Here is a 113443-nt window from a genome sequence, read left to right as displayed (position 1 = left end):
CGATGGTCGGCTCGGCGGTCAGCAGGCCGATGTCCTCGTACAGCCGGGCGGTCTTCGGGTTGTAGTTGCCGGTGCCGATGTGGCAGTACCGCTGGATCCGCGAGCCCTCCTGCCGCACCACCAGCGACGTCTTGCAGTGCGTCTTCAGCCCCATCAGGCCGTAGACGACGTGCACGCCCGCCTTCTCCAGCGCCCGCGCCCACTTGATGTTGGCCTGCTCGTCGAACCGCGCCTTGATCTCCACCAGCGCCACGACCTGCTTGCCCGCCTCGGCCGCGTCAATCAGCGCGTCCACTATCGGGGAGTCGCCCGAGGTGCGGTACAGGGTCTGCTTGATGGCCAGCACGCGCGGGTCGGCCGCCGCCTGCTCGATGAACCGCTGCACGGACGTGGAGAACGAGTCGTACGGGTGGTGCACCAGCACGTCGCCCTCCCGGAGGGTGGCGAAGATGCTCTTGGGCGTCTCCCGCTCACCGAACGCCGAGTGCGTCACGGGCACGAACGGCGCGTCCTTGAGCTGCTTGCGGTCGACGCTGTAGAGCTGCCACAGGCACGACAGGTCGAGCAGGCCGGGCACCTGCACGACGTCGGCCGGGTCGACCTCCATCTCGCGCAGCAGGCGCTCCAGCATGTGGTCGGTCATGTCGCCGGCGACCTCCAGCCGCACCGGCGGCCCGAACCGGCGGCGGGCCAGCTCGCGCTCCAGCGCCTGGAGCAGGTCCTCGTCCTGGTCCTCCTCGACCTCCAGGTCGGCGTTGCGGGTGACCCGGAAGGCGTGGCACTCGACCACCTGCATGCCCGCGAACAGCTCGCCCAGGTGGGCCGCGATCAGCTCCTCCAGCGGCAGGAACGTCGCGGTCGGGCTGGTGCGGTCGTTCTCCACGCGGACCAGCCGCGGCACGTTGTCCGGCACCTTGATGCGGGCGAACCGCTCCGCGCCGCCCTCCGGGTCCCGCACGGTCACCGCGAGGTTCAGCGACAGGCCCGAGATGTAGGGGAACGGGTGCGCGGCGTCCACGGCGAGGGGTGTGAGCACCGGGAACACCTGGTCGGTGAAGTAGTTCGACAGGCGCAGCTTCTCGAAGTCGGTCAGCTGCGCCCAGTTCACGATGCTGATGCCGTGCTTCTCCAGCTCCGGCTGCACGTGGTCCAGGAACGCCCTGGCGTGCTGCTCGACCAGCTCCTGGGTGCGCTTGAAGATGTTGGACAGCTGCTCGCGCGGGGTGAGGCCGTCCGCGCTGCGCACCGACAGGCCGGTCTCGTCGCGGCGCTTCAGGCCGGCGACCCGCACCATGTAGAACTCGTCCAGGTTCGACGCGAAGATCGCCAGGAACTTGGCCCGCTCCAGCAGCGGCTGGGAGGCGTCCTCGGCCAGCGCCAGCACCCGGGCGTTGAAGTCCAACCAGGACAGTTCGCGGTTGAAGTACCGGTCGTCGGGCAGGTCGACCTGGGTCTCGGTCGCGGTGACGGCGGGCGGTGAGCTGGGGAACGGCCGGGCGGGCGTCTCGGCGGGCGGCGGGGTCGGCGTCGGCGTCCGCACCGGGCTGCGGCGGGTGGCCGGCCGGGGACGGCGCGTGCTGCCCGCCGAGGGGGTGGTGGCGCGGGGTGTTCGGGTGCGTCGCCGCGGCGCCGGCTGGTCGGGGGTGTTCTCGGTGCTCACGAACGCATTGTTCCCCAGAAAGCCGGCGTTCGCCCTGATCGGGGCGGTCAGGGAGGTGAACTCCCCGTCACACCGGCCGCAGCAGCGCCCGCACCCCGCCGGCCCCGTCGCGGTCGAGGGTCACGCGCTGGCCGGGCCGCAACGCGCGCCAACCACCGGCGGCGACCGCGGCGGCGGGCACGTCGACGAGCACGCCGTCGTCGCGCAGGACGGTGGCTGCGCCATCCGGGTGGTGCGCGCTGACGGTCGCTTGCTCGGGCACGGGTCAACGCTAACGGATCGGGGGCGGGGGCCGGGTGTGGTCGGGCTGGGTGTGGTCGGGCTGGGTGTGATCGGGTCGGGTTCGGCGGGTCGGGTGTGGTGGGCCGGGGCCTTCGGGGACCCCACTTCTTGTCGGTGTGAGCCGGCAGACTTGAAGCAGGGGTCCCCCGGGAGGGGACGCCTGCTCCGGCGATCTCGTCGACCGACGCCGGATCGGGTTGGTCCACGCGCCGCCGCCCGCGCGATGCCGTTACCGTGGCGCGGTGGCGGTGGGACCCGTGTTGAGGTGGGCCGAACGCGCCGTGGCGCCCGGCGCGGGGGTGGTCGACGTCCGGGACCTGCGGGTCGGCGGTCCGTGGTTGGTCCGCTTCGAGAACCCCGCGAGCGCCGCCGTCCTGCGCGTGGCCGAGGTGGGCGACCGCGGCGGGTGCGAGCGGCTCGCGACCGAGGCCGCGGCGCTGGACCTGGCGGGGCGGCACGGCCTGCCCACCCCGCGGCTGATCGCCGCCGACCTCGACGGCGAGGCGTCCGGCCGCGTCGCGGTGCTGTCCACGGCGCTGCCCGGCAGCAGCCGGGTCCCGGTGCACCCGTCGGCGGACCGGATGCGGGCGCTGGGGCGCGCGGCCGCCGCGCTGCACGCCGTGGAGGCCGAGCCGCGGCCGGGGCTGCCGTTGCGCCGGTGGCCGATGGACGGCGCGGGCGCGGGTTTCACCGCGGCCCGGGACGGCGGCTCACCGCTGCTCGCCGAGGCGCGGGAACGCGTCGGCGCCGCGCCCGCGCCCGTCGGCCGGACCGTGCTCGTGCACGCCGACCTCTGGCAGGGCAACACCCTGTGGGTCGGCGACTCGTTCGCGGGCTTCGTCGACTGGGAGTACGGCGGGGTCGGCGCCGCCGGCGTGGACCTCGGGAACCTGCGCTGCGACGCGTCCCTGCTCGCGGGACCGGCGGCGGCCGGGCAGGTGCTCGACGGGTGGGAGGAGGTGGCCGGGCCCGCCGACGACCTCGCGCACTGGGACGTCGCCGCCGCCCTGAGCACGCCGGTGGACGTCGCGCGGTGGCTGCCGGCGATCCACGGCCAGGGCCGCGCCGACCTGACCGCCGAGGTGGTCGCCGGGCGCCGTGACGCCTTCCTGCGCGGCGCGCTCGACCGGCTCACCTGACACACGGCCCACCTGGCACGGCCCCACCTGGCACGGCTCGTCCAGCACACGGCTCGTCTAGCACACGGGGCTCAGGACCGCCGCCGTGCGCGGGCCGAGGCCGAGGGCTCCCGCCAGGTCCAGGTCCTCCGCCGTGTCCACGTCGTGCCGCAGCGACGGCCACGGGCCCACCAGCGCGGTCGCGCCGGACGCCGCGTGCGCCGCCGCCGAGCCCACGCCGAACGAGGGTTCCAGCGATCCACCCGGTTCCGACAGCAGCAGCGTCGTCCCGGTGCCCTGCCGGTCCGGGCAGAACGCCCGCCCGCGCGCCGACGCCACCGCGAGGGCCAGCTCGGCGGTCCGCAGCGCGGGCAGGTCGGCCTGGAGCGCGCCCACCACCGACGCCGGGTCGCGCTCGCGCAGCACCGCGGCCCCGAACCGCAACGCCTCGTTGAGGCCCTCCGGCCCCTCCGCGGACTCGACGCCCAGCGCCCGCAGCTCCAGCGCCACCGCCGGGTCCGACGTGACGGCCAGCACACGCCGCGCGACGGGCAGCGCCGCCGCGATCGTGTCCAGCGCGAACGCCAGCGCCAGCGCCGGCCGGTCCAACCGCGACCCCACCAGCCGCGACTTGGCCCGGTCCAGGGTCTTGACCGGCACCACCAGGTCCACTTCGGCTCCCACCCCGCCATACTCCCCGATGCCGGCTGGACCTGGCCGGGGGCTCGGGGGAAGACTCCGGGTCCACGACTTCAGCAGGGAGTGCACGTGGCCAAGGAGAAGGGCGGCTTCTGGGTCGGGGTCGCCGCGGTGGCCTTCTACCCCTCGACCGCGTTGATGTCGCGGAAGCGCATCCAGGGCGGGGAGCGGGTCCCGAGGAGCGGGGGGACGCTCGTCGTGATGAACCACGTCTCCCACCTCGACCCGGTCTACGACGCGGTCTTCGTCCACAAGCAGGGCCGGGTGCCGCACTTCCTGGCCAAGCACGGCCTGTGGAACGTGCCGGTGCTCGGCTCGGTGCTCAGGGGCGCCCGCCAGATCCCCGTCTACCGCGGCACCGCCGACGCCCAGCAGAGCCTGCGCGCCGCCCACGAGGCCCTGGAGCAGGGCATGCTCGTGATCATCTACCCGGAGGGCACCATCACCAAGGACCCCGACGGCTGGCCGATGACCTCCCGGACCGGTGTGGCGCGGCTCGCGCTGGAGCACGACGTCCCGGTGGTGCCCGCGGCCCGCTGGGGCACCCGCGACGTCTACGACCACTACCGGAAGAAGTTCCGGCCGCTCCCGCGCAAGACCGTGGTGACGAACGTCGGCGAGCCGGTGGACCTGTCCGCGTACCGGGAGCAGCCGCAGAGCCTCGCCGTGCTGCGCGAGGTGACCGACCTGCTGATGGGCGAGGTGAAGGACCTGCTCGCGGAGATCCGCCAGGAGCAGGCGCCCGACGGCTTCTACACGAAGAAGGCCTGACGTGGAACGGGTCGCGGTGCTGGGCGCCGGGTCGTGGGGCACCGCCTTCGCCAAGGTGCTCGCCGACGCCGGCACCGACGTGGTCCTGTGGGCGCGGCGGCCCGAGGTCGCCGACGCCATCGCCCAGGACCGGGTGAACGCCGACTACCTGCCGGGCATCGGCCTGCCGGACAACCTGTCCGCCACCTCCGACGCGGCCAAGGCGCTGGACGGCGCGGAGGCCGTGGTGCTGGCCGTGCCGAGCCAGACGCTGCGCGCCAACCTCACCGGCTGGCGCGACCTGCTGCCGCCGGACGCCACGCTGGTCAGCCTGGCCAAGGGCGTGGAGCTGGGCACGCTCAAGCGGATGAGCGAGGTGGTCCGCGAGGTCGCCGACGTGCCGGAGGACCGGGTCGCGGTGGTGTCCGGGCCGAACCTGGCCAGGGAGATCGCCGCCGAGCAGCCCACCGCCACGGTCATCGCGTGCACCGACCACGACCGCGCGGTCGACCTCCAGCACGCCTGTTCGAACTCCTACTTCCGGCCTTACACGAACGTGGACGTGGTCGGCTGCGAGCTGGGCGGCGCGTGCAAGAACGTGATCGCGCTGGCCTGCGGGATGGCCGCGGGCATGGGCTTCGGCGACAACACGATGGCCTCGCTCATCACCCGCGGCCTGGCCGAGACCGCGCGGCTCGGCGAGGCGCTGGGCGCGGACCCGCTGACCCTGGCCGGGCTGGCGGGGCTGGGCGACCTGGTGGCCACGTGCGCCTCGCCCCTGTCGCGCAACCGGTCGTTCGGGGAGAGGCTGGGGCGCGGCGACTCCCTCGCGCAGGCGCAGGAGGCCGCGCACGGGCAGGTCGCCGAGGGAGTCAAGTCGTGCTCGTCGATCCGGGAGCTGGCGGCGCGGATGGACGTGGACATGCCCATCACGGAGGGCGTGCACCAGGTGTGCCACGAGGGGATGGACCCGCGCGTGCTGACGGCGGCGCTGCTCGGGCGGGAGCGGAAGGCGGAACGGCAGTGAGCGGGAACGAGGGCGCGACAGGCGAGGGCGCGGCGGCGCGCGCGGACGGCGGCGCGGCGGCGGGCGAAGCTGTGGCGAGCGCCACGCCGGCGCGTGACGCGGCAGCGGGCGGTGCGGTGGAGGGCGGTGCCGAGAGCAGCGCGGCGGACGGCGCGGCAGCGGGCGGTGCGGCGGCCGGTTGGGGCGACGGCACGCGGGTCGTGCACTCCTCTCCGACCGCGCCCGGTCAGCCGTTCCTGGCGGGCCCGGTGTTCGCCTCGGCCTACCACCTGGGCGGCGAGGACACCTACGGCCGCGTGCACAACCCGACGTGGCGGGCGCTGGAGGCGGTGCTGGGCGAGCTGGACGGCGGCACGGCCGTGCTGTTCCCGTCCGGCATGGCCGCGATCTCGACGCTGCTGCGCGTCGTGCTCCGACCCGGCGACACCGTCGTCGTGCCGGGCGACGGCTACTACCTGACCCGCACGCTGGTCGCCGAGATGCCGGTGACCGTCGTCGAGGCGCCCACGGCGGGCCCCTACCCCTCGTTCGACGGGGTCGGGCTGGTGCTGCTGGAGTCGCCGTCCAACCCCGGCCTGGACGTCTGCGACATCGAGGCCCTGGCGCGCGCGGCCCACGCGGCGGGCGCGCTGGTGGCAGTGGACAACACCACCGCGACGCCGCTCGGGCAGCAGCCGCTGCGGCTGGGCGCGGACGTCGTGGTCAGCAGCGACACCAAGGCGGTCGCCGGGCACAGCGACGTGCTGCTCGGCCACGTCTCCACCGCGGACCCGGACCTGGCCGAGCGGGTGCGGGCGGCGCGCACCACCGGCGGCGCGATCCCGGGCCCGTTCGAGGCGTGGCTGGCGCACCGCGGCCTGGGCACCCTCGACCTGCGCCTGACCCGCCAGGCGGAGAACGCCGCCGCCCTCCACGAGGTGCTCAAGGGGCACCCGGCGGTCACCGGCCTGCGCTGGCCGGGGTCGCCGGAGGACCCGGCGCACGAGGTGGCGGCCCGCCAGATGCGGCGGTTCGGCGGGGTGCTGACCTTCGAGCTGGCCGACGCCGCGGCGGTCGCGGCGTTCCTGGAGCGGTCGCGGCTGGTGCACGCGAGCACCAGCTTCGGCGGCCTGCACACGACCCTGGACCGGCGGGCCCAGTGGGGCGACCCGGTGCCGGAGGGCCTGGTCCGGGTGTCGGCGGGCTGCGAGGACACCGCGGACCTGGTGGCCGACTTCCTCGACTCCCTCGGTTCCCCCTGAAGGGTCCATTTCGTGGGATGCGCTTGCCGGGGGTCGGGGGTGCTGCCACCCTCGACCCCATGTCCTTCCGCGCCATGACCGCCGGGCGGGGTCACATCGACCTCGGCCTGGTCGCCAGCGCGCTCTGTCTCCCTCGGTGATCGCCTCGCGCCCCGCGAGCCGTTGAGGCCCGCACGCCCACGAGACACCGAGAAGGAACCATGTTCGCCGTTCCGGAGAACACGATCGCCCTGCCCCAGTCGCACGGCGCGCTGCACCCCGTGCGGATCGCGCTGGACACCGCGGCACGGCGCGAGCGCTGGACCCACCTGCTCCGCTACGACCCCGACTCGCGCTTCGCCGCCCTCGTGGAGCGCACCGACTCCCAGGAGGTGTGGTTGATGAGCTGGCTGCCCGGCCAGCACACCGACCTGCACGACCACGGCCACACGAGCGGCGCGTTCACGCTGGTCAGCGGCTCGTTGACGGAGGTCGTCGCGACCGGGAACCGCCAGGTGCTGCACCACCTGGCGGCCGGCCAGTCGCGCGTGTTCGGCCCCGACCACGTGCACCAGGTCCGCAACGACGGCGTCGACCCGGCCGTCACGATCCACGTCTACCGCGACGGCGGGCGCACCATGCGCCCGTACCGGTACGACCCGGTCGCGGGCGCTACCCGAGAGGACCCCCGGCCGACGAGGCCCGACTGCGCGTGACGACGTGCGGCGGGACGTCCCAGCCGCCCACCAGCGTCGGGTCCGGCTCGGGCTCGCCCCAGACCGCGCGCACCGGCAGCACGCCCGCCCACCGGTCGTTCGCGGCCACGTCGTCCTCGTGGTCGCCGGGCGGGCCGCTGCGGACCTTCACCGACGCCTCGGTGAGGTCGAGCGCCAGCACCGACGTCGCGGCCAGCTCCTTGGTCGTCGGCTGCCGGGCGTAGTCCCACGAGCCGGGCGCGAGGTGCTCGGTGAGCACGCGCAGGCCGTGCAGCTTGGCCTCCGGCTCGGTGACGGGCACGGCGACGCCGTGGACGACCGCCGAGCGGAAGTTCATGGAGTGGCCGAACATGGAGCGCGCGTAGACCACGCCGTCGAGCACGGTCACGGCGACGCACACCGGGACGCCGGCCACGGCTTCGCGCAGGCTGCGCGCACCGGTCGAGCCGTGCAGGTAGAGGGTGTCGCCGTCGCGGCCGTAGCCGGTCGGCAGCACCAGCGGCGCGCCGTCGACGACCACCGCGAGGTGGCAGACGAGCGCGGCGTCGAGGACGGAGTGCAGGGCGGTGCGTTCGGTCACGGCGCGCTTGTGTCCGCGCTTGACCGTGCTGCGGGGCGTCGGCGACAGCGTCATGCGACCAGCCTCTCCGGTAAAGTGGCATCTCACAAGAGCCAATTCCTGGCTATTTGAGGAGACCACCTTGGCGGAGACGGCACTGGCGGTGGCGCTGGACCGCGAGTCGGCCGAGCCGCTGGCCGTGCAGCTGGCGGACGCGCTGCGCGAGGCGGCGGCGGACGGCAGGCTGCGCAGCGGCGACCGGCTGCCCTCGACCCGGGCGCTGGCCGAGCGGCTGGGCGTGAGCCGGACGGTGACCGCGGCGGCGTACGAGCAGCTGCACGCCGAGGGCTGGATCGCGGGCAGGCACGGCTCGGGCACCTACGTGACGACCACGCCGCCCGGCGCCCTGCGGGCCCGCACCCGCCGCGCCGCCGCCGCGCCCGTGCCCGCCGACGTGGTCGACCTGGCGCCGGGTGCGCCGTGGGCCGAGGGCCTGGACCGCGCGGCGTGGCGGCGGGCCTGGCGGGCGGCCGCGGACGTGCCGCCGCTGTTCCGCCCGTCCCGCGCGGGCCTGCCCGAGTACCGCGCCGTGGTCGCCGAGCACCTGCTGCGGCACCGCGGCCTGGCCGTGCGCGGCGGGCTGCGGGAGGAGTCGGTGCTCGCGACCGGCGGCACGACCGCGGCGCTGGTGGAGCTGGCCGCGGCGGTGCTGCGGCCGGGCGACGTGGTGGCCGTGGAGGAACCCGGCTACCAGCGGGCGGTGTGGGCGCTGCGCTCGGCGGGCGTGCGGGTCGTGCAGGCGCCGGTCGACGCCGAGGGCCTGCTCGTGGAGGGCGTGCCCGCCGGCGTCCGGGGCGTCTACTGCTCGCCCGCGCACCAGTACCCGATGGGCGGGCGCATGTCGGCCGCGCGCCGGGTCGCCCTGGTGGAGCGGGCGCGCGCCGAGGACTGGCTGGTCGTCGAGGACGACTACGACGGCGAGCTGCGCTACGACGTGGCGCCCCTGCCGCTGCTGGCGGCCCTCGCGCCGGACGTGGTCGTGCACCTGGGCACCACCAGCAAGATCCTCACCCCGACGCTGGGCGCGGGCTGGATGGTCGCGCCGGACCAGGTCGCGGTCGAGGTGACCGAGCACCGCGACCGCACCGGCACCAGCCCGTCGGCGGCGGGCCAGCGGGTGCTGGTCGAGCTGGCCCGCAACGGCGACCTGGGCCGCCACCTGCGCAGGCTGCGCCGCGAGCTGTCCGAGCGCCGCGCCCTGCTCTCGGCGGCCTTCGCCGACGCGGGCGTGCCGGTGCTGGGCGACGACGCGGGCGCGCACATCGTGGTGCCCCTGCCCACCGCGCAGGCCGAGCGCGACGTGCTCTCGGCGGCCTGGGCGAAGGGGCTGCGCCTGGACGGCCTGGCCCGGCACCACGCGGGCAGGCCCAGGGTGCACGGCGCGGCCATCGGCTACAGCGCCTGCTCACGCGACCAGCTCGCCGCCGCCGTGCCCGAGCTGATCCGCCTGCTGCGCGAGGTCCTGGCCTGACGGGGCCGGCCTGACGGGGCCGGCCCGGCCTGACCGGCGCTGCGCCCACCCCCGAGCAGCCCGGTCACGGTGTTACGCCATCCGGGTAGGGTCCGAGCCATGACACAGCGCAAGACCAAGGTCGCCGTGGTGTTCGGCGGGCGCAGCAGCGAGCACAAGGTCTCCTGCCTGTCCGCCGGCAGCGTCCTCCCGCACCTCGACCGGGAGCGGTTCGAGGTGGTGCCCGTGGGCATCACCGAAGCAGGCGCGTGGGTGGTCGGCGCCGACGACACGAAGGCGCTCGAGGTGCGCGACCGGCAGCTGCCCTCGGTCAACTCGCTGGTCCCGGTCTCGGGCGGCCAGCTGGCGCCCGCCGAGCCGGGCGCGGTGCTGTCCGACGTGGACGTCGTCTTCCCGCTGCTGCACGGCGCGTGGGGCGAGGACGGCACGGTGCAGGGCCTGCTGGAGCTGGCCGACATCCCCTACGTCGGACCGGGTGTGCTCGCCAGCGCGGCGGCCATGGACAAGGAGTTCACCAAGCGCCTGCTGGGCGGCGCGGGCCTGCCGGTCGGCCGGTACGCCGTGCTGCGGCGCGACCAGGACACCCTCACCGAGGCCGACCGGGAGCGCCTGGGGCTGCCGGTGTTCGTCAAGCCCGCGCGCGCCGGTTCCTCGGTGGGCATCTCCAAGGTCGCGTCGTGGGACCACCTGGACGGCGCCATCGCCCTGGCCCGCAAGACCGACCCCAAGGTGATCGTCGAGGCCGCGGTCTCCGGTCGCGAGGTCGAGTGCGGCGTGCTGGAGTTCCCCGACGGCCGCGTGGAGGCTTCGGCGCCCGCCGAGCTGCGCGTGGTCGGCGGCGCGGTCGACTGGTACGACTTCGACGCCAAGTACCTCGACGACGTGTGCGAGTTCGACGTGCCCGCGAAGCTGCCCGACGCGGTGGTCGGCGAGCTGCGCGAGATGGCCGTCACCGCGTTCCGCTCGTTGGACTGCCAGGGGCTGGCCCGGGTGGACTTCTTCGTCACCGAGGACGAGCGGCTGGTCGTCAACGAGGTCAACACCATGCCGGGCTTCACGCCGATCTCGATGTACCCGCTGATGTGGGCGGAGACCGGTGTGGACTACCCGACCCTGCTGACCACGCTCGTGGAGACGGCGATCGCCCGCGGCACCGGTCTGCGGTAGGTCAGCCCCGCGTGTCCACGGGGCTCTTCGCCAGGGTGTCCCGAACGGTCTTCGAGATGTCCTGGAGGGGCCCCGTGCCCGCGTCGGACGGCACGGTCAGCGCCACGTACACGGGCCGGTCCACCACGTACCAGGTGGACGAGCCCGCGTCCGACAGCACCAGCCACTCCACGTCGGAGACGTTGCGCAGCTCGGAGGTCGGCGTGAGGTCGCGGGGCCGCTCCAGCCCGCACCGCAGCACCACCGGCTCGTGCGCGGCGTCGCCCCAGGCGAGGGCGCCCTCGGGCGCGGGGGAGGCCGGCTCGCGGCGCGGCAGCGCGGCGCCGTTGGAGACCAGCTCCGCGGGCAGCGCGCCCAGCAGCGCCCGGCACCCCTCGGACCCGGCCCCGGGCGCGGGCACGGGGACCAGCGCGACGGGCCCGGACCGGTCCGCGGACGGCTGCGGGGCGGCTGCGGGGACGTCCTCGTCCACGGTGCGGGAGAAGAGGCCCACGGCCGCGACCCCGAGCACCAGCAGCGCCGCCAGGCCGCCGGCCACGGCGAGCAGCGGGCGCGGCAACGGCGGAGGGGGCGGAGGTGCGGTTCCCGGTTCCTGTGCCACGCCGCTATGACAGCACGGGGTCAGAGGTGGACCACCGGGCAGGTCAGCGTTCGGGTGATGCCCTCGACGTTCTGGATGCGGGCGACCACGAGCTGCCCCAACTGGTCCACGGTCTCGGCCTCCGCGCGGACGATCACGTCGTAGGGGCCGGTGACGTCCTCCGCCTGGGCCACACCCGGGATGCCCGAGATCTCCGCCGCGACGGCGGCTGCCTTCCCGACCTCGGTCTGGATGAGGATGTATGCGTGGACCACGGCGTGCCCCTTCGTCGCGACAGGTTGGGTCGGGGTAGGAACGTGCACAGCAACGTACCCCAGTTGGGGTTCCGAATGCTCAGAACGGGAGGCAATCGTGCGCCCGGAGCCGCCGCACAGCGCGGACACGGTCGCTGAAGTGGGTGAGTTCGGTCTCATCCGCCGCGTGACGGCAGGTCGGACGCAGCCGCCCACCACCCTGCTCGGGCCGGGTGACGACGCGGCCGTGGTGGCCGCGCCGGACGGCCGCGTGGTGGTGTCCACCGACGTGCTCGTCGAAGGTGTCCACTTCAGACTCGACTGGTCCTCTCCCGAGCAGGTCGGCCGCAAGGCGGCGGCCGTGAACCTGGCCGACGTGGCGGCCATGGGAGCCATCCCGACGGCCCTCACGATCGGCCTCGCCTGCCCCGCCGACACCCCCTCGGCGGTGGTCGAGGGGATCACCGCCGGTCTGTGGCAGGAGGCGGTCGTCGCGGGCGCGGGCGTGGTGGGCGGCGACATGGTGTCCTCCGCGACACTGGTGATCTCCGTTACGGCGATGGGCGACATGAACGGCATGGAGCCGGTGACGCGGTCCGGCGCCCAGGTCGGCGACGTGGTCGCGGTGTGCGGGCGGCTCGGCTGGGCGGCGGGCGGGCTGGCCGTGCTCCAGCGCGGGTTCCGGTCGCCGGTCGCGGTGGTCGGCGCCCAGCGGAACCCCGAACCCCCGTACGCGGCCGGTCCGCAGGCCGCCGAGGCGGGCGCGACCGCGATGATCGACGTGTCGGACGGGCTGCTGGCCGACCTCGGGCACATCGCGGACGAGTCCGGCATCGGCATCGACATCCGCACCGAGCTGCTGGAGGTGCACCCCCGGCTGATCGACGTGGCCGCGGCGCTGGGCGCGGACGCCCGGCACTGGGTGCTGACCGGCGGCGAGGACCACGCGCTGGCCGCGACGTTCCCCGAACCCGCCGCCGTGCCGGACGGGTGGACCATGATCGGCGCGGTCCGGCACGGCAGCGGTGTGACCGTGGACGGTCGCGCGTACGAGAAACCCCCTGGTTGGGAGCACTGGCGCTAGGTAACCTGATTGGTGTGGAACTATGCACGCTCGCGTATGACCATCCGGACTCGGTCAAGCTGATCACCGATCTCCAGCAGGTCTACGTGACCCGCTACGGCGACGGCGACGTGACACCGGTCGCGCCGGAGCAGTTCGCCGCGCCGCTGGGCCACTTCCTGGTCGGCTACCTCGACGACGAGCCGGTGGCCTGCGGCGGGTGGCGCGCGCACGACGAGGAGCAGGACTCGCTGCGCCCCGGCGACGCCGAGCTGAAGCGCATGTACGTGGTGGAGTCCCTGCGCGGGCGCGGCCTCTCGCGGCTCGTGCTGGCGGCCCTGGAGGACGCGGCGCGGGCGGTCGGGCGCGGGCGCATGGTGCTGGAGACCGGCGCCCGGCAGCCCGAGGCGATCGGGCTCTACACCCGCAGCGGCTACACCCGGATCGACAACTTCGGCGTGTACCGCGATCATCCCGAGAGCCTTTGCTTCGCCAAGGAACTGTAGAGGACGGCAGGAGGACCAGGTGGCCATCTACGCCCTGGGCGACGTGGAACCGGACATCCACCCGGACGCCTACGTGCACCCCGACGCGACCGTGATCGGCGACGTCCGGCTCGGCCCCCACGCCTCGGTGTGGTCGCAGGCGGTGCTGCGCGGCGACTACGGGCGCGTCGAGGTCGGCGCGCGCACGTCGGTCCAGGACGGCACGGTCGTGCACTGCACCGAGTTCCACCCGGCGCTGATCGGCGCGGAGTGCGTGATCGGCCACAACGTGCACATCGAGGGCGCGGCCATCGCCGACGGGTGCCTGATCGCCTCCGGTTCGGTGGTGCTCAACGGCTCCGAGGTGGGCGAGGGCGCGATCGTCGGCGCGGGCGCGGTGGTGTCGTTCGACGGGCGGGTCCCGGCGCGGTCCATGGCGCTCGGCGTGCCGGCGCGCGTGCGCGAGGGCCACGTGGTGCCCGAGGGCGCATGGAAATTCATCGTCGACAAATACGTCGAGAACATTTCCCGGTACCGCGGGGAACTGCGCCGCCTGGACTGAGATAAGGTCCCGCCGTGGCACGTCCTCTTGAGGAAATCGTGGAATCCGGCTGGGCCGCGGCACTCGCGCCCGTCTCCGACCAAATCGCGAAGATGGGCGAGTTCCTGCGGGCCGAGGTGGCCGCCGGGCGCACCTACCTGCCCGCGGGGGAGAACGTGCTGCGGGCGTTCCAGCAGCCGTTCCACTCCGTGAAGGTGCTCATCGTCGGCCAGGACCCGTACCCGACACCCGGGCACGCCGTCGGCCTGAGCTTCTCGGTGTCGCCGGAGACGCGGCCCATCCCGAAGAGCCTGGTCAACATCTACCAGGAGTACACGACCGACCTGGGGCACCCGAAGCCGTCCAACGGCGACCTGACGCCGTGGACCGAGCAGGGCGTGCTGCTGCTCAACAGGGCGCTGACCGTGCAGCCGGGCAAGTCCAACTCCCACCGCAACAAGGGCTGGGAGCCGGTCACCGAGCAGGCCATCAAGGCCCTCGCCGCGCGCGACACCCCGCTGGTGGCGATCCTGTGGGGCAGCCAGGCGCGGTCGCTCAAGCCGCTGCTGGCGCCGTTCCCGTGCGTCGAGTCGGTGCACCCGAGCCCGCTGTCGGCGGCCGGCGGCTTCTTCGGCTCGCGGCCGTTCAGCAAGGTCAACGAGCTGCTGGCGGCCCAGGGCGCCGACCCGGTCGACTGGAAGCTGCCCTGACCCGAGGGCGCCGACCCGGTCGACCGGAGGCCCCCTGACCGGTGAGCGTTGACCTGGTCCTCTTTCGAGTGATTCGCGCTTGACGCGTCGCGACCGGGCAATCCCACGGTCGTCCACCCGGACACCGCAAGTCGTCCACCCCGGAGTCCCGGGCTCGCCACCAGGGCCCGGCGGGTCCGTCCTCTGGCACCCCGTACCCGCCGCCCGGCAGGCCCGGGGTGGACGACAAGGGGCCGGTCACCTCGTGACGAGGTGACCGGCCCCTTCTCAAAGGCTCCTTCGACGCGGCCTCAGCCGCGCACCACCTTGCCCGCCTTCAGGCACGAGGTGCACACGTTCAACCGCTGCCGCTGCGAGGGCGAGACCTTCGCGCGGACGGTCTGGATGTTCGGGTTCCACCGACGGTTGGTGCGCCGGTGGGAGTGCGAGACCGACTTGCCGAAGCCCGGCCCCTTGCCACAGACGTCGCACACGGCAGCCACGTCAGCCACTCCTTAGGTTTCCTCAGCGGTACTCACGCCCCGGCGGGCGCGCAAGCGTGCACAAGCCTCAGCCGGGCATGGCAACCCAGACAGGGTAGCCCGTGGGCCGCGTCGCCTCCAAACCGGGTCGCGGCCGCGCCGAAGTACCCTCGCCGCCATGCGGGCTCTCGATGCGGTCGCGGTGCGCCAGTGGGTGGACGCCTGTGTGCGGTCCCTGGACGCCAACCGGGAGGACATCGACCGCATCAACGTCTTCCCGGTGCCCGACGGCGACACCGGCACGAACCTGCTCCAGACCATGCGCTCGGCCCTGGACAACCTGCTCCGCACCCCCGTCGACACGGTCGGCGCGGCGCTGGCCGCCCTGGCGCGCGGCGCCCTGGCCGGCGCCCGCGGCAACTCCGGCGTGATCCTGTCGCAGGTGCTGCGCGGGCTCGCCGAGGCGACCCAGGGCGCCTCGACGGCCACCGGCGGGTCGCTGCGCCGGGCGCTGCTGCGGGCCGACGAGCTGGCCACCGCCGCGGTGTCCGACCCCGTGCCCGGCACCGTGCTGTCCGTGCTGCACTCCGCCGCCGAAGCCGCTCGCGACTGCGCCTCCGACGAGCTGGGCGACGTGGTGACCGCCGCGGCCGGCGCGGGCGCGACCGCGCTGGCGGACACGCCGCGCCAGCTCGCCGTGCTGGCGCGCGCCGGGGTGGTCGACGCGGGCGGTCGCGGCCTGGTGGTGCTGCTGGACGCGCTGGCCGCGGTGATCACCGGGCAGGTCGTGCCGCCCGCGCCCGCCGGCCCGCCGGTGCCGCGCGACGCGCTGACCACGGCGCGCGAGGCCGGGTCGCCGGAGTTCGAGTACGAGGTCATGTACCTGCTCGACGGCACGTCCGACGCCGGCGCCGAGCGCCTCAGGACCGCGCTGGGCGCGCTGGGCGACTGCACGTCGGTCGTGGGCGACGGCGCGGACCTGTGGACCGTGCACGTCCACTGCAACGACATCGGCGCGGCGGTCGAGGCGGGCGTCGAGGCGGGCCGGCCGCACCGGATCACCGTGGCCAGGTTCGCCGACCAGGTCACCGCCCAGGCGTCCCGGTTCACCCGCGAGCGGGCCGTCGTGGTGCTGGTCGACGGCCCCGGCGCGGCCGAGCTGTTCCGCGCCGAGGGCGCGGTGGTGCTCGAACCCGGCGAGTCGGTGACCGCGGCCGACCTGCTCGCCGTGATCACCGGGACGCGCGCGCGGCACGTGACCGTGCTGCCCTGCGACCCGGCGCTGCGCGAGCCGCTGGACGACGCCGTGGCGCAGGCCTGCGCCGCCGGGCAGGACGTGGTCGTGGTGCCGACGTTCTCGCCGGCGCAGGCCCTGGCCGCGCTGGCCGTGCACTCCGGGAGCAGGCGGGCGGGCGACGACGTGGTGGCCATGGCCGAGGCCGCCGCCGCGACCCGCCGCGGCGAGGTCGCCGTGTCCGAGCGGGAGGCCATCACCTGGGTCGGCCGCTGCCTGCCCGGCGACCTGCTCGGCATGGTCGACGGCGAGGTCGTGCTGATCGAGCCGGGCGGCGCCGACGTGGGCGCGCTGGCGTGCCGGCTGGTCGACCGGATGCTCGCCAGCGGCGGCGAGCTGGTCACCGTGCTGCTCGGCCGGGGTGCCCCCGACGGGATCGGGCGGGTGCTGGAGGATCACCTCCGCGTCGCCCACCCCGAGGTGGAGCTGGCCGCCTACGACGGCGGGCAGCGGGACGCGATCCTGGTTGTCGGTGTCGAGTAGTTGGATGGGCCGCGATGACGACCTTCGACGACAAGCTGGAACCGGTGCTCGGCAAGAAGAGCGCCGACGCGCTGGAGTCCGGCCTCGGCCTGCGCACGGTCGGTGACCTGCTGCGCCACTACCCGCGCCGGTACGACGAGCGGGGTGAGCTCACCGAGATCAAGGGCCTGGAGCTGGGCGAGCACGTGACCGTGCAGGCCCGCGTGAAGAGCGCGCGCCAGCGGCGGATGAAGTCCCGCAGCGGCGAGCTGCTCGAAGCCGTGATCACCGACGGGTCGAGCGACCTGCACCTGGTGTTCTTCGGCCGGGGCTCCCGCAAGGTGGAGCGCGAGCTGCTGCCCGGCCGCGAGGCGATGTTCGCGGGCAAGGTCGGCGTGTTCAACGGCAAGCTCCAGCTCGCCCACCCCGACTACCAGGTGCTCGACGGCGAGGAGGGCGACGCGGCCAGGTTCGCGGGCGCGTTCATCCCCGTGTACCCGGCGGCGCAGGGCATCCAGTCGTGGCACGTGTCCAACTGCGTGGAGCAGGTCCTGGCCGTGTGGGACGGCGTGACCGAGGACCCGCTGCCGGCGTCGCTGCGCCAGGAGCGCGGCCTCGTGCCGCTGGAGAAGGCCCTGCGGGACGTCCACCGCCCCGACGGCTGGGCCGCGATCACCGTGGCGCAGCAGCGCCTCAAGTGGGACGAGGCGATGGCCGTCCAGCTGGCCCTGGCGCAGCGCCGCCAGTCGTCCAGCGCCCGCCCGGCGCCCGCCTGCCCGCCCCGGACCGGTCTGGTGCGCGACGCCTTCGACGACCGCCTGCCGTTCGAGCTGACCGCGGGTCAGCGGGAAGTGGGCGAGCGGATCTCCGCCGACCTGTCCGGCGAGCACCCGATGAACCGGCTGCTCCAGGGCGAGGTCGGCTCGGGCAAGGCCCAGCCGCTGGACGCGCGGGTGCTCACCCCGACGGGCTTCCGGCTGATGGGCGACCTGGTCGCCGGCGACGAGGTCATCGCCGCCGACGGCGAGGTCACCGTGGTCACCGGGGTGTTCCCGCAGGGCGAGCGCGACGTCTACCGGGTCGTCCTCTCCGACGGCACGGGCGTCGAGTCCGACCTGGAGCACCTCTGGGCGGTGGACCGGGCGGGGCGGCGCGAGGTGCTGACCCTGCGCGAGATCCGCGACGGTTTGTCCGACGGCCTGTCTGACGGTTCGCCCGACGGACCGTCTGATGACTCGTCCGATGGTGACGAGTGGCGACTGCCCGTCGTCGTCGCGCCCGAGTTCGACGGCGGCGCGGACCGCCCCGAAGACCCCTACCGGCTCGGCACGTCGCTCGCCGGAGGCGCCGAGGTGATCCCGGACGCCTACCTCGTCGCGCCGGTGAAGGACCGCCACGCGTTGTTGCAGGGGCTGCTGGACGGGGCCGGCGGGGTGGACGAGGGCGAAGTGGTCTTCCGGCCGCCCGCCTCGGCCGCGTCCTGCGGCACGTGCGTGGAGGTGGTCGCCGAGCAGGTCGGGTGGCTCGCCGCGTCGCTGGGCGGCACCGGTCGGGTTCGGGCCGACAGCTCGGTGGAGGTGCGCCTGCCCGAGGGGTTCCCGCCGTTCCGGCGCACCGGGGCCGGGGTTGGTGGCGGGACCGGCATCGGGACCAGTGCCGGGACCGGCGGCGAGACGGGCATCGGCGTCGGGGCCGGGGCTGATCTCGGCGCCGGGTGGGCGATGCCGGTCCGGGCCATCCGCCGGGTCGAGCACGTGGGCCGCAAGCCCGTGCAGTGCATCTCGATCGCCCACCGCGACCAGCTCTACGTCACCGACCACTTCATCGTGACGCACAACACGATGGTCGCGCTGCGGGCGATGCTCCAGGTCGTGGACGCCGGGCGGCAGGCGGCGATGCTCGCGCCCACCGAGGTGCTGGCCGCGCAGCACGCGCGGTCGCTGCGGGAGCTGCTGGGCGACCTCGGGCAGGCCGGGGAGCTGGGGGCGGCCGAGCACGCGACGCGGGTGACGCTGCTGACCGGGTCCATGGGCGCGGCGGCGCGGAAGCGGGCGCTGCTGGAGATCGTGACCGGTGAGGCCGGGGTCGTGGTCGGCACGCACGCGCTGATCCAGGACAAGGTGGAGTTCGCCGACCTCGGCCTGGTCGTGGTGGACGAGCAGCACCGGTTCGGCGTCGAGCAGCGCGCGGCGCTGAGCGGGCGGGCAGGCGGCTCGACACCGCACGTGCTGGTGATGACCGCCACACCCATCCCGCGCACGGTGGCCATGACGGTGTACGGCGACCTGGAGGTGTCCGCGCTGCGGGAGCTGCCCGCCGGGCGGTCGCCGATCAGCACGTCCGTGGTGCCGGTCGCGGAGAAGCCGGCGTGGCTGGAGAGGGCCTGGCAGCGCATCCACGAGGAGGTCGGCAAGGGCCACCAGGTGTACGTGGTGTGCCCGCGCATCGGCGACGGCGACGGCGACGACGCGGAGTCGGGGGAACCGCCGAAGGAGGACGGCTCCGACAGGAGGCCGCCGCTGGCCGTGCTGGACGTGGCCGACCGGCTGGCCGAGGGGCCGTTGCGCGGCCTGCGGATCGGCGTCCTGCACGGCCGGATGCCCCCGGACGACAAGGACGCCGTGATGAGGGCGTTCGCGGCGAACGAGGTGCAGGTGCTCGTGGCCACGACCGTGGTCGAGGTCGGTGTGAACGTGCCCAACGCCACCGTCATGGTGATCATGGACGCGGACCGGTTCGGCGTCAGCCAGCTGCACCAGCTGCGCGGCCGGGTCGGGCGGGGCAGCGCCCCGGGGCTGTGCCTGCTGGTGACGGAGATGCCGGAGGGCACGCCGACCATGGCCCGGCTGCGGGCCGTGGAGTCCACTGTGGATGGCTTCGAGCTGGCGCAGCTGGACCTGGAGCTGAGGCGCGAGGGCGACATCCTCGGCGCGGCCCAGTCGGGCACGCGGTCGGGGTTGAAGATGCTGTCGCTGCTGCGCGACGAGGACGTGATCGCCGAGGCGCGGGTGGTGGCGCAGCAGGTCGTGGACGCGGATCCGGACCTGACGGCGCACCCGGGCCTGGCGCTGCTGGTGGCGGGGCTGCTGGACGACGAGCGGGCGGAGTACCTGGAGAAGGCCTAGGGGTGGAGAGGAAGGCCGGGTGGGTCGGATGGCTAGGGAAGCAGGGCGGGGCGGGGTGCCCGGAAGAGGCCTGGCCGGCGGGGCGCCTGGAGCAGGCTTGGCGAGCGGGGTGCCCGGAGAGGCCTGACGGGCGGAGTACCTGGCGAAGGTCCAGCGGGCGGAGTGGCTGGAGCAGGCCTGGCGGGCACCCTGCCCGGCGAAAGGCCTGGCGGGCGTGCCGGCGGGGCCCGGGGCGGTGTGGTGTGTGGTTACCCTGACTCGTGCGCCGATTCCTGCTCGCCCTGGTTCCGCTGGCGCTGGTCGCCTGCTCGACCACGCCGTCCGGTGGTGACCCGGCCCCGTCCACCTCGTCCCTGCCCAAGGGCGACCTGGCGGTGCTGGCCGAACGCGTCGAGCAGCGGCGGGCCGAGCTGTCCACCGCGTCGTTCCACACCGAGGGTTTCGCCACCGACGGGCAGGGCCTGGACGTGCACAACGTCGTGGACGGCGTGGTGCGGTACTCCGGCGGCGGCGTGAGCGCGTCGATGGAGATGGACGTGGCGACCGGCGAGCAGGCCCCCAACCGGACGTCGCTGGTCCTGGTGCCCGGCGGGACGTACGTGCGGGTCGCGGGCGCGCCCATGCCGGAGGGCAAGCGGTGGGGCTACTACACGGCGGAGAACAGCGTCGAGCTGGGCGCGCTGCTGCGCGGGTTCGGGCCGAGCGCGACGGTGGGGGCCGAGCTGGACTACCTCCAGCCGAGGGCGGCGCTGATCGTCGGGCAGGGCGCCGACGACCTGGACGGGGTGCCGGTGAAGAGGTACGACCTGGTCGTGGACACCTTCAAGATGGCCAAGACCATCGAGGACCCGGACATCCAGCTCCAGCACACCCAGCTGGCCGAGTACGGGGTGAAGATCGCCGCGTCGGTGTGGGTCGACGACACCTCGGCGCCGTTGAAGGCCGAGTACCGGTTCGACCTGAACGGGAAGGTGGTCAAGCAGTCCACCACCCGGTTCCGCGACTGGGGCGACCCGGTCGACGTGGTCGTGCCCAACCAGGCTGAAGTCATCCCGGCGGAGGAACTCCCCCAGTAGGCGCGGGCCCAGTAGGACGCGGGCCCAGTAGGGCACAAGAGCAGCAGGGCGCGGGCGCAGTAGGTCGGGCGCGGTAGGTCGGGCGCGAGGGCCTCGGCAGGATGAGGCGCGGCAGGGCGTGAGGGCTCTCGTAGCAGGGTTCCGGCAGCAGTTGGCCCGGGGCCGGAGCGGGCCCGCAGCAGGAAGTGCAGAGGAACCACAGCGGGGGAGTGGGGGCGCGGCGGGTGGCCGCGCCGCCCCCTGCGGTCCCTGACTACCTGCCGCCCTTCTTGAGGATGGGGAGCTTGGTGGTCGGCGGCTCGGACTGGCTGGTCCCGGCCTGAGCGGTCCCGGTCTGAGCGGTCCCGGTCTGAGCGGACCCGGCGGCCTTTGCCTCGGTCGCCTTTGCTTCGGGAGCCTTTGCGCCAGGTGCCTTGACCTCGGAAGCCTTCGCGCCGCCTGCCGCGCTTGTCGCGCCGGCTCCGCCGACCCTGCTGGTCCCGGGCTTCCCGGCCTTCGGCTCGGTGGCAGCGGGCTTCCCGGCGGCGGCCGGTTTCGGCGTCACCACGGTGGTCTCGTCAGAGGTGGCTGGGGCGGTGTCGGCGGTGTCGGCGGCGCCGGCGGTGGCTGGGGCGGTGCCGGCGGTGGCTGGGGCGGTGCCGGCGGTGGCTGGGGCGGCGGTGTCGGTGTCGGTGGTGGCGGCGGTGAGGGCCAGGTCGCCCTCCAGTGGCGTCAGGGTGGCTACCGCGCGGGTCATCGCGTCCTGTGCTGCGGTGAACTGCTTGGTCAGCTCCTCGTGCACCGCGTGCAGCTGGGTCAGCTTGCGGTTCGCGGCGGTGATGCGGCTCGTGGCGTGGGTGTCCGCCTCGGTGATCGTCTTCTCGGCCCGGGTGTTGGCCTCGGTGACGGTCCGCTCCGCCTGCGCGTTGGCCTCGGTGAGGGTCTGCTCGGCCTGCGCGTTGGCCTCGCCGACCGCCTTCTCGGCGCGTGCGGTGGCGTCGCTGATCGTCCGTTCCGCCTGCGCGTTGGCGTCGGCGATCGTCTTCTCCGCCCTGGTCAGCGCCTCGGACTCCAGCTCGGCGGTCTCGGCGCGGGCGGCTTCGAGGAGCTTCGAGGCTTCGGCCTTTGCCTCGACCACGTGCACCTCGTGCTCCTTGCGGAGCTTGGTGCGCAGTTCGTCGTACTCCTTGTCCAGGTCGTCGTGGTAGCTCTTGTACTTCTGCTCCAGCTCGGTCCGCTTCGCCTCCAGCTCGGCGGACTTCGCCTCGAACTCCGAGGTCATCCGCTCGCGGTCCGCGCGGACCTCGGCCATCAGCGCTTCGTGCTCGGCGTTGAGCTTCGCCCGCAGCTCCTCGTGCGACCGCTCCAGCTCGGCGCGCCGCTCCTCCTGCTGCCGCTCCAGCTCGGTGGTCCGCTGGAGGTGCGCGGCCTCCAGCTGCCGTCGCCGGTCCTCCAGCTCGGCCATCGCCCGCTGGTGCGCCGCCCTGCCCTCGGCCGCCGCGCGGTCGGCCTCGGCGCGCGTCGCGTTCGCCTGGTCCTGCGCCGCCTTGCGGATGTCGGCGATCTCTTCTTCCGCCAACGTCATCATCACGCGCACGCGCTCGGTGACGTTGGACGCGTTGACCGGGCTGTTGGCCAGGTTGTTCACCTGGGACTTGACCTTGTCCAGCTCCGCCCGCGTGCCGTTGAGCAGCTTCGTCAGCTCGGCGACCTGGGCCGACGCCGCCTCGCGCGCTCTGGTGGAGTTCTTCAGGTCGAACTCCAGGCGTGTCACGCGCTCGTTCACCTGGCGTTGGTTGTACCCGCGGAGAACGACGTCGAAATGGGTGCGGGCAGCAGGCTGCCCAGTCCCTTCAGCCCCGGCCATGAGGCCAACCCTACCGAGAACACGACAGCTGTGGTCACTCGATGCGGTGAACGCAGTGTAATCGGACAGTAGTGGAGCGTTGTGAAATCGATTCGGCGCGTGGGGCGGCGGGCGGCTGCGGCACGGGGAAGGAGGGTTGTCGGGTGGCGGGCGGTGTGATGGGGGTCATGTATTTATTTTCGAACGGGTGTTCGATGGGGGCAAGGTCTCGATCGAGTGGGGTTTTCGGGCGCGGGGAGGGGAGAGGCCGGGGAGAGGGCGAGGGGAAGGGCGGAGGAAGGGCCGACGAGGAGGGCGGAAGGCCTGATCGCCGCTGCCGTACCGCCTTCCAGGGGCTGCGCCGAAGCGTCGCGCAGGGGAGAATCCCCGGGCATGGTCCCAGGTCGCACCGGCCTTGACGGGGAAAGTGACCGATTACGATGACGTCCGTCACGTGAGATGGAACTCCCGAGGGGCGGGACGCGCGCGGTAGCGTGCCTTGATTCACCGCCGAGTTACCGGGAGGGAACGCCGCATGTTCCGCAAGGTCCTCGTCGCCAACCGCGGCGAGATCGCGATCCGGGCCTTTCGCGCCGCCTACGAACTGGGCGCCGGCACGGTTGCCGTCTTCCCCCACGAGGACCGCAACTCCCTGCACCGGTTGAAGGCAGACGAGTCCTACGAGATCGGTGAGCCCGGTCACCCGGTCCGGGCCTACCTGTCCGTCGAGGAGATCATCAAGGCGGCCCGCAAGGCGGGCGCCGACGCGGTCTACCCCGGCTACGGCTTCCTCTCCGAGAACCCCGAGCTGGCCAAGGCGTGCGCCGAGGCGGGCATCACGTTCGTGGGCCCGCCCACCGAGGTGCTGGAGCTGACCGGCAACAAGGCCCGCGCCATCGCCGCGGCCCGCGAGGCCGGCCTGCCCGTGCTCAAGTCCAGCGAGCCCTCCAGCGACGTCGAAGCCCTCCTGCGGGCCGCGGACGACATCGCCTTCCCGGTCTTCGTGAAGGCCGTGGCGGGCGGCGGCGGTCGCGGCATGAGGCGCGTGGAGGACCGCAGCACGCTGCGAGAGTCCCTGGAGGCCGCCTCCCGGGAGGCCGAGTCCGCCTTCGGCGACCCGACGGTGTTCCTGGAGCAGGCGGTGGTGGAGCCCCGCCACATCGAGGTGCAGATCCTCGCCGACGGCGAGGGCAACGTGATGCACCTGTTCGAGCGCGACTGCTCGGTGCAGCGCAGGCACCAGAAGGTCATCGAGATCGCGCCCGCGCCCAACCTCTCCCCCGAGCTGCGCGAGCGCATGTGCGGCGACGCGGTGAAGTTCGCCCGCCACATCGGCTACCGCAACGCGGGCACCGTCGAGTTCCTCCTCGACCCGAACGGCAACTACGTCTTCATCGAGATGAACCCGCGCATCCAGGTCGAGCACACGGTCACCGAGGAGGTGACCGACGTGGACCTGGTGCAGTCCCAGATGCGCATCGCCAGCGGCCAGAACCTGGCCGACCTGGGCCTGAGCCAGGAGACCGTGCACCTGCGCGGCGCGGCCCTCCAGTGCCGCATCACCACCGAGGACCCGGCCAACGGCTTCCGCCCCGACACCGGCATGATCAGCGCCTACCGCTCGCCGGGCGGCTCGGGCGTCCGCCTGGACGGCGGCACCACGGGCGTGGGCACGGCCATCAGCGCCCACTTCGACTCGATGCTGGTCAAGCTCACGTGCCGCGGCCGCACGTTCTCCGCGGCGGTCGCCCGCGCCCGCCGCGCCGTGGCGGAGTTCCGCATCCGCGGCGTGTCCACGAACATCCCGTTCCTCCAGGCGGTGCTGGACGACCCGGACTTCTACGAGGGCCGCGTCACCACCTCGTTCATCGAGAAGCGCCCCCACCTGCTCACCGCCCGCACCCCCGCCGACCGCGGCACGCGCCTGCTCACCTACCTGGCCGACGTCACGGTGAACAAGCCCAACGGCCCGCGCCCGGCCGCGGTGGACCCCTGGGTGAAGCTGCCCGCCCTCGACCTGGCCGCCGAGCCGCCCGCCGGGTCCCGGCAGAAGCTGGTCGAGCTGGGCCCGGAGGGCTTCGCCCGGTGGATGCGGGAGAGCAAGGCGCTCGGCGTCACCGACACCACGTTCCGCGACGCGCACCAGTCGCTGCTGGCGACCCGCGTGCGCACCAAGGACCTGCTGGCCGTGGCGCCGCACGTGGCGCGCATGACACCGCAGCTGCTGTCGCTGGAGGCGTGGGGCGGCGCGACCTACGACGTGGCGCTGCGCTTCCTCGCGGAGGACCCGTGGGAACGCCTCGCCACGCTCCGCGAAGCCGTGCCGAACATCACCCTCCAGATGCTGCTGCGCGGCCGCAACACGGTCGGCTACACGCCCTATCCCGAGGCCGTGACCAGCGCTTTCGTTCAGGAGGCGACGAAGACCGGCATCGACATCTTCCGCATCTTCGACGCGCTCAACGACGTCGAGCAGATGCGCCCGGCCATCGAGGCGGTCCGCGAGACCGGCACGGCGGTCGCCGAGGTAGCGCTCTGCTACACCGCCGACCTGTCCGACCCCGCGGAGCGCCTCTACACGCTCGACTACTACCTCAAGCTGGCCGAGCAGATCGTCGGCGCGGGCGCGCACGTGCTCGCGGTCAAGGACATGGCGGGCCTGCTGCGCCCGCCCGCCGCGGCCCGGCTGGTGAGCGCGCTGCGCAAGGAGTTCGACCTGCCGGTGCACCTGCACACCCACGACACGGCGGGCGGCCAGCTGGCCACCTACCTGGCGGCCATCCAGTCCGGTGTGGACGCGGTGGACGGCGCGGCCGCGTCGATGGCGGGCACCACGTCGCAGCCGCCGCTGTCGGCGATCGTCGCGGCGACCGACCACACCGACCACGCCACGGGCCTCGACCTGCGGGCGGTGTGCGACCTGGAGCCGTACTGGGAGTCGGTGCGCAAGGTCTACGCGCCGTTCGAGTCCGGCATCCCCGGCCCCACCGGCCGCGTCTACACGCACGAGATCCCCGGCGGGCAGCTGTCCAACCTGCGCACCCAGGCGGTGGCGCTCGGCCTCGGGCAGAAGTTCGAGGAGGTCGAGGCCATGTACGCCGCGGCCGACCGGATGCTCGGCAGGCTGGTCAAGGTGACGCCGTCGTCCAAGGTCGTCGGCGACCTGGCGCTGCACCTGGTGGGCGCGGGCGTGAAGCCGGAGGACTTCGAGGCCGACCCGGGCCGCTTCGACATCCCGGCCTCGGTGATCGGCTTCCTGCACGGCGAGCTGGGCGACCCGCCCGGCGGCTGGCCCGAGCCGTTCCGCAGCAAGGCGCTGAAGGGCCGGTCCGCGCCCAAGGGCGTGGCGGACCTCACCGAGGAGGACGAGAAGGGCCTGGAGACCGACCGCCGCGCCACGCTCAACCGCCTGCTGTTCCCCGCGCCGACCAAGGAGTTCCAGGCGCACCGGGAGGCCTACGGCGACACCAGCGTGCTCGGCAGCAAGGACTTCTTCTACGGCCTCAAGCCGGGCGAGGAGTACCAGGTCGACCTGGAGCCGGGCGTGCGGCTGCTGATCGGCCTGGAGGCCATCGGCGAGGCGGACGAGCGGGGCATGCGCACGGTCATGGCGGTGCTCAACGGCCAGCTGCGGCCGATCCAGGTGCGCGACCGGTCGGTCGCGACCGAGGTGCCGGTGGCGGAGAAGGCCGACCGCGGCAACCCCGACCACGTCGCCGCGCCGTTCGCGGGCGTGGTCACGCCGAGCGCGGCCGAGGGCGACTCGGTCGAGGCGGGGCAGACCGTCGCGACCATCGAGGCGATGAAGATGGAGGCCGCGATCACCGCGCCGAGGGCCGGCCGGGTCAAGCGCCTGGCCGTGCGGGGCGTGCAGCAGGTGGAGGGCGGCGACCTGCTGATCGTGCTGGAGTGAGGCGGGACCGGGGTCGGGCGTCGCGCCCGGCCCCGGACCCCTCCGGGGGAACGGGGGACGCGTGACGGTCGACGCCGCGCTCGCGGATGGCTGCCCGACGTTGCACCCTTTGTGGGAAGGCGGTCACCCGTAGGCGTGGTCCCGGTCACGGTGCGGCGGGGAACCGCTCGATCCGGCGCCGCGTTGGAGGCTCCATGAAGAAGGTCACCGCCGCACTGCTCGCCCTCTCCGCCGGCGCACTCGCGTGGGCCGCGCGGGACGTGCCGACCGCGCTGGGCGGCAAGCCCGGCGACGACCGGGTGCGGCGGTCGCCCCGGTACCGCGACGGCAAGTTCCACAACGAGCACCGGACCCGCACCATGCCGCCGGACGGCGCGGCGGGCACGGTGCGGGAGATGTTCTTCGGCGGCCAGCGGCGGCGGCCGGTCGGCGAGGTGCCGCTGGTGCCGCCCACCGCGGCGCCGGCGGGCGACGGCCTGCACCTCACCTGGTACGGGCACGCGTCCACGCTCGTCGAGATCGACGGCGCGCGGGTGCTGCTCGACCCGGTGTGGAGCGAGCGCTGCTCACCGTCCCAGGCGGTCGGCCCGCGGCGGCTGCACCCCGTGCCGCACCGCCTGGACCAGGTCGGACGGGTGGACGCGGTGGTCATCTCGCACGACCACTACGACCACCTCGACCTGGACACCGTGCGGGCGCTGGCGCGCGACCAGGAGGCGGTCTTCGTGGTGCCGCTGGGCATCGGCGCGCACCTGCGCCGCTGGCAGGTGCCCGAGCACCGGATCGTGGAGCTCGACTGGGACGAGTCGCACGAGGTCGCCGGGATCACGCTCGTCGCGACCCCCGCGCAGCACTTCTCCGGCCGCGGCTTCGACCGGGACAACACGCTGTGGGCCTCGTGGGTGCTCAAGGGGCCGCGGCGCCGCATTTACTACACCGGCGACACGGGCTACTTCGACGGCTACCGGCGGATCGGCGAGGAGCACGGGCCGTTCGACGCCGCGCTGGTCCAGATCGGCGCGTACGGGCCGGGCTGGCCCGACATCCACATGACGCCGGAGGAGGGCGTGGCCGCGCACCGCGACGTGCGCGGCGGGCTGCTGGTCCCCGTGCACTGGGCCACGTTCAACCTCGCGTTCCACGACTGGTCCGAGCCCGTGGAGCGGGTGTGGCGCGAGGCCAAGGCCCACGGCATCCCGCTCGCCATCCCACGTCCGGGTGAGAGGATCGACGTCGACGAACCCCCCTCGGTCGACGGATGGTGGCAAGCACTGGCATGACCAGGACAGCTGTGGTGACGGGCGGCGGCACCGGGATCGGCCGGGCCGTCGCCGAGGAGCTCCTCCGGCGCGGCCTCGACGTGGTGATCACCGGTCGCCGGGAGGACGTGCCGGCGAGGACCGCGGACGAGATCGGCGCGCGGGCCGTGATGTTCGACGCGGCCAACCCGGTCGCGGTCGAGGCGGCCCTGGCGCACCTGCCCGAACGGGTGGACGTGCTGGTCAACAACGCGGGCGGGCTCGCGAGCGGCGACGACCTCAGGCAGCAGTGGCTGAACGACTACGAGGCGAACGTCGTCACGGCCGTCCTGGTGACCTCCGCCCTCGAACCGCGCCTCGCCGACCAGGGGCGCGTGGTGACCATCGGGTCCATCGCGGGCCGGCGCGGCGGCGGCAGCTACGGCGCGGCCAAGGCGGCGGTCGAGGCGTGGACGGCCGAGCTGGCGTTCCGGCTCGGCGGGCGCGGCATCACCGCCAACGTCGTCTCGCCGGGGTTCGTGGACGGCACCGGGTTCTTCGGCGGCGGCATGACCGAGCAGCGCCGCGCCCACCTCGTCGGGCAGACCGCCACCGGGCGAGCGGGCGCGCCCGCCGACGTCGCCGCGGCCGTGGCGTTCCTCGCCTCGCCGGAGGCCGGGCACGTCACCGGGCAGGTGCTCGCCGTCAACGGCGGCGCGCACCTGGGACGATGACCGGGTGACCAGGATCGTCGCGGGCGTGGCGGGCGGACGCCGGCTCCAGGTGCCGCCGCGGGGCACCCGACCCACCTCCGAGCGCGTGCGCGAGGCGTTGTTCAGCGCGCTGGAGAACCTCGTCGACCTCGACGGCGCGGTCGTGCTCGACCTGTACGCCGGGTCCGGCGCGCTCGGGTTCGAGGCGCTGTCGCGCGGCGCGGCGCGGGCCACGTTCGTGGAGTCGGACAAGCGGGCTGCCGAAGTGTTGAAGGGGAACGCGAAGGCGCTCGGGCTGCCCGGAGCGGTGGTGCTCACCCGCACCGCGGAGGCCGTCGTGGCCGTGCCGCCCGAGGAGCCGTGCGACGTGGTCTTCGCCGACCCGCCCTACGCCGTGGGTGACGACCAGTTGAACCGCGTGCTGTCCGCGCTGGTGGGGAACGGGTGGACGGCGCCGGGGTCGCTGGTGGTCGTGGAGCGGGACGCGCGGGGCGCCGAACCGGTCTGGCCGCGTGCGGTGGAATCCTTGCGCGGCAAGCGTTATGGCGACACGGCCCTGCACTGGGCCGAGCACGTCGGCGCCACCGGGTGACGCGGACCACGACCTGAGTGGGTGCGTCCGATCGGGTGCTACCGTCCGAACCCATGACGCGTGCCGTGTGCCCCGGCTCCTACGACCCGGCCACCAACGGACACCTGGACATCATCGGCAGAGCCGCGAAGCTCTTCGACGAGGTCGTCGTCGCGGTGATGATCAACAAGAACAAGAAGACGTTGTTCTCGGTCGAGGAGCGCACCGAGATGCTGCGCGAGGTGACCGCGCAGTGGCCGAACGTCCGCGTCGACGCCTGGCACGGCCTGCTGGTCGACTACTGCCGGGAGAACGACATCCAGGCCATCGTCAAGGGCCTGCGCGCGGTGAGCGACTACGACTACGAGTTGCAGATGGCGCAGATGAACCACCAGCTCACCGGCGTGGAGACGCTGTTCATGCCGACCAACCCGATCTACAGCTTCCTGGCCAGCTCGCTGGTGAAGGACGTGGCGACCTACGGCGGCGACGTGTCGAGCCTGCTGCCGCCGGCGATCAGGGAGCGGCTGCTCAACCGGCTCGCGGAGCGTCGCTGACCGGTTGCTGTCGGTTAACGGGATTCCCACCGGGATGTCACCCGGTGTAGTTAGCGTTCGTCGGCATGAGCGGAATCACATCGCGCGCCGTGAAGGTGCTCCTCTCCCTGCTGCTCGTCCTCGCCGGCACCCTCGCCACGCCGGTGGCCGCGTCGGCCCAGGCGGCGTGCGGCGACACGTCGGCCTTCCGCCGGGTCGCCCTGTCCAGCCTGCCGACCCAGGCCACCGACACCGTCAGGCTGATCCAGCGGGGCGGGCCGTACCCGTACTCGCAGGACGACCAGACGTTCCAGAACCGCGAGCGCATCCTCCCGGCCTGCCCGACCGGCTACTACCGCGAGTACACGGTCAAGACGCCGGGCATCTCCACGCGCGGCGCGCGGCGCGTCGTGACCGGCAACGCCAGCCCGAAGCTCTACTTCTACACCGCCGACCACTACGCCACCTTCACCCTGGTCGACATCACCCGCTGACCCCGCGAGTGCTCGACTCGCGCCGTGGACACGCTGGGTCGATCTCCCGGCGCTCGCGGGGCGGGCAGGGCACACTGGTACGGGTACTGCTGTGGGCGGCGAGGAGTGTGACGTGTACCGGGTGTTCGAGGCCCTCGACGAGCTGGTCACGATCGTCGAGGAAGCGCGTGGCGTGCCGATGACCTCCGGTTGCGTCGTCCCTCGCGGTGACGTGCTCGAACTGCTCGACGACGTGCGCGACGCGATCCCCGCCGAGCTGGACGACGCGCAGGACGTGCTCGACCACCGCGACGAGCTGGTCGGCAAGGCGCAGCACGACGCCGAGCAGAACGTGAGCAAGGCCCGCTCGGACGCCGAGCGCATGGTCGCCGAGGCCCAGCACGAGGCCGAGCGGATGCTGTCCGAGGCCCGCGACCGCGCCGAGCGGATGGTCGCCGAGGCGCAGGACCAGGCCGACCGCACCGTGGCGGCGGGCCGCAAGGAGTACGAGGACCTGGTGGGCCGCGCCCACGCCGAGGCCGACCGCATGGTCCAGGCGGGCCGGGCCAACTACGAGCGGGCGATCGAGGAGGGCCGGGCGGAGCAGTCGCGCCTGGTCACCCAGACCGAGGTCGTGCAGGCCGCCCACAACGAGGCCGCGCGCGTCCTGGAGGCCGCCCAGGCCGAGTCGCTCCGGCTGCGCAGCGAGTGCGACGCGTACGTGGACGGCAAGCTCGCCGACTTCGAGGACCTGCTCGCGCACACCCTGCGCAGCGTCGGCAAGGGCCGCTCGCACCTGCGCGGGCCGGCCGTCGCCAGCGCCGCCGCGCCCTTCGACTACCGCGACTAGGAGACGACCGGAGTGGCGACCAGGACGTGTCCAGCACTGCCGATACGGCCGATCGAAGGACGCCCGACCAGCCGATTTCACCTCGACGCCGGTTGTCCCGTACCCTTGACCGGCTGGTCGTGGTAAGTCCCCGGCAGCACACCAAACATCATGTCTGAGCATCGTCACGCCTCCGCGCGTTCCACAGCCACCGGGCCCTGGGTCATCGACACCAGGGACCTCGGGCGTCGCGCGGGCTCCAGCCGCAGGCTCGGCAGGACGGTGCCCGCCGAGGGCCTCGGCCTCCGGGACGTGATCGCGGTGCCGGCGGGGGGCGTGGTCGAACTCGACCTCCTGCTGGAGTCGGTGGTCGAAGGCGTGCTCGTGACCGGCACGGCCAAGACGGCGGTCGAAGGGGAGTGCTCGCGCTGCCTGGAGCCGCTGTCGGCGGAGGTCGAGGTGGAGCTGACCGAGCTGTACGCGTACCCGGACAGCACCACTGACGAGACCACCGAAGAGGACGAGGTCAGCCGTCTGCGCGACGACCTGATCGACCTCGAACCCGTGGTGCGCGACGCGATCGTGCTCGCGCTGCCGCAGGTGCCGCTGTGCTCGCCGGACTGCCTCGGGCTGTGCGTCGACTGCGGCGGGAAGCTGGCTGATCTCGGCCCCGACCACGGGCATGAGACGATTGACCCCCGGTGGGCCGCTCTCCAGGAGCGGTTCGACGGGACTCGTGACAATCCAGAGGAGAACTAGTCGTGGCCGTCCCGAAGCGGAAGATGTCGCGCTCGAACACGCGCTCGCGCCGCGCTCAGTGGAAGACCGCTGCCGTGCACCTGGTGGCCTGCCAGAACCGGGCCTGCCGCCAGCCGAAGCCGCAGCACGTCGCCTGCCCGGCCTGTGGCCAGTACGACGGCCGCCAGGTCGTCCAGCCGGCCTGATCTCCCCTGGCGAAGGTAGCTGGCGAAAAGTGGGGGGTAGGTCGTCGCGCGGTCGGTCCGCAGACCGCGCCCCGTTGCTCGAAGCGCTCGGCGTCCCGTTGGACGCCGAGCTGCTGACGCTCGCGCTCACTCACCGGTCGTACGCGTACGAGAACGGTGGTCTGCCGCCCAACGAGCGACTGGAGTTCCTCGGGGACGTGGTCCTCGGTCTGGTCGTCACGGACCACCTGTACCGCACGCACCCGGACCTGCCCGAGGGTCAGCTCGCCAAGCTCCGCGCGAGCGTGGTGAACATGCACGCCCTGGCCGGAGTGGCCCGGGGTTTGGGCGAGGACGGTCTCGGCGGTCACCTGTTGCTCGGTCGCGGCGAGGAGCTGACCGGCGGCAGGGACAAGGCGAGCATCCTCGCCGACGGCTTGGAAGCCGTCATCGGCGCGGTGTACCTCCAGTTCGGCATCGACACCGCGCGCACCGTGGTCCACCACCTGTTCGACCCGTTGCTGGCCGAGGCGCCACGCCGCGGTGCTGGCCTGGACTGGAAGACCAGCCTCCAGGAGCTCACCGCGTCGGCGGGCCTGGGCGTTCCCGAGTACCGGGTCGACGACCAGGGGCCGGACCACCGCAAGGAGTTCACCGCCACGGTGTACGTCGGTGGTCAGCCGTACGGCACCGGTGACGGCCGCACGAAGAAGGAAGCCGAGCAGAAGGCGGCCGAGGTCGCCTACCGCGTGCTCCACGAACGCGTCGCGGCGGAGCAGGAAGCCGCTGCGGCCGGGAACGGCCACGCCCCCAACTCGGCGAACAGGCAGGCTTCACCTACTCAGGAAGACTGACGCCGAAATGTATGCCACGAACGTCCGGACGAACCGCCGCGCGCGTCACGCCCGCCCGGCCCGCCCGCTGAACGCCACCCGCAACGGCGGCATCCAGGGTCTCGTGCTGGTGCGCGACGCCGCGCAGAACGGCGGTTGGATGCTCAAGCCCACCAAGCCGCAGGCCGCCGCCTACGAGCGCTTGGAGGAGTTGGAGCACGCCGAGGCCGAGGTCGCCGAGCGCGAGTCCCGGGACTGACCGACGCCCGTGCCCGAGCTGCCCGAGGTCGAAGTAGTCCGCCGAGGTCTGCACGAGCACGTCGCCGGGAGGACCGTCGCCGGTGTCGACGTCCTCCACCCGCGAGCGATCCGCCGCCACCTGCCCGGTGCGGCGGATTTCGCCGTGCGCCTGACCGGTCAGACCCTGCGCGCCGCGCGTCGGCGCGGCAAGTACCTGTGGGTCGACCTGTCGGGCGGTGACGCGATGCTGGCGCACCTCGGCATGAGCGGCCAGATGCTGGTGCAGCCGGTCGGCGCGCCGGACGAGAAGCACCTGCGGGTGCGCGTGCGGTTCGCCGACGGCGGCCCCGAGCTGCGCTTCGTCGACCAGCGCACGTTCGGCGGGCTCGCGCTCGCCGAGATCGTCGAGGTCGACGGCGCGCTGCTGCCGCAGCCGGTGGCGCACATCGCGCGCGACCCGATGGACCCGGCGTTCGACGCGGACGCCGCGGTGGCCGCGCTGCGCAGGCGGCGGACCGAGGTCAAGCGCGCGCTGCTCGACCAGACCCTGGTGTCCGGCGTGGGCAACATCTACGCCGACGAGGCGCTGTGGCGCGCCCGCCTGCACGGGCTGCGGGCCGCGGACAAGCTGAGCCGGCCGAAGACCGCCGAGCTGCTCGCGCACGCCACCCGGGTCATGCACGAGGCGCTGGGCGAGGGCGGCACCTCGTTCGACGCGCTCTACGTCAACGTGAACGGCCAGTCGGGCTACTTCGACCGGTCCCTGGCCGTTTACGGGCGTGAGGGCGAGCCGTGCCGGCGGTGCGGCACGGCGGTCAGGCGGGAGCCGTTCATGAACCGTTCTTCGTATTCGTGCCCCCGTTGCCAGCCGCGCCCGCGGAGTTGACCGCCGGCCCTGACCTCACCGGGCCGGGTCGGCAAGCCTTCGCAACAACGGTGTTACCGAACGCAGGGTTTCCCGTTCTTCGGCACTGAACCGGGAAAGTCGTTCGGACAGCAACTCCGCTTCGCCGTGCGCCAGGGACAGGATGGTGTCCCGGCCGAGCCCGGTCAGCTCGACGATGGTCGCCCGGCCGTCGGCGGGGTCGGCCTCGCGGCGCACCAGGCCGTTCGACTCCAGGCCCGTCACCACCGTGGTCGCCGTGGGCTGCGAGCACAGCGCCCGCACCGCGATCTCGCCGATCCGCATCGGTCCCTGCGACGCCAGCTCCGCCAGCACGAGCAGCTGGGTCGGCTGCAACCGCCGGACGGACGCGGACTGGCGCAGGCTGCGGATCAGCCGGTGAACGGCGACCACGAGTTGTAAGGCATCCTGATTGGTCACGCTCTGATTAGTCACACTGGTGGTCATCAAAGACCTCCTCGCGGCTCACCGTGTGTGAGCAAGTGTCCGAATTCGGACAGGACATTCGCACTATCGCAGTACTGCTGTCCAGGGAATGAATTCATTCGCACCCGGATGTACTCACGGTGTCCGCACCTATGCGGAGAACAAGACGTCATAACGGCATAAAAAGCACTGCCGGTGACGTCAAGGTCGCATCAGGATGTGCGCGGCACGCCGTCGTGGGCGGCAGTGGTCCGGTTGCCGGGCGTAGTGTCTCAGCGTGACGAAGGTGCTGGTGGTCGACGACGAGCCGCAGATCGTGCGGGCGTTGCGGATCAACCTGTCCGCGCGCGGCTACGCCGTGCTGACCGCGCACGACGGCACGGCCGCGCTCAAGGCCGCCGCCGAGGGCAAGCCGGACGTGGTGGTGCTCGACCTGGGCCTGCCCGACGTGGACGGCACCGAGGTGATCGCCGGTCTGCGCGGCTGGACGACCGTGCCGATCATCGTGCTGTCCGCCCGCGTCGACTCGACCGACAAGGTCGAGGCGCTGGACGCGGGCGCGGACGACTACGTGACCAAACCGTTCGGCATGGACGAGCTGCTGGCCCGGCTGCGGGCGGCGGTGCGGCGCGCGGCGGTCGCGGAGGGTGAGGAGGCGGTCGTGGAGACCGCGTCGTTCACCGTGGACCTGGCGGCCAAGAAGGTGCTCCGGGACGGCGCCGAGGTGCACCTGACGCCCACCGAGTGGGGCCTGCTGGAGATCCTGGCCCGCAACCGGGGCCGGCTGGTGGCGCAGAAGCAGCTGCTCCAGGAGGTGTGGGGCCCGCAGTACGCGAAGGAGACCCACTACCTGCGCGTGTACCTGGCGCAGCTGCGCCGCAAGCTGGAGCCGGAGCCCGCCCACCCCCGGCACCTGGTGACCGAGCCGGGGATGGGCTACCGCTTCGAACCCTGAGCGCCGGGCGCTCACCCCGCGGGCAGCACGGGGTGGCGCTCGAACAGGACCGTGCCGCGCACCACCAGCTCCTTGTACCGGGCCGCCACGCGCCCCGTGAGCACCCGCTCGACCGGGGTGTCGTCGGCGCGCACGAACTGGATCAGCCCGTCGCGGCGGCCCAGGCTGACGCACTGGTTGAAGTACCGGAAGCGCAGCGGCCGCGGCTCCCGACCGGCCAGGCCGCCCGCCAGCGACCGCATCGCGTGCCGGGTGGTCGGCAGGCCCGTCGCGCACGCCATGCGCAGCTCCAGCCCGTCCGGCCGCCGGATCGCGGCGGCGTCGCCGACGCCGACGACCTCCGGGTGCGAGACCGAGGCCAGGGCCTGGTCGACGACCAGGCGCCCGTCCCCGTCCACCTCGAACCCGGCCTCGCGGGCCAGCTCCGGCACGCGGAAGCCCGCCGTCCACACCACCGCGTCGGCCGCCACCAGCTCGCCGGTGTCGAGCACCAGGCCGTCGGCGCGGACCTCGGCGACGCGCGCCCCGTCGCGCACCCGGACGCCCAGCCGGTCGAACACCGAGCGCAGGTGCCGCGCGCCCTTCGCCGACAGGCCCGCCCCGAACCGGCCGCCGGTCACCAGCAGCACGGTCAGGTCCGGCCGCGACTCGGCCAGCTCCGCGGCCGCCTCGATCCCGGTCAGCCCGCCGCCCGCCACGGCCACCACGCGGGCGGTCCGCAGCGCCCCGGCCAGCTCCTCCGCGTCCTCCGCGGTCGACACCGAGTGGGCGTGCTCGGCGGCGCCCGGCACGCGCAGGTCGGCCCGGCTGCCCAGCGCGTAGACCAGCCGGTCGTAGGTCAGCGAGCCGGTGGCCAGCCGCACCCGGCGCACGTCGGCGTCGATGCCGGTGACCCGGTCCACGACCAGTTCGACGCCCGTGCCCCGGACCAGGTCCGCGAGCGGCAGGTCGCGCAGCCGCTGCCCGGCCGCCAGCTGGTGCAGCCGGACCCGCTCGACGAACCGGTCCCGCTCGTTGACCAGGGTGACCCGGCAGCCCGTCCACCTCGCCGCCAGCTTGGCCGCGGCCAGGCCCGCGTACCCCGCGCCGACCACCACGATGTGCTCCGCCATGTTCCCGTCCTTTCGTCGCACGAGAAGAGCGGGGCGGGGGCGCGGCACGTGACGCGCATAAGGTGTGAAGCGTGTCACCCATCTCCCTGCTCCACACCTGGCAGCTGCCCGGCGCCGTGCGCGCGGCCGCCCGGGAACTGCTCGACGAGGCGTTCGACGGCGAGTTCTCCGACGAGGACTGGGCGCACGCCCTGGGCGGCGTGCACGCCCTCGCGCGCGACGGCGACGAGCTGATCGGCCACGGCGCGGTGGTGCAGCGCCTGATGACCGCCGGCGGGCGCGTGCTGCGGGTCGGCTACGTGGAGGGCGTCGCGGTGCGGGCCTCCCACCGCCGCAGGGGTGTCGGCGGCGCCCTCATGGCGTCCCTGGAGGAGGTCGTGCGCGGCGCGCACGACCTCGGCGCGCTCAGCGCCTCGGAGGAGGCCCGGGAGCTCTACGAGGGGCGTGGGTGGCTGCCGTGGCGGGGGAGGACGTTCGCGCTGACGCCGGACGGCGTCCGGCGCACCGAGGAGGAGGACGAGGGGGTGCTCGTCCTGCCGGTGGAGCCGGTCGACCTGTCCGGCGACCTCACCTGCGACTGGCGCGACGGCGACGTCTGGTAGCTAGTCCGACCCGGTGGTGGTGGTGGTCGTCGGCGGCGAGGTGGTGGTCGACGAGGTCGTGGAGGACGACGACGGGGACGGTTCCGCGGACGACGGCGAGGGGCTCGGGGCGCTGGTCGGCGGCTGCGAGACCGGCTGGGGCTGCGCCGGCGCCGCGCTCGTCCGCTGGGGCGCGCTCGCCGGTGGCTGCTCGCGCCTGCCCTGCTCCGACTTCGGCGGGCCCGCCGCCTCGCGGCGCTGCGTCACGGGCATCCGCGTGGTGACGGTGACGAAGACCGTGGACGTGCTGCCGTCCGGCGCGATCGTCACCGAGGTCTCGATCGCGGTGCTGATCTCGGCCTGCGGTTCCGGGGGGCCGGCCTCGGGCGGGTCGGAGGCCAGCACCGACGCCAGGGCGGCGATCGCGGTGGCGACCACCGCGCCACCGGCGGCGAGCAGGACCACCGGGGAGAACTTCTTCTTCGGCTTCGGCTTCTTCTTCGACTGCGGCGTCGGTGCCGGGGGCGTCGGCTCGGGCGACGCTTGACGAGCTTCCTCGAACACACCATCTCCCTGCGGGGGAACCGGTCGGATGGTCAGGTGCTCGGGTTATCGGCGGATCACCGGGCCCACCTCAACGTTCGAGCGGCCCACCACACGATGGTGTGGTGGGCCGCAACCGAAAGCCTCGGCGATCGTTTATTGACCTTCTGCGCTGCTCTCGGTGGTGGTGGTCGTGGTGACCGGCGGGGTGGTCGTCGTGGTGGTGACCGGCGGCGGCGTGGTCGTGACGACGGGCGGCGTGGTCGTCGTCTGCGTCGGGCCGGGGTCGCCGGTCTGCTGCGGCGGCTGGACCTCCTCGACCGTGGTGGTCGTGGTGGTGCCGTCCGGCCTGGTCACCGTGGTCACGCGGGTGCGGCGCGGCGTGGTCGTCGTGGGGCCGGCCGGCGACTCGGTCGTGGTGGTGGCCGTCGTCGTTTCCGCGGTGGTCGTCCCGCTGGAGGTCGTCCTGCCGGCGGGCACCGTGGTGAGGACGTCGCGGGACACGACGTCCTCGCGCGGCGTGGACCCCGCGGGTGCGGCGCCGGTCGTCGGGGCCGCCATCGAGGCGACCGCGGCGAAGATCGTCGACACGACGACGCCGGACGCGGCCAGCAGCACGTGCGGCGACACGCGCAGGCGGGGGCGGTCGGGCTCCGGGGTCTCGTGCAACGGTGCTCCCAAGGGTCGCTCGGCGGGTGGTCTACCAGCCGAAGTTCTGGGTCCAGTACCAGCCGCGGGTGTCCAGGCCGACGCCGATGGTGGTGAACCCGCAGTTGAGGATGTTGCGGCGGTGCCCGTCGGAGTTCATCCACGAGTTCATGACCTGCTCGGCCGACCGCTGGCCCTTGGCGATGTTCTCGCCGCCGGGGTTCGGGTAGCCGGCGGTCCGCATCCGCTGGGCGAAGTCCACGCCGTCCGGGGTGGTGTGCGAGAAGTAGCCCCGCTCCGCCATGTCGGTGCTGTGCTCCTGCGCCGCCTCGACCACCCGCTCGTCCACGGTCAGCGGCTCGCAGCCGGCGAGGTCGCGCGCCTCGTTGACCAGGGCCACGACCTCGTCCTCCGGCAGCGCCTCGACGGGCTCGGTGGTCGTGGTGGGCGCGGTCGAGGGCTTGCCGGTCGTGGTGGTCGTCGTCGCGCCGGTCGTGGTGGTGGTCGTGGTCTCGGTGGTGGTGGTCGTCTCGGTGGTCGTGGTCCCGGTCGACGTCGTGCCCCGGGTCGTGGGCAGGACCACGGGCTCGTCGGGGCCCGAGGGCTCGCCGACGCCGCCCACGCCACCGACGCCGGTCCGGTTGTCCGGGGCCGCGCTCTCCGCTGCGGTGTCACCGACGAACGGGGCCAGCTGCGCCGGGCCGGCGAAGGCGACACCGGTCGCACCGGCCGCGCCCAGCAACAGGCCGACGAGTCCGCCGATCACGGATCGGTTACCGCGCCGTGCACTCACGGTCGCGCACCGTACCACTATCGAGTGAAGTGACAGGATGGCTGTCGTGGCTGAAGTAGAACGGACCGTGCGTCTCACCGCCTGGGTGCGGGGCCGCGTGCAGGGGGTCGGCTTCCGGTGGTGGACCCGGTCCAAGGCTCTTGAGCTGGGCTTGGTCGGTTCCGCGTCCAACCTGAGGGACGGTCGGGTTGAGGTGAACGCCGAGGGCTCGGAGTCCGCCTGTCGGGAACTGCTCGTCGCACTCCGTTCGGGTGCCACCCCCGGTCGGGTGGAATCAGTCGTGGAGCGCTGGTCGGAGGCGCGCGGGGGCGCCACGGGTTTCGTGGAACGTTGAACGCGCGCGGGGCCGGTGGCGTAGTACACCGATGTGGACCGTGGCGAAGATGTCGTCAGGCAGCTGTACGGCCGTTGGCGCGGCCCGCTGCACGGCTACGTCCTGCGCATGGTGGGCGGTGACCACCAGCACGCGGAGGACGTGGTCCAGGAGACGCTGCTGCGGGCCTGGCGGCACGCCGACCAGCTGACCCCGGCCGAGGCCGGGCCGTGGCTCTACACCGTGGCGCGCAACCTGGTCGTCTCCGGCTTCCGCAAGCGCGACGGCAAGCACTCCGAGGTGCCGATCGAGGCGGAGCACCTGCCGCCGGTGGCCGACGCCGTCGACCACGTGCTCCAGAGCTGGCAGGTCGCCGAGGCGCTGCGCGCGCTCACCCCCGAGCACCGGAACGTGGTGGTCGAGCTGTACTACCGCAGGCGGTCGGTGGCCGAGGCGGCGGCGGTGCTGGGCATCCCGCCGGGCACGGTCAAGTCCCGCTGCTTCTACGCGCTGCGGGCGCTGCGCGACGCGCTGGAGGAACGCGGGGTGACCCAGTCGTGAGCTGCACGCGCACCGTCTCGCTCGGCGCCTACCTGCTCGGCTCGCTCGACCCGGCGGAACGGGCCGGGTTCGAGCGGCACGTCTCCGACTGCGCCGGCTGCCGCCGGGAGATGGTGCGCCTCGCGCCGCTGCCGGGGCTGCTCGGCCAGGTGCGGCTGGAGGACCTGGAGCTGCCGTTCGACGACCCGGAGCCGGAGCCCGCGCTGTGGCCGCTGCCCGCCGAACCGGAACCCGGGCCCGCCCGCCGGCGGGTGCGCCGGCCGGTGCTGGTCGGCGCCGCGCTGGTCCTGGTGCTGCTCGGCGCGGTCCTGCTGATCCCCCGGCTGCCGGGGGGCGACCCGGCCGGGGTCACCTGGCAGGCCACCGACCCCTCGTCCGGCGCGGCCGCCGACGTCGAGCTGGTCGCCAAGAGCTGGGGCACCGAGCTGTGGATGACCCTGCGCGACCTGCCCGAGGACGCGCGCTGCGCCCTCGTCGTCCACGACCGGGCCGGGCGCACCGAGATCGGCGGCTGGTGGGGCACCGGCCACCCCGAGGACGAGCGCATCCCCGGTTCCACGTCCTTCGGGGTCGACGAGATCGAGCGCGTGGACGTCGTGGTCGACAAGCGGGTGCTCGTGTCGGTGCGGCCGTGATCGCGCAGGTCAGCGCGTCCGCGCCGGGCCCAGGGCGTTCTTGGGTACTCTGCCGGGCGTGCACCTCAAGAGCCTGACGCTGAAGGGCTTCAAGTCCTTCGCCTCGGCTACCACGCTGCGCTTCGAGCCCGGCATCACCTGCGTGGTCGGTCCCAACGGGTCCGGCAAGTCGAACGTGCTCGACGCGCTCCGCTGGGTGATGGGCACGCAGGGCGCCAAGGACCTGCGCGGCGGCAAGATGGAGGACGTCATCTTCGCCGGCACGTCCGGCCGCGCGCCGCTCGGCCGCGCCGAGGTGACGCTGACCATCGACAACTCCGACGGCGCGCTGCCGATCGACTACGTCGAGGTGTCGATCACCCGCCGGATGTTCCGCGAGGGCGCCACCGAGTACGAGATCAACGGCAACTCGTGCCGGCTGATGGACATCCAGGAGCTGCTGAGCGACTCCGGCATCGGCCGCGAGATGCACGTGATCGTCGGCCAGGGCCAGCTGGCCGCGATCCTGGAGTCCAAGCCCGAGGAGCGGCGGGCGTTCGTCGAGGAGGCCGCGGGCGTCCTCAAGCACCGCAAGCGCAAGGAGAAGGCGCTGCGGAAGCTGGAGGCGATGCAGGCGAACCTGACCCGCCTGACCGACCTCACCGCCGAGCTGCGCCGCCAGCTCAAGCCGCTGGGCAAGCAGGCCGAGATCGCCCGCCGCGCCCAGGTCGTGCAGTCCGAGCTGCGGGACGCGCGGATGCGCCTGCTCGCCGACGACCTGGTCACGCAGCGCGAGTCGCTGGCCCGCGAGGAGCGCGACGAGGCCGCCGCCCGCGCCCGCCGCGCCGAGGTGGAGAAGTCGCTCCAGCAGGCCCAGTTCCAGCAGAACGAGCTGGAGGACCAGGTCGCGGCCGACGCGCCCCGGCTCCAGCAGGCCCAGGACACCTGGTACCGGCTGTCGGCGCTGGAAGAGCGGTTGCGCGGCACGGTGCGGCTGGCCGTGGAGCGGGAGCGGCACCTGTCGGCGGCCGTGGAGGCGCCGCGCGGCGGGCGCGACCCCGACGAGCTGGAGGCCGAGGCCGAGCAGACCGCCGTGCTGGAGCAGGAGCTCCAGGACGGCGTGACCGAGGCGCGGGTCGGGCTGGCCGAGGCCGTGGAGACCCGCGCCGAGCTGGAGCGGGTCGTGTCCGCGGCGGAGAAGGCGCACCTGGCCGCGGTGCGGGCGATCGCCGACCGGCGCGAGGGCCTGGCCCGGCTGTCCGGGCAGGTCGAGGCGCTGCGGTCGAAGACGAGCGCGACCGCCGAGGAGATCGAGCGCATGTCCGCCTCGCTGGCCGAGGCGGTGGAGCGCGCCGAGTTCGCGGCGGCGGAGCTGGCCGAGGCCCGCGAGGTGACCGGCACCGAGGACGAGGACGACGAGGGGCTCGACGAGCGGCACCGGCTGGCCGTCGAGGCGAACGACGCGGCGCGGGCGCGGGTCGAGGAGCTGGTCAAGGCCGAACGCGCGGCGGAGCGCGACATCGCGTCGTGGCAGGCGCGGGTGGACGCGCTGTCGCTGGGCCTGACCCGCAAGGACGGCGCGGGCGCGCTGCTGGCGTCCCGGCTGCCGGGCCTGCTCGGCTCGGTGGCGGCGCTGCTGACCGTGGAGCCGGGGTTCGAGGTGGCGCTGGCGGCGGCGCTCGGGCCGATCGCGGACGCGGTCGCGGTGGCGTCCGGGTCCGACGCGGCGGCCGCGCTGGAGCTGCTGAAGGAGGAGGACGCCGGTCGGGCCGGCGTGCTGATCGGCGGTGCGGGCGAGGTGGACCGGTCGGGCTGGCCCGCGCTGCCGGCGGACGGCCGGTGGGCCGTGGAGCTGGTGCGGTCGCCCGAGGCGTTGCGGCCCGCCCTGCACCGGGCCCTCGACCGGCTGGCCGTGGTCGACGACCTCGCCGGGGCGCGGGCGCTGGTGGCCGCGCACCCGTCGGTGCGGGCGGTGACCCGCGAGGGCGACGTGTTCGGCGAGGACTGGGCGGTCGGCGGCGCCGCCGGTCGCAGCCAGAGCGTCATCGAGGTCCAGGCCGCCGTGGACGAGGCCTCCGAGAAGCTGGCGCTGGCCGAACGGGCGCTGGAGCAGGCCGCGGCGTCCCTGGAGGGCGCGCGGGCCGAGCAGCAGGCGAGGCGCGCCGAGGTCGCCGCGGTGAAGGAGCAGCTCAACGAGGCCAAGGTGCGCCGCGCCCGGTCGTCCGAGCGGCTCAACCGGCTGGCGGCGGCCGTGCGGTCGGCCGAGGCCGAGGCGGAGCGGGCCCGCGCGCAGCGCGCGAAGGTCGAGTCGGCCCGCGAGGAGAACCTGCTGCGGTTGGCGGAGCTGGAGGAGCGCCTGCTCGTCGCGCAGGAGGAGCAGGACCTGGACGACGAGCCGGACACCGCGCACCGCGACGAGCTGGCCGCCGAGCTGGCGTCCGCCCGGCAGGGCGAGGTCGACGCGCGCCTGTCGCTGCGCACCGCCGAGGAACGCGCCCGCGCGTTGCAGGGCAAGGCGGACGGCCTGCGCCGCGCCGCCCGCGCCGAGCGCGAGGCCAGGGAACGCGCCCAGCGGGCCCAGGCGTCCCGGGCGCGGGGCGCGGTCGTGGCCAAGGCCGTGGTGCGCGGCGGTGAGGCGGCGCTGGAGCGGATCGCCGAGTCGCTGGCCCGCGCCGCCCGCGAGCGCGACGCCGCGCAGGAGCGCCGGACCCGCCGCGAGGCCTACCTGTCGCAGGTGCGCAGCCTGGTGCGGGAGATGTCGGTGGAGCTGGAGAAGCTGACCGACGCCGTGCACCGGGACGAGGTGCTGCGCGCCGAGCAGCGGATGCGCATCGAGCAGCTGGAGAACAAGGTCGCCGAGGACTTCGGCATCGGCCTGGACGACCTGGTCGGCGAGTACGGGCCCGACGTGCCGATCCCGCCGTCGCCGCAGGAGGTGGCCGAGTACGAGGCCGCCAAGGAGCGCGGCGAGGCGGTGACCGCGCCGCAGCCCATCCCGTACGACCGCGACACCCAGGCCCGGCGCGCCAAGCGGGCCGAGCGGGACATGTCGCTGCTGGGCAAGGTCAACCCGCTGGCGCTGGAGGAGTTCGCGGCGCTGGAGGAGCGGTACAAGTTCCTGTCCAACCAGCTGGAGGACATCAAGGCGACCCGGCGCGACCTGCTCACCGTGGTGAAGGAGGTCGACGACAAGATCCTGGAGGTCTTCACGCTGGCCTACGAGGACGTGGCGCGCGAGTTCGAGGTCGTGTTCAAGGTCCTGTTCCCCGGCGGCGAGGGTCGGCTCGTGCTGACCGAGCCGGGCGACATGCTGACCACCGGCATCGAGCTGGAGGCCCGCCCGCCGGGCAAGAAGGTCAAGCGGCTGTCGCTGCTGTCGGGCGGCGAGAAGTCGCTGGCGGCGGTGGCGATGCTGGTCGCGATCTTCCGGGCGCGGCCCTCGCCGTTCTACGTGATGGACGAGGTCGAGGCGGCGCTGGACGACACCAACCTGCACCGCTTGATCAGCCTGTTCGAGCAGCTGCGCGAGCGGTCGCAGCTGCTGATCATCACGCACCAGAAGCCGACCATGGAGATCGCCGACGCGCTGTACGGCGTGTCGATGCGGGGCGACGGCATCAGCCAGGTGATCTCGCAGCGGCTGCGGGGTCGGGACGAGAAGCCGAAGGCGGCCAAGCCCAAGGCCGCGGTGGCCGAGCAGACAGTGGCGGTGGCCGAGCAGACAGTGGCCGAGCCGGCAGCGGCGGTGGCCGAGCCGGAACCGGCAGCGGCGGTCGCCGAGCCGGGAGCGGCCGGGTCCGCCTGACCGCCCGACCTCACCCCGCGCCGCGCAAGAGCACTCGAACGGCCTAGTGGCGCGCGTCCAGCCGGGCCGCTTCCTCCGGCGTCGGCGCCGTGCCGCCCAGGTGCGCGGGCTGCCACCACTGGCCCTCGCCGGACTCCGGGTACCGCTGCTGGGCCTCGACCAGCAGCTCCTGCAAGCGGGTGCGCAGCGCCTCGTCCGTGGTCGGCTCGATCGGCGAACCCACCACGATCGTCACCGGCACGTGCCGCTGGGTCAGGTTCTTCGGCTTGCCCTTGGTCCACAGCCGCTGGGTGCCCCACAGCGCCACCGGCAGCAGCGGCACGCCGGCCTCGGTCGCCAGCCGCACCGCGCCGCTCTTGACCTCCTTGACCGCGAACGACCGGCTGATCGTGGCCTCGGGGAAGATCCCGACGACCTCGCCGGCCCGCAGCGCCGCCAGCGCCTGCTGGTAGGAGGCCTGGCCCGCGCTCCGGTCCACGGGGATGTGGTGCATGCCGCGCATCAGCGGCCCGGAGACCTTGTGCTCGAACACCTCGTGCTTGGCCATGAACCGCACGTACCTGCGGGCGGGCAGCGCCCCGAAACCCGCGAAGATGAAGTCCAGGTAGGAGACGTGGTTCGAGGCCAGCACGGCCCCGCCGGTGGTCGGCACGTGCTCGGTGCCGTCCCGGGTGATGCGCAGGTCGAGCACGCGGAACATCAACTTGCACGCGGCGATCACCGGCGGGTACACGCGATCAGGCATGACGCCCAGGATACGTTACTGATCAGTAGTCGTGCTGGTCGAGTGTTCGCGGACCACCTTCGGCGCGCCCGCCAGGTCCTCCTCGTTGCACAGCAGTTTCAGGTTGTAGTACGGCGAGCCCTTGGTGTCGTCGTAATCCAGGTGCACCGCGATCACGTCGACGGCTTCGCCGAGCCACTCCTGGGTCCGCCGCAGCCAGATCGCCGCGCGTTCCAGCGCGTTGGGCAGGTCGTCATCGCTGAACTCGACCGGTCGGTAGGGGACGTCCTGCACCTTGTCGCGCTGGTGGGAGGGCATCGGGAGGTCTACCGCCACCCCGGTGTCGTTGAGTTCGAGTTGGATCGTTTCCTCACTCACCCTCCCAGGGTTCCCCACAGCACCACGCCCGGCAACACCTACTCCAGGACGATTGGCAACTCGGCCAAACCGCTGACCAGCACCCGCCGCCACACCAGCTCGTCGACCGGGCGCGCCGGGCGCAGTCCCGGGAACCTCTGCAGCAGCACGCCCAGCGCCTCCTGGAGCTCGATCCGCGCCAGTTGCGCGCCCAGGCAGAAGTGCGGGCCGACGCCCAGCGCGAGGTGTTGGTTGGGCGTGCGGGCGAGGTCCAGCTCGTCGGGCTCGGGGAACGCCCTGGGGTCGCGGTTGGCCGAGCCGATCGACGCCATCACACCCTCGCCGGCGCGCACCACCACGCCCGCGACCTCCACGTCCTCCAGCGCGATCCGCAGCTGCCCCACGTCGCTGAGCCTCGTGAACCGCATCAGCTCCTCGACCGCGCCCGGCACCAGCCCCGGTTCGGCCGCCAGCCGCTCCCAGTGCCACCGGTCGCGCAGCAGCGTGGCCACGAAGCTGGTGATCTGGTTGGCCGACGTCTCGTGGCCGGCGACGAGCAGGTTCAGCGCGAACGCGACCAGCTCGTCGTGGGTGAGCGCGGTGGCGCACAGCTCGTCGAGCACGTCGTCCGACCGGCCCGCCCGCCGCTTCTCGGCCACCAGCCCGCCCATGTACTCCAGCAGGCCCGCCATCGCCGCCTCGACCCGCGGCCGTTCGGACACCTCCAGGCTGTACGCCGGCTCCACCCACCCGCGGAACCGCTCCCGGTCCGCGTAACGCACGCCCAGCAGCGTGCAGATCACCTGGATCGGCAGCGGCAGCGCGAACACCTGCCGCAGGTCCGCGCCGTCCACCACGTCGTCCGCCAGCTCCTCGCACAGCTCGCGCACCCACGGCCTGGTCGCCTCGACCCGCCGGTGCGAGAACGCGCCGGACACCAGCTTGCGCAGCCGGGTGTGCTCGGGCGGGTCGGTGGTCGGCAGGGTGTTGGGCAGCGGCTTGGACACCCCCGCCTGCGGCGCGCCCGCCGCCACCACGGCCGCGCGCGAGAACCGGGGGTCGGCCAGCACCAGCTTCACGTCGTCGTAGCGGGTCACCAGCCACACCTGCGCGCCCGTGAGGGTGCGCGCCCGGACCACGGGCGCCTCCTCCCGCAACCGGGCCCAGGTGGGCGAGGGGTCGAAGGCGAAGGCGTCGGGGAAGGGGATGTCGAGGACGTCGTCGGTGTGCCCGGGGGTCGTGGCGCTGTCCGTCATGCCCCGACGCTAGGAGCCGGACGCGCCAGGAGTCGAGCGGCGCGCAGCGCCGGCGCCGGCCCCCCGCCGCGGCAACCCGCCCAGCGGCACGCGGCCGTCGGCCCGCAGCAGGGTGTCCCGGGTCGTGGCCGGCCGGCGCGTCCTTCGCGTCCACGATCGGAAAACTCCCTCGCGTTCGTCAGATCCGCGAGCGACCATCTCAGCCATGTACGACATCCGTCCCGCCACCCGGTCCGACCTGGAGGCCGTCACCGCCCTGGTGCTCCGGTTGCAGGCCGACGACGCGCACCACATCGGCTACCTCGGCGAGACGCTCGGCGAGGTGGCCGAGGAGCTGGCCGAGTTCGAACCCGACTGGCCCTCGTGCACCGTCGTCGCCGTCGACGACTCGGACCGCGCGTGCGGCGCGCTGAGCATCGAGGTGGACACCGAGCTGCGCCGCGCGTTCCTGCACGGCCCGTTCGTGGACGTGCCGGTCAACCACCCGGCGGGCAGCCGCATCTGGGACCAGACCGCCGACGCCCTGTACGCCGCGGCGGCGTCGCTGCTCGGGGACGTCGTCGACCGCGAGCTGCTGGGCCACACCGGGCACCGGCGGCTGGCCGCGTTCGCCGAGAGGCACGGTTTCTCCGCCGCCCGACCGTGCGGCATACACACGCTGACGGGCGACGACCTGCGGAACCTGCTGCTGCGCGAGGCGGGCTGCCCGCGCACCGGGCCGGCGCGCGAAATGCGCGTGCTGCCCACCGACCCCGCCGTGCACGAGGCCGTCGCCGTCCTGCACGAGCGGTGCTTCCCCAAGACCTACCTGTCGGGCCGCTCCCTGGTGGACGGCAGCCGCGACCACACCGTCGTCGTCGCGATGGACGGCGAGCGGGTGCTCGGCTACGCCTCCGGCAAGGCCGACCCGGCCGAGTTCTACCTCGACTTCGTGGCGGTGGAGCCGGAGGTGCGCGGCAACGGCGTGGGCGCGGCCCTGGTCACCGAGCTGGTCTGGAAGCTCGCCGAGAAGTCCGGGGCGCGTCCCCAGGCCGCCGCCGCGATCCTGGCCGGCAACCGGTCGTCCCAACGCCTGTTCGAGCGCCTGGGCTTCCGGCTGCACCTGGAGCTGGTGGCCTACCGCGCGGGCAAGGCGGCTTGAGCGGGGTCGTCCGTCCGGTGCCGCAGCGACAGCAACCCGCCCACGACCAGCGTGACCAGCACGCCCAGCGGCGTGTACCAGGGGTAGGCGAGCGCGAACACCTTGTTCGCGGGCGACGCCGCGGCGAAGTCGACCACCAGGCGCGCGTCGGGGCCGACGAACTTCACCCCGAGGATCACGAACGCCATCACCACCACGGTCACCCCGAACGCCACGACCGCGTCGAGCTGCCGGGCCCGGCGGAACAGCAGCCCGAGCAGGAACGCGCCCAGCAGCGCGCCGTAGGTGAACCCGGAGATCGACAGGCCCTGCTCGACGATCGGGTTGCCGCGCCGGGTGAACGAGGCGAACAGCCCGGCGCACACGATCAGCAGGCCCGCCCACACCACGGTCCACGCGCGGCCCTGACGGAACATCTCCTCCTCCGTCATCGGGCGCCGCCGCACGCGCTGCACCACGTCGGTGACCGTCGAGGACGCCAGCGCCCCCAGCGACGACGACAGCGCCGCCGCGAGGATGCCCGCGATCACGAAGCCGGACAGCCCCGACGGCATCTCGTTGACGATGAAGTGCGCGAACAGCTCGTCGTTGTTGTTCAGGCCGAGGTCCTTCACCGGCGCGGCGGCCCGGTAGTGGGCCCACAGCATCACGCCGATGAACAGGAACAGCGCGAACTGGAAGAACACCACCACGCCGCTGGTGATCAGCGCCTTCTGCGCCGCCCGCACGTCCTTGGTGGCCATCAGCCGTTGCACCACCAGCTGGTCGGCGCCGTGCGAGGCCATGGACAGCACCGCGCCGCCGATGAGCGCGGTCGGCAGCGCGTACTGGGAGGTCAGCGGGTTGGAGCCGAGGTCGAGGACCTGGAACTTGCCCGCGTCGGAGGCGCCGGAGAACCAGCCGTCCGGCAGCTTCCCGCTCAGCACCGCGATCACCGCGACCGCGCCCAGGACGTACCAGAGCATCTGGATGGCGTCGACCCACACCACGGCCCGCACGCCGCCGAGGAAGCTGTAGACCACCATCGCCACGCCCAGCACCGCCACGATCGCCCAGTACGAGGCGTCCACGCCGTAGGCGGACAGCACCACCTTGACCGGGATGGCCGTGGCGAACAGCCGCAGGCCGTCCGCGAGCAGGCGGGTCACCAGGAACGTCACCGAGGCCGTGCCCTGGAGGCCGCCGCCGAACCGCTTGCCCAGGAACCCGTAGGCGGTGATCAGCTCGCCCGCGACGTACTTCGGCAGCAGCACGAACGACACCACGACCCGGCCGATGAAGTAGCCGATCGCGAGCGACAGGAACGTCGTGGTGCCGAGGTAGCCGACCGTGGGCACGCTCAGCACCGTCAGCGTCGACGTCTCCGCCGACACCACCGACACGCACACGACCCACCAGGGGATGCGGCGCTCGCCGACGAAGTAGTCGGTGGCCGACCGCTGCCTGCCGCCGATCCACACGCCCAGCAGCGGCATGCCCACCAGGAACAGCACGATGATGCCGACGTCAAGTGCGCGCACGGGGTCCTCCATCCCAGGGCCGCGGGCGGCGGCCGATCCTCAGACCGCGGACGGCGGTCACCGCGGGTTCCGGCAGGCGCGGCGGGAAGCGGCCCGGGGTGATCGACCCCAGCGGGCGCGGTCCGGCGGCGCCGGTGGCGGACGGCACGTTGGCGGGCAGGCCGTGCCAGGTCAGGAAGCCCAGCAGGGCGGCGAGGTAGGCCTCCTTGCCGTCGGCGGGCAGGCCGAACTCGTCGCTGGGGCGCAGGTCGACGTGCCGCCGCAGCGACTCGACGAGGGCGGGGTTGCGCATCCCGCCGCCCGAGCCGATGACGACGCCCTCGCACCCGGCGGCGGCGGTGCGGGCGGTCAGCTCGGTGAGGGTGGCGAGGAAGTCCTCGGCCTGGACGGTCATCCCGTCGGCGACCCGGTCCAGGTAGGCGCGGTTGAAGTGCTCCTTGCCGGTGGACTTGGGCGCGGGGAGCGCGTAGTACGGGTCGGCGAGGAGGCGGTCGAGCAGCTCGGCGTCCACCCGCCCGCGCCGGGCGAACTCGCCGTCGGTGTCCTGCGTGCGCCGGCCGCCGGTCAGCACGGTCATGGCCGCGTCCAGGAGCGCGTTGCCGGGCCCGGTGTCGAAGGCGATCACACCTTCGGGCGAAACCTTGGTCACGTTGGCGATGCCGCCGAGGTTCAGCGCGGTGGCCGGGCCGTCGAAGTCGGCCAGCCACAGCGCGTCCAGCGTGCTCGCCAGCGGCGCGCCGTGCCCGCCGGCGGCGACGTCGCGCGACCGGAAGTCGGAGATCACCGGCAGGCCGGTGGCTTCGGCTATCCACGCGGGCCTGCCGAGCTGGAGGGTGCCCAGGCAGCGGCCGCCCTCGACCTCGTGGTGCGCGGTCTGCCCGAGCGAGGCGACCAGGTCGCCCCGGTACCGCGCGGCCACCTCGCCGAACGCCCGCCCGATCCCGATGTCCAGGGCGCACAGGTCGGCGGCGGAGTTCGGCTGCTCCCGCAGGTGCTCGGGGAACGGGTGCCCGGCGTGCTCGACGGGTTCCAGGTGGACGGTGGGACCGTCCAGGGACAGTTCGGCCACGGCCACGTCGATGGCGTCCATCGAGGTGCCTGAGATGAGCCCGATCACCCTCACGCCTGTGGTCTATTGCACACCGGAGGGTGCGCGCAAGAGCGGTGGTGGGAAAGTTGCCTGATCTCGACGCGGTTCGTCGAACGGCAACATGGGCGGGTCGTGCGAGGATTGCCCGGTGACCACCACGACCCTGATCTGGATCATCGTCGTCGTCGCGGCACTGCTCCTGGTCGCCCTGGTGACGGGCGTCGTGCTGTCCCGGCGGCGGCGGATCAGCCTCACCGAGCCCGAGCAGGACAAGCCCGCCCAGGGGTACCGGGCGGGCGGCGCGATCACGTTCAACGCGCCCGCGCCGCCGCCGGTGGTCGAGCGCCCCGAACCCGACCTGGTGGAGAAGGCCGCACCCCCGGTCGCCGAACCGCGAATCGCCACGCCTCCGGTCCCTCCGCCCGTCACGCCTCCCGTCTCCCCGCCGGTCTCCCCGCCCGTCTCGGAGCCGGTGGTCGAACCGGTCGCGGAACCGGTCGAGCACCCGGTGGCCGAGCGCACGGAGGTCGACGGCCAGCCGGGCGTCGGCGACGACGCGGCCGTGCCGCGGGACTCGGCCAAGCGCGGGTTCGTCGAGGTCGAGCTGCCCGAGCAGGCGTCGGAGATCGACGAGATCGAGCCGACCGAGGGGCGGTTGGAGCGGCTGCGCGGGCGGCTGTCCCGGTCGCGGTCCACGTTCGGGCAGGGCCTGCTCGGCCTGCTCGGCGCGGGCGACCTGGACGAGGACTCGTGGACCGACGTCGAGGACACGCTGCTCATGGCCGACCTCGGCTCGGCGATCACCGACGAGGTGGTGGCCGCGCTGCGCGAGCAGATCGCGTCGCGGGGCGTGCGGACGTCCGACGACGCGCGGTCGATGCTGCGCGACGTGCTGGTGGGCGTGCTGCACCCGGAGATGAACCGCGCGGTCAACGCGCTGCCGCACTCGGGCAAGCCCGCGGTCGTGCTGGTGGTCGGCGTCAACGGCGTCGGCAAGACCACCACCACCGGCAAGCTGGCGCGCGTGCTGGTGGCCGACGGCCGGACCGTGCTGCTGGGCGCGGCGGACACGTTCCGCGCGGCGGCGGCCGACCAGTTGGAGACGTGGGGTTCGCGCGTGGGCGCGTCCACCGTGCGCGGCGCGGAGGGCGCGGACCCGGCGTCGGTGGCGTTCGAGGCGGTCAAGCGCGGCGTGGACGCGGGCGTGGACACCGTCCTCGTCGACACGGCGGGCCGCCTGCACACCAAGACCGGCCTGATGGACGAGCTGGGCAAGGTCAAGCGCGTGGTGGAGAAGCAGGCGGCGGTGGACGAGGTGCTGCTGGTCCTCGACGCCACCACCGGCCAGAACGGCCTCACCCAGGCCCGCGTCTTCGCCGACGTCGTCAACGTGACCGGCATCGTGCTGACCAAGCTCGACGGCACCGCCAAGGGCGGCATCGTCTTCCAGGTCCAGCGGGAGCTGGGCGTCCCCGTCAAGCTCGTCGGCCTGGGCGAGGGCGCCGACGACCTGGCCCCCTTCGAACCCCACGCCTTCGTGGACGCCCTGCTCGGCTGACCCCGCGCGTGTCCTCCACTCCGGCACCGCGTGTCCTCCACTCCGGCACCGTGAACCGACCGCTCGGGCACCAGGCAGCCGTCCTGAGCGGTCGACTCGCGGTGTCCGAGTGGAGGACACGCGACGTCTGGGCGGAGGACACGCGATGCCTGAGTGGAGGACACGCGGTTAGTCGGGGCAGTGGTGCCAGCATTCTTTTAGGTGGCCCGTGGTGGTCACGTGGTGGTGCAGGGGAGGCAGGGGGGAGCGGATCACCTGGGGGTGGATCTGCGGAGGAGAGCTGCGTGGGGGAGGGGTGAGGGCTAGGGGGTGGGGTGGGTGCGGGGGGCGCCAGGTCGGGCGGTTGGTGGCCCGGACGCGGGCGCCGGGGTAGGTGCGCCGGTGCTCGGCGATCAGGTCCACCAGCCACGCCACCCGGTCGGCCGGGGCGGTGGTGGGCGCCGGCGGGAGCTCGGTCCCGTCGCACCAGCGGCCCACCACCTGGTGATCGGTCCAGAACAGGGTCAGCGTTCGTCCGCGGTGGGTCGTCACCCGGTGATCATGCCGCGAAGAACGTCTTCGCCCGCGTCAGCGCGGTGGTGTCCGACAGCACGTCACCCGGTCGGTTCCCGATGCCGACCAGGCCGCCGCCCCACGACATCTTCGTCCAGTCCGCGGCGCGCCGGAGCGCGTCCAGCAGCGCGTCGGCCTGGTGGTGCTCCTCGGCGAGCGCGGTGACCACCCAGAGCTTCTTGCCCGCCATGGTGTCCAGGAAGCCGGGGACGCGCTCCCAGTTCGACCAGTGGTCCAGGTAGCGCTTGGTCGACGACGACACGCTGTACCAGTAGGTCGGCGAGGCGATCACGATGTCCGTCGCCTCCAGCGTGGCGTCCAGCAGCAGCTTCTCGTTGCCCTTCGGGTCGGGCCGCTCGCTGACCGGCCAGCGGACGTCCCGGTACTCCTCCAGCGGCACGTCGCCCAGCCACAGCCAGCGCTGCTCGACGTCGCCGAGCTGTTCGGCCGCGATCCTGGCCAGCTGCTCGGTGTTGCCGTCGCGCCGCGCGCTGCCCAGCACGAACAGGAACCTGCGGTCGGTCATGTCGCCTCCAAACCATGTGTATGTACGTGCATGTAATCTACCTGCGAGCGGGAGCACGTCAAGTCCGTTCCACCGGGGGGCGGTCGAGGGCCGCCTGGGCCGCGACCCGGTCCGGCGGGGCGTTCCAGCAGGTCGAAGGCTCGTCGCGGCGACCTGACGCCACCGGCGGACTCCCGGGGCACGGCCATCGCGCCCTCGTTGCCGTTCCGCTTCGCGGAAACTAGGGTCCGCTGAGCAGAAGTCGGCTTCGGAACAGAGGTGGCCTCCATGCCCGGTGTTCGCGTCCTCGGCGGCGAAGTGGAACGCGGGGACGAGGTCCTCACCCCGGAGGCGCTGGAGTTCGTCGCCGAGCTGCACCGGGCGTTCGCGCCGGAGCACGCCGCGCTGATGCGCCGCCGCGCGCAACGCCGCCCGCTCGGCTTCCTGCCCGAGACCAAGGCCGTGCGCGACGGGGACTGGCGGGTCGCCGAGGCGCCCGAGCCGCTGCGCGACCGGCGGGTGGAGATCACCGGCCCGACCGAGCGCAAGATGACGGTCAACGCGCTGAACTCCGGCGCGAAGGTGTGGCTGGCCGACCTGGAGGACGCGAACACGCCGCACTGGCACAACGTGGTCTCCGGCCAGGTCAACCTCCGCGACGCGGCCCGTGGCACCATTGGGTTCACCTCGCCGGAGGGCAAGCGCTACGCCCTGCGCGACGACGTGGAGCGCCCCGCGATCGTGGTCCGCCCGCGCGGCTGGCACCTGCCGGAGAAGCACCTGGAGGTCGACGGCGAACCCGCCATCGGCGCCCTGGTCGACTTCGGCCTGCACTTCTTCCACAACGCCTCGCTCGGCCGGCCGTACTACTACCTGCCGAAGCTGGAGGGCCACCTCGAAGCCCGGCTGTGGAACGGCGTGTTCACCACCGCGCAGCAGCGGCTCGGCGTCCCGCACGGCACGATCCGCGCGACCGTGCTGATCGAGACCATCCCGGCCGCGTTCGAGATGGAGGAGATCCTCCACGAGCTGCGCGACCACGCCTCCGGTCTCAACGCCGGCCGCTGGGACTACCTGTTCAGCATCATCAAGTACTTCCGCGACGCGGGCCCGGACGCCGTGCTGCCCGACCGCGGCAGCATCACCATGACCGCGCCGTTCATGCGCGCCTACACCGAACTCCTGGTGCGCACCTGCCACAAGCGCGGCGCGTTCGCCATCGGCGGCATGGCCGCGTTCATCCCGAACCGGCGCGACCCCGGGGTCACGGAGAACGCGCTGGCGAAGGTGCGCGCGGACAAGACCCGCGAGGCGGGTGACGGGTTCGACGGCTCCTGGGTCGCCCACCCCGACCTCGTGCCGGTGTGCCGGGAGATCTTCGACGCGCAGCTGGGCGACGAGCCCAACCAGCTCGGCGTGCAGCGGTCGGACGTGTCGGTCACCGCGGAGCAGCTGCTGGACTTCGCCTCGGCCGGTGGCGGCGCGACCCGCGCGGGCCTGGAGTCGGCGGTGGACGTCGGTGTGCGCTACCTGCTGTCGTGGCTGGGCGGCAACGGCGCGGCGGCCATCCACAACCTCATGGAGGACGCCGCCACCGCCGAGATCTCCCGCTCCCAGCTGTGGCAGTGGGTGCACAACGACGTGGTGCTCGACGACGGCACGCCGGTCACCGCCGACCTGGTGCGCGAGGTGCTGGCCGAGGTGGCGCGGGACCTGGGCGGCGACCACCTCGCGCCGGCCGTCGAGCTGTTCGAGCAGGTCGCGCTGGCCGACGAGTTCGTGGACTTCCTGACCCTGCCCGCCTACGAGCGGATCGGCTGACGTGCCCCGGACCTCGCTCGACCCGGGCGCGGTGCGGGCGCTCACCGCGCGGCTGACCGACGTGGAGCCGAGGTGGCCGGTCGGCAGGCAGCCCGTGCACACCTGCTACGTCCCCGCCGACCGGGTCACCGCCTCGACGGTGCGGGACTGGGGCGCGGGGGCGATCGGGGCGCTGGACGCGCACCCCGACCTGGTCGGCCTGCTCGGCGTGCCCGAGGTCGTGCCGGACCGGGTGCGCGCCAAGCTCGCCGCCGAACCGGTGGAGGACCTGCGGGTCGACTTCGAGGACGGCTACGGGGTCCGCGCCGACGACGAGGAGGACGCCGACGCCGAGCGCACCGCGCTGGTGGTGCGGGACTGGCTGGCCGACGGCGTCGCGCCGCCGCGCTTCGGGCTGCGGGTGAAGTCGTTCGACACGGCGGCGCTGCGCGAGCGCGGCCTCCGCACCCTCGACGTCTTCCTGACCGCGCTCGGCGGCGCGCCCGAGGGGCTGGTGATCACCTTCCCCAAGGTCACGTCGGTGGCGCAGGTCGAGGTGTTCGGCGAGGTGCTCGACCTGTTCGGGCTGCCGCTGCGGTTCGAGGTCCAGGTCGAGACGACGCGGTCGGTCGTCGACCCGGAGGGGCGGCTGGCCCTGCCGCGGTTCGTCGAGGCGGGCCGGGGTCGGGTCAGCGGCCTGCACTTCGGCACCTACGACTACACGGCGGGCTGCGGTCTCGGCGCGGCGCACCAGCACCTGGCGCACGGGGCGTGCGACTTCGCCCGCAACGTCATGCAGGTGTCCGCGGCGGGCACGGGCGTCGAGCTGTCCGACGGCTCCACCAACGTGCTGCCGGTCGGCGACCGGGTCGAGGAGGGGTGGCGCACGCACTACCGCCTGGTGCGCCGGTCCCTGGCGCACGGCTTCTACCAGGGCTGGGACCTGCACCCGGCGCAGCTGGTGACCAGGTACGCGGCGGTGCACGCGTTCCACCTGGAGGGCGTGGGGGCCGACGCGCGCCGGCTCCGGGCGTACGTGGAGCGCGCCGGCGGCGCCGTGCTGGACGAGCCCGCCACCGCCCAGGCCCTGTCGGCGTCCTTCCTGCGCGCGCTGGACTGCGGCGCGCTGGCCGAGGACGAGGTCCGCGACGCCACCGGCCTGGGCCTGCCCGAGCTGCGGGAGCTGGCCCGTCGCCGGATGGGGTGATCCTGGCGGCTCGCCGGGCCGATCCGCGCCCGAGCCGCCATCGTGGTGCGCATGACCATGCGCGCCGGGGTGTGGACCGGGCTGCCCGACCTGGAGCGGGCCGAGTTCCGCTACCAGGTGGTGGCGTGCGAGGCGGACGTCGACCTGCTCGTCGAGTCCCTGGCGCGGCCCGGGTGCAACGACGGGATGCTGGAGCACTTCGGCCGCGACGTGGACGACGAGGGCGAGAGCGACCACAACCTGGTGCTGGCCGTCCGCGGCGGGTGGGGCTACCTGAACTACGTCGACGACGAGTTCACCGGCTGGCCCAAGGGCGACCCGGGCGCGCCGTTCGTGGACGAGCCGTACACGGACTTCCCGCCGGGGGTGGGCGTGCCGCTGCCGGTGTTCCGGGCGATCCTGCTGGAGTTCCTGGCCACGGCGCGGCGGCCGACCGCCGTGGACTGGTACGAGGAGTCCGACCTGTTCCACTCCTGGCGGCTCCAGCGGATGGCGCGGTACGAGGGGTGAGGCGCTAGAAGGCGGGCAGGGTGTGCCAGGCCAGTCCGGGGTCCTCGGCGTCGTCGCGCAGCACCGAGCCCTCGATGAGCCCGTACGGCCGGTCGGCGGCGTGGAACACCTCGTTGTCGTTCGCCAGCCCGAACGGGGACAGGTCGACGGCGAAGTGGTGCCGGTTCGGCATGGACAGCCGGACCTCGGCCACCTCCGGCCGGGCCAGCAGCACCGCCTCGCCCATCGCGTAGAGGGTCTGCTGCAACGACAGGCTGTGCTTGCCGGCGAAGGTGGTCAGCAGCAGCAGCCTGATCGCGGCGTGCGCCTCGGCCCAGTCGACCTCCCCGGTCCGGTAGCGCCAGCGGGCGGTGACGGAGGTGGCGAGCACGCGGTCGTCGGTCTCCTGGAGCGTCGTGTACTCGTCGCGCGGGAAGCCGTGGAACTCCGAGCCGGTGGTCTTGAGCACCACGAGGTCCCGCACGCCGGACACCACCCACGACCGGTCGCCGTCGACGGTCACGGCGGTGGTGCGCTTCTCGGCGCTGCCCGACACGAACGAGTGGCCGTTGCCCTCGATCCGCTGCCACGGGTGCTCGTCGACCAGGACCCGCGCGCCGGTGATGGCCTCCTGGGAGGACACGAAGTGCCTGCCGAGCCGCAGCGCGAAGTCCTCGATCTCGCCGACGGGCTGCCGCTTGGCGAAGGCGTGGACGGTGTTCTTCTGCGTGTCGGTGGCCAGCACCTTGGCGTTGTCGCCGGTCAGGTGGGTGTCCGCGAGGTCGCCGCGCAGGGAGGTGCTCACGGTCAGGTCCTTGATCCGGTGCACGTCGCCGTCGCGCGACACCACGACGAGGCGGTTCTCCGCCTTCCCGTACTGGTTGTCCCCCAGGACGATGGCCACGGGTCAGCTCCCCCGGTAGGTGGTGTACGAGAACGGGCTCAGCAGGACCGGCACGTGCAGGTGGCCCCCTTCGGCCCGGAAGGTCACGGTGATCTCCGGGTAGAACGGGGTGTCGACCTCGAACACCAGCCGGTGCACGCCGGGTGACAGCCGTTCGGCGAACCGCAGCCGCCCGTCGTCGTCGGTGCGCCCGGTGGCCAGCACCTCGCCGTCGCGCTCCAGCCGGACCGGCACGCCGACCCGGGGCCGGCCCGCCTCCGCGTCGAGCACGTGGGTGGACAGCGTGCACCCGCCGGAGGTGGTCACGACAGCACCTTCCCCAGCCGCAGCGCCGCGATCCCGGCCAGTTCCCGGTTCGCCACGCGCAGCTCGACGCCCGGCGGGTTGGCCAGGCGCGCGGTGAGGTCGGCCAGCACCTGCTCGCCGCTCAGCCCGGTCGCGCGCACCAGGTAGACGTGCCCGAAGCGCTCCTCGTAGGCGGCGTTCGCGGCGGCCAGCCGTTCGGCGGCGGAGGCGGCGACGCCGGACTGCTCGTCGGCGGACCACCTCGCGCCGGGCCCGTCGCCCGTCGCGCGCTCGCCGATGCGCGGGTGCCCGGCGATCGCGGCGCGGACCTCGTCGTCGGACAGCCCCTCGGCGGCCCGGTGCGCGGCGGCGAGCAGCGCGTCCACGTCCGCGTAAGGCCTGCCGGCCAGCACGGCGTCGACCCAGCGCGGCGCCGCGAGGCACTCGGCGAGCAGGGGGCGGAGTTCATCCTGGTGCGCCGAGTTGAACGCGGGCAGGTCGGGCACTGGCGGTCCCCGTTCCGGTATCGCGGAACCTCGTTTCCGCCCCCGGGACGGTACGAGCGCCCTTCCGGACGTGTCAATGAGGTGAGACCCCGCCGCGACGGCCCGATCGGAAACGATCCCGGAACACCCGGGTGGTCGCCACGCGCCGGCTCGGCTGGGAAGGTGAGGTCCATGGACCTGGTGCTGCGCGCGGCGCGAGTGATCACCCCGGACGGCGAGCGCGCGGCCGACGTCGGCGTGGCGGGCGGGCGCGTGGTCGCGGTGGCCGATCGCCTCGACGCCGGCGCCGTGGTGGAGCTGGCGCCGGACGAGGTCCTGCTGCCCGGCCTGGTGGACACCCACGTCCACGTCAACGACCCGGGGCGCGCCGAGTGGGAGGGCTTCGCCACGGCCACCCGGGCGGCGGCGGCCGGCGGCGTCACCACGATCGTGGACATGCCGCTGAACAGCGTGCCGCCGACCACGACGCCGGCGGCGCTGGAGGTCAAGCGGGCGGCGGCGCGCGGCCGGGTCCACGTGGACGTCGGCTTCTGGGGCGGCATCGTGCCGGACAACGCCGACGACCTGGTGGCCCTGCACGACGCCGGCGTGTTCGGCTTCAAGTGCTTCCTGCTCCACTCGGGCGTGGACGAGTTCCCGCACGTCACCACCGACGAGCTGCGCCGGGCCCTGGACCGGTTGGCGCCGCTGGGCGCGCTGGCGGTCGTGCACGCCGAGGACCCGCGCGAGGTCACCGACCCCGGCCCCGGCTACCGGGCGTTCCTGGACTCCCGGCCGCACCGCGCGGAGACCAGGGCGATCGGCTCGGTGGTCGACCTGGCCGCCGAGACCGGCGCCCGGCTGCACGTGCTGCACCTGTCCAGCGGTGAGGCCCTGGCGCGGCTGCGGGAGGCGCGGGGGCGCGGGCTGGCGGTGACCGCGGAGACGTGCCCGCACTACCTCACGTTCGTCGCCGAGGAGATCGCGGACGGCGCGACGGAGTTCAAGTGCTGCCCGCCGATCCGCGACGCGGCCAACCGGGAGCTGCTGTGGCGCGCCCTGGGCGAGGGCCTGGTCGACCTGGTGGTGACCGACCACTCGCCGTGCACCCCGGAGCTGAAGCGGGGCGACTTCGCCACCGCGTGGGGCGGTGTGGCGAGCCTCCAGCTGGGCCTGCCCGCGGTGTGGACCCAGGCCCGGCGGCGCGGGTACGCGCTGACCGACGTGGTGCGGTGGATGGCGACCAACCCGGCCGACCTGGTGGGGTTGCCGACCAAGGGCCGGATCGCGCCCGGCGCGGACGCCGACTTCGCGGTGTTCGCCCCGGACGAGGCGTTCGTGGTGGACCGGGCGGCGCTGCACCACCGCAACCCCGTCACGCCGTACCACGGCCGCCCGCTGTCCGGGGTGGTGCGGCGCACGTGGCTGCGCGGGCAGCCGGTGGACGACCGACCGCGCGGGCGGTTGCTGACCAGGGGAGGACCATGACCGAGGCACCCGGCTGGACCCTGCTGCCCGACCTGGCCTGCCGGTCGGTCGGCGGCGGCGTGGTGTGGGCCAACGACGAGTCCTTCGCCGAGCGGGAGAACCTGGTCGAGCGGGCCGAGCCGGGGTACCGGCCGCACACGTTCGGCAACAAGGGCCAGGTCTACGACGGCTGGGAGACGCGCCGCCGCCGCGAGCCGGGCGCGGACCACGCGGTCGTGCGCCTCGGCCTGCCCGGCGTCGTCCGGGGCGTGGTGGTGGACACGGCGTTCTTCAAGGGCAACTACCCGCCGTTCGCGTCGGTGGAGGCGACCGCGGTCCGGGGCCACCCGGCGCCGTCGGAGCTGACCGACTGGGAGACCCTGGTGCCGAGGTCGCCCCTGGAGGGCGACCGCAAGCACCACTTCGACGTGGCCGACGGGCGTCGCTGGACCCACGTCCGCCTGACCATCCACCCGGACGGCGGCGTGGCGCGGCTGCGCGTGCACGGCGAGCCGGTGGTCGACCCGGACCTGGTGACGCCGGGGGCGCTGGACCTGGCGGCGCTGGAGAACGGCGCTTCGGTCACCGCGTGCAGCAACATGTTCTACGGCTCGCCGGGCAACCTGATCGCGCCGGGACAGGCCCGGGTGATGGGCGAGGGCTGGGAGACCGCGCGCCGCCGCGACGACGGCAACGACTGGGTGGAGATCGCGCTGGCCGCGCCCGGCGTGGTCCACCTGGCGGAGCTGGACACCACCCACTTCAAGGGCAACGCGCCGGGGTGGGCGTCGGTGCGGGGCGGGCGCGGCGACGGCGAGTGGTTCGACCTGCTGCCCCGGACCCGGTTGCAGCCCGACACGCGCCACCGCTTCCGCGTCGAGCGGGGCGGGGAGGTGACCCGCGCGCGGCTCGACATCTACCCGGACGGCGGGATGGCCCGCCTCCGCCTGATCGGCTCACTGACGCCGGCGGGACTCGATGCGCTCACCAAGCGCTATCAGTCCGTAACCCAAACGATGTGAAGTTGTCAGTCTGAGGGCTGATCTCATGTCCGACTTGAGTTGGTTGTGAGACGCGCAACACCCCTGAAAGCCTGCCATCACCCTATCGGGTGACAGGAACTAGGGAGGAACCTGTGCGATCGAGCATCCGAGCGCTGAGCGGCGTCGCCGCCGCCGTCGCGCTCGCAGTGGGGACAGCGCCGTCCGCGTCCGCGGAACCGCCGGGCGCGGCCGGGACGCCGGCGCCGCGCGTCGAGTGGGCGCCGTGCGAGGAACTGGCCGAGGTGGAGTGCGGCGCGCTCAGCCTGCCGATCGACTGGGAGCGCCCGCGCGGCGAGCGGTTCGACCTCGCCGTCGCCCGGCGCAAGGCCACCGACCCGACCAAGCGCGTCGGGGTGCTGGTGATCAACCCCGGTGGGCCCGGCGGTTCGGGTGTCAGCTTCGCGCTGGGCGCGAACGAGTACTTCAGCCCGGCCGTGCTGGAGCGCTTCGACGTCGTCGGCTTCGACCCGCGCGGCGTGGCCCGCAGCCAACCGGTGAAGTGCTCGCTCGACCTGCTGCTGGACGCGCCGTCGACCTACCCGGCCGACGAGGCGGGCTTCCGGGAGCTGGCCGCGTACAACCGCGAGCTGGCCGCCGACTGCCGCGAGCACTCCGGTCCGATCTACGACCACGCCGACACCCTGTCCGTGGTCAAGGACATCGACGCGCTGCGCAAGGCGCTCGGCGAGCGGAAGATCAACTACTACGGCATCTCCTACGGCACGCTCATCGGCCAGCAGTACGCCGAGGAGTTCGGCCGCGACATCCGCGCCATGGTCCTCGACTCGAACATGGACCACAGCCTGGGCGTCCGGCGCTTCAACGAGACCGAGGCCGTGGCCGCCGAGGACTCCTTCCACGAGTTCGTGAAGTGGTGCGACCGCACCCCGTCGTGCGCCCTGCACGGCCGGGACGTGGCCGCGGTGTGGGACGACCTGCTCGCCCGCGCCGACCGCGGCGAGCTCACCAACCCGGGCAACCCGGGCCAGGTGATCACCGCCCGGCAGCTCAGCGGCGCCGCGCTCGGCGCGTTCTACGGCCCGGACTGGGCCCCGCTGGCCCAGTTGGTCGCGGACCTGGTCGCGGGCGCGCCGAGCGCCGCGGCGTTCGCGGCGGAGGAGACCGCGGAGAACCCGTTCGCCGCGGTGTTCTGCCAGGACTGGGCGATCCGCGTGAAGAGCCACCGCGAGCTGTCCGCGCTGGTCGAGCGGAACAACCGGCTCGCGCCGCACATGCGCGGTTCGAGCCTCGGGCACGAGGCGACCGCCGGCTGCGTCGGCCTGCCGGAGAAGGTGAACAACCCGCAGCACCGGCTGCGGATCGAGGACGCGCCCAAGATCCTCATGACCAACGCCCTGCACGACCCGTCCACGCCCTACGAGTGGGCGGTCAACGCCCACCGGCAGAGCCGCGACACCACCGTGCTGCTCACCTACGAGGGCTGGGGCCACGGCGTCTACGGCCGCAGCGACTGCACCACCGGCGCCATGGACGAGTACCTGATCACCCTCAAGACCCCGCGCGACGGCGCCCGCTGCGCGGCGGTCGAACCCCCGGCCGAGTCGGTCGCGTCGCTCGACGCGACGCCGCGCCCGGTCGGCCCGGCGCCCGGCGTGCCGGGCTGGGAGCGGTAGCCGCACCAGGTCCACGAGCCGCCCTCGCCGCCCCTCGGCGAGGGCGGCTCGTGCCGTCCGCGGAGGGCCGTGCGCCGATCGGCCCACCCGCTCTGGCAGGCTCGACCGGGCACCGCCGGAACGGTCGTGACCCACCGTCGCCGGCGCCGCGGTCGGGAGACCCGGGACCACCCCGGGTGCGAGGGGCGCTCACACGGTCCGTCACCGGGGATTCCCCGGTCGAGCGGACTGATCGCGGGCGGAACCGCCCCCTTCAAGCACGCGAAACCTGGTCGTAACACCGGGCACCGGACAGTTCACCGGCGCGAAACCTTCGGCGCAACCGCGTGAAACAGGACATACCGATGCTCCCTGCAACCGACGTGCAGTGGAGGTCGACAGTGGATACAGGGGACACCGCCTGGGTACTCACCAGTGCCGCGCTGGTGCTGTTGATGACACCGGGCCTGGCCTTCTTCTACGGGGGCATGGTCCGGTCCAAGAGCGTGCTCAACATGATGATGATGAGCCTGGGTGCCATCGGCGTGGTCGGTGTGCTCTGGGTCCTCGTCGGCTACTCGATGGCGTTCGGCAAGGACGTCGGCGCGGGCCTGCTGGGCTCGCCCTTCGAGTTCTTCGGCCTCGACGGCCTGCTCAGCCCCGACGCGCTGTCCGGCACGCTGCCGGCCACGGTGTTCGTCGCGTTCCAGGCGATGTTCGCCATCATCACCGTGGCGCTGATCTCGGGCGCCATCGCCGACCGTGCCCGCTTCGGCCCCTGGCTGCTGTTCGCGGGCCTCTGGTCGATCGTCGTCTACTTCCCGGTCGCGCACTGGGTCTTCGACTTCGACGGCAAGGACGAGGCGGGCAACGTCGTCGACCCGGGCGGCTGGATCGCCAACCAGCTGGCCGCCATCGACTTCGCCGGCGGCACGGCGGTGCACATCAACGCCGGTGCGGCGGGCCTGGCGCTGGCGCTGGTCCTCGGCAAGCGCGTCGGTTGGCCGAAGGACCGGATGAAGCCGCACAGCCTGCCGCTGGTCGTCCTGGGCGCCGGTCTGCTGTGGTTCGGCTGGTTCGGCTTCAACGCGGGCTCCGCGGTCGCCGCCAACGCCACCGCCGGCGTCACCTTCGTCAACACCCTGGTCGCCACGTCCGCCGCGATGCTGGGCTGGCTGCTGGTCGAGCGCGTCCGCGACGGCAACGCCACGACCCTCGGCGCGGCCTCCGGCATCGTCGCGGGCCTCGTCGCGATCACCCCGGCCTGCTCGTCGGTCACCCCGCTCGGCGCCATCGCGATCGGCGCGATCACCGGCGCGCTGTGCGCCCTGGCGGTCAGCCTCAAGTACCGCTTCGGCTTCGACGACTCGCTCGACGTGGTCGGCGTGCACCTGGTCGGCGGCCTGTCCGGCACCCTGCTGATCGGCCTCTTCGCCAGCGACGCCGCGCCGGCGGGCGTCAACGGCCTCTTCTACGGCGGCGGCGTCGACCAGCTGTGGCGGCAGGCCGTCGGCGCGATCGCGGTGTTCGCGTACTCCTTCGTGCTCAGCCTGCTGCTCGGCTACCTGATCAAGGTCACGATCGGCTTCCGGGCCGACGAGGAGGCCGAGGTCGGCGGCATCGACGAGGCCGAGCACGCGGAGACCGCCTACGAGTTCGGCAGCGGCCTCGGCACCCGTGGCGGGAGCAAGTCCAGTGTCGCCGCCGGCGCCACCGCCGTCCTTGAGGGGAGCAACAAGTCATGAAGCTGGTCACCGCGATCATCAAGCCGTTCACCCTGGACGACGTGAAGGCATCCCTGGAGCAGCTGGGGGTGCTGGGCATGACCGTCAGCGAGGTGCAGGGCTACGGCAGGCAGAAGGGCCACACCGAGGTCTACCGCGGCGCCGAGTACGCCGTCGACTTCGTGCCCAAGCTGCGCATCGAGGTGCTGATCGACGACGCGGCCGTGGACAAGGTCCTGGACGCCGTCGTGGAGGCCGCGCGCACCGGCAAGATCGGCGACGGGAAGGTCTGGGTGACCCCGGTCGACACGGTCATCCGGGTTCGGACCGGGGAGCGCGGCTCGGACGCCCTGTAGGGAAGGGGGGACGGCCGTTATGGACGACGCCGAGACGGCCGTCGTCACGGCGGACGACCTGGTGCGGGCACGCGATCGGCTGCTCGCGCCAGGTCGGCGCCGTTTGACGGGGGAGTCGTTGCGCGAGGCGCTGGTGGACCTGCACGAGTTCTGGCTCACCGCGCACGCCACGCAGGCGGGCGTGGGTGGGGCGGGCAGCGGTGTCGCACTGGCCGCCGTGGGGGGTTTGGGCAGGCGGGAGCTGGTGCCCTATTCCGATCTCGACCTCGTCCTGGTGCACAACGGGCACAAGGGCGTCGACGTGGTGGCGGAGAAGCTGTGGTACCCGCTGTGGAACTCCGGCATCGGCCTGGACCACTCGGTGCGCACGGTCGGCGAGGCGCTGCGCGTCGCGGCCTCCGACCTGCGCACCGCGCTGGGGCTGCTCGACGCCCGGCACCTCGCGGGCGACCAGGAGGTCACCCGGCGCCTGGTCGACGGCGCGCGCCAGGCGTGGCGCTCCGGCGTGCGCGGCCGGCTGGACGAGATGGCCGAGTCCGCCTCGCGGCGGTGGGCCCGCAGCGGCGAGATCGCGCACCGCGTCGAGCCCGACCTCAAGCACGGCCGCGGCGGGCTGCGCGACGTGACGCTGCTGGACGCGCTGAGCGCCGCGCAGCTCACCGACCGGCCGTCGGCGGAGGTCGAGGAGGCGCGCAAGCTGCTGCTGGACGTGCGCACGGAGCTGCGCCGGGTGGCCGGTCGGCCGCGCGACGTGCTGCGCGCGCAGGACGGCGACGAGGTGGCGTCGGCCCTGGGCCTGCCGGACCGGTTCGCGCTGGCGCGGGCGATGTCCTCGGCGGCGCGCACCATCGTGTACGCCGTGGACGTGGCCACGCGCACGGCGCGGGCGGCCGCGCCCAAGCGGGGGCTGGGCGTGTTCGCGCGGTCCCCCCTGCGGCGCGCGCCCGCCAGACGACCCCTGGACGAGGGCGTCGTGCTGCACGGCGCGGAGGTGGCGCTGGCCCGGGACGCCGTGCCCGGTCGCGACCCGGCGCTGCTGCTCAGGGTGGCCACGGCCGCCGCGCGCAGCAAGCACCCGATCGCCGCGGGCACCCTGGCCAAGCTCGCCGACTCGGCGCCCGAGCTGCGGCAGCCGTGGCCCCGGGAGGCCCGCGACGAGCTGCTGGCGCTGCTGGGCAGCGGCACGGGCCTGATCGACGTGGTGGAGGCCCTGGACCGCACCGGCCTGTGGGGCAGGCTGTTCCCGGAGTGGGGCGCGGTGCGCGACCTGCCGCCGCGCGACGCCGCGCACACCTGGACCGTGGACCGCCACCTCGTGCAGGCCACGGCGCACGCGGCCCGGCTGGTCACCCGCGTCTCGCGCCCGGACCTGCTCCTGCTGGGCGCCCTGGTGCACGACATCGGCAAGGGCAGGCAGGCCGACCACTCCGTGGTCGGCGCGGCGCTGACCACGCAGATCGCCGAACGCCTCGGCCTGTGGCCGCAGGACGTGGTGACGCTCACCGCGCTGGTGCGCCACCACCTCCTGCTGCCGCACACGGCGACCCGGCGGGACGTGGAGGACGAGGCGACCGTGCGCCGGGTGGTGGACGCGCTCGGCGGCGACCCGGTGCTGCTGGAGCTGCTGCACGCGCTGGCCGAGGCCGACGCGCTGGCCACCGGGCCGGGCGTGTGGACGGACTGGAAGGCGTCGCTGGTCAACGACCTGGTCAGCCGCTGCCGCACCGCGATGGCGGGCGACCCGCTGCCCGAGCCGGAGCCCCTGGACCAGCGGCAGCGGGACCTGGCGCGGGCCGTGGCCGGCAGCGGCAGGCCCGACGTCCTGCTCGACGCGAGCGGCGGCACGGCCGTCGTCACGGTCGTCGCGCCGGACCGGCCCGGCCTGCTCTCGCGGGCCGCGGGGGTGCTGGCGCTGAACTCGCTGGAGGTGCACGCGGCCGCGCTGCGCTCGCACGAGGGCGCGGCCGTGGACGTCTTCACCGTCTCACCGAGGTTCGGCTCGCTGCCGGAGGTGACCCTGCTGCGCGAGCAGCTGACCAGGGCCGTGGACGGCTCGCTGGCGCTGGCCGACAAGCTCGCCGCCAAGGAGCGCGACTACGGGGGTCCGCCGCAGGACCCGCCGCCGCCGAAGGTGCTGTGGTTCGACGACGAGTCGACCGGCGCGGCGGTGCTGGAGCTGCGGGCGGCCGACCGGATCGGGCTGCTGCACCGCGTCGCCGACGCGCTGGAGCGGTCCGGCGTCGACGTGGTGTGGGCGCGGGTGTCCACATTGGGCTCCACGGTCGTCGACTCGTTCGCGCTCACCGCGGCGGACGGCCTCGGGTCCGACCGCCGCGCGGCGGTCGAACGCGCGGTGGTCCTCGCCGCCCGGTGAACCAGGTAGGTCTACGCACGACCCCCACGGGTGCTCACGCTGCCGGGCGACCCGCCGGCGGGGCAGGCTTGGGGTCGTGACGACGGGGGTCGTCGTCACCCGGGTGGTCCGGGAGCGGCTCATCGAGGGGTTGTGCCGCCCCCGGACCACCCGCCGGGAACGGCTCGGGCCGCCCGGGACCGGGCGGTTCGGAGCCGAGTGGTTCGATGCCGAGTGCCGGGGCCCGGGGACCCGGAACTCGGCGGCGTCCGAAACGTCTCTTTAGTATGGAAACGATGACCGCCGTCGCCGTGAGGCCGCGTTCACTCGTCGTGCTGGCCGGCCTGCCGGGCGCGGGCAAGACGACGCTGCTCGCCGCCGCCGACACCGGGGGCGCACCAGCGGTCGTGCTGGACTCCGACCAGGTGCGGGCCCACCTCGTCGGCATCGTCCCCCGGGCCGTTCCCTACCGCTGCTACCGCCCGGTGGTGCACCTCCTGCACCGCACCCGCATCCTCTGGTACGCGATCACCGCCACCCGCAGCCTGGTGCTGGTGCACGAGCCGTCCACCCGGCCGACCACGCGCGCCGGCCTGGTGGTCGTCGGACTGCTGACCGGCCGGTCCCGGCACTTCGTGTGGCTCGACGCCAGCCCCGAGGAGGCCCTGTCGGGCCAGGTCGAGCGGGGCAGGCTGCTGAACTCCCGGTCGTTCGCCCGGCACGTGCGCCGCGCGACCCGGCTGCGGGCCCGCTTCGCCTCGGGTCACCCGCCGCGCGGGTGGCGCGCCCTGACCGTGCTCACCCGCCGTGATCGCCTGCGGCTTTCGGTGGCCGCCGCGTGAGCGGCTACCCTGGCGGGTGACCAGTGGCGGAATCCGACGTGCGAGGTCTGGCGGCACCGTGTTCAACACCCTCTCCGACCGGCTCACCTCGGTCCTGCAGAACCTGCGGGGCAAGGGGCGGCTCTCCGACGCCGACATCGACGCCACCGCGCGCGAGATCCGCGTCGCGCTGCTGGAGGCCGACGTCGCGCTCCCCGTGGTGCGCTCCTTCATCGCCAGCGTCAAGGAGCGGGCCAAGGGCTCCGAGGTCTCCCAGGCGCTGAACCCGGCGCAGCAGGTCGTCAAGATCGTCAACGAGGAGCTGGTCGGCATCCTCGGCGGGGAGACCCGCAGGCTGAACCTGGCCAAGACGCCGCCGACGGTCATCATGCTCGCCGGCCTCCAGGGCGCGGGCAAGACGACCCTGGCGGGCAAGCTCGCCAGGTGGCTCAAGGTCCAGGGCCACACGCCGCTGCTCGTGGCGTGCGACCTCCAGCGCCCCAACGCGGTGACCCAGCTCCAGGTGGTCGGCGAGCGCGCGGGCGTGCCCGTGTTCGCGCCCGAGCCCGGCAACGGCGTCGGCGACCCGGTCGGCGTCGCCCGCCGCGGCGTCGAGGAGGCCAAGCGGGCGCAGCACGACGTCGTCGTGGTCGACACCGCGGGCCGCCTGGGCGTCGACGAGGAGATGATGCGCCAGGCGATCGACATCCGCGCCGCCGTGCAGCCCGACGAGGTGCTGTTCGTGGTCGACGCGATGATCGGTCAGGACGCGGTCAACACGGCCACCGCGTTCCGCGACGGCGTCGGCTTCACCGGCGTGGTGCTCACCAAGCTCGACGGCGACGCCCGCGGCGGCGCCGCGCTCAGCGTCCGCGAGGTCACCGGCCAGCCGATCCTGTTCGCCTCCAACGGCGAGAAGCTGGAGGACTTCGACGTCTTCCACCCGGACCGGATGGCGAGCCGCATCCTCGGCATGGGTGACATGCTCACCCTCATCGAGCAGGCCGAGCAGGCGTTCGACGCCGAGCAGGCCGAGGCCGCCGCGGTCAAGCTCGGCTCCGGCCAGCTGACCCTGGAGGACTTCCTGGAGCAGATGCTGGCCCTGCGCAAGATGGGGCCCATCGCCAACCTGCTGGGGATGCTGCCGGGCGCGAACCAGATGAAGGACCAGCTCGCCAACCTCGACGAGAAGCACCTCGACCGGGTCCAGGCGATCATCCGCGGCATGACGCCGGCCGAGCGCGACGACCCCAAGATGATCAACGCCTCCCGCAGGCTGCGCATCGCCAACGGTTCGGGCGTCCGGGTCAGCGACGTCAACGACCTGGTCAACCGCTTCTTCGAGGCGCGCAAGATGATGAGCCAGATGGCGGGCCGGTTCGGCCTGCCGGGCGGCGGCGGCAAGAACAACCGCAAGGGCAAGGGCAAGAAGGGGAAGAAGGGCAAGGGGCGCGGCCCGACGCCGCCGAAGGTGCGCGGCGGCTTCCCCGGGATGCCCGGCATGATGCCGCCGGGGATGGTGCCGCCCGGCATGGTCCCGCCCGGCGGCGCGCCCGAGCTGCCGCCCGGCCTCGGCGGCCTCGACCAGCTCCCGCCCGGCTTCGACCCGTCGAAGCTGAAGTTCGGCAAGTGACCGGTCTGCACCTGCGGGGCGTCGTCCTCCCCGAGGGCGGCGCCCCGCGCGACCTCTGGGTGGTCAACGGCCGCATCCGCACCCGCCCGGTGCCCGGCGCGACCACGGTGTCCGACGGCGGGTACCTCGTGCCCGGCCTGGTGGACGCGCACTGCCACGTCGGCCTCGGGCCCCACGGCGCGGTCGACCTGCCCGCGGCCGTCGACCAGGCGCTGGCCAACCGCGACGCGGGCGCGCTGCTGCTGCGCGACTGCGGCTCGCCCCTGGACACCAGGCCGCTCCAGGAGCGCCTCGACCTGCCGCGCGTCATCCGGGCGGGCCGCCACCTGGCCCGGCCCCGGCGCTACATCCGGTACCTGGGCCACGAGCTGGAGGACCCGGCCGACCTGCCGGCCGCGGTGGCGCAGCAGGTCGCCGACGGCGACGGCTGGGTGAAGCTCGTCGGCGACTGGATCGACCGGGACACCGGCGACCTGGCGCCGCTGTGGACCGAGGACGTGCTCGTCGAGGCGATCAAGGTCGCCCACGAGGGCAAGGCCAGGGTCACCGCGCACGTGTTCGGCGAGGAGGCCCTCCCGGCGCTGCTCAACGCGGGCATCGACTGCGTCGAGCACGGCACGGGCCTGACCGACGACGCGATCGAGCTGATGGCGCGCAACGGCACGGCCCTGGTGCCCACCCTGATCAACGTCGTCGAGAACTTCCCGTCGATCGCGGCGGGCGCGGACCGGTACCCGGTCTACCAGGCCCACATGCGGGACCTGCACGCGCGCGTCGACCGGACCGTGGCCAAGGCCGTCGAGGCGGGCGTGCCGGTGTTCGCGGGCACCGACGCGGGCGGCGGCATCGCGCACGGCCGGGTCGTCGACGAGGTCGAGGCGCTGCACCGGGTCGGCCTGACGGCGGAGCAAGCCCTGGGCGCGGCCTCCTGGGCGGCCCGCGAGTGGCTGGGCTTCCCGTCGCTCACCGAGGGCGCCGCGGCCGACGTCGTGGTCTACGAGTCGGACCCGCGCGAGGACCTGGCCGCGCTGCGCCGGCCGCGACTGGTGATGCTGAGGGGCCGGATCCACGGCTGACGCTCGCGCGAGCGGCGTTCCCGGGCGGCGTCCCGGACCTGTGTCGGCCGACCGGTGTCGCCGGACCGGCGTCGGCGGGCCGGCGCCGACCGTTCGGCAAAACCGCGCTCCCGGCGGAATTCTTCCTGCTCACGCGGGCACCCCGAACGCATGCGTGCCGCCGTCAGGGTGATCTTGACCGAACTCGGGCGGCACCGCACGTCCACGGCCCAGTACTTTCGGACGGGTGGCGGAACAGGACATCCAGGACACCGGTCGCGGGCACTGGGCGTTCCTGGCGTTCTTCACCGGCCTGGGCGGCTACTACCTGGCCACGCTGGTCTTCACCGCCGCCACCGCCGACCGCTTCGCCGAGGTGGACGTCGCCGACCCGCCGGTGCTGGGCCCGCTGCTGCTCCTGGTGTTCCTGCCCAACGTCCTGCTGGGCCTCGGCCCGGCCGTGGTGTCGTGGCGCCTGGGCAGCGGCCCGAACCGCGACTTCGGCCTGTGGCCCACCGCGCGCGACCTCCGGGTGGGCCTGGCCATGGGCGGCGCGGCGCTGCTGGCCGCCTGGCTGCTCGGCACGATCCTGCTGCGCATCAACCCCGACCCGACCACCGGGGTGGAGCAGATCGAGGCCCTGTCGGGCGGTCGGACGGTCTGGCTGGCCGCCGCGGCCCTGTTCGTCTTCCTCGGCGCGCCGCTGACCGAGGAGCTGCTCACCAGGGGCGCGCTGTGGCAGGCCCTGGCCCACTACAAGATCCCGAAGGGCGTGGTCCTGGCCCTCACCGCCCTGGTCTTCGCCTTCCTCCACGAGGAGAGCTGGCGGATGCTCGGCCTCTTCGCCCAGGGGCTCGCCATCGGCGCGGCCCGGATGATCACCGGACGGGCAGCGTCCAGCGTGGTGGCCCACGCGACGAACAACCTGCTGCCCGCCGTCTACCTGTACACCGGCTGATTAGGGTGGATGGCTGTGGAACCACCGGACGAACCCCCGACGGGGCTGATCGCGAGCGTCCGCGCCGTCGGGCGGGAACCGGAGCCGGAACGCACCGGCCAGCGCTGGGGCTTCGGCGCCTTCCTGCTGGTGGAAGCGGTCTTCATCCTCAGCGCCGTGTTCATCACGGCGCTGGCCCGCACCTCGGGCATGGACATCGGCTCCTCGGTGGCGTTCATCCTGGTGGGCTCGATGGTGCCCACCGTCCTCGCGGCGACCGTGGCGGTCGTCATCACCTGCGTGCGCGGCAACGGTCCGTGGCAGGACCTGCGCCTGGGCTGGAACCGGGCCGACGTCAAGATCGGCCTCAAGCTGGGCGCGCTCGGCCTGGTGCTGACCTACGTCGCCGCGGTGATCTGGTCGCACGTGGTGGGCGACCAGAACGCGACGTCGGCGATCGGCGAGCTGGTCGACGGCGCGGGACTGCCGGTGGGCGCCGCCGTCGCGATGTTCTTCTACGTCTGCTTCCTGGGCCCGGTCTGCGAGGAGGTCATCTACCGCGGCCTGCTCTGGGGCGCGATCGAGCGGCAGCGCTGGAGCCGCTGGGCGGCGTTCACGCTCACCACCCTGATCTTCGCGGCCAGCCACCTGGAGCCCCTGCGCACCTCGCTGCTGATCGTGATCGCCCTGCCGATCGGCATCGCCCGGCTGATCACCCGCAGGCTGACCGCCAGCGTGGTCGCGCACGTGATCAACAACTTCCTGCCCGGCCTGACCCTCCTGCTCGTCTCCATCGGGGTGATGCCCGCGTGATCGACCTCAACAGCGACCTCGGCGAGGGGTTCGGCATCTGGCGCCTGGGCGACGACGACGCCCTGCTCGACGTCGTCACCAGCGCGAACGTGGCCTGCGGCTTCCACGCGGGCGACCCGTCCACCATGCGGCGGGTGTGCCGGCTGGCCGCCGAGCGCGGCGTGGCCGTCGGCGCCCAGGTGTCCTACCGCGACCTGGCGGGCTTCGGCCGCCGCTTCATCGACGCCGACCCGGCCGAGCTGGCCGACGAGGTGCTGTACCAGGTGGGCGCGCTCGACGCGTGCGCCCGCGCGGCGGGCACCAGGGTGTCCTACGTGAAGCCGCACGGCGCGCTCTACAACGCCACCGTGCACCACGACGAGCAGGCGCGGGCCGTGGTGGAGGGCGTCCGGGCGTTCGGCGACCTGCCGGTGCTCGGGCTGCCCGGCTCCCGGCTGCTGCGCCACGCCGAGCTGGCCGGCCTGCGCGCCGTGCGCGAGGCGTTCGCCGACCGCGCCTACACCCCGGAGGGCGCGCTGGTGCCCCGCCGGCTGCCCGGCGCCGTCCTGACCGGCGTCGACGCCGTGCTGGCGCAGGTGCTGAGGCTGGCCGAGCACGGCGAGCTGGTGGCCGTGGACGGCACCGTCGTGCGGGCCCGGGTCGAGTCCGTCTGCGTCCACGGGGACACCTCGGGGGCGGTCGAGCACGCCCGGCGGATCCGCGCCGAACTGGAGTCGCGCGGCACTCCGGTGGCCCGGTTCGCCGCGGACTAGGGTCGTCTGGCACAATTGTCGGTTGTTCGCCGAGGTCGGTCCCTCTCACCGTGCCGTGGCGCCCCAGACACCTGGGCTTTCACCACCCGTGCCCCACTCGGGTGAGGACTGCCCAACCTGAGCACATCAGAGCACGAGGAGCACCCACACCCGTGGCCGTCAAGATCAAGCTTCAGCGGCTTGGCAAGATCCGTCAGCCGTACTACCGGATCGTCGTCGCCGACGCGCGCACCCGCCGCAGCGGCAAGGCCATCGAGACGATCGGCAAGTACCACCCGAAGGAAGAGCCCTCGCTGATCCAGGTCGACGCCGACCGGGCCCAGTACTGGCTGGGTGTCGGCGCGCAGCCGACCGAGTCCGTGCAGCGCCTGCTGGAGATCACCGGCGACTGGCAGAAGTTCAAGGGCCTGCCGGGCGCCGAGGGCACGCTGAAGCTCAAGGAGCCGAAGCCGAGCAAGGCGGACCTGTTCGCCGCCGCGCTGGCCGCCGCCGGCGACGCGCCGACGACCGAGGCCACCACGCCGAAGAAGAAGTCCGCGAAGAAGGACGACGCGAAGAAGGACGACGCCAAGAAGGCGGACGCCGAGCCCGCCGCCGAAGCCGCCAAGGACGAGGCGTGAGCTTGTTGGCTGACGCCCTCGAACACCTCGTTCGGGGCATCGTCGACCACCCGGACGACGTCCGGGTGAACCTGGTCACGACCCGGCGCGGTCGCACGCTGGAGGTGCACGTCCACCCGGACGACCTCGGCAAGGTGATCGGCCGGTCCGGCCGCACCGCGACCGCGCTGCGCACCGTGATGGCGGGCATCGGCGGCCGTGGCGTGCGCGTCGACGTGGTCGACACCGATCGCTGAGCGCGCACATGGACGTCGTCGTCGGCCGAGTGGCCAAGGCGCACGGAATCGGCGGCGAACTGGCCGTCGACCTGCGCACCGACCTGCCCGAGACCCGGTTCGCGCCGGGCTCGGTGCTGGCCGCCAAACTGCGTGACGGGACGTCCCGCAACCTCACCGTCGCAGCCGCCCGGAACCACTCCGGGCGGCTGCTGGTGCGTTTCGAGGAGGTCCTGACCCGCGACGTCGCCGAGACGCTGCGCGGCACCCTGCTGTTCGGCAGCACGGACGACCTGCCGCCCACCGGCGACCCGGACGAGTTCTACGACCACGAGCTGGAGGGCCTGGTCGCCGAGCTGGTCGACGGCACCAGGATCGGCACGATCCGCGAGGTCCTGCACGGACCGGGCGGCGAGCTGCTGGTGATCACGCGCGAGACGGGCGACGAGGCCATGGTCCCGTTCGTCCGGGACATCGTGCCCTCCGTCGACCTCCCGGGCGGACGGGTGGTGCTGGACCCGCCCGAGGGCCTGCTCGATGCGCGTTGACGTCGTCACGATCTTCCCCGAGTACCTGGACCCCCTGCGGGCCGCGCTGCTCGGCAAGGCGATCGACCGGGGCCTGATCTCGGTCGGCGTGCACGACCTGCGCGACTGGACGCACGACGTGCACAAGGCCGTGGACGACAGCCCTTACGGCGGTGGTCCCGGCATGGTGATGAAGCCCCAGGTGTGGGGCGCCGCGCTGGACGCCGTGTGCACCGAGGCGACCCGCCTGGTCGTGCCCACGCCCGCCGGGCGGCCGTTCACCCAGGCGATGGCCCGCGAGCTGGCCGGCGAGGAGCACCTGGTGTTCGCCTGCGGCCGGTACGAGGGCATCGACCAGCGCGTGGTGGACGACGCGTCCCGCCGGGTCCGCGTGGACGAGGTCTCCATCGGCGACTACGTGCTGGTGGGCGGCGAGGTGGCCGTGCTGGTCGTGGTCGAGGCCGTGGCCCGGCTGCTGCCCGGCGTGCTGGGCAACCCGCGCTCCGCCGCCGAGGACTCGTTCTCCGACGGCCTGCTGGAGGGCCCCAGCTACACCCGCCCGGAGGTCTGGCGCGAGCTGGCCGTGCCGGAGGTGCTGCGCTCGGGCAACCACCGGCTGATCGACCGCTGGCGGCGCGACCAGGCGCTGCGCCGCACCTGGGACCGCCGGCCGGAACTGGTCGAGGCGCTGCCCGAGGACGCCCTCGACAAGCACGACCGCGAGCTGCTCGACGAGCTCAGGTCAGGGCCGATTTCGCCCTGACCGGGCGCGTCTGGCACACTGGACAGGTTGCTGCACCCGGTTCAACCCATCCGGCGTGCGCCAAGCCCGCCCCCGCGCGTGTGAAACGTTGGCTGGACCGCGCCCTGGGGGAGTACGCAATACACGTGAGGACGAGGACGGACCACCGATGAACACCCTGGACGCTCTTGACGCCCAGTCGCTGCGCTCCGACATCCCGGACTTCCGGCCGGGCGACACGCTGAAGGTCCACGTCCGCGTCATCGAGGGCTCCCGCGAGCGGGTCCAGGTGTTCCAGGGCGTCGTGATCCGCCGCCAGGGCGGCGGCATCCGCGAGACCTTCACCGTCCGCAAGGTCTCCTTCGGCGTCGGTGTCGAGCGCACCTTCCCGATGCACTCCCCGAACATCGCCCAGGTCGAGGTCGCCACCCGCGGCGACGTCCGCCGGGCGAAGCTGTACTACCTGCGCGACCTGCGCGGCAAGGCGGCCAAGATCCGCGAGAAGCGCGAGGCCAAGCCGGCCTCCTGACGGCCGGTTCACGCGGAACCAGTAGCCTGCCCACGTGGCAGATCCCGTGCACCGCTCCGCTGACGAAGACGGTCAGGATCCCGCAGCCGAGTCCACACCGGACGCGGCTGCGGGAGGCAAGTCCGCCAAGGACAAGAAGAAGCCCCCGCTGTGGCGCGAGCTGCTCGTGCTCGGCGCCACGGCCCTGGTGCTCACCGTCCTGATCCAGACCTTCCTCGCGCGGGTGTACGTGATCCCGTCGCAGTCGATGGAGGAGACCCTCCACGGCTGCCCCGGCTGCAACAACGACCGGGTGCTGGTGGACAAGCTGGTCTACGACTTCACCGACATCGAGCCGGGCGAGGTCGTGGTGTTCCGCGGCCCCGACGCGTGGGGCCAGAACGACTTCACCACCGAGGAGTCGGGCAACCCGGTGGTCAGGGCCCTGCACTCGGTGGCGTCCCTGATCGGCCTCGCGCCGCCGAACGAGCGGGACTTCGTCAAGCGGGTCATCGCCACGGGCGGCCAGACGGTCGAGTGCTGCGACGACCAGCACCGGGTCAAGGTCGACGGCAAGCCGCTGGACGAGCCGTACGTCTACTGGCAGCCCGGCACGTCGCCGGAGAACCACGAGCCGTTCCCGCCGGTGGAGGTGCCCGAGGGCCACCTCTGGGTGATGGGCGACAACCGCACCAACTCCACCGACTCCCGCAAGCAGGGCGGCGGCGGCCTGGCGGGCGTCGTGCCCGAGGAGAACGTGATCGGCAAGGCCCGGGTGATCGTGCTGCCGCCGTCGCGCTGGCAGGGCATCGGCGACCACGACCCGCAGGCCGTGGCGCTGGGCGCGCCCGCGTGGCAGGGCGCGATCCCGGCGGGCGCGGGCCTGGCCGCGGCGTGGCCGGTCCTGTTCTTCACCCGTAAGGTGCGCAGGCGGTTGACCAGGGCCACACAGCCCTGATCGGTACGCTGGGCGGGTGGTAGACGTCGCACCGTCCCGGGGCCCTTCCGACGGGGAGGACCCGGAGCACGAGGAGAAGGTCGAGCGCTGGCGCGCGAGCACGCGCCGGAAGGCCGCCAGGAAGGGCTCCTTCTGGAAGGAGCTGCCCATCCTCATCGGTGTGGCGGTCCTGCTGGCGGTGCTGATCCAGACCTTCCTGGCGAAGGTCTACATGATCCCGTCGGAGTCGATGGAGCAGACCCTGCACGGGTGCACCGGCGACTGCTTCGGCGACCGCGTGCTGGTCGACAAGCTCACCTACGACTTCACCGACGTCGAGCCGGGCGACGTGGTGGTCTTCCACGGCCCGGACAGCTGGATCAACCGCGACTTCGCGTCGCCCGAGCCGGCCAACCCGGTCGCCAGGGCGGTCCAGTTCGCCGGTTCGCTGCTGGGGTTCCCCACGGCGAACGAGGAGGACTTCGTCAAGCGGGTCGTCGCGGTCGGCGGGCAGACCGTGAAGTGCTGCGACGACCGGAACCGCGTGCAGGTCGACGGCAAGCCGCTGGACGAGCCGTACGTGTACCGGGCTCCCGGGCGCAGCACCGCGCAGGAGTCGTTCGCCGAGGTCGAGGTGCCCGACGGGTACCTGTTCGTGATGGGCGACAACCGCAACGACTCGTGCGACTCGCGGTGCCAGGGCGGTGGCGGCGAGGCCGGGTTGGTGCCGGTGGAGAACGTGGTCGGCAAGGCGCGGGTGGTCGTGCTGCCGCCGTCGCGCTGGCAGGGCGTCGGCGACCACGACCCGCAGGCCCCGGTCCTCGGCGCGCCCGCGTGGCAGGACGCCCTGCCCGCCGGCGCGGGCCTGGCCGCCGCGTGGCCCGTGCTGCTGGTGGGCAGGCGGGTGAGGGCGCGGCTGAGGCGCTCCGGGCTGGGATAGGGTCGGGGGGTGATCCGCAAGCCGCCCCGCGCGCAGGTTCGGCAGGCCGCGGGCATGTGGGCCTTCCAGGCCGCGCTGGACCGGCGCGGCCTCGGTCCCGTGGCGGGCGTGGACGAGGCTGGTCGCGGCGCCTGCGCGGGCCCCTTGGTCGTGGCGTCGTGCGTGCTCAAGACCGGTGACGCGGCGAGGTTCGAGGGGCTCACCGACTCCAAGCTGCTCACCGCGGCCGCCCGCGAGCGGATGTACGACCTGCTGCTGGAGCGCGCGCAGGACTGCGCCGTGGTCGTGGTGCCGGCCGCCGAGGTCGACCTGATCGGCGTGCACGTGGCGAACATCGAGGGGATGCGCCGGGCTGTCGCCCGATTGGGTGCACATCCCGGGTACGTGCTGACCGACGGCTTCCCCGTGCCGGGGTTGACCGCGCCGAACGTGCCGGTGGTCAAGGGCGACCGGGTGGCCGCGTGCGTGGCCGCCGCGTCCGTGCTGGCCAAGGTGACGCGCGACCGGATCATGACCGGGTTGCACGAGGAGCTGCCCGCCTACGGGTTCGACGTGCACAAGGGCTACAGCACCGCCGATCACACGGCCGCGCTGCGGGAGCACGGCCCGAGTGCGCAACACCGCTGGTCGTATGCGAATGTGGCGGCTGCGGCCCGGGAGCACGGGCTGGAGCCGCCGCACCCGGTGGCGCGGGGCGCCTCGACCGCCGGCGTGGTCCAGAATGGAGCACCCCCGCACACCGGCGGTGGCAGGCTCGCGACGAGGAGGGGCGCGGATCAGATGAACACCCGCGCGGAGGCGTAATGAGTGCAGAGGATCTCGAGAAGTACGAGACCGAGATGGAGCTGTCGCTGTACAAGGAGTACCGCGACATCGTCAGCCAGTTCTCGTTCGTCGTGGAGACCGAGCGGCGGTTCTACCTGGCCAACTCGGTGGACGTGCAGGTCCGCAACGCGGACGGCGAGGTCTACTTCGAGGTGCGGATGTCCGACGCCTGGGTGTGGGACATGTACCGCCCCGCCCGGTTCGTCAAGAACGTCCGGGTGATCACCTTCAAGGACGTCAACGTCGAGGAGCTGGACAAGCCCGAACTCCGGTTGCCGGAGGACGGGCCGTTCAACTCCTGACACCCACCACGTCGCAGGGGTCCACCGTTTCGGTGGGCCCCTGCGGGCGTTGAGCCCGTCGGCGGGCGGTGGGGCTTTCGGGCTGTCGGCCCCTTCGGGATGCCGGTGCCCTTCGCGGTTGTTGAGCCTCTTCGCGAGGTCGGGTCTCCATGACGTCGAGCCCTTCGCGCCGGCGGGTCCCGTCGGGGCGTCGAGCCCTCGCGACGTTGGCCGTAGCACACAACCCCGACAATTCCGGTTTATCCACCACCACCGCCGCGAGTTGTCCACAGTTCCCGAATTCCCCGTGGCCCGCACCCACCCGCCCCGGCAAGGTCGATCCCGAGACCGACGACCGGGGAGGGACCATGAGCACCGCGACGGAGCTGGGCAAACGAGGTGAGGCCGCGGCCTGCCGCTACCTGGAGGAGCAGGGCCTGTCCGTCCTGGCGCGCAACTGGCGCTGCCCGGAGGGCGAGCTGGACATCGTCGCCACGGACGGCGACCGCCTCGTCGTGGTGGAGGTCAAGTGCCGCTCCGGCACCTCCCGCGGCGCGCCCCTGGAGGCGGTGGACGAGGCCAAGCTCGCCCGCGTGCGCCGGGCGGCCCTGAGCTGGCTGGCCGCGAACCGGATCGGCCGCGTGGAGGTCCGCTACGACGTCGTGGCCATCGAGTGGCCGCGCACCGGGCGGATCCACCTGCGCCACGTGCGGGGTGTGTGATGGCACTCGCGCGAGCGTGGTCGGTCGCCCTCTTCGGCGTGGACGGCGTCCCCGTCGAGATCGAGGCCGACGTGGGCGTGGGCGTGGTGAACACCCAGCTCCTGGGCCTCCCGGACGCCGCCCTGCACGAGTCGAAGGACCGCGTCAAGGCGGCCGTGCGCAACAGCGGCCACCACTGGCCGAGCCAGCGCGTCACCCTGGGCCTGTCCCCGGCCACCCTGCCGAAGAACGGCTCGGGCTACGACCTGGCCATCGCCTGCGTGGTGCTGGCGGCGGCGAGGGCCATCCCGGGCGAGGCCCTGACCGGCACGGTCCTGCTCGGCGAACTGGCCCTGGACGGCCGCGTCCGCCCGATCAGGGGCGTGCTCCCGTCGCTGCTGGCCGCCCGCCGGGCGAACCTGACGAGGGCCGTGGTGCCCGCGCCGTGCCTCCCGGAGGCCGCCCTGGTGGACGGCGTGACCGTCCACGGCGCGACCACCCTGGCCGAGGTGCTGGCGTGGCTCACGAACCAGGGCACCCTGCCCGAGGCGGGCGAGCCGGAGGCGACCGCACCGCCACCGGGCCCCGACCTGGCCGACGTCATCGGCCAACCGGAGGCGAGGTGGGCCCTGGAGGTGGCGGCCGCGGGTGGCCACCACGTCCTGCTCACCGGCCCGCCGGGCACCGGCAAGACCATGCTGGCCCAGCGACTGGCCGGCCTGCTCCCGCCGCTGTCGCCGGAGGAGGCCCTGGGCGTGACCGCGGTCCACTCGATCGCCGGCCTCCTGACCCCGGAGACCCCGATGGTCTCCACCCCGCCGTTCGTGGCCCTGCACCACTCGACGTCACCGGCGGCCCTGGTCGGCGGAGGGGCGGGCCTGGCCAAACCGGGCGCGGTGAGCCGAGCCCACCGAGGCGTGCTGTTCCTGGACGAGGCGTGCGAGTTCGGCGCGGCGAAGCTGGAGGCCCTGCGCACGGTCCTGGAGGAGGGCGAGGTGCGCCTGGCCAGGCGTGACGGCATAGCCCGCTACCCGGCGCGCTTCCAACTGGTGATGGCCACGAACCCCTGCCCGTGCGCCCCGCCGAAGGAGATCGACTGCGTCTGCCCGCCGGCCGCCAGGCGCCGCTACCGGGCCAGGCTCTCCGGCCCCCTCCTGGACCGGGTGGACCTGAGGGTGCCCATGCGCCCGCTGACCGCCATGAACGTCATCGACATCCCACCGGAACCCACCGCGACCGTCCGCGCCCGGGTCCACAAGGCGCGGACGAGAGCGACCGAACGCTGGTCGGCCCAAGGCTGGCTGACCAACGCCGAGGTCCCGGGCCCATCCCTGCGCCGCGAGTTCGCCCTGCCGAGCCACACCACCGCAATCCTCGACCGGGCCCTGTCGAGGGGCTCCCTGACCGGCCGAGGCGCCGACCGCTGCCTGCGCGTGGCCTGGACCCTGGCCGACCTGGCGGAGGAAACCCACCCCACCGCGGACCACGTGGCAGCCGCCCTGGAGTTCCGCGAGCGGAGGAAGTCATGACCGCCCACCACCCCCACCCTTCCACCCGCTCCACACCCAACCCGCGACCCGCGCCCAACCCGCCGGCGCCCAATCCGCGACCCGCGCCCAATCCGCGACCCGCGCCCAATCCGCGACCCGCGCCCAATCCGCGACCCGCGCCCAATCCGCGACCCGCGCCCAATCCGCCCGCACCCGAGCCGCGGCCCATGCCAAACCCGCCCACGCCGGTCCTTGCCGCTCCCACCGCTGCCCTCACCACCGCTGCCCTCACCACCCCTGCCCTCGTCGCGCCTGTCCCTCCCTCGCCCGCCCCACCCTCGTCCTCGCCGCACCACCTCGCTGCCGCGCCCTTCCCCCCGCCTCCTTCCACCTCCTCCGGTCTTCTCCTCCGCTGGTCTTCCATCGGCGGGCGGTCCTCTGTCGGTAGGCGGTCCTCCGGAGGTTGGCGATGAGCGGCGATGAGCTTCGGCTGGCCCGTGCCTACCTCTCCCGGGTGGCCGAACCGCCCGCTCCCGCCCTCGCGGCCTTCGTCACCGAGGTCGGTCCCATCGAGGCTGCGGCGAGGGTTCGGGCCGGTGATGTGCCCCCCGCCGTCGACGGTCAGACCTCCGCCCGCCGCGCCGAGCAGTGGGCCGAGCGCGACCTCGAACTCGTCGACCAGCTCGGGGGTCGGTTGCTGATCCCCGAGGACGAGGAGTGGCCGAGGTGGCCGTTCAACGCCTTGGCCATCGCCGCTGCCAACGGGTTGCGCTGTGGTCTCGAACCCCTCGCCCTCTGGGTTCGCGGCAGTTGCGACCTCGCCGCGCTGACCCGGCGGGCCGTCGCGGTGGTGGGTAGTCGGGCCGCGTCCGACTACGGGCAGCACGTCGCCGGCGAGTTCGGGTTCGGGCTCGCCGGAGCGGGGGTCACCGTGGTCTCGGGTGCCGCTTACGGCATCGACGGGGCCGCGCACCGGGGTGCCCTCGGCGCGGGCGGCCCGACCATCGCGGTGCTGGCCTGCGGGGTGGACATGGCCTACCCGGCCGGTCACCAGGTGCTGATCGACCGCATCGCCGACCGGGGGTTGGTGGTGACCGAGTACCCGCCCACCCGCAGCCCGGCCCGTCACCGGTTCTTGACCCGGAACCGGCTCATCGCGGCGCTGGCGGAGGGGACCGTGGTCGTCGAGGCCGGGCGGCGCAGCGGTGCCAAGAACACGGCGGCGTCCACCTCGGCGCTCGGGCGGGTGCTCATGGCGGTGCCCGGTCCGGTCACGTCCGTCAGCTCGCTGGGCTGCCACGAACTGCTGCGGTCCGGCGAGGCCCTGCCGGTGACCAGCGTCGCGGAGGTCCTCGAATCGACCGGGCGGCTCGGCGTCGACCTGGTCGAGTCCACTCGGAACACCGACACCGGTCCGCCACAGGGCGACGCGATGCGGGTCTTCGAAGCCTTGGGGCTTTCGTTCGGGTTCAGCCCCGAGACCATCTCGGTCGAGTCCGGCGTCGAGCTGAAGCGAGTCCGGGCTCTGCTCCCGCAATTGGAACTGGCCGGTCTCGCAGAACGCGCGGAGACAGGTTGGAAGCGCTCCCAGGAGATGAGTTGGCGTGGCGATACTTGACCAAGTGCGTCCGAGGGCGCAGCGTCTGGGGCTATGTCCCCGCCGCCGCCAGCTCGGGCACCCAGAGTCGATCTCGTGCGCCTGCGTCGCGGGCTGCCCACCGACGTCGGGACGGCGCTGGACCGCTACGAACGCCACCTGTCGTCGGAGCGCTCGTTATCCCCTCACACGGTTCGCGCTTACCTGGGTGACGTGGTGGCTCTGCTGGTCCACCTGGCCGGTGGCGCTCCGGAGCACGTCACCGTCGAAGCCGTTGACCTGGCCGGCCTCCGGTCCTGGCTGGGAGCGCAGCACTCGGCCGGCACGAGCCGCACGACGTTGGCGCGGCGCGCGGCGGCCGCTCGCGCGTTCACCGCGTGGGCCTCCCGCACCGGTCTGCTCGCCGACGACCCGGGCTCGCGGCTGGTCGCGCCCCGCCCTCACCGGACGCTGCCCCAGGTGCTGCGGCCGGAGCAGGCACGCGCCGCCATGACAGCCGCAGAAGTAGGCGCGGAACAGGGCGATCCGGTTGCGCTGCGTGACGGAGCCGTGGTGGAGTTGCTGTACGCAACAGGTATCCGGGTCGCCGAGTTGTGCGGTCTCGACCTCGACGACGTGGACTACTCCCAAAGGGTGATTCGGGTTCTGGGCAAGGGTAGTCGCGAACGCGTGGTGCCGTTCGGCGTTCCGGCCGAACGGGCAGTACGTCGCTGGGTGGAACACGGTCGATTGTCGCTGGTCAACGACCGTTCACAGCGGGCGCTGCTGCTCGGTGCGCGCGGCGGGCGGCTCGACCCGCGCACGGCCAGGAAGATCGTCCACGACGTGGTCGGCGCGATCCCCGAAGCGGTTGACACCGGACCCCACGGCCTGCGCCACTCGGCAGCCACGCACCTGTTGGAAGGGGGAGCCGACCTGCGCACCGTCCAAGAGCTCCTTGGTCACGCTACGCTCGCAACGACTCAGCTCTACACACACGTCACCGTCGAACGGCTGAAGGCGATCCATGACCGAACCCACCCCCGTTCCTGACGTCGCAGGGGGAGGTTCGCGGACCGCAACCGTGACCTCTCCTCCCGCCGCGCGCGTCGGGACCTCGTCGGAGGCGAGCACCCCCGCCGGGGTGAACGGTCACCACGTCGACGACGAGCCGCCGCGCAACGGGCACGCCGTTGGCGCAGGTGGTAGACCGGCGCACCCGGCTGCTGAGTCGCGCACGGCCGATGACGTGGAAGCCGGGATCATCGCGCTCTGGCACACCTACGGCGAGTCCCGGAAGCAGGCCCTGCGCGACCGACTGGTGCTCCACTACGCCCCGTTGGTCAAGTACGTCGCGGGCCGCGTGGGCACCGGCCTGCCCGCGCACGTGGACGTGGCCGACCTGATCCAGTCGGGCATCTTCGGTCTGGTCGACGCGATCGAGAAGTTCGAACCTGAACGTGGGCTGAAGTTCGAGACCTACGCCATGCAGCGAATCAGGGGCGCCATCCTCGACGACCTCCGGTCCCAGGACTGGGTGCCGCGCTCGGTCCGCAGCCGGGCACGCGACGTGGAACGCGCCCTCGAACGCCTCGGCGCCCGCCTCCAGCGCACCCCGACCGACCGCGAACTCGCCGCCGAGCTGAAGATCGGCCTCGCCGAGCTGCGCGAGCTGTACGCCCAGCTCCAGCTGACCAGCGTGGTGGCGCTCGACGAGCTGATCGCGGCAGGTCGCAGCGCCGGCGGCGCGGGCTCGTCACTGGCCGAGTCCCTGCCCGACGAGGGCGCGGAGGACCCGATCGCCACGCTCGTCGACCAGGACAGCCGCCGCCAACTGGCCGACGCCATCGCCCAACTCGCCGAACGCGACCGAGTCGTGGTCACCCTCTACTACTTCGAGAACCTGACCCTCGCCGAGATCGGCAAGGTGCTCGGGGTGACCGAATCCCGCGTCTGCCAACTGCACACCCGGGCGGTCCTGCGTCTTCGCACCAAGCTGAACGAGCAGTTGGAGAGCTGACCGCGCCGCCGGCAGGGCCGGCCCTGGGCGGGGTTTCGACAAGACCGGCTGGGCTTTGGGTGAGGTTTCGGTAGGGCCGGCTGGATCTTGGGCGGTTCCCAGTGGAGCCGGTGGGGCACTGGTTGGAGCCGGTGGGGCGCTGGGCGGGAATCTTGGTTGGCCACTGGGGGAGTTCCAGGTTGGCCACTGGTCCAGTCTTGGCCGGGTTGTTGAGCCGGCCGGGTCGTTGAGGCGGCAGGGCTGCTGAGCCGGCCTGCTCAACCGGCCGGATTGGTGACCGGGCCGTTGCGCTGACCGGCTGGGTGCCGGCTGGATGCCGGCTGGGTGACCGGTTGCGGTGGCTGGCCCGGTGACCGGCCGTGCTGACCGGCCGTGCTGACCGGCCGTGCTGACCGGCCGTGCTGACCGGCTGCGGTGGCCCGCTGGGTGGCCGGCACCGTCTGCCGGGCCCGTCGGCAGCAGGCGGGGGCGGGGTGGGGTGAGCAGGCGCAAGGGGTCCAGGTGTTCTCGGGGGCGGGGTGGGTCCGCCCTGAGCACGCCCCAGTGCAGGCAGGCCTCCGCCGGGCAGTTCGGGTGGCCCGCGCGCAGCGTTCCGATCCGTTCGCCCCGACGCACCAGCTGACCTCGGACGACCGAGGGCTCCACCGGCTCGTAGGTGGTGCGCAGGCCGCCCGCGTGCGCCAGCGACACCAGTGGTCGGTCGGCCACCCGACCCGCGTGCGCCACCACTCCGTCGCCGGCGGCCAGGACCTCCGCGCCCGGTGCCGCGCGGAGGTCCACGCCTCGGTGACCTGCGGCGTAGGGGGTGGGTGGCGCTTCGAAGGCGCGCACCACCTCGTGCGGTGGCGCCAGTGGCCAGCTGAAGCGGGTCGGGCGGGGGTGGGGGTCCGCTCGGGCCGGTGTTGGCGCCAGGAGCGCGGGCGCCAGGAGCGCGGGCGCCAGGAGCGCGGGCGCCAGGAGCGTCGCAGCCAGGAGCACTGCCGTCAGGAGCGCTGTCGCCCAGGGCGCGAGCAGCGGTGTCCGGGGTGGTGGGGTCATGGGTCCACGGTGCTCGGGCGGGGGTGGGGGTGCGAGTGGCTTCCGGGGATCTGTGGACAACTGCCGGGGGTGTGGACAACTGGTTGTGGACAACTGTCGGGGCCGGTTCGTGGTTCCCGCCCACGTCGGCGTACACTCGTCCCGCGCCCCGTGTAAGTGCAGGGCGACTTCGCGTGCCAATGCAGATCCGACCCGCTTCCCGTGGTCGAGTCACGGCGTCCGGCGGTCCCGAGGGTCGTCAAGACCTTCTGGTTCGGGCGACGGCAGTGGCACCAGGGCGGCGGTCCACCCCGGCCCGCCGCGATGAACCGGAACGCGTGCCGGCCCAGGTCGCCGGCGCGCCCGAACGAAGAGGTGCGAACCCGGCCATGGCCGTCGTCACCATGAAGCAGCTGCTCGACAGCGGCGTGCACTTCGGGCACCAGACCCGCCGCTGGAACCCGAAGATGAAGCGCTACATCTTCACCGAGCGCAACGGCATCTACATCATCGACCTCCAGCAGACGCTGAGCTACATCGACCGCGCCTACGAGTTCGTCAGGGAAACGGTCGCGCACGGTGGGTCGATCCTGTTCATCGGCACCAAGAAGCAGGCGCAGGAGGCCATCGCCAACGAGGCCCTCCGCGTCGGCATGCCCTACGTGAACCAGCGCTGGCTGGGCGGCATGCTCACCAACTTCTCCACGGTGCACAAGCGCCTCCAGCGGCTCAAGGAGCTGGAGTCGATGGAGCAGACCGGCGGTTTCCAGGGTTTCACCAAGAAGGAAATCCTGATGATGAACCGCGAGAAGGACAAGCTGGAGCGCACGCTCGGCGGTATCCGCGACATGTCCAAGGTGCCCAGCGCCGTGTGGATCGTGGACACCAAGAAGGAGCACATCGCGGTCGGTGAGGCGCGCAAGCTGAACATCCCGATCGTGGCGATCCTCGACACCAACTGCGACCCGGACGAGGTCGACTACCCGATCCCGGGCAACGACGACGCGATCCGCTCCGCCGCGCTGCTGACCAAGGTCGTGGCCGAGGCCGCCGCCGCCGGTCTGATGTCGCGTTCCGGCGCTCGCACGCAGGTGGCCGACGGCGCCGACAAGCCCGAGCCGGGCGCCGACGAGCCGCTGGCCGAGTGGGAGCAGGAGCTGCTGGTCGGCGCCGAGGCGACGACCGAGAAGCCCGCCGAGGGCACCGAGGCCGTCCAGTCCTGACCCGGCCGCACGCCGCGCTCCTCCCACGCCAGCGGAGGGGCGCGGCGTGCGCACAGAACGACCCGCGCGTAAACCGCAGAAGGAACGGATTCAGCACGATGGCGAACTACACCGCCGCTGACGTGAAGCGCCTCCGCGAGCTCACCGCCGCCGGCATGATGGACTGCAAGAAGGCGCTGGAGGAGACCGACGGCGACTTCGACAAGGCGGTCGAGATCCTCCGCATCAAGGGCGCGAAGGACGTCGGCAAGCGCGCTGAGCGCACGACCTCCAACGGCCTGGTGCAGGCCGAGGACGGCGTGATGATCGAGCTGCGCTGCGAGACCGACTTCGTCGCCAAGAACGCGGACTTCCAGGCGCTGGCCTCCCGCATCATCCAGGTCGCCAAGGCCTCCCGCCCGGCCGACGTCGAGGTGCTCAAGGCCACCGACCTCGACGGCCAGTCCGTCGACGCGGTCGTCCAGGAGTTCTCGGCCAAGATCGGCGAGAAGCTGGAGCTGGCCAAGGTCGCCGTCTTCGACGGCAAGGTGACCACCTACCTGCACCGCCGCGCCGCCGACCTGCCGCCCGCCGTGGGCGTCGTGGTCGAGTACACCGGCGACAACGACGAGGCCGCCCGCGGCGCCGCGATGCAGATCGCCGCCATGCGCCCCCGCTACCTCACCCGTGACGAGGTCCCGGCCGACGTGGTCGCCAACGAGCGCCACATCGCCGAGGAGACCGCGCGCGAGGAGGGCAAGCCGGCGGCGGCGCTGCCCAAGATCGTCGAGGGTCGCGTGAACGGCTTCTTCAAGGACGTCGTGCTCCTGGAGCAGTCGTCGGTGACGGAGTCGAAGAAGACGGTCAAGGCCGTGCTGGACGAGGCCGGGGTCACCGTGACCCGCTTCGCCCGGTTCGAGGTCGGCCAGGCCTGATCCACGTGGGGGCGGGGTTGCGCGCGAGGTCGCGACCCCGCCCTTGCCGTGTCCAGAGGAGGACCTGTGAGCGCAGAGGTAGACCACGACCGCGGTGAGGACCCGGCCTCCGGCTACCGCCGGGTGATGCTCAAGCTGGGCGGCGAGATGTTCGGCGGCGGCGGCGTCGGCGTCGACCCCGACGTCGTGCAGACCGTGTCCCGCCAGATCGCGGCGGTCGTCCGAACAGGGGCCCAGGTCGCCGTCGTCATCGGTGGCGGCAACTTCTTCCGGGGCGCCGAGCTCCAGCAGCGCGGCATGGACCGCAGCCGCGCCGACTACATGGGCATGCTGGGCACCGTCATGAACTGCCTCGCCCTCCAGGACTTCCTGGAGCGGGAGCACGGCATCGAGACGCGCGTGCAGACCGCGATCACCATGGGGCAGATCGCCGAGTCCTACATCCCCCGCCGCGCCATCCGGCACCTGGAGAAGGGCCGCGTGGTCATCTTCGGCGGCGGCGCGGGCATGCCTTACTTCTCCACCGACACGACCGCCGCGCAGCGCGCGCTGGAGATCGGTTGCGAGATCGTCCTGATGGCCAAGGCGGTGGACGGCATCTACACCGCGGACCCCAGGGTCGACCCCGACGCGCTGATGTTCGACAACATCACCCACCGCGAGGTGCTGGAGCGCGGCCTGAACGTGGCCGACGCGACCGCGTTCAGCCTGTGCATGGACAACAACATGCCGATCATGGTCTTCAACCTGCTCACCGAGGGGAACATCGCACGAGCCGTGCGTGGTGAGAAGATCGGGACGTTGGTGAGCACCCCCGGTGGTCGTCCGTCCTTCTAGACCTGCTGGGATTCGAGCCGAACAGCGCACACCCTAGGGAGTCAGCCGTGATCGACGAGACCCTCCTCGACGCAGAGGAGAAGATGGAAAAAGCGGTGTCCGTGGCCAAGGAGGACCTGGCCTCGGTGCGCACCGGCCGCGCCACTCCCTCGATGTTCTCCCGCATCGTCGTCGAGTACTACGGTTCACCCACGCCGCTGAACCAGCTGGCCAGCGTCGCGATCCCCGAGGCCCGCATGGCCGTCATCAAGCCCTACGACCAGAGCCAGCTCAACTCGGTCGAGAAGGCCATCCGCGACTCCGACATGGGCGTCAACCCGAGCAACGACGGCACGGTCATCCGCGTGGTGATCCCCCAGCTGTCCGAGGAGCGGCGCCGCGAGATGGTCAAGGTCGCCAAGGGCAAGGGCGAGGACGCCAAGGTCTCCATCCGCAACATCCGCCGCAAGGCCAAGGAAGAGCTGGACCGCCTGGTCAAGGACGGCGAGGTCGGCGAGGACGAGGGCACCCGCGCCGAGAAGGAGCTGGAGAACGTCACGCACCGGTACGTGGCGCAGGTCGAAGAGCTGGTCAAGCACAAGGAAGCCGAGCTGCTGGAGGTCTAGTGGCGGCGTCGGCTGCGTCCGGCCGGTTCCCCGGCCGCGCGCCTCGCTCGGCCGGTCGACGGTCGTGATGGGAGCACAACAGGTGTCAGGCGGTGAGCGGGGCGCGCCGGGCAGGAGCGCATCACGCGCCGGGCGCGACCTGCCCGCGGCCATCGCCGTGGGTGTCGGTCTCGGCGCGGTCATCCTCGTCGCGCTGCTGACGGTGCGCGAGCTGTTCATCGGCGTGGTCGCGGTCGCCGTCGCGGTGTCCACGTACGAGTTGACGGGCGCCCTCAAGCGCGGCGCGGGCATCCGGGTCGCCCTGGCGCCCGTGCTGATCGGCGGGCAGGCCGTGCTGTGGCTGGCCTGGCCGATGGGCCGCGACGGGGTGCTGAGCGCGTTCGTGGTCACCATGCTGGTCTGCCTCCTGTGGCGGCTGAAGGACGGCTCCGACGGCTACCTCAGGGACGTCACCGCGTCGGTCTTCACGGTGGCCTACGTGGCGGTGTTCGCCTCCTTCGCGGTCATGCTGGTCGTGCCGGAGGACGGGGTGTTCCGCGTCCTGGCGTTCCTGATCGGCGTCGTGCTGTCCGACACCGGCGGTTACGTGGCCGGCGTCCTCCTCGGCAAGCACCCCATGGCCCCCACCATCAGCCCCAAGAAGTCGTGGGAGGGCTTCGCGGGCTCGATGGTGGCGGGCATGGCGGGTGGCGTCCTCACCGTCGGCCACCTGCTGGGCGGCCAGTGGTGGCAGGGCGTGCTGTTCGGCGCCGCGATCGTGGTCACGGCCACGTCGGGCGACCTCGTCGAGTCGCTCATCAAGCGCGACCTCGGCATCAAGGACATGGGCACGCTGCTGCCCGGCCACGGCGGGCTGATGGACCGGATGGACTCGCTGCTGCCCTCGGCCGTCGTCTCCTGGCTGCTGCTGCACCTGTTCGTGCCCGCTTAGGCGCTCCGGCCCACCTCCAGGACCCGCTGGTGGGGGTCGACCAGCGAGAACCGCGCGCCGCACGGGTCGCGCAGGATCGCCGTGCGGCCGTGCGGCGAGTCGAACGGCGGCACCTCGACCGCGCCGCCCAGGGCGATCGCCAACTCGGTCGCCGCGTCCACGCCCGCGGCCGGGTCGACGGCGAAGTGGACCACCCAGCGCGACGGCCGCCTGCCGGCCGACCGCCTCCGGGCCGGCGCGGCGGCGATCGCCAGGCGGGCCGGCTCGCCGGCGCGGTGCTGCCCCTGGTCGGCGGCCGGCGCCGGGCCCCGCGCGCCGGGTTGCCGCTCCTGGCCGGGTTGCCGCTCCGCGTTGGCCTGCCGCTCCTGGCCGAACACGCCGCCGTAGAACCGGGTGGCCGCCGCCGTGTCGCCGGTGAGCAGCTCGACGCGGCTCAGCGCGCCGGTGCGGCCCGTGGCCAGGGACCGCTCGGCGGTGGGCTGCCAGAAGCCGACCGCCGCGCCGGAGGGGTCGGTCGCCAGCAGCGCGCGCCCCGCGCCGGGCAGGTCCACCGGGCCCGCGACGACCTGGCCGCCCAGCGCCGGGACCCGGTCGCGGACGGCGTCCACGTCCGGCGCGTGCAGGTAGAGCAGCCAGCCGGGCGGCACGCCCTCGGACGCCTCGTAGAGGCCCGCGACCCGCTCGCCGCCGTGCCGCGCGACCGCGTAGCCGTGGTTGAGCGGGTCGAGCGACACCTCGAAGGACCACCCGAGCAACCTGCCGTAGAACTCCCGGCTCGCGGCCGGGTCTTCCGCCGAGACCTCCACCCAGGCGGGTGTTCCGGGCACCGGCATGACGCACCTCCTCGCACAAGTGTTCGAACCAGTGCGGGACGGTACGCCGGGGGTACGACAAAAGGCTCAGGTCGCCGGGACCGGCTCAGTCGTCGAGGTCGTCGAGGTCGTCGATGCGGGCCGCGTAGTCGGCCTCGGTCACGGGGGCGGCGCGGGACGGGTCGATCACCGAGAACACCGCGCCGGAGTGGTCGGCGACCACGGTGATCCGGCCGAACGGCGTGTCGTACGGCTCCACGGTCACCCGTCCGCCCAGCTCCAGGACCCGGGTGGCGACCGAGTCGGCGCCGATCTCGGGCGCGGCGGTGAAGTAGACCATCCAGTGCGGCGGGGTCCCCGGCTCGAACGCGCGGCCCATCCGCTGCCTGCCGAGCACGGTGTTCCCGTTGACCGCCCACAGCGTGTAGTCGACAGCCTGCCCGTCACCGATCTGGGTGATCTCGAACCCGCACAGCTCCTGGAAGAACACGTCCGCCGCGTGCCCGTCACGGGTGTTCAGCTCCGCCCACGCGTACGCGCCGTGCCCGTTGGTGCCGAACACCCAGTCCGACGGCACGTGCCGGAAGCCGACGACCGCGCCGGTCGGGTCGGCCAGCACGGTGACGAGCTCGGACGGCTCGCCGAGCACCGACCCGCCCAGCGCGTGCGCCTTGTCCGCGGTCGCCCGCGCGTGCGGCGTGTTCAGGTACAGGGTCCAGGCGCTCGGCTGGGCCGCGGCGACCAGCTCGGCCACCGGCAGCCCGTCGACCACGGCGACCGTGCGGCCGTCGACGTCGGAGTAGTACCAGCCGAACAGCCCCGTGTAGAAGTCGGTGGTGGCTTGGAGGTCCGTGGTGGCCAGGTCCACCCAGCACGGCGCGCCGTGGTGCAATTCGGCCAAAGCGGGGGAATTCGGGACGATCGCCACCGTGTGCCTCCTGGTAGCCGACGATTCGATCACGCTACGGCTCTAGAGTCGTCCCGTGAAGGGATTCGTCCGCGCGGCCTTGGCCGCGGTGCGCCCGGCGGACGTGCTGCCGAGCCCCAACATCTGGCACTGGCCGGAGGTCTACGAGGTCGAGAACCGCGCGCAGGACGTGGGCGGCGCGATCTGGGGCGCGCTGCGCGAGGAGTGCGACTGGACCGGTCGGGACGTGGTCGACGTGGGGTGCGGCGACGGGTTCCACCTGCCGGTGTTCGCGGCCGACGCGCGCTCCGTGACCGGGGTGGAACCGCATCACCCGTTGGTGGCACGTGCGCGGGCCCGCGTGGCCGGGGTGCCGAACGCCGAGGTGGTCGCCGGCCCGGCCCAGCGGCTGCCGCTGCGCGACGCGAGCGCCGACCTCGTGCACGCCCGCACGGCGTACTTCTTCGGTCCCGGCTGCGAGCCCGGCCTCCGCGAGGCCGACCGCGTGCTGCGGCCCGGTGGCGCGCTGGCGGTGGTGGACCTCGACGGCCTGGCCGCGCCCTACGGGCCGTGGCTGCGCGCGGACGAGCCCCGCTACGACCCGGTCGAGGTGGAGCGGTTCTTCGCCGAGCAGGGGTTCTCGCTGCGGCGGGTGCGCGCGCTGTGGCGGTTCGAGCGGCGGTCGGACCTGGAGGCGGTGCTGCGCATCGAGTTCTCCGGCGCGGTGGCGGAGCGGGCCGTCGCGGAGACGCCCGGACTGGCGTTCGAGGTGGGCTACCGGGTCCACGTGCGCCGCAAGCCCGCCGGGCTCCTGCTGCCCTGAGCGACCGCGGCTGGTCCCGGGCGAACTGTGGCGTTGGCGACGCGGCCCTGGGCTGCGGTTCGTGGGAGCGCGCACATAGGATCGGTCCCGTGGAGCAGCGGAACGCGGGCAGGTTGGGTCGGCAGGTCGGCGTCGTCGGGCTGGGCTGCTGGCAGCTCGGCGCGGACTGGGGTCGCGTCGAGGAGTCCGACGCGCTCGCGGTGCTGCACGCCGCCGCGGACACCGGGGTGAACTTCTTCGACACCGCCGACGTCTACGGCGACGGCCGCAGCGAGGCCCTGGTCGGCAGGTTCCTGCGCGAGCGCGGCGACTCCGGCATCACGGTGGCCACCAAGATGGGCCGCCGGGTCGAGCAGGTGCCGGAGAACTACAGCCGCGAGAACTTCCTGGCCTGGAACGACCGGTCGCGCGCCAACCTCGGCGTGGACACCCTCGACCTGGTCCAGCTGCACTGCCCGCCGACGCCGGTGTACTCGACCGACGAGGTGTTCGACGCGCTCGACGAGCTGGTCGAGGCCAAGCGGGTCGCCGCCTACGGCGTGAGCGTGGAGACCGTCGAGGAGGCGCTGACCGCGATCGCCCGGCCGGGCGTCGCGAGCGTGCAGATCATCCTGAACGCGCTGCGGCTCAAGCCCCTGGAGCGGGTGCTGCCCGCGGCGGCGGAGGCGGGCGTGGCGGTCATCGCCCGCGTGCCGCTCGCGTCGGGCCTGCTGTCCGGCAAGTACACCGCGTCCACCACGTTCGGCGAGGACGACCACCGCAACTACAACCGCAACGGCGACGCGTTCGACGTCGGCGAGACGTTCTCCGGCGTGCCCTTCGAGGTCGGCCTCCGAGCGGTGGACCGGCTGCGCCCGCTCGTGCCCGGTGGCGCGACGGTGGCGCAGTTCGCGCTGCGGTGGGTCGTGGACCAGCCCGGCGTCACCGTGGTCATCCCGGGCGCCCGCAACGCCGACCAGGCGCGGGCCAACTCGGCGGCCGCGGACCTCGTCCCGCTGCCCGCGGAGGCGCGGGACGAGGTGCGCGCGGTCTACGACGAGCTGATCAGGCCGCTGGTCCATGACCGCTGGTAATTCACTCGTCCGTGTCGTCTTCCTCGACGTCCAGCTCGCCCAGGATCGCGTAGAGCTTGCGGCGGGCCTCGTTGAGGACCTCGACGGCACGGGTCTTCTGCTCACGCGTGCCCGCGTGGGCCATCTGCTGCATCGCCGAGCCGAGGTGGCGCGCCGCCGTGCGCAGCTTCGCGGCCTGCACGTCGACCTCGTCGTTGACCTGCTGCCACGGCGGCGCGCCCTCGTGCCTCGCCGCCTCGGCGCGACCCGACTCGGTCAGCGTGAACAGCTTCTTGCCGCCCGCCTCCTCGTCGACCGAGACCAGGCCCTCGTCGGCCAGCAGCTGGAGGGTCGGGTAGACCGAGCCGGGGCTCGGCCGCCACAGGCCGTCCGTGCGCCTGCCGATCTCCTGGATCATCTCGTAGCCGTGCATCGGCCGTTCGGCCAGCAGCGTCAGGACCGCCACGCGGACGTTGCCCTTGCGCTGCCTGCCGCGACCGCGGCCGTGCCCGAAGAAGCCGGGCGGCTCGGGCGGGACCGGCGGGCCGGGGAAGTGGCCGGGGCCGAAACCGCCGCCGAAGCGCGGGTCGCCCGGACCGCGGTCGCGGTGGTGCCGGTGCCCGTGGTGGAGGTGTTCGTAGGGAAAACGCATCGTTGACTCCAGTCGCCGATCGGTCTTGACGTATCTACGATATATCGGAACCTATCGCGATGCAACGCCGATCTGTTGTTGGCCCGGTCCGGTGCTGTGGACGGCCCGTGCCGGGAGGTCGGGCGGTCCGTGTCCGGGCACACGGGCGGTCAGGTTCGACGAGGTCGTCCGGCGTGGGAGACTGGGAGGTGCTATGACTGCCCTCCCCCTCGTCTTCGACGCGCCCAAGCGCGGCCTGCCGCCGCGCCACCTGGCCGACCTCCCCGCCGACCAGCGCCGGGAGGCGGTGGTCGCGCTCGGTGAGAAGCCGTTCCGCGCCCAGCAGCTGTCGAACCACTACTTCTCGCGGCTCACCGTCGACCCCGCCGAGATGACCGACATCCCGGCGGCGGCGCGGGAACGCCTGGTCGCCGACCTGATGCCGCCGCTGTGGACCGAGCTGCGCAGCGTCGAGGCCGACGGCGGGACCACGCGCAAGACGCTGCTGCGCGCCCACGACGGCACGCTGGTCGAGAGCGTGCTCATGCGCTACCCCGACCGCGCCACGCTGTGCATCTCCTCGCAGGCCGGCTGCGGCATGGCGTGCCCGTTCTGCGCCACGGGCCAGGGCGGCCTCACCCGCAACCTGTCCACCGCGGAGATCGTCGACCAGGTGCGCCGCGGCGCGGCGGCCATGCGCGACGGCGAGCTGCCGGGCGGGCCGGGGCGGCTGTCGAACATCGTGTTCATGGGCATGGGCGAGCCGCTGGCCAACTACAAGCGGGTGGTCGAGGCGGTCCGCCGCATCTGCGACCCGGCGCCGGAGGGCCTGGGCATCTCGCAGCGCTCGGTCACGGTGTCCACGGTGGGCCTGGTGCCCGCGATCCGGAAGCTGACCGAGGAGGACTTCCAGGTCAGGCTGGCGGTGTCGCTGCACACGCCGGACGACGAGCTGCGCGACACGCTGGTGCCGGTGAACACCCGGTGGAAGGTCGCCGAGGTGCTGGAGGCGGCGCGCGGCTACGCGGACCGGACCGGCCGCCGGGTGTCCATCGAGTACGCGCTGATCCGGGACGTCAACGACCAGGGGTGGCGCGCGGACCTGCTGGGCAAGGTGCTGCGCAGGCACCTGGGGCAGCTGGTGCACGTGAACGTGATCCCGCTGAACCCGACGCCGGGCTCGAAGTGGGACGCCTCGCCGAAGCCGGTGGAGCGCGAGTTCGTGCGGCGGGTCAAGGAGCAGGGCGTGGAGTGCACCGTGCGCGACACGCGCGGCCAGGAGATCGCCGCCGCCTGCGGTCAGCTCGCCGCGGAGGGCTGAGCCGGCGACAGCCTGTGAGGCTGGTTCTCCGTGGATCTCCGGGCACGCGCGGGAGGTGTTGCGCCAGTCCGGCATCGGCTACCTCGACCTCACGGGCAACGCCTACCTGAGGGTGGCACGGCCGGCCATCGCCATCCGGACTGACGGGGCTGCCAAGGACCCGCGTGCCGGCTCCCGGCGACGAGATGGAGGTCCAATGACGTCCACCCGACCGGCGGAGGTGGAGGCGACTTTCGCGAGTCCGCTCACCGATGACCGAGTGGGGAAGTGGCTGTCAAGGGACTCGACCTGCTTCGAGCGTTGTTCGGCGGTGCCGCCACCCTCGGGGTCGACACGGCTGTGCGGGCCATGACCGGCGTCCTGCCGGCTGAGCGCATCAAGGCGTTGGCACCCGCCTACGTGAAGCGTCTCGTGCGCGCGGAGGACCGGAGCCGAAAGGGCTGCTACTCGCCATTCCGGCGCGCGACGCCCCTCACACCACCTCGTTCAGCTTCCCCGTCGCCACGTCGAACACGAAGCCCCGGATCGAGTCCTTCACCGGCACGAACGGGCTGGTGCGGATCCGCTCGACCGACTGCCTCACGTCCTCGTCGAGGTCGCTGAACGCCTCGGCCGCCCACGGGGGCTTCACCCCGACCTCGTCCTGGATCGACCGCTTGAACCCGTCGTCGGTGAAGGTCAGCATCCCGCAGTCCGTGTGGTGGATCAGGATGACCTCCCGCGTGCCCAGCAGCCGCTGGCTGATCGCCAACGACCGGATCTCGTCCTCGGTCACCACGCCGCCCGCGTTGCGGATGACGTGCGCCTCGCCCTCGTTCAACCCCAGCACCCGGTAGACGTCGATGCGGGCGTCCATGCACGCCACGACGGCGACGCCCTTGGCGGGCGGGAGGGGCAGCGGGCCGGAGAACCGGGAGGCGTAAGCGGCGTTGTTGGCGAGCAGCTCGTCCGTCACGGACATGGCGTCGTCCTGTCTGCTGGGAGCAACGGAGCGTCACTGAGCCAACTGCCACATGCGCATGCGTGCAACAGGTGTTCAGGGAGTGGGACCGGGTGACCGGCTACCATCCAGCGGTTGGTCTACGAGGGGGGACTGGTGCAGTCGAAGCTGGTCGCGGGCCGTTACGCGACCGTTCGCGAGCTGGGGCGCGGCGGCATGGGCGTGGTCTGGCTGGCCGAGGACCGGGTGATCGGGCGGCGGGTCGCGCTCAAGGAGCTCCGGACCTCCTCGAACACCGACGTGGAGCGCGTCCTGCGCGAAGCGCGCACCGCCGGCCGGCTCAACAGCCCCGCCGTGGTCACCGTGCACGACGTGCTGTCCGAGCACGGCACCACCTACCTGGTGATGGAGCTGGTCGAGGCGCCGACCCTGGCCGACCTGATGCGCCGCGGCCCGCTGCCCGCCGAACGGGTCGCCGCGATCGGGCTGGCGGTCCTGGAGGCGCTGGAGACCGCCCACGCGGCGGGCGTGGTGCACCGGGACGTCAAGCCGAGCAACGTCATGGTGCTGCCCGACGGCCGGGTGAAGCTCGCCGACTTCGGCATCGCCCGCGCGCTGGACGACCCCGGCCTGACCGCGACCGGCGGCGTCATGGGCTCGCCCGGCTACATGGCGCCGGAGCTGTTCGCGGGCTCTCCGCCCTCGCCGGCCTCCGACCTCTGGGCGCTCGGCGCGACCCTGTTCCACGCCGCCGAGGGCCGTTCGCCGTTCCAGCGCGAGACGACCGCCGCCACGCTGCACGCCGTCATGTACGAGGAGCCGGTGCCCAACCGGTGCCGCGGCCCGCTCGCGGCCGCGGTCAAGGGGCTGCTGACCCAGTCGACCGCCGACCGGCTGACCGCCGCCGGGGCGCGCCGGCTGCTGGTCGCCGCCCGGGGGCCGCAGCGGTCCGCGACGCCGCAGCGGCCCGTCGAACCGGACACGGTGGTCATGGGGCCGGTCGTGGCGCGGCCGGCGACCGACACGCGGGTGAACCGGGCGCCGCACCCCAAGCGGGTCGTGGCGCTGGTGGGCGCGGGTGTCGCGGTGACCGCCGTCGCGGTGGGCGCGGCGTTCGCGCTGGCGCCGGGGCCCGAGGCGGGCCGCGCGTCCGCGGTCGTGGTGTCGAGCTCGTCCTCGGCGGTCACGACCACCGCGCCGTCGCCGGTCACCACCACGACCACCACGACGACGACCACCACGACGACCACGCAGGCCCCGCCGCCGCGGCAGACGACCGACCTGATCCGGTTCCGCAGCCCCGAGGGCTGGCACTACAGCGGTTCCACGCTGGTCGCCGTGCCCGGCGGCTACGCGCCGGAGGTCCAGCTGGGCAAGCTGGCCGCCGCGCCCGAGGCGGGCACCGTGCCGCTGTACTCGTGCCAGATCACCAACAGCCCGGACCGGATGACCTCGACGGACGCGAGCTGCGAGGGGCAGACCGTGTACGGGCTGCTCGGCCACGTGTTCGCCCAGCAACCCGCCGACGCGTCCGCGCTGCCGGTCTACCGCTGCAACGCGGGCGGGCACCACTTCGAATCGCTCGACCCCGTCTGCGAGGGTCACCCGACCGAGTTCCAGATCGGCTGGGTGCTCGTCTGAGGGCGGTCAGCGCCGCCAGGGGGTGCGGCCGCGGACTTCCAGCCAGATCAGGGCCAGGGCCATGGCCACGCCGATCCCGATGACCCAGACGTTCTCGACCCGGCCCTTGTGGTTGCCGATCAGCAGCGAGAACACCGCGAGGGTCGACAGCCAGCCCGCGATCTTGATGCCCTTGGGGAACGTGCCGTGCCAACCCCACGCGGCCGACGGCTCGTCGTGGGTGTCGACCGCCGGACGCCTGTCCAGCTCAGAGGACGAAGACACAGCCGCACGACCTTCCTGCCCGATCACGTTCGCTTGCGCGGCCATCGTCGCACACGACCGGCCCGGGTGAGACGTGAGGTGCGCGGCACCGCCGCGGCGTCTACCCTCGGCCCTCGCGCCCGTCCGCACCGCACCCCGCCCGTTCGACCCGACGCTCGGCGCTGCCCAAAAGGCAAGCCGGCGCCGAGAGCCAGGAAAGGCGACGAGTTGACCGAACAACCGGTCCACGGCTTCCACCCGGCCGAGGCGCGAATGCCCGACACGTTCGCGCCCGTCGAGGTCGGCCTCCACGGCGTCACCAAGCGCTTCGCCGACCAGACCGCCGTGGACGACGTCACGCTGCGGGTGCACGAGGGCGAGTTCTTCTCGGTGCTCGGGCCCTCCGGTTGCGGCAAGACGACGCTGCTGCGCATGATCGCGGGCTTCGAGCACCCGACGGCGGGCCGGATCGAGCTGGACGGCGTGGACATGGTGGGCGTGCCGCCCTACCGGCGGGACGTGAACACCGTGTTCCAGTCCTACGCCCTGTTCCCGCACATGTCGGTGTGGGACAACGTCGCCTACGGCGTCAAGCGCAAGGGCGTGCGCGGCGCGGAGCTGAAGAAGGTGGTCGATGGGCACCTGGAACTGGTTCGACTCCAGCAGTACGCCAAACGGCGGCCGGCGCAGCTGTCAGGCGGCCAGCAGCAGCGGGTCGCCATCGCCCGCGCGCTCGCCGCGGGACCCCGGCTCCTCCTGCTCGACGAGCCGCTGGGCGCGCTGGACGCGGTGCTCCGCAAGGAGCTCCAGATCGAGCTGATGCGCATCCAGCGCGAGGTCGGCACCACGTTCCTGTACGTGACGCACGACCAGGAGGAGGCGCTGGTGCTGTCCCACCGCATCGCGGTGATGAACGCCGGCCGCCTGGAGCAGGTCGGCTACCCGGAGGACGTCTACGAGCGGCCCGCGACCAGGTTCGTGGCCGGCTTCATCGGCACCTCCAACATCCTGGACGCGCGGGTGTCCGGTGTGGACGGGGACTGGGTGGTGCTGGAGGCGCCGGGCGTCACCGGCCTGCGCGCGCCCCTGGGCGACCGGACCGTCCGGCACGGGCAGCGGGTCGCGGCGACCGTGCGCCCGGAGAAGGTGCACCTGCACGACCTGGACGACGAGCCGCCGGGCGGCTGGTGCGTGCTCACCGGCACCGTGCGCGACGTCGTCTACACCGGCGTGTCCACGCAGTACGCGGTGGACGTGCCCGGCGGGACCGAGCTGGTCGCGTTCGCGCAGAACACCCGCCGCGTCGCCGACGCGGGCACGCCCGGACAACCCGTGCGCATGGCCTGGGAACCCGACTTCACCGTGCTGTTGGAGAACGCCGAATGACTGAGCAGAACCTCCGGATCGCCCGTTTGTGGGACACCGGCAACGCCCGGGTGACGCGGCGCGCGGTGCTGCGCTCCACCGCCTTCTTCGCGCTGGCCGCCACCGGCGCGTGCGGCGTCGGCAGCGCGCCGAGCACCACGAGCGCCCCGCCGGCGTCGAAGGTGAAGGCGACCAACGCGCGGGCCGAGCCCAGGCTGAACTTCTACAACTGGACCGACTACATCGCCGACGACACCCTCTCCGGCTTCACCGAGGCGTCGGGCGTCGAGGTCACCTACGACAACTTCAGCACCAACGACGAGATGGAGGCCAAGATCGCCTCCGGCGCGGCGGGCTACGACCTCGTCGTGCCCAGCGACAACTTCCTGCGCCGGTTCCTGCGCTCCGGGCTGCTCTCGCCGCTGGACCACGACCTGCTGCCGAACCTGGGCAACCTGGAGCGGCGGTTCACCGAGGCCGACTACGACCCGGGCAACCAGTACTCCGTGCCGTGGGCGTGGGGCACCACCGGCCTGGCCTACTCCGCCTCCCAGCTGGGCGAGGTCACCGGCTTCTCGGCCTACGACCTGGCCGCCGCGCAGGGCCGCGCCACCATCCTGGACGAGGCCCGCGACGGCCTGGCCGTCGGGCTGCTCATGCTCGGGCACGACCCCAACACCACGGACGAGGGGCAGCTGGCCGAGGCGGTGACCGCGCTGCTGGAGCTGAAGAAGAAGCTCGGCCAGATCACCTCGGACGTGATCGAGCCGCTGACCTCCGGCCAGGTGCCGCTGGCGCAGGCCTACTCCGGCGACGCGTTCCAGGCCCGCGACACCAACCCCGACGTCGCCTACGCCATCCCCACCGAGGGCGGCCTGTCCTACGTTGACCTGCTGTGCGTGCCCAAGGACGCGCCGCACGCCGAGAACGCGCACAGGTTCATCGACTACGTCCTGGAGCCCGAGGTCGGCGCGGCCCTGGCCAACGCCATCCGCTACGGCAGCCCCAACGAGGCCGCCAAGCCGTTCATCGAGCCCGAGCTGCTGGACGACCCGCTGGTGTACCCGTCGGCGGAGCAGCTGGCCAAGCTGCCGTTCACCAAGGACCTGGGCGCGGACGTGGAGGCCCGCTACGCCGACGCGTGGACCAGGGTCAAGACCGGCTGATGGCGCGTCCCCGCTGGCTCGTCGCCACCGGTCTGCTCGCGCCGACCGGGCTGTGGCTGGGCCTGTTCTTCCTCGCGCCGCTGGCGCTGGTGGTGCAGTTCAGCTTCGCCACCCGCGACACGGGCGTGGCGCGGGCGGTGCTGCCGTGGACCACCCAGGCCTACGCGACCGCGATGGACCCGGCGTTCCTGCCGATCTTCGGCCGCACGCTGGCCTACGCGTGCGCCACCACGGCGCTGTGCCTGCTGCTGGGCTTCCCGCTGGCGTGGTTCATCGCCCGGCACGGCGGCCGGTACCGGACGGCGCTGCTGGCGGCCGTGCTGGTGCCGTTCTGGTCGAGCTACCTGGCCCGGATCTACGCGTGGAAGGCGCTGCTGGACGGCGAGGGCCTGGTCAACACCCTGCTCGGGCACGTGGGCCTGGACCGCGAGGGCGGGTTCCTGCTCACCCACGGCGCGGTGGTGCTCGGCCTGACCTACGGGTTCCTGCCGTTCATGGTGCTGCCGCTGTACGTGGCGTGCGAGCGGTTCGACCACCGGCTGGTGGAGGCCTCGCACGACCTGGGGCACGGGCGCGCGTCGACGTTCCTCCGGGTGGTGCTGCCGGGGGTCGCGCCGGGCGTGCTGGCCGGGTCGCTGCTGGTCCTGGTGCCCTCGGCGGGGGACTTCGTGACGCCGCGGCTGCTCGGCGGCGTCGACCAGTCGACGTTCGGCAGCGTGATCGACGACCAGTTCCGGGGCGGCAACAACTGGCCGCTCGGCTCGGCGATGGCGGTGCTGCTGCTGGTGCTCGTGGCGCTGGTGCTGGTGCTGCGCGGCAAGCGCGGGGAGGACGTGCTGTGACCCGGAGGCCGTGGGTGCTCGGCGCGGTCGCCGCGCTGGTGTTCGCCTTCCTGTACGCGCCGATCGCCTGGCTGGCGGCGGTGTCGTTCAACGACTCGCGGTCGCTGAGCCGGATCACCGGCCTGTCCACCCGCTGGTACGCGCAGCTGTTCGGCGACGACCGGGTGCTCGACGCCCTGGGCCTGACCCTCAGGCTGGCCCTGACCAGCGCGGTCGTGTCCACCGCGATCGGCACGCTGGCCGCGTTCGGGCTGCGGCGGGCGTTCCCGGGCCGCGGCCCGTGGACGGTGCTGCTGAGCCTGCCGCTGGTGGTGCCCGAGGTGGTGCTGGGCGTGGCGGTGCTCGGGTTCTGCGTGAAGCTCGCGGGCATACCGCTGGGCTTCGGCGCGCTGCTGGCCGCGCACGTGGCGTTCTCGCTGAGCTTCGTGGTCGTGGTGGTGCGGTCGCGGGTGGCGGGCATGGACCCCCGGCTGGAGGAGGCCGCCGCGGACCTCGGCGCGAGCCCGCTGGAGGCGTTCCGCACGGTCACGCTGCCGCTGGTGGCCCCGGCGGTGGCGGCGGGCGCGGCGTTCGCGTTCCTGCTGTCGTTCGACGACGTGGTGACGTCGAGCTACCTGACCGGCGTGGGCTCGACCACGCTGCCGGTGTTCGTCTACGCGCAGGCGAGCAAGCGGGGCGTGTCGCCGGAGATCGTGGCGCTGTCGACGCTGCTGGTCGCGGTGACCGCGGTGCTGCTGGTGGCGGGCGTGCTGGTGACGGCCTGGCGGGCGCGCCGGGCGGGCGCGGCGTCAACTTTCGTCTAGTCCGCCGAATACCGATGTACGCCGACCGGGGCCCGGGCCTTGTCTACCGTGGTCCGCTGTGACGTCTGTGGTTCATCGGCTCCGGGGAGACCTGCCGGACCTGCGGGTGGCGCCGGCCGAGTTCCTGCGGGAGCACGCCCGGCGCCTCTCCGGGGTGACCCCGTGGCGGGCGGGGCGCGAGGTGCTGGCGGTGCTGGTGCTGCTGGCGCTGGACGTGTTCCCCGGCTGGCTCGGCGGCGACCCCGACCAACCGCTGTGGGTGCTGCTGGCCCTGGGCGGCGGCTACGCGGCGCTGTACCTCGCGCGGCTGATGTTCCCGGCCCTGGCGCTGCTGGGCGGCACCTGGACGGTGTTCAGCACCCGGCACGGGGGCGTGGTGCTGGTCATCATGCTCAGCTACGCCGCCGGCTACCGGATCATCCCCTGGCAGCGCGCACTGCTCACCGCCGTGCTGGCGCTGGCGCTGCACATGCTGGCCTGGGACGTGTCCGCGCCGGGGCTGAACGGGCTGTTCGGGTCGTGGGTGATGCTGACCGTCTACGGCATGGTGGTGGCCCTGCCGTTCCTGGTCGGCCGGTACGTCGCGCAGCGGAACGCGCTGGTCGCGGCGTTGCAGGAACGCGAGGAGCGGGTGGTGCGCGAGCGGCGCATGGTGTCGCGCCAGGTCCGGCTGCGCGAGCGCAACCGGATCGCGCAGGACATGCACGACAGCCTCGGCCACCGGCTCAGCCTGATCTCGGTGCACGCGGGCGCGCTGGCGCTGGACGGCGGGCTGGGCGAGCGCCAGCGCGAGGCGGTGCAGGTGCTGCGCAGCGCCGCGCTCACCGCCATGGAGGAGCTGCGCGGCGTCATCGGCGTGCTGCGGCGCGACGAGGAGCCCGAGGAGGACCCGGTCCGGCGCACCGTGGACGCGATCGACGAGCTGGTCGAGGGCGCGCGGCGGGCCGGGGTGCGGGTGAGCCTGGTGCGCGGCGGGCAGCCGCTCGCGCTGCCCGCGAAGGTCAGCCACGCCGCCTACCGCATCGCCCAGGAGGGCCTGACCAACGCCAGCAAGCACGCGCCGGGCGCGAGCGTCCAGGTGACGGTGAAGTACGAGCCGGACGCGCTGGTGGTGGAGGTCCGCAACAACGCGCCGCGCGCCAAGCCGCCCAAGGGCGCCGGGTTCGGCCTGATCGGGCTCGGCGAGCGGGTGCGCCTGGCGGGCGGGATGCTGCACGTCGGCGAGCCGGCTGCCGGCGGGTTCCGGATCGCGGCCGTGCTGCCCTACGAGGACACCGCCGCGGCCGACGACGAGCCGCCCGACGAGGAGCCCGCCGCGACCGCCAAGCCGAGCGGCATCCGCAAGTGGGCGGGCGTCGGCTCGATCGTGCTGGCCGCGACCGTGGTGGTCGTGGTGGTCGGCGGCTACACGTGGCTGGGCATCCAGCCCACCACCAAGGTCGTCGACCAGCGGCTCTACGAGTCGGTCGAGGTCGGGCAGGCCGAGGCCGACGTGGTGGCGCGGCTGCCCGGCGGCGCGGAACCGCCGGTGGGCGACGTCACGTCGGACGCGTCGCCCGAGCCGCCTGGCGCGAACTGCGTGTACCGCGTGGCGGACGAGCAGTCCTACTCGTCGCGGGCGACGAAGGTCGTGCGGTTCTGCTTCGCGGACGGCAAGCTGATCGAGAAGGAAACCCACCTCCAGGGGATGTGAACGTTGATCCGGGTCCTCATCGCCGACGACGAGCCGCTGATGCGCGCGGGCATCAAGGCCATCCTCGGCACCGCAGACGACATCGAGCTGGTCGCCGAGGCCGGCGACGGGCGGGAGGCCGTGCGGATCGCGCGGGAGCGGCGGGTGGACGTCGCCGTGCTCGACATCCGCATGCCGCGGCTGGACGGGTTGTCGGCGGCGCGCGAGCTGCGGTCGGTGGCGCCCTCGGTGCGGGTCGTGGTGCTGACCACGTTCGGCGAGGACGACAACATCGTCCGGGCGCTGTCGGACGGCGCGGCGGGGTTCCTGCTGAAGGACTCGGCGCCGGAGGAGCTGCTGCGCGCGGTGCGGGCCGTGCACGCGGGCGAGGCGTACCTGTCGCCCATGGTGACCAGCCGGGTGGTCGGGATGGTCGCCCAGGTGGGCCAGCCGCGCCGCCAGGAGGCGATGCGCCAGGTCCAGGCGCTGACCGAGCGCGAGGTCGAGGTGCTGGCGCTGCTGGGGCTGGGCATGTCGAACGCGGACGTGGGCCAGCGGCTGCACATGAGCGAGGCGACCGTGAAGACCTACGTGAGCAGGCTGCTGGCCAAGCTGGGGCTCACCAACCGGGTGCAGGCGGCGCTGCTGGCGCGCGACGCGGGGCTGGCGGGCTGATCGGCGGGGCTCCCGGCGGCGGTCGGGCGCCCACGGGTGGCGCAAACGTTTGCGCGGCAGGTGCCGCGTTCGTGCCCGAACGCGGCGCGGCCCCCACCGACGGGAGTCGGTGGGGGCCGCGCGAGTGGGGCTCGTCAAGCCCGCCGAGGCGGGTGATCAGGTCAAGCCCTGGCCCGCTTGCCGGTCACCAGCCGGTAGACGCCGAGCACGATGAGCGAGCCGAGGATGGCCAGCAGCCACGTGCTCAGGTCGAAGAACGAGTTGATGTCGGAGTTGAAGATCGCACGGCCGACGAAACCGCCGATGATGGCGCCGACGATGCCGAGCAGCATCGTGATGATGATGCCACCGGGGTCACGACCAGGCATGATGGCCTTGGCGATGGCACCCGCGATCAGGCCGAGAACAATCCAACCCAAGATGCCCACGGGGGCTCTCCTTCCTGCGGGCCGCGGCGGGCGGATCCGTCGCGGCGCTTGATCGAGGAGTGCCCACCTTCGAGTGAGAACACGCCTGCGTTACTCTTCTGTTATCAACTACCGCCGTGCGGGGCCCTCAGGCGGGGTCCGGAACAATGGGCGTCGATGAGCACACCACGCACGGTCCTGGTCCTCGGTTCCACCGGCTCCATCGGCACCCAGGCCCTCGACGTCATCGCCGCCAACCGCGACCGCTTCGCCGTCGCCGGCCTGGCCGCCGGGGGCGCGGACCCCGCCGCCCTCGCCGCGCAGGCCCTGGAGGCCGGGGTGGAGGCCGTCGCGGTCGCCCGCGCCACCGCCGTGGAGGACGTCACCCTCGCCCTCTACGCCGAGGCGCAGCGGCGCGGGTACTCGCGCGGCGAGTTCAAGCTCCCGCGCATCCTGGCGGGGCCCACCGCCATGACCGACCTCATCGACTCCACGCCCGCGGACGTGGTGCTCAACGGCATCACCGGCTCCATCGGCCTCGCGCCCACGCTGCACGCGCTCGCCACGGGCGCGACGCTGGCCCTGGCCAACAAGGAGTCGCTGATCGCGGGCGGGCCGCTGGTGCTCAAGGCCGCGAGGCCCGGCCAGCTCGTGCCGGTCGACTCCGAGCACTCCGCGCTGGCCCAGTGCCTGCGCGGCGGCCGCGCCGACGAGGTCGCCAAGCTGGTGCTCACCGCCTCCGGCGGGCCGTTCCGCGGTCGCTCCCGCGCCGAGCTGGACGGCGTCACCGCCGCCCAGGCCCTGGCCCACCCGACCTGGTCCATGGGACCGGTCATCACGATCAACTCGGCCACCCTGGTCAACAAGGGCCTGGAGCTGATCGAGGCGCAGCTGCTGTTCGGCGTGCCCTACGACGACATCGACGTGGTCGTGCACCCGCAGTCGGTCATCCACTCGATGGTGACCTTCACCGACGGCTCCACGCTCGCCCAGGCCAGCCCGCCCGACATGCGCCTGCCGATCTCGCTGGCCCTCGGTTGGCCCGAACGCGTCCCCGGCGCCGCGGCCGCGTGTACCTTCGACGTGGCGACGGCCTGGACCTTCGAGCCGCTGGACGACGAGACGTTCCCGGCGGTGCGGCTGGCCAGGCAGGCGGGTTCCGGCGGCGGGTGCCTGCCCGCCGTCTACAACGCCGCCAACGAGGAAGCCGTCGCGGCCTTCCTCGCCGATGACGCCCCCTTCACCTCCATCGTGGACACTGTGGAGCGGGTGCTGGCGGAGGCGGGCGGCTGGTCGCGGGAACCGGCGGACGTCGCCGAGGTGCTCGCGGCGGAGGAGTGGGCCCGAGCGCGGGCACGGGAACTCGTGGCCACCTCGGTGGGCCACGGGAAGGACTGACAGTGGTCTACTTTTTGGGCATCCTGCTGTTCGCCCTGCTCATCGGCATCTCCATCGCGCTGCACGAGCTGGGGCACCTCGGCACCGCGAAGATGTTCGGGATGAAGGTCACCCGGTACTTCATCGGGTTCGGCCCCAAGATCTGGTCGTTCCGCCGCGGCGAGACCGAGTACGGCCTCAAGGCCATCCCGGCGGGCGGGTTCTGCGAGATCACCGGCATGACCTCGCTGGAGGAGGTCCGCCCCGAGGACGAGCACCGGGCGTTCTACCGGCAGAAGACCTGGAAGCGCGTCGTCGTGCTCTCCGCGGGCTCCATCACGCACTTCATCCTCGGCTTCATCATCCTCTACCTGATGGCCTTCACCCTCGGCCTGCCGAACCTCCGCAGCACCCCCGTGGTCCAGGAGGTCTCCGCCTGCGTGCAGAGCAGCGTCGAGGCCGACTGCGCCCCCGGCGCGCCCGCGCCGGCCAGGGACGCGGGCTTCCTGGCCGGTGACGAGATCGTGGCCGTGGGCGGCGCCGCCACCCCGACCTGGACCGACGTGCTGAAGGCCACCCGCGAGCGGTCCGGGGACACCGAGTTCCAGGTGCTGCGCGACGGGCAGCGGCTGGACCTCACCGTCGACGTCGCCCGCGTGGAGCGGGAGCTGGTGCGCGAGGACGGCTCCACCTACAAGGAGGAAGTCGGCGCGATCGGCATCATCCACCAGCGCAACTTCGAGTACAACGCGCTCACCGCGCTCGGCGGCGCGAGCGACTTCACCGGCGACATGTTCGTCAACACGTGGCACGGCCTGCTCCGGTTCCCGGAGAAGATCCCCGCGGTCGTCGAGGCCATCGCCGGCGGCGAGCGCGACGTGGACAGCCCGGTCAGCGTGGTCGGCGCGAGCAGGCTCGGCGGCGAGGCGGTCGAGCAGGGCCTGTGGCAGTTCTTCTGGATGATGTTGGCCGGCCTCAACTTCTTCGTCGGTGTGTTCAACCTCCTGCCCCTGTTGCCGCTTGACGGTGGTCACATCGCCGTCAACCTCTACGAACGGGTGCGAAACTGGATCAGGAAGCTCCGCGGCCTGCCCGACGGGGCGCCGGTGAACTACCTGCGGCTGCTCCCGCTGACCTACTTCGTGATCTTCGTCGGCGGCGCCATCACGCTGCTGACGGTCACCGCGGACATCGTCAACCCGATCCGGCTCCAGTGAGAGGTGTGCAACCCATGACCGACGGCGTCATGCTCGGTATCCCGGCGATGCCGCCCCCGGTGTTGTCGGAGCGGCGCAAGACCCGCCAGCTCATGGTGGGCTCGGTGGGGGTGGGCAGCGAGTTCCCGGTCTCCGTGCAGTCGATGACCACCACGGTGACCGCCGACGTCAACGCCACGTTGCAGCAGATCGCGGAGCTGACCGCGGCGGGGTGCGACATCGTGCGGGTGGCGTGCCCGTCGCAGGACGACGCGGACGCGCTGGCGGCGATCGCGCGCAAGTCGCAGATCCCGGTGATCGCGGACATCCACTTCCAGCCGAAGTACGTGTTCGCGGCGATCGAGGCCGGGTGCGCGGCGGTGCGGGTGAACCCGGGCAACATCAAGAAGTTCGACGACAAGGTCAAGGAGATCGCCCAGGCGGCCCGCGACCACGACACCCCGATCCGGATCGGGGTCAACGCCGGGTCGCTGGACCCGCGGTTGATGGCCAAGTACGGCAAGGCCACCCCGGAGGCGCTGGCGGAGTCGGCGCTGTGGGAGGCGTCGCTGTTCGCCGAGCACGACTTCCACGACCTGAAGATCAGCGTCAAGCACAACGACCCGGTGGTGATGATCCGGGCCTACGAGCTGCTGGCCGAGCAGTGCGACTACCCGCTGCACCTGGGCGTGACCGAGGCCGGTCCGGCGTTCCAGGGCACGATCAAGTCGGCGGTGGCGTTCGGGGCGCTGCTGCGGCAGGGGATCGGGGACACGATCCGGGTGTCGCTGTCGGCCCCGCCGGTCGAGGAGGTCAAGGTCGGCCACCAGATCCTCCAGTCGCTGAACCTGCGGCCGCGCAAGCTGGAGATCGTCTCCTGCCCGTCGTGCGGGCGGGCCCAGGTGGACGTCTACACGCTGGCCGAGCAGGTGACCGCCGGGTTGGAGGGCATGGAGGTGCCCCTGCGCGTGGCCGTGATGGGCTGCGTGGTGAACGGTCCGGGCGAGGCGCGCGAGGCGGACCTGGGTGTGGCCTCGGGCAACGGCAAGGGCCAGATCTTCGTCAAGGGCCAGGTGATCAAGACCGTGCCCGAGCACCAGATCGTCGAGACCCTCATCGAGGAAGCCATGCGCATTGCCGAAGAGATCGGCGAGTCGGCGCAGGGCGAGCCGGTGGTGACGGTCGGCTGAGCGGGTGTCCGACGCGCGCGACCAGCCGTCCATCTGGCACGCTTGACGCGTGTTGAGGCTCGCTGGCGCGCGGTTGCTCGACGAGCGGGACCTGCCCGAGGTCCTCGCGGTGCTGGCGGCCGACCCGGTGGCGTCCTGCATGGTCGCCTCCCGGGTCGAGGTCGCGGGGCTCGACCCGTGGCGGCTGGGCGGCGAGCTGTGGGCGTACGACCAGCGCTCGCTGCGCGGCGGTCGGATCGACGCGCTGTGCTTCGCCGGGCCGAACCTCATCCCGCTGTGCGGCGGCCCGCCCGCGCTGCGCAGCTTCGCCGACCGGGCCCGCCGCCGGGGCCGGATGTGCTCGTCGCTCGTCGGGCCCGCGGAGCAGGTGCTCGGCCTGTGGGAGGAGCTGACCCCGGACTGGGGCCCCGCCCGCGAGGTGCGCGCCGCCCAGCCGCTGATGGCGCTGGGCGGGGGCCCGGCGATCCCGCCCGACCCGCTGGTGCGGCCGGTGCGGCCCGAGGAGCTGGACCGGTACCTGCCCGCGGCGATCGCGATGTTCATCGAGGAGGTCGGCGTCGACCCGTGCGCCGACGACGGCGGCGCGTCCTACCGGGCGCGGGTGGCCGAGCTGATCGCGGGCGGCCGGGCGTTCGCCCGGTTCGAGGACGGCGACGTGGTGTTCAAGGCCGAGATCGGCGCCATGTCCACCAAGGTCGGCCAGATCCAGGGCGTGTGGGTGCGGCCGGACCGGCGCGGGCGCGGCCTCGGCGCGGCGGGCACCGCGGCGGTGGCCGAACGCCTGGTCAAGGGCCTCGGCCGGACCGCCTCGCTGTACGTGAACTCCTACAACGACGTGGCCAGGGCCGCCTACCGCAAGATCGGCTTCAACCAGGTCGGCGAGTACGCCACCGTGCTGTTCTGACACCGGCCCCGGAGCGCCGCGAACCGGTCGAAACCCGATAGTTGCGGACGGGCATACTCGGCGACGTGATCCCGCGCACGGTGGCCCTCTCCGGGGTCGTGCTGCTGCTCGTCGGCGGCTGTGGCCTGTTCTCCTCCCGACCGGGCCCCGATGAGGTGGCGAACGACTTCCTGACCAGGGTCGTGAACGGGGACCTCGACGGCGCGGCGGCCGCCACCGACGACCCCGGCGGCGCCAGGGACCTGTTGGGCAAGGTGCGCGAGGTGCTCAAGCCCACCGGCCTGCGCGCCGCCGTGGAGCAGGTCCGCGCGTCGGGGGAGTCCGCGACCGCCGAGGCGGACGTGAAGTACGACTGGGACCTCGGGCACGGGCACGCGTGGAGCTACCAGGCCCGGCTGGAGCTGCGCCGCGAGGAGGACGCCTGGAAGGTGCGCTGGGCGCCGTCGCTCGTGCACCCGAAGCTGGGCGCGCAGCAGGTGCTGGGCCTGGTCGAGGTGAAGCCCGACCCCGCGCCCGTGCTGGACCGCGACGGCGTGCCGCTGCTGTCGCCCGAGGTCGTCGTGTCCGTGCTGCTCGACCCCGGCGAGGCGGGCGACCTGGACGCGGTCGCCGGGTCGCTGGCCGCGGCGCTGTCCCCGATCGACGCGGCGATCACGCCGCGGTCCATCACCGAGGGCGCCTCGAACGCGCCCTCCGGGCAGGTCTACCAGGTGGCGGCGCTGCGGGACGCGGACTACCAGAGCGTCAAGCCCGCCATCTACGACCTGCCCGGCGTGCGGTTCACCTCGCAGAAGACGCTGCTCGCGCCGTCGCGGACGTTCGGCTCCCAGGTGCTGCCCGCGGTGCGGCGGTTCGTGGAGGAGGACATCGCCGGTCGGGCCGGCCTGCGCGTCTACACCGTCAACGCGGCGGGCGAGGAGGTGGAGACCCTGCACGAGCTGCTGCCCGAACCCGCGCGGGCCATCCGGACCGTGCTCAGCCGGACCGTGATGACGGCCGCCGAGGACGCGGTGGAGCCGGTGCCCGGCGCGGCGATGCTCGTGGCGCTGTCCGCGTCGACCGGCGACGTGCTGGCCGTGGCGCAGAACGGGCCGGCCGACGCCGAGGGCGCGGTGGCGCTGACCGGCCAGTACCCGCCCGGGTCGACGTTCAAGGTGGTGACCGCGGCGGCGGCCCTGGCGTCGGGGAGGGCGACCGCCGACAGCCCCGTGCCGTGCCCCGGGCGGACCACCGTCGGCGGGCGGCGGATCGTGCCGAACGACCGCGAGTTCGACAAGGGCACGATCCCGCTGCGCACGGCGTTCGCGGTGTCGTGCAACACGACGTTCGCGCAGCTCGCCGCCGAGATGGCGCCGGACGAGCTGACCAGGACCGCCGACTCGTTCGGCCTCGGCGTCGACTTCGGCATCCCGGCCGTCACCACGATCACCGGCTCCGCGCCGCCCGCGACCGACGTGGTGGAGCGCGCGGAGGACGGCTTCGGCCAGGGGAAGGTGCTGGCCAGCCCGTTCGGCATGGCGCTGGTGGCGGCGACGGCGGCGTCGGGCGAGGCGCCGGTGCCGTCGGTGCTGGCGGACCGGGAGACCGAGGTGCGGCGCAAGCCCGCGCCGCCGTCCCCGGCGGTGTTGGAGCCGCTGCGGGCGATGATGCGCGAGGTGGTCGAGTCGGGGTCCGCGCCGCAGCTCAAGCCGTTCGGCGACGTGCGCGGCAAGACGGGCACGGCGCAGTTCGGCGACGGCACCAACTCCCACGGCTGGTTCATCGGCTACCGGGGCGACGTCGCCTTCGCGACCCTGCTGCTGGGCACGAACTCGTCGGTGCCGGCGGTGGAGGCGTCGGCGCGGTTCCTGGGCGCGCTGGGCTGACAGGTGCGCGAGTGGCTCGACGCCCGGCCCGACGCGCGGCGGGTCGGCGGCTCCCTCGCGCGGGTCGAGCTGATCCGGGCCGTGCGGCACGGGGTGGAGGGGTTCGCCCACCGGGGGTGACCGCGCCCTTCCCGTCGCGCCGTAACCTGGAGGGCATGTCCGTGCGTGCCGTCCTCCAGCCAGGTGTGCAGTCCCCGCGCCGTCCCGTGCCCTCCCAGATCGAGCGGCCCGAGTACGTCGACCGGCCAGAACCCAGGCGCAACACCGATCCCTGGGTGCAGCCGCCGGAGGTCGTCGAGGCGATGCGCGTGGCCGGCCGCCTCGCCGCGCAGGCCCTCCAGGAAGCGGGCAAGGTCATCGTGCCCGGCGTCACCACCGACGAGGTCGACGCGGTCGTCCACGAGTTCCTGTGCGACAACGGCGCCTACCCCTCGACGCTGGGCTACCGCGGGTTCCCGAAGTCCTGCTGCACCTCGCTCAACGAGGTCATCTGCCACGGCATCCCCGACTCGACCGTGGTCGAGGACGGCGACATCGTCAACGTCGACGTGACCGCCTACATCGGCGGCGTCCACGGCGACACCAACGCCACCTTCCTCGCCGGCGAGGTGCGCGAGGAGGTCCGGCTGCTCGTCGAGCGCACGCACGAGGCCACCATGCGCGCCATCAAGGCGGTCAGGCCGGGTCGGCAGCTCAACGTCGTGGGCCGCGTCATCGAGGCCTACGCCAACCGCTTCGGCTACGGCGTGGTCCGCGACTTCACCGGCCACGGCATCGGCCGCACCTTCCACAGCGGCCTGGTCGTGCTGCACTACGACGCGCCGCACGTCCCGACGGTCATCGAGCCGGGCATGACGTTCACCATCGAGCCGATGATCACCCTCGGCGGCATCGAGCACGACATGTGGGACGACGGCTGGACGGTCACCACCCGCGACAAGAGCTGGACCGCCCAGTTCGAGCACACGATCGTGGTGACCGAGGACGGCTCGGAGATCCTCACCGTCTGCTGAGCAGCGGGACCAGCGCCGCCGCGACCCGCTCGGGCGCGGTGGCGGCGGCCAGGTGGTGCGCGTCGAGCGACACCACCGGCCAGCCCAGCGACCGGGCGGCCTCGGCCGCGCCGTCGTAGGTCCGGCTGAGCCGCAGGTAGGAGCACGCCCCGGTCCACGGGACGGTGGGCCGGGGCTCCTTGAGGAACGCCAGCGGCACCTCCGGGGCCTCGGCGACGATCTCCTCCAGCAGCCGCACGTCGGGCACCATCGCCGACAGGGCCTCGGGCGCGAACCAGAGGTCCCAGCGCGGCATCAGGCCGGCCCGCGAGATGGTCTTCAGCCGGGCCATGCGCTCCGGGGGCGCGCCGTCGCGCCAACTGCGGCCGGGCGTGGGCAGCTCGGCGTCGAGGAACACCAGGCCGCGCACGGTCGTCTCCAGGGCGTCGGCGAACGCGGGCAGCAGCGGACCCGCGCCGCTGTGCCCGACGAGCACCAGCTCGCCCTCCACGCCCGCGTCCTCCACCGCGTCGGCGAACACGCCGAGCAGGCGCTGGTGCACCGGCGCGGCGTTGACCGTGACCCGCAGGTCGAGCAGGAGCACGGGGTGCCCCAGCTCCTCCAGCGCCCCGGCGAGGGGCCGGAGGCTGGCCGGTCCGAGGTAGGGGCTGTGCACCAGGACTGCGGTGGCGGGCTGGTCGACCATGACGTGGATGATGTCAGCCTGGACCGACAGCGGGGGGTGTTCGTGCGAGGTGCGTTGCTGGTGGCCGGGACGACCTCGGACGCCGGGAAGAGCGTGCTGGCCGCCGGCCTGTGCCGCTGGCTGACCCGGCGGGGCGTCAGGACGGCGCCGTTCAAGGCGCAGAACATGTCCAACAACTCGGTGGTCACCCGGGACGGCGGCGAGATCGGCCGCGCGCAGGCGCTCCAGGCCGCCGCGTGCGGGCTGGAGCCGAGCGTGCGGTTCAACCCGGTGCTGCTCAAGCCGGGCGGTGACCGCAGCTCGCAGGTCGTGGTGCTGGGCAGGGCGGTCGGCGAGGTGTCCGCGCTGTCCTACCGCGAGCGCAAGGCCGAGCTGTTCACCACGGTGCTGGCCACGCTGGAGGGGCTGCGCGCCGACCACGACGTGGTGATCTGC

The 113443-nt window shown here is 73.2% G+C and carries 114 protein-coding genes and 4 pseudogenes (2 of these 118 cut by a window edge); 87 read left to right on the top strand and 31 right to left on the bottom strand.

The features are described from left to right. Together ABD223_RS07830 and ABD223_RS07825 are read right to left on the bottom strand one after the other, a co-directional pair. Window positions 1-1660, bottom strand: partial view of an RNA degradosome polyphosphate kinase gene (locus tag ABD223_RS07830; protein ID WP_344035263.1) — the 5' portion only. The gene continues 611 nt to the left of window position 1, outside the view; only the first 1660 of its 2271 coding nucleotides appear in the window; it begins with the start codon at window positions 1658-1660; its stop codon lies off the left edge, out of view. 67 nt (window positions 1661-1727) lie between these two features. Beyond that, on the bottom strand, window positions 1728-1922 hold the full coding sequence (locus ABD223_RS07825; protein ID WP_344035262.1) for a hypothetical protein: 195 nt from the start codon (window positions 1920-1922) through the stop codon (window positions 1728-1730). A gap of 262 nt (window positions 1923-2184) precedes the next feature. On the opposite strand from ABD223_RS07825, the gene ABD223_RS07820 reads away from it, so the two are divergent. Next, window positions 2185-3081 (top strand): phosphotransferase family protein, encoded by an 897-nt coding sequence (locus ABD223_RS07820; RefSeq protein ID WP_344035260.1) that lies wholly within the window; start codon window positions 2185-2187, stop codon window positions 3079-3081. A gap of 57 nt (window positions 3082-3138) precedes the next feature. On the opposite strand, the gene cofC is transcribed toward ABD223_RS07820, so the two are convergent. Then, a complete protein-coding gene (gene cofC / locus ABD223_RS07815) occupies window positions 3139-3744 on the bottom strand; it encodes a 2-phospho-L-lactate guanylyltransferase (RefSeq protein ID WP_344035259.1) in 606 nt (201 codons plus the stop codon). An 84-nt stretch (window positions 3745-3828) separates the two neighbouring features. Here cofC and ABD223_RS07810 point away from each other — a divergent pair, with 84 nt between their 5' ends. The 4 genes from ABD223_RS07810 (at window position 3829) to ABD223_RS07795 (ending at window position 7472) form a co-directional block, all read left to right on the top strand. Further along, window positions 3829-4530 carry a lysophospholipid acyltransferase family protein gene (locus ABD223_RS07810; protein ID WP_344035258.1) on the top strand — a complete coding sequence of 234 codons (702 nt, stop codon included), beginning with the start codon at window positions 3829-3831 and terminating at the stop codon, window positions 4528-4530. 1 nt (window position 4531) lies between these two features. Further along, window positions 4532-5536 carry an NAD(P)H-dependent glycerol-3-phosphate dehydrogenase gene (locus ABD223_RS07805; RefSeq protein WP_344035257.1) on the top strand — a complete coding sequence of 335 codons (1005 nt, stop codon included), beginning with the start codon at window positions 4532-4534 and terminating at the stop codon, window positions 5534-5536. Between the two features lie 116 nt (window positions 5537-5652). Beyond that, window positions 5653-6777, top strand: a complete 1125-nt coding sequence (locus ABD223_RS07800) for a cystathionine gamma-lyase (RefSeq protein ID WP_344035388.1) — start codon at window positions 5653-5655, stop codon at window positions 6775-6777. A 200-nt stretch (window positions 6778-6977) separates the two neighbouring features. After that, a complete protein-coding gene (locus ABD223_RS07795; RefSeq protein WP_344035256.1) occupies window positions 6978-7472 on the top strand; it encodes a cysteine dioxygenase in 495 nt (164 codons plus the stop codon). Here ABD223_RS07795 and ABD223_RS07790 read toward each other — a convergent pair. Beyond that, complete coding sequence (locus ABD223_RS07790; protein ID WP_344035255.1) at window positions 7429-8106, bottom strand: pyridoxamine 5'-phosphate oxidase family protein; 678 nt, start codon at window positions 8104-8106, stop codon at window positions 7429-7431. The two genes, ABD223_RS07795 and ABD223_RS07790, sit on opposite strands and share 44 nt — an antisense overlap. A 67-nt stretch (window positions 8107-8173) precedes the next feature. Between ABD223_RS07790 and pdxR the strand changes: the two genes are divergently transcribed. Together pdxR and ABD223_RS07780 are read left to right on the top strand one after the other, a co-directional pair. Continuing rightward, entirely contained in the window at window positions 8174-9562 is a 1389-nt protein-coding gene (gene pdxR, locus ABD223_RS07785) for a MocR-like pyridoxine biosynthesis transcription factor PdxR (protein WP_380645705.1), read from the top strand. A gap of 99 nt (window positions 9563-9661) precedes the next feature. Continuing rightward, the gene (locus ABD223_RS07780) at window positions 9662-10729 is read left to right on the top strand and encodes a D-alanine--D-alanine ligase family protein (RefSeq protein ID WP_344035254.1); all 1068 of its coding nucleotides are present in this window, start codon (window positions 9662-9664) and stop codon (window positions 10727-10729) included. A 1-nt stretch (window position 10730) separates the two neighbouring features. Here ABD223_RS07780 and ABD223_RS07775 read toward each other — a convergent pair whose 3' ends face one another. Together ABD223_RS07775 and ABD223_RS07770 are read right to left on the bottom strand one after the other, a co-directional pair. Continuing rightward, window positions 10731-11288 carry a DUF3515 domain-containing protein gene (locus ABD223_RS07775; protein ID WP_344035253.1) on the bottom strand — a complete coding sequence of 186 codons (558 nt, stop codon included), beginning with the start codon at window positions 11286-11288 and terminating at the stop codon, window positions 10731-10733. A 62-nt stretch (window positions 11289-11350) separates the two neighbouring features. Beyond that, window positions 11351-11584, bottom strand: a complete 234-nt coding sequence (locus tag ABD223_RS07770; protein ID WP_344035252.1) for an Lrp/AsnC family transcriptional regulator — start codon at window positions 11582-11584, stop codon at window positions 11351-11353. 97 nt (window positions 11585-11681) lie between these two features. On the opposite strand from ABD223_RS07770, the gene ABD223_RS07765 reads away from it, so the two are divergent. From ABD223_RS07765 to ABD223_RS07750, 4 genes are read left to right on the top strand one after another with little or no spacing between them, the layout of a single operon-like run. Next, complete coding sequence (locus ABD223_RS07765; protein ID WP_344035251.1) at window positions 11682-12647, top strand: thiamine-phosphate kinase; 966 nt, start codon at window positions 11682-11684, stop codon at window positions 12645-12647. A gap of 14 nt (window positions 12648-12661) precedes the next feature. Next, window positions 12662-13132 (top strand): GNAT family N-acetyltransferase, encoded by a 471-nt coding sequence (locus ABD223_RS07760; RefSeq protein ID WP_344035250.1) that lies wholly within the window; start codon window positions 12662-12664, stop codon window positions 13130-13132. Between the two features lie 19 nt (window positions 13133-13151). Then, window positions 13152-13673 (top strand): gamma carbonic anhydrase family protein, encoded by a 522-nt coding sequence (locus tag ABD223_RS07755; RefSeq protein ID WP_344035249.1) that lies wholly within the window; start codon window positions 13152-13154, stop codon window positions 13671-13673. Window positions 13674-13687: 14 nt separating this feature from the next. Beyond that, the gene (locus ABD223_RS07750; RefSeq protein ID WP_344035247.1) at window positions 13688-14362 is read left to right on the top strand and encodes a uracil-DNA glycosylase; all 675 of its coding nucleotides are present in this window, start codon (window positions 13688-13690) and stop codon (window positions 14360-14362) included. Window positions 14363-14652: 290 nt separating this feature from the next. Here the strand turns inward: ABD223_RS07750 and rpmB are convergent, their stop codons facing one another. After that, a complete protein-coding gene (gene rpmB / locus ABD223_RS07745; protein ID WP_033431502.1) occupies window positions 14653-14844 on the bottom strand; it encodes a 50S ribosomal protein L28 in 192 nt (63 codons plus the stop codon). A 157-nt stretch (window positions 14845-15001) separates the two neighbouring features. Here rpmB and ABD223_RS07740 point away from each other — a divergent pair, with 157 nt between their 5' ends. From ABD223_RS07740 to ABD223_RS07730, 4 genes and pseudogenes are all read left to right on the top strand, one after another. Continuing rightward, window positions 15002-16600 carry a DAK2 domain-containing protein gene (locus ABD223_RS07740; protein WP_344035246.1) on the top strand — a complete coding sequence of 533 codons (1599 nt, stop codon included), beginning with the start codon at window positions 15002-15004 and terminating at the stop codon, window positions 16598-16600. Between the two features lie 14 nt (window positions 16601-16614). Then, window positions 16615-17073, top strand: a pseudogene (locus tag ABD223_RS43500) (OB-fold nucleic acid binding domain-containing protein); the annotation flags it as partial. Between the two features lie 1344 nt (window positions 17074-18417). Continuing rightward, window positions 18418-19704 (top strand): annotated as a pseudogene (locus tag ABD223_RS43495) (ATP-dependent DNA helicase RecG); the annotation flags it as partial. Between the two features lie 260 nt (window positions 19705-19964). Then, a complete protein-coding gene (locus tag ABD223_RS07730; protein WP_344035244.1) occupies window positions 19965-20780 on the top strand; it encodes an SCO4651 family lipoprotein in 816 nt (271 codons plus the stop codon). Between the two features lie 253 nt (window positions 20781-21033). On the opposite strand, the gene ABD223_RS07725 is transcribed toward ABD223_RS07730, so the two are convergent. Next, window positions 21034-22533 (bottom strand): coiled-coil domain-containing protein, encoded by a 1500-nt coding sequence (locus ABD223_RS07725; protein WP_344035243.1) that lies wholly within the window; start codon window positions 22531-22533, stop codon window positions 21034-21036. A gap of 607 nt (window positions 22534-23140) precedes the next feature. On the opposite strand from ABD223_RS07725, the gene ABD223_RS07720 reads away from it, so the two are divergent. From ABD223_RS07720 to mutM, 12 genes are all read left to right on the top strand, one after another. Beyond that, the gene (locus tag ABD223_RS07720) at window positions 23141-26518 is read left to right on the top strand and encodes a pyruvate carboxylase (RefSeq protein WP_344035242.1); all 3378 of its coding nucleotides are present in this window, start codon (window positions 23141-23143) and stop codon (window positions 26516-26518) included. A 194-nt stretch (window positions 26519-26712) separates the two neighbouring features. Further along, entirely contained in the window at window positions 26713-27798 is a 1086-nt protein-coding gene (locus ABD223_RS07715) for an MBL fold metallo-hydrolase (protein WP_344035241.1), read from the top strand. Next, window positions 27795-28490: an SDR family NAD(P)-dependent oxidoreductase gene (locus ABD223_RS07710; RefSeq protein ID WP_344035240.1), complete on the top strand. Its 696-nt coding sequence runs from the start codon at window positions 27795-27797 to the stop codon at window positions 28488-28490. The genes ABD223_RS07715 and ABD223_RS07710 overlap by 4 nt, the downstream gene beginning before the upstream one ends. 4 nt (window positions 28491-28494) lie before the next feature. After that, entirely contained in the window at window positions 28495-29061 is a 567-nt protein-coding gene (rsmD, locus tag ABD223_RS07705) for a 16S rRNA (guanine(966)-N(2))-methyltransferase RsmD (protein ID WP_344035239.1), read from the top strand. 53 nt (window positions 29062-29114) lie between these two features. Continuing rightward, entirely contained in the window at window positions 29115-29597 is a 483-nt protein-coding gene (gene coaD, locus ABD223_RS07700) for a pantetheine-phosphate adenylyltransferase (protein ID WP_344035238.1), read from the top strand. Between the two features lie 65 nt (window positions 29598-29662). After that, on the top strand, window positions 29663-30070 hold the full coding sequence (locus ABD223_RS07695) for a guanyl-specific ribonuclease (protein ID WP_344035237.1): 408 nt from the start codon (window positions 29663-29665) through the stop codon (window positions 30068-30070). A gap of 112 nt (window positions 30071-30182) precedes the next feature. Further along, a complete protein-coding gene (locus tag ABD223_RS07690; protein ID WP_344035236.1) occupies window positions 30183-30899 on the top strand; it encodes an SPFH domain-containing protein in 717 nt (238 codons plus the stop codon). Window positions 30900-31049: 150 nt separating this feature from the next. Next, window positions 31050-31637: a YceD family protein gene (locus ABD223_RS07685; protein ID WP_344035235.1), complete on the top strand. Its 588-nt coding sequence runs from the start codon at window positions 31050-31052 to the stop codon at window positions 31635-31637. A gap of 2 nt (window positions 31638-31639) precedes the next feature. Further along, a complete protein-coding gene (gene rpmF, locus ABD223_RS07680) occupies window positions 31640-31822 on the top strand; it encodes a 50S ribosomal protein L32 (RefSeq protein ID WP_033431492.1) in 183 nt (60 codons plus the stop codon). A gap of 29 nt (window positions 31823-31851) precedes the next feature. Further along, window positions 31852-32655 (top strand): ribonuclease III, encoded by an 804-nt coding sequence (gene rnc / locus ABD223_RS07675; protein WP_344035232.1) that lies wholly within the window; start codon window positions 31852-31854, stop codon window positions 32653-32655. A 7-nt stretch (window positions 32656-32662) separates the two neighbouring features. Beyond that, a complete protein-coding gene (locus ABD223_RS07670; protein ID WP_344035230.1) occupies window positions 32663-32893 on the top strand; it encodes a hypothetical protein in 231 nt (76 codons plus the stop codon). 9 nt (window positions 32894-32902) lie between these two features. Further along, the gene (mutM, locus tag ABD223_RS07665) at window positions 32903-33760 is read left to right on the top strand and encodes a bifunctional DNA-formamidopyrimidine glycosylase/DNA-(apurinic or apyrimidinic site) lyase (RefSeq protein WP_344035229.1); all 858 of its coding nucleotides are present in this window, start codon (window positions 32903-32905) and stop codon (window positions 33758-33760) included. A gap of 15 nt (window positions 33761-33775) precedes the next feature. Here the strand turns inward: mutM and ABD223_RS07660 are convergent, their stop codons facing one another. Further along, window positions 33776-34225, bottom strand: coding sequence for a MarR family winged helix-turn-helix transcriptional regulator (locus ABD223_RS07660; RefSeq protein ID WP_344035228.1), 450 nt, complete (start codon window positions 34223-34225; stop codon window positions 33776-33778). Between the two features lie 256 nt (window positions 34226-34481). On the opposite strand from ABD223_RS07660, the gene ABD223_RS07655 reads away from it, so the two are divergent. Next, window positions 34482-35159, top strand: a complete 678-nt coding sequence (locus tag ABD223_RS07655; protein WP_344035226.1) for a response regulator — start codon at window positions 34482-34484, stop codon at window positions 35157-35159. An 11-nt stretch (window positions 35160-35170) separates the two neighbouring features. Here ABD223_RS07655 and ABD223_RS07650 read toward each other — a convergent pair whose 3' ends face one another. Next, entirely contained in the window at window positions 35171-36271 is a 1101-nt protein-coding gene (locus ABD223_RS07650; protein ID WP_344035225.1) for an NAD(P)/FAD-dependent oxidoreductase, read from the bottom strand. Between the two features lie 71 nt (window positions 36272-36342). Here ABD223_RS07650 and ABD223_RS07645 point away from each other — a divergent pair, with 71 nt between their 5' ends. Both ABD223_RS07645 and ABD223_RS07640 read left to right on the top strand, forming a co-directional pair. Continuing rightward, window positions 36343-36873 (top strand): GNAT family N-acetyltransferase, encoded by a 531-nt coding sequence (locus ABD223_RS07645; protein ID WP_344035223.1) that lies wholly within the window; start codon window positions 36343-36345, stop codon window positions 36871-36873. Between the two features lie 13 nt (window positions 36874-36886). Further along, on the top strand, window positions 36887-37399 hold the full coding sequence (locus ABD223_RS07640; RefSeq protein WP_344035221.1) for a hypothetical protein: 513 nt from the start codon (window positions 36887-36889) through the stop codon (window positions 37397-37399). A 152-nt stretch (window positions 37400-37551) separates the two neighbouring features. Here the strand turns inward: ABD223_RS07640 and ABD223_RS07635 are convergent, their stop codons facing one another. After that, a complete protein-coding gene (locus tag ABD223_RS07635; protein WP_344035220.1) occupies window positions 37552-38064 on the bottom strand; it encodes a hypothetical protein in 513 nt (170 codons plus the stop codon). 31 nt (window positions 38065-38095) lie between these two features. Beyond that, complete coding sequence (locus ABD223_RS07630; RefSeq protein ID WP_344035219.1) at window positions 38096-38809, bottom strand: CAP domain-containing protein; 714 nt, start codon at window positions 38807-38809, stop codon at window positions 38096-38098. 64 nt (window positions 38810-38873) lie between these two features. On the opposite strand from ABD223_RS07630, the gene ABD223_RS07625 reads away from it, so the two are divergent. Genes ABD223_RS07625 through smc form a run of 4 tightly spaced genes read left to right on the top strand, consistent with a single transcriptional unit; the run spans window position 38874 to window position 44129 of the window. Then, window positions 38874-39170, top strand: a complete 297-nt coding sequence (locus ABD223_RS07625; protein ID WP_344035218.1) for an acylphosphatase — start codon at window positions 38874-38876, stop codon at window positions 39168-39170. A gap of 33 nt (window positions 39171-39203) precedes the next feature. Next, window positions 39204-39710 carry a sigma-70 family RNA polymerase sigma factor gene (locus tag ABD223_RS07620; protein WP_344035217.1) on the top strand — a complete coding sequence of 169 codons (507 nt, stop codon included), beginning with the start codon at window positions 39204-39206 and terminating at the stop codon, window positions 39708-39710. Then, on the top strand, window positions 39707-40345 hold the full coding sequence (locus ABD223_RS07615; RefSeq protein WP_344035216.1) for an anti-sigma factor family protein: 639 nt from the start codon (window positions 39707-39709) through the stop codon (window positions 40343-40345). The genes ABD223_RS07620 and ABD223_RS07615 overlap by 4 nt, the downstream gene beginning before the upstream one ends. Window positions 40346-40403: 58 nt before the next feature. Further along, on the top strand, window positions 40404-44129 hold the full coding sequence (gene smc / locus ABD223_RS07610) for a chromosome segregation protein SMC (RefSeq protein ID WP_344035215.1): 3726 nt from the start codon (window positions 40404-40406) through the stop codon (window positions 44127-44129). Between the two features lie 43 nt (window positions 44130-44172). Here smc and ABD223_RS07605 read toward each other — a convergent pair whose 3' ends face one another. The 3 genes from ABD223_RS07605 to ABD223_RS07595 are packed head-to-tail and all read right to left on the bottom strand — an operon-like array spanning window position 44173 to window position 46466. After that, the gene (locus ABD223_RS07605; protein WP_344035214.1) at window positions 44173-44874 is read right to left on the bottom strand and encodes a lysophospholipid acyltransferase family protein; all 702 of its coding nucleotides are present in this window, start codon (window positions 44872-44874) and stop codon (window positions 44173-44175) included. Between the two features lie 15 nt (window positions 44875-44889). Beyond that, window positions 44890-45231: a hypothetical protein gene (locus tag ABD223_RS07600; RefSeq protein ID WP_344035213.1), complete on the bottom strand. Its 342-nt coding sequence runs from the start codon at window positions 45229-45231 to the stop codon at window positions 44890-44892. Between the two features lie 38 nt (window positions 45232-45269). Continuing rightward, window positions 45270-46466: a cytochrome P450 gene (locus ABD223_RS07595; RefSeq protein WP_344035212.1), complete on the bottom strand. Its 1197-nt coding sequence runs from the start codon at window positions 46464-46466 to the stop codon at window positions 45270-45272. A 205-nt stretch (window positions 46467-46671) separates the two neighbouring features. On the opposite strand from ABD223_RS07595, the gene ABD223_RS07590 reads away from it, so the two are divergent. Further along, window positions 46672-47607, top strand: coding sequence for a GNAT family N-acetyltransferase (locus tag ABD223_RS07590; protein WP_344035211.1), 936 nt, complete (start codon window positions 46672-46674; stop codon window positions 47605-47607). On the opposite strand, the gene ABD223_RS07585 is transcribed toward ABD223_RS07590, so the two are convergent. Continuing rightward, window positions 47583-49127 (bottom strand): sodium:solute symporter, encoded by a 1545-nt coding sequence (locus ABD223_RS07585; protein ID WP_344035210.1) that lies wholly within the window; start codon window positions 49125-49127, stop codon window positions 47583-47585. The two genes, ABD223_RS07590 and ABD223_RS07585, sit on opposite strands and share 25 nt — an antisense overlap. Further along, window positions 49114-50250 (bottom strand): anhydro-N-acetylmuramic acid kinase, encoded by a 1137-nt coding sequence (locus ABD223_RS07580; RefSeq protein WP_344035209.1) that lies wholly within the window; start codon window positions 50248-50250, stop codon window positions 49114-49116. Before ABD223_RS07580 ends, ABD223_RS07585 begins: the two co-directional genes overlap by 14 nt. Window positions 50251-50365: 115 nt before the next feature. Here ABD223_RS07580 and ftsY point away from each other — a divergent pair, with 115 nt between their 5' ends. Then, a complete protein-coding gene (ftsY, locus tag ABD223_RS07575; RefSeq protein WP_344035207.1) occupies window positions 50366-51775 on the top strand; it encodes a signal recognition particle-docking protein FtsY in 1410 nt (469 codons plus the stop codon). A 168-nt stretch (window positions 51776-51943) separates the two neighbouring features. Here ftsY and ABD223_RS07570 read toward each other — a convergent pair whose 3' ends face one another. Then, window positions 51944-52306, bottom strand: coding sequence for a hypothetical protein (locus ABD223_RS07570; protein WP_344035206.1), 363 nt, complete (start codon window positions 52304-52306; stop codon window positions 51944-51946). A gap of 7 nt (window positions 52307-52313) precedes the next feature. Then, complete coding sequence (locus ABD223_RS07565; RefSeq protein WP_344035205.1) at window positions 52314-52853, bottom strand: flavodoxin family protein; 540 nt, start codon at window positions 52851-52853, stop codon at window positions 52314-52316. A 267-nt stretch (window positions 52854-53120) separates the two neighbouring features. Here ABD223_RS07565 and aceB point away from each other — a divergent pair, with 267 nt between their 5' ends. The 3 genes from aceB to ABD223_RS07550 are packed head-to-tail and all read left to right on the top strand — an operon-like array spanning window position 53121 to window position 56349. Further along, complete coding sequence (aceB, locus tag ABD223_RS07560) at window positions 53121-54653, top strand: malate synthase A (RefSeq protein ID WP_344035204.1); 1533 nt, start codon at window positions 53121-53123, stop codon at window positions 54651-54653. Between the two features lies 1 nt (window position 54654). Next, window positions 54655-55839, top strand: coding sequence for a DUF6986 family protein (locus tag ABD223_RS07555; RefSeq protein ID WP_344035203.1), 1185 nt, complete (start codon window positions 54655-54657; stop codon window positions 55837-55839). 51 nt (window positions 55840-55890) lie between these two features. Continuing rightward, window positions 55891-56349, top strand: a complete 459-nt coding sequence (locus ABD223_RS07550) for an Imm1 family immunity protein (RefSeq protein WP_344035202.1) — start codon at window positions 55891-55893, stop codon at window positions 56347-56349. Window positions 56350-56353: 4 nt separating this feature from the next. Here the strand turns inward: ABD223_RS07550 and pucL are convergent, their stop codons facing one another. Genes pucL through uraD form a run of 3 tightly spaced genes read right to left on the bottom strand, consistent with a single transcriptional unit; the run spans window position 56354 to window position 58023 of the window. Beyond that, window positions 56354-57232 (bottom strand): factor-independent urate hydroxylase, encoded by an 879-nt coding sequence (gene pucL, locus ABD223_RS07545; RefSeq protein ID WP_344035201.1) that lies wholly within the window; start codon window positions 57230-57232, stop codon window positions 56354-56356. A gap of 3 nt (window positions 57233-57235) precedes the next feature. Further along, window positions 57236-57538 (bottom strand): hydroxyisourate hydrolase, encoded by a 303-nt coding sequence (locus ABD223_RS07540; RefSeq protein WP_344035200.1) that lies wholly within the window; start codon window positions 57536-57538, stop codon window positions 57236-57238. Beyond that, window positions 57535-58023 (bottom strand): 2-oxo-4-hydroxy-4-carboxy-5-ureidoimidazoline decarboxylase, encoded by a 489-nt coding sequence (gene uraD, locus ABD223_RS07535; RefSeq protein WP_344035199.1) that lies wholly within the window; start codon window positions 58021-58023, stop codon window positions 57535-57537. The genes ABD223_RS07540 and uraD overlap by 4 nt, the downstream gene beginning before the upstream one ends. 171 nt (window positions 58024-58194) lie before the next feature. Here uraD and allB point away from each other — a divergent pair, with 171 nt between their 5' ends. The 23 genes from allB (at window position 58195) to ABD223_RS07420 (ending at window position 80394) form a co-directional block, all read left to right on the top strand. Next, window positions 58195-59490 carry an allantoinase AllB gene (gene allB, locus ABD223_RS07530; protein ID WP_344035198.1) on the top strand — a complete coding sequence of 432 codons (1296 nt, stop codon included), beginning with the start codon at window positions 58195-58197 and terminating at the stop codon, window positions 59488-59490. Further along, window positions 59487-60491, top strand: a complete 1005-nt coding sequence (alc, locus tag ABD223_RS07525) for an allantoicase (protein ID WP_344035197.1) — start codon at window positions 59487-59489, stop codon at window positions 60489-60491. The genes allB and alc overlap by 4 nt, the downstream gene beginning before the upstream one ends. Before the next feature lie 113 nt (window positions 60492-60604). Next, window positions 60605-62146, top strand: a complete 1542-nt coding sequence (locus tag ABD223_RS07520; protein WP_344035196.1) for an alpha/beta hydrolase — start codon at window positions 60605-60607, stop codon at window positions 62144-62146. Between the two features lie 380 nt (window positions 62147-62526). Beyond that, window positions 62527-63870: an ammonium transporter gene (locus ABD223_RS07515; RefSeq protein WP_344035195.1), complete on the top strand. Its 1344-nt coding sequence runs from the start codon at window positions 62527-62529 to the stop codon at window positions 63868-63870. Then, window positions 63867-64205: a P-II family nitrogen regulator gene (locus tag ABD223_RS07510; protein ID WP_344035194.1), complete on the top strand. Its 339-nt coding sequence runs from the start codon at window positions 63867-63869 to the stop codon at window positions 64203-64205. The genes ABD223_RS07515 and ABD223_RS07510 overlap by 4 nt, the downstream gene beginning before the upstream one ends. A gap of 19 nt (window positions 64206-64224) precedes the next feature. Further along, entirely contained in the window at window positions 64225-66579 is a 2355-nt protein-coding gene (locus ABD223_RS07505; protein ID WP_344035193.1) for a [protein-PII] uridylyltransferase, read from the top strand. 275 nt (window positions 66580-66854) lie between these two features. After that, on the top strand, window positions 66855-67400 hold the full coding sequence (locus tag ABD223_RS07500) for an AAA family ATPase (protein WP_344035192.1): 546 nt from the start codon (window positions 66855-66857) through the stop codon (window positions 67398-67400). A 58-nt stretch (window positions 67401-67458) separates the two neighbouring features. Beyond that, window positions 67459-69012, top strand: coding sequence for a signal recognition particle protein (gene ffh, locus ABD223_RS07495; protein WP_344035191.1), 1554 nt, complete (start codon window positions 67459-67461; stop codon window positions 69010-69012). Then, the gene (locus ABD223_RS07490; protein ID WP_344035190.1) at window positions 69009-70088 is read left to right on the top strand and encodes an amidohydrolase family protein; all 1080 of its coding nucleotides are present in this window, start codon (window positions 69009-69011) and stop codon (window positions 70086-70088) included. Before ffh ends, ABD223_RS07490 begins: the two co-directional genes overlap by 4 nt. Window positions 70089-70314: 226 nt before the next feature. Next, window positions 70315-71025, top strand: a complete 711-nt coding sequence (locus ABD223_RS07485) for a CPBP family intramembrane glutamic endopeptidase (protein WP_344035189.1) — start codon at window positions 70315-70317, stop codon at window positions 71023-71025. 9 nt (window positions 71026-71034) lie between these two features. Next, the gene (locus tag ABD223_RS07480) at window positions 71035-71817 is read left to right on the top strand and encodes a CPBP family intramembrane glutamic endopeptidase (RefSeq protein WP_380645692.1); all 783 of its coding nucleotides are present in this window, start codon (window positions 71035-71037) and stop codon (window positions 71815-71817) included. Then, window positions 71814-72569, top strand: a complete 756-nt coding sequence (locus tag ABD223_RS07475; protein WP_344035188.1) for a LamB/YcsF family protein — start codon at window positions 71814-71816, stop codon at window positions 72567-72569. The genes ABD223_RS07480 and ABD223_RS07475 overlap by 4 nt, the downstream gene beginning before the upstream one ends. A gap of 152 nt (window positions 72570-72721) precedes the next feature. Beyond that, window positions 72722-73189, top strand: coding sequence for a 30S ribosomal protein S16 (gene rpsP / locus ABD223_RS07470; protein ID WP_344035187.1), 468 nt, complete (start codon window positions 72722-72724; stop codon window positions 73187-73189). Beyond that, complete coding sequence (locus tag ABD223_RS07465) at window positions 73186-73425, top strand: RNA-binding protein (protein WP_015104447.1); 240 nt, start codon at window positions 73186-73188, stop codon at window positions 73423-73425. The genes rpsP and ABD223_RS07465 overlap by 4 nt, the downstream gene beginning before the upstream one ends. Before the next feature lie 8 nt (window positions 73426-73433). Continuing rightward, window positions 73434-73952: a ribosome maturation factor RimM gene (gene rimM, locus ABD223_RS07460; RefSeq protein ID WP_344035186.1), complete on the top strand. Its 519-nt coding sequence runs from the start codon at window positions 73434-73436 to the stop codon at window positions 73950-73952. Next, the gene (gene trmD / locus ABD223_RS07455; RefSeq protein WP_344035185.1) at window positions 73942-74694 is read left to right on the top strand and encodes a tRNA (guanosine(37)-N1)-methyltransferase TrmD; all 753 of its coding nucleotides are present in this window, start codon (window positions 73942-73944) and stop codon (window positions 74692-74694) included. The genes rimM and trmD overlap by 11 nt, the downstream gene beginning before the upstream one ends. Window positions 74695-74842: 148 nt before the next feature. Further along, window positions 74843-75202, top strand: coding sequence for a 50S ribosomal protein L19 (gene rplS / locus ABD223_RS07450; RefSeq protein WP_344035184.1), 360 nt, complete (start codon window positions 74843-74845; stop codon window positions 75200-75202). 34 nt (window positions 75203-75236) lie between these two features. Continuing rightward, entirely contained in the window at window positions 75237-76139 is a 903-nt protein-coding gene (gene lepB / locus ABD223_RS07445; RefSeq protein WP_344035183.1) for a signal peptidase I, read from the top strand. Between the two features lie 16 nt (window positions 76140-76155). Further along, entirely contained in the window at window positions 76156-77058 is a 903-nt protein-coding gene (gene lepB, locus ABD223_RS07440) for a signal peptidase I (RefSeq protein WP_344035182.1), read from the top strand. Between the two features lie 9 nt (window positions 77059-77067). Further along, window positions 77068-77862, top strand: coding sequence for a ribonuclease HII (locus ABD223_RS07435; protein WP_380645690.1), 795 nt, complete (start codon window positions 77068-77070; stop codon window positions 77860-77862). Next, complete coding sequence (locus ABD223_RS07430; protein WP_033431454.1) at window positions 77862-78185, top strand: DUF2469 domain-containing protein; 324 nt, start codon at window positions 77862-77864, stop codon at window positions 78183-78185. Before ABD223_RS07435 ends, ABD223_RS07430 begins: the two co-directional genes overlap by 1 nt. Before the next feature lie 347 nt (window positions 78186-78532). Further along, the gene (locus ABD223_RS07425) at window positions 78533-78886 is read left to right on the top strand and encodes a YraN family protein (protein WP_344035181.1); all 354 of its coding nucleotides are present in this window, start codon (window positions 78533-78535) and stop codon (window positions 78884-78886) included. After that, window positions 78886-80394 carry a YifB family Mg chelatase-like AAA ATPase gene (locus tag ABD223_RS07420; RefSeq protein WP_344035179.1) on the top strand — a complete coding sequence of 503 codons (1509 nt, stop codon included), beginning with the start codon at window positions 78886-78888 and terminating at the stop codon, window positions 80392-80394. The genes ABD223_RS07425 and ABD223_RS07420 overlap by 1 nt, the downstream gene beginning before the upstream one ends. A gap of 77 nt (window positions 80395-80471) precedes the next feature. Here ABD223_RS07420 and ABD223_RS43490 read toward each other — a convergent pair. Beyond that, a pseudogene (locus ABD223_RS43490) lies at window positions 80472-80708 on the bottom strand (hypothetical protein); the annotation flags it as partial. Window positions 80709-80824: 116 nt separating this feature from the next. Here ABD223_RS43490 and dprA point away from each other — a divergent pair. The 3 genes from dprA to ABD223_RS07405 are packed head-to-tail and all read left to right on the top strand — an operon-like array spanning window position 80825 to window position 83951. Beyond that, window positions 80825-81973: a DNA-processing protein DprA gene (gene dprA, locus ABD223_RS07415; protein ID WP_344035178.1), complete on the top strand. Its 1149-nt coding sequence runs from the start codon at window positions 80825-80827 to the stop codon at window positions 81971-81973. 33 nt (window positions 81974-82006) lie between these two features. Continuing rightward, window positions 82007-82984, top strand: a complete 978-nt coding sequence (locus ABD223_RS07410) for a tyrosine recombinase XerC (RefSeq protein ID WP_344035177.1) — start codon at window positions 82007-82009, stop codon at window positions 82982-82984. Beyond that, window positions 82959-83951 carry a FliA/WhiG family RNA polymerase sigma factor gene (locus ABD223_RS07405; RefSeq protein ID WP_344035176.1) on the top strand — a complete coding sequence of 331 codons (993 nt, stop codon included), beginning with the start codon at window positions 82959-82961 and terminating at the stop codon, window positions 83949-83951. Before ABD223_RS07410 ends, ABD223_RS07405 begins: the two co-directional genes overlap by 26 nt. 588 nt (window positions 83952-84539) lie before the next feature. Here ABD223_RS07405 and ABD223_RS07400 read toward each other — a convergent pair. Then, a pseudogene (locus ABD223_RS07400) lies at window positions 84540-84989 on the bottom strand (peptidoglycan DD-metalloendopeptidase family protein); the annotation flags it as partial. A gap of 368 nt (window positions 84990-85357) precedes the next feature. Here ABD223_RS07400 and rpsB point away from each other — a divergent pair. From rpsB to ABD223_RS07375, 5 genes are all read left to right on the top strand, one after another. After that, window positions 85358-86191, top strand: coding sequence for a 30S ribosomal protein S2 (rpsB, locus tag ABD223_RS07395; protein ID WP_344035175.1), 834 nt, complete (start codon window positions 85358-85360; stop codon window positions 86189-86191). Window positions 86192-86289: 98 nt separating this feature from the next. Then, window positions 86290-87105, top strand: coding sequence for a translation elongation factor Ts (gene tsf / locus ABD223_RS07390; RefSeq protein WP_344035174.1), 816 nt, complete (start codon window positions 86290-86292; stop codon window positions 87103-87105). 126 nt (window positions 87106-87231) lie between these two features. Continuing rightward, window positions 87232-87942, top strand: coding sequence for a UMP kinase (pyrH, locus tag ABD223_RS07385; RefSeq protein WP_344035384.1), 711 nt, complete (start codon window positions 87232-87234; stop codon window positions 87940-87942). Between the two features lie 47 nt (window positions 87943-87989). Continuing rightward, the gene (frr, locus tag ABD223_RS07380) at window positions 87990-88547 is read left to right on the top strand and encodes a ribosome recycling factor (protein ID WP_344035173.1); all 558 of its coding nucleotides are present in this window, start codon (window positions 87990-87992) and stop codon (window positions 88545-88547) included. An 82-nt stretch (window positions 88548-88629) separates the two neighbouring features. After that, entirely contained in the window at window positions 88630-89478 is an 849-nt protein-coding gene (locus ABD223_RS07375) for a phosphatidate cytidylyltransferase (RefSeq protein WP_344035172.1), read from the top strand. Here the strand turns inward: ABD223_RS07375 and ABD223_RS07370 are convergent. Together ABD223_RS07370 and ABD223_RS07365 are read right to left on the bottom strand one after the other, a co-directional pair. After that, the gene (locus tag ABD223_RS07370) at window positions 89475-90311 is read right to left on the bottom strand and encodes a VOC family protein (protein WP_344035171.1); all 837 of its coding nucleotides are present in this window, start codon (window positions 90309-90311) and stop codon (window positions 89475-89477) included. The two genes, ABD223_RS07375 and ABD223_RS07370, sit on opposite strands and share 4 nt — an antisense overlap. 85 nt (window positions 90312-90396) lie before the next feature. After that, window positions 90397-91218, bottom strand: coding sequence for a VOC family protein (locus ABD223_RS07365; protein WP_344035170.1), 822 nt, complete (start codon window positions 91216-91218; stop codon window positions 90397-90399). Between the two features lie 55 nt (window positions 91219-91273). Between ABD223_RS07365 and ABD223_RS07360 the strand changes: the two genes are divergently transcribed. Together ABD223_RS07360 and ABD223_RS07355 are read left to right on the top strand one after the other, a co-directional pair. Further along, the gene (locus ABD223_RS07360) at window positions 91274-92020 is read left to right on the top strand and encodes a class I SAM-dependent methyltransferase (RefSeq protein ID WP_344035169.1); all 747 of its coding nucleotides are present in this window, start codon (window positions 91274-91276) and stop codon (window positions 92018-92020) included. A gap of 89 nt (window positions 92021-92109) precedes the next feature. Next, window positions 92110-93093, top strand: a complete 984-nt coding sequence (locus tag ABD223_RS07355; protein ID WP_344035168.1) for an aldo/keto reductase — start codon at window positions 92110-92112, stop codon at window positions 93091-93093. Between the two features lies 1 nt (window position 93094). Here the strand turns inward: ABD223_RS07355 and ABD223_RS07350 are convergent, their stop codons facing one another. Beyond that, window positions 93095-93724, bottom strand: a complete 630-nt coding sequence (locus tag ABD223_RS07350) for a PadR family transcriptional regulator (protein ID WP_344035167.1) — start codon at window positions 93722-93724, stop codon at window positions 93095-93097. A 193-nt stretch (window positions 93725-93917) separates the two neighbouring features. Here ABD223_RS07350 and rlmN point away from each other — a divergent pair, with 193 nt between their 5' ends. Then, a complete protein-coding gene (gene rlmN / locus ABD223_RS07345) occupies window positions 93918-95024 on the top strand; it encodes a dual-specificity RNA methyltransferase RlmN (RefSeq protein ID WP_344035166.1) in 1107 nt (368 codons plus the stop codon). A 472-nt stretch (window positions 95025-95496) separates the two neighbouring features. Here the strand turns inward: rlmN and ABD223_RS07340 are convergent, their stop codons facing one another. Continuing rightward, window positions 95497-95985, bottom strand: coding sequence for a beta-class carbonic anhydrase (locus tag ABD223_RS07340; RefSeq protein ID WP_344035165.1), 489 nt, complete (start codon window positions 95983-95985; stop codon window positions 95497-95499). A 114-nt stretch (window positions 95986-96099) separates the two neighbouring features. Here ABD223_RS07340 and ABD223_RS07335 point away from each other — a divergent pair, with 114 nt between their 5' ends. Then, window positions 96100-97605: a serine/threonine-protein kinase gene (locus ABD223_RS07335; protein ID WP_344035164.1), complete on the top strand. Its 1506-nt coding sequence runs from the start codon at window positions 96100-96102 to the stop codon at window positions 97603-97605. 6 nt (window positions 97606-97611) lie between these two features. Here ABD223_RS07335 and ABD223_RS07330 read toward each other — a convergent pair whose 3' ends face one another. Next, complete coding sequence (locus ABD223_RS07330) at window positions 97612-97869, bottom strand: DUF2631 domain-containing protein (protein ID WP_344035163.1); 258 nt, start codon at window positions 97867-97869, stop codon at window positions 97612-97614. 207 nt (window positions 97870-98076) lie between these two features. On the opposite strand from ABD223_RS07330, the gene ABD223_RS07325 reads away from it, so the two are divergent. From ABD223_RS07325 to ABD223_RS07300, 6 genes are read left to right on the top strand one after another with little or no spacing between them, the layout of a single operon-like run. Further along, complete coding sequence (locus ABD223_RS07325; protein WP_344035162.1) at window positions 98077-99234, top strand: ABC transporter ATP-binding protein; 1158 nt, start codon at window positions 98077-98079, stop codon at window positions 99232-99234. After that, a complete protein-coding gene (locus ABD223_RS07320) occupies window positions 99231-100379 on the top strand; it encodes a polyamine ABC transporter substrate-binding protein (protein ID WP_344035161.1) in 1149 nt (382 codons plus the stop codon). The genes ABD223_RS07325 and ABD223_RS07320 overlap by 4 nt, the downstream gene beginning before the upstream one ends. Then, window positions 100379-101221 (top strand): ABC transporter permease, encoded by an 843-nt coding sequence (locus tag ABD223_RS07315; protein ID WP_344035160.1) that lies wholly within the window; start codon window positions 100379-100381, stop codon window positions 101219-101221. Before ABD223_RS07320 ends, ABD223_RS07315 begins: the two co-directional genes overlap by 1 nt. Then, window positions 101218-102024 (top strand): ABC transporter permease, encoded by an 807-nt coding sequence (locus ABD223_RS07310; RefSeq protein ID WP_344035159.1) that lies wholly within the window; start codon window positions 101218-101220, stop codon window positions 102022-102024. The genes ABD223_RS07315 and ABD223_RS07310 overlap by 4 nt, the downstream gene beginning before the upstream one ends. Before the next feature lie 58 nt (window positions 102025-102082). Then, window positions 102083-103717: a sensor histidine kinase gene (locus tag ABD223_RS07305; protein WP_344035158.1), complete on the top strand. Its 1635-nt coding sequence runs from the start codon at window positions 102083-102085 to the stop codon at window positions 103715-103717. Between the two features lie 3 nt (window positions 103718-103720). Further along, window positions 103721-104371 (top strand): response regulator, encoded by a 651-nt coding sequence (locus tag ABD223_RS07300; protein WP_344035157.1) that lies wholly within the window; start codon window positions 103721-103723, stop codon window positions 104369-104371. A 161-nt stretch (window positions 104372-104532) separates the two neighbouring features. On the opposite strand, the gene ABD223_RS07295 is transcribed toward ABD223_RS07300, so the two are convergent. Continuing rightward, window positions 104533-104799 carry a GlsB/YeaQ/YmgE family stress response membrane protein gene (locus tag ABD223_RS07295; protein WP_344035156.1) on the bottom strand — a complete coding sequence of 89 codons (267 nt, stop codon included), beginning with the start codon at window positions 104797-104799 and terminating at the stop codon, window positions 104533-104535. Window positions 104800-104955: 156 nt separating this feature from the next. On the opposite strand from ABD223_RS07295, the gene dxr reads away from it, so the two are divergent. The 6 genes from dxr to map all read left to right on the top strand — a co-directional run bounded on the left by dxr (window position 104956) and on the right by map (window position 112323). Further along, a complete protein-coding gene (gene dxr / locus ABD223_RS07290; RefSeq protein ID WP_344035154.1) occupies window positions 104956-106176 on the top strand; it encodes a 1-deoxy-D-xylulose-5-phosphate reductoisomerase in 1221 nt (406 codons plus the stop codon). A gap of 2 nt (window positions 106177-106178) precedes the next feature. Next, on the top strand, window positions 106179-107372 hold the full coding sequence (locus tag ABD223_RS07285) for a M50 family metallopeptidase (protein ID WP_344035153.1): 1194 nt from the start codon (window positions 106179-106181) through the stop codon (window positions 107370-107372). Window positions 107373-107386: 14 nt separating this feature from the next. Further along, entirely contained in the window at window positions 107387-108541 is a 1155-nt protein-coding gene (ispG, locus tag ABD223_RS07280; protein ID WP_344035152.1) for a flavodoxin-dependent (E)-4-hydroxy-3-methylbut-2-enyl-diphosphate synthase, read from the top strand. 49 nt (window positions 108542-108590) lie between these two features. Next, window positions 108591-109445: a GNAT family N-acetyltransferase gene (locus ABD223_RS07275; protein WP_344035151.1), complete on the top strand. Its 855-nt coding sequence runs from the start codon at window positions 108591-108593 to the stop codon at window positions 109443-109445. Between the two features lie 65 nt (window positions 109446-109510). After that, window positions 109511-111310, top strand: coding sequence for a penicillin-binding transpeptidase domain-containing protein (locus tag ABD223_RS07270; protein ID WP_344035150.1), 1800 nt, complete (start codon window positions 109511-109513; stop codon window positions 111308-111310). Window positions 111311-111465: 155 nt separating this feature from the next. Further along, window positions 111466-112323, top strand: coding sequence for a type I methionyl aminopeptidase (map, locus tag ABD223_RS07265; RefSeq protein WP_344035149.1), 858 nt, complete (start codon window positions 111466-111468; stop codon window positions 112321-112323). Here the strand turns inward: map and ABD223_RS07260 are convergent. Then, window positions 112310-113008: an alpha/beta fold hydrolase gene (locus tag ABD223_RS07260; RefSeq protein WP_344035148.1), complete on the bottom strand. Its 699-nt coding sequence runs from the start codon at window positions 113006-113008 to the stop codon at window positions 112310-112312. The two genes, map and ABD223_RS07260, sit on opposite strands and share 14 nt — an antisense overlap. Before the next feature lie 42 nt (window positions 113009-113050). Here ABD223_RS07260 and ABD223_RS07255 point away from each other — a divergent pair, with 42 nt between their 5' ends. Next, window positions 113051-113443, top strand: the beginning of a protein-coding gene (locus ABD223_RS07255; protein ID WP_344035147.1) for a cobyric acid synthase. 1128 nt of this gene lie beyond the right edge of the window; the window shows 393 of its 1521 coding nt (coding positions 1-393); the start codon lies at window positions 113051-113053; its stop codon lies off the right edge, out of view.

The sequence above is a fragment of the Saccharothrix xinjiangensis genome (genome assembly GCF_039527585.1).
Lineage (GTDB): Bacteria > Actinomycetota > Actinomycetes > Mycobacteriales > Pseudonocardiaceae > Actinosynnema > Actinosynnema xinjiangensis.
The sequence above is the reverse complement of the archived record's forward strand: the minus strand, read 5'-3'. Positions and strand labels throughout refer to the sequence as shown.

Bases quoted from the DNA above. Each gene is read 5' to 3' on its own strand.
- trmD (WP_344035185.1), top strand. From the start codon at position 73,942: ATGCGCGTTGACGTCGTCACGATCTTCCCCGAGTACCTGGACCCCCTG.
- ABD223_RS07425 (WP_344035181.1), top strand. From the start codon at position 78,533: ATGAGCACCGCGACGGAGCTGGGCAAACGAGGTGAGGCCGCGGCCTGC.
- ABD223_RS07790 (WP_344035255.1), bottom strand. From the start codon at position 8,106: ATGACGCTGTCGCCGACGCCCCGCAGCACGGTCAAGCGCGGACACAAG.
- ABD223_RS07550 (WP_344035202.1), top strand. From the start codon at position 55,891: ATGACCATGCGCGCCGGGGTGTGGACCGGGCTGCCCGACCTGGAGCGG.
- ABD223_RS07420 (WP_344035179.1), top strand. From the start codon at position 78,886: ATGGCACTCGCGCGAGCGTGGTCGGTCGCCCTCTTCGGCGTGGACGGC.
- ABD223_RS07565 (WP_344035205.1), bottom strand. From the start codon at position 52,853: ATGACCGACCGCAGGTTCCTGTTCGTGCTGGGCAGCGCGCGGCGCGAC.
- ABD223_RS07510 (WP_344035194.1), top strand. From the start codon at position 63,867: ATGAAGCTGGTCACCGCGATCATCAAGCCGTTCACCCTGGACGACGTG.
- ABD223_RS07715 (WP_344035241.1), top strand. From the start codon at position 26,713: ATGAAGAAGGTCACCGCCGCACTGCTCGCCCTCTCCGCCGGCGCACTC.
- ABD223_RS07405 (WP_344035176.1), top strand. From the start codon at position 82,959: ATGACCGAACCCACCCCCGTTCCTGACGTCGCAGGGGGAGGTTCGCGG.
- ABD223_RS07710 (WP_344035240.1), top strand. From the start codon at position 27,795: ATGACCAGGACAGCTGTGGTGACGGGCGGCGGCACCGGGATCGGCCGG.
- ABD223_RS07505 (WP_344035193.1), top strand. From the start codon at position 64,225: ATGGACGACGCCGAGACGGCCGTCGTCACGGCGGACGACCTGGTGCGG.
- coaD (WP_344035238.1), top strand. From the start codon at position 29,115: ATGACGCGTGCCGTGTGCCCCGGCTCCTACGACCCGGCCACCAACGGA.
- ABD223_RS07795 (WP_344035256.1), top strand. From the start codon at position 6,978: ATGTTCGCCGTTCCGGAGAACACGATCGCCCTGCCCCAGTCGCACGGC.
- ABD223_RS07595 (WP_344035212.1), bottom strand. From the start codon at position 46,466: ATGACGGACAGCGCCACGACCCCCGGGCACACCGACGACGTCCTCGAC.
- ABD223_RS07320 (WP_344035161.1), top strand. From the start codon at position 99,231: ATGACTGAGCAGAACCTCCGGATCGCCCGTTTGTGGGACACCGGCAAC.
- rplS (WP_344035184.1), top strand. From the start codon at position 74,843: ATGAACACCCTGGACGCTCTTGACGCCCAGTCGCTGCGCTCCGACATC.
- map (WP_344035149.1), top strand. From the start codon at position 111,466: ATGTCCGTGCGTGCCGTCCTCCAGCCAGGTGTGCAGTCCCCGCGCCGT.
- alc (WP_344035197.1), top strand. From the start codon at position 59,487: ATGACCGAGGCACCCGGCTGGACCCTGCTGCCCGACCTGGCCTGCCGG.
- ABD223_RS07670 (WP_344035230.1), top strand. From the start codon at position 32,663: ATGTATGCCACGAACGTCCGGACGAACCGCCGCGCGCGTCACGCCCGC.
- ABD223_RS07780 (WP_344035254.1), top strand. From the start codon at position 9,662: ATGACACAGCGCAAGACCAAGGTCGCCGTGGTGTTCGGCGGGCGCAGC.
- ABD223_RS07685 (WP_344035235.1), top strand. From the start codon at position 31,050: ATGTCTGAGCATCGTCACGCCTCCGCGCGTTCCACAGCCACCGGGCCC.
- ispG (WP_344035152.1), top strand. From the start codon at position 107,387: ATGACCGACGGCGTCATGCTCGGTATCCCGGCGATGCCGCCCCCGGTG.
- ABD223_RS07315 (WP_344035160.1), top strand. From the start codon at position 100,379: ATGGCGCGTCCCCGCTGGCTCGTCGCCACCGGTCTGCTCGCGCCGACC.
- ABD223_RS07605 (WP_344035214.1), bottom strand. From the start codon at position 44,874: ATGCCTGATCGCGTGTACCCGCCGGTGATCGCCGCGTGCAAGTTGATG.
- ABD223_RS07480 (WP_380645692.1), top strand. From the start codon at position 71,035: ATGGCTGTGGAACCACCGGACGAACCCCCGACGGGGCTGATCGCGAGC.
- ABD223_RS07350 (WP_344035167.1), bottom strand. From the start codon at position 93,724: ATGCGTTTTCCCTACGAACACCTCCACCACGGGCACCGGCACCACCGC.
- rpsB (WP_344035175.1), top strand. From the start codon at position 85,358: ATGGCCGTCGTCACCATGAAGCAGCTGCTCGACAGCGGCGTGCACTTC.
- ABD223_RS07695 (WP_344035237.1), top strand. From the start codon at position 29,663: ATGAGCGGAATCACATCGCGCGCCGTGAAGGTGCTCCTCTCCCTGCTG.
- rimM (WP_344035186.1), top strand. From the start codon at position 73,434: ATGGACGTCGTCGTCGGCCGAGTGGCCAAGGCGCACGGAATCGGCGGC.
- ABD223_RS07500 (WP_344035192.1), top strand. From the start codon at position 66,855: ATGACCGCCGTCGCCGTGAGGCCGCGTTCACTCGTCGTGCTGGCCGGC.
- ABD223_RS07430 (WP_033431454.1), top strand. From the start codon at position 77,862: ATGAGTGCAGAGGATCTCGAGAAGTACGAGACCGAGATGGAGCTGTCG.
- ABD223_RS07660 (WP_344035228.1), bottom strand. From the start codon at position 34,225: ATGACCACCAGTGTGACTAATCAGAGCGTGACCAATCAGGATGCCTTA.
- dxr (WP_344035154.1), top strand. From the start codon at position 104,956: ATGAGCACACCACGCACGGTCCTGGTCCTCGGTTCCACCGGCTCCATC.
- pyrH (WP_344035384.1), top strand. From the start codon at position 87,232: ATGCTCAAGCTGGGCGGCGAGATGTTCGGCGGCGGCGGCGTCGGCGTC.
- ABD223_RS07740 (WP_344035246.1), top strand. From the start codon at position 15,002: ATGCGGGCTCTCGATGCGGTCGCGGTGCGCCAGTGGGTGGACGCCTGT.
- ABD223_RS07590 (WP_344035211.1), top strand. From the start codon at position 46,672: ATGTACGACATCCGTCCCGCCACCCGGTCCGACCTGGAGGCCGTCACC.
- aceB (WP_344035204.1), top strand. From the start codon at position 53,121: ATGCCCGGTGTTCGCGTCCTCGGCGGCGAAGTGGAACGCGGGGACGAG.
- ABD223_RS07720 (WP_344035242.1), top strand. From the start codon at position 23,141: ATGTTCCGCAAGGTCCTCGTCGCCAACCGCGGCGAGATCGCGATCCGG.
- ABD223_RS07410 (WP_344035177.1), top strand. From the start codon at position 82,007: ATGTCCCCGCCGCCGCCAGCTCGGGCACCCAGAGTCGATCTCGTGCGC.
- ABD223_RS07650 (WP_344035225.1), bottom strand. From the start codon at position 36,271: ATGGCGGAGCACATCGTGGTGGTCGGCGCGGGGTACGCGGGCCTGGCC.
- tsf (WP_344035174.1), top strand. From the start codon at position 86,290: ATGGCGAACTACACCGCCGCTGACGTGAAGCGCCTCCGCGAGCTCACC.
- ABD223_RS07625 (WP_344035218.1), top strand. From the start codon at position 38,874: ATGGCTGTCGTGGCTGAAGTAGAACGGACCGTGCGTCTCACCGCCTGG.
- dprA (WP_344035178.1), top strand. From the start codon at position 80,825: ATGAGCGGCGATGAGCTTCGGCTGGCCCGTGCCTACCTCTCCCGGGTG.
- ABD223_RS07340 (WP_344035165.1), bottom strand. From the start codon at position 95,985: ATGTCCGTGACGGACGAGCTGCTCGCCAACAACGCCGCTTACGCCTCC.
- ABD223_RS07370 (WP_344035171.1), bottom strand. From the start codon at position 90,311: ATGCCGGTGCCCGGAACACCCGCCTGGGTGGAGGTCTCGGCGGAAGAC.
- rlmN (WP_344035166.1), top strand. From the start codon at position 93,918: ATGACTGCCCTCCCCCTCGTCTTCGACGCGCCCAAGCGCGGCCTGCCG.
- allB (WP_344035198.1), top strand. From the start codon at position 58,195: ATGGACCTGGTGCTGCGCGCGGCGCGAGTGATCACCCCGGACGGCGAG.
- ABD223_RS07260 (WP_344035148.1), bottom strand. From the start codon at position 113,008: ATGGTCGACCAGCCCGCCACCGCAGTCCTGGTGCACAGCCCCTACCTC.